We start from the raw sequence: 84,531 nt of genomic DNA, 5'->3' as shown, positions 1-84,531 counted from the left end.
ATTGTGACGGAAGGGTGGAATTGTTCCGCTATTGTGATGACGTGGTGATCTGCTGCCAGTTTGAATATGATGCAAATCGGATAACACAAGCCCTTGGTAAACGCCTCGAAAGATTTGGACTGAAGCTGAACGAACTCAAAACAAAGTTGGTATCGTTCTCAAAGCAGGAAATGAGAAGTGGTAAAAAGCAGGGTACCTTCGATTTTTTGGGTTTTACCTTTTATCTTGGTAAGGCTCGAAAGGGGTTCATCGTTCCGAAACTGAAAACTTGCGGAAAACGCTTTAGAAGTAAACTCAAGAAAATCGGGGCATGGGCTCGTAGCGTAAAAGACCGTTTTGATCTCAAGGAAATATGGCGAAGATTCTGCAGCAAGATGAGGGGACACATCCGATATTATGGGGTGTCCAACAATGGCAAATGCTTGAGCCAATTTCGAAATCATGCTGTTCTGATAATGTTTAAATGGTTAAATAGGCGAAGTCAGCGTAAATCCTTTAACTGGGAGAAATTCAAGTTGTTTCTTGAAGCGTATCCTCCGCCGAAAGTTAGGATTTATCATACCCTTTTCTAAACCAGACAGACAGGTGAATGATTATATCTCGAGCCCATTGCCTAAATAGGGCACGATGGGTTCCAAATGGGGGGGAGCCGGGTGACCGGCTCCTCTACCAGATATTGTTAGTCAGCGTGCTTTTGCACAAAAGACCGGTGTTGCCCGATCAACCCTGCGGCATTGGATTGCCAGAAAAAATAATATCGATGCCGACCCTGTTTTAATCGAATTCTTTGAACACCCTGTCGGGATTCCTTTTTTGCACTGGTTGATGACGTTGGCTCATGTGTCGTTTACAAAAGCAGGAACTGCAAGCATTTACAATGTCAGCAATTTTTAAACAGATCAGGCCTTTCCTCTTTTGTTGCGTCATCTTATTCGGCTCAACGCAGGATATCTGCACAATTGGATAAAAAAACTATCCAGTTTGGGGAAGACGAGGATCAAAGATTTGCTCAGAAAATGCCTATAAAAAGATTACGCTTTGTGAAGATGAGACCTTTCATCCGGATGTCTGTCTTGTCGCTGTTGAACCGGTATCAAATTTTATCCTTGTAGAAAAATAGGCCATGAATCGAAAGGCAAAAACCTGGAATGAGGCGGTTAGCGAGGCGCTTGAGAAATTACCGGTTGAGGTAATTCAAATTAGCAGTGATGAAGGACGCAGCCTGATCTGTCAAGCCCTGAAATGTCTGAAGGTCCATCATTCTCCAGACTGTTTTCACGTCATCTATGAAATTGGTAAAGGTACTTGCGGCGCTTTGATGTCAAAGGTGAAAAAGGCTGAAAAAGAACACGAAAAAGCGGTCAAACAACTCCAACAAATAGAGCAGAAAAAAATGACACTGCTGACAAGCGGCCTCGGGGACAAAGGCCCCACTTTGAAAAAGGATTGAACACGCTCAGACACAAGAGCAACGCACCCAAAAAAACATAAAGCAGGCTCAGTGTCTTTGTTTATATTGGATAAAAAATGACTTCAAAGGACAATATTTTATGGGTGACTATTTTTTTGAACTGATAAGCTATGTAATTCTAGTCTTTACCGGCATTTTTCCCATCGCTAATCCATTTAGTACTGCACCTGTTTTTCTGGCATTGACTATAAATAACAGTAAAAAAGAACGTAATCGAATAGCCGCCAAGGCCTCAATATATATGGCTATTATTCTTTTGTTATTCCTGTGTGTCGGTGCCCTTATTCTGGGTTTTTTCAACATAAGCATTCCCGGATTACGAATTGCAGGTGGGCTTATAATTATTGTCACAGGAATAAAAATGCTCTTCCCGGATACCAACCGGACGAATGAGGTTCATTTACCTTCGGAAAACGAGAATATCGCGTTTACCCCATTGGCAATGCCTCTATTGAGCGGCCCCGGTTCAATAAGTGTCGTGTTGTCGATGTCCGACAGAGTGTCGAGTGCTCACTCGACTAAGGAAATGCTCATTGGTTATTGTGTAGTTGCCCTTGGAATAATACTTACCGTTTTTGCCTGCTGGGCGGTACTCCGATCATCAGCAAAAATAAGTAGATTTATGGGAAAGTCGGGCATAGATGTGCTGACGAGAATGATGGCCTTTTTTTTGGTAGCAATCGGCGTTGAATTTTTCCTCGGCGGCATAAGTGAATATATCAACAATGCAAGATTTACTACCATGGTGTGAGAGATTTTATATCTAAAAATTGAGACAATGACAGCATATTGATGAATAACCCCTGACAATCTTTGGAGGATGTAATGACCAAAAAAAAAGCCAACTACGGCAACAGTCAAACCAATGAACGGAAAACCATAAAAAAACTGAAACGCGGCTTTGCCTACAAGCTCTTCTATCAACTGGGCGTCTGGACGCAAAACGCATCACTGAACGACTACTATCTGGCGGTCAGCTATACGGTACGAGACCGGATGCAACAGCTGTTTATCAATACGATTAGGGCATTTCAGCAAAAAGACAGCAAGATAGTCAGTTATCTGTCGGCCGAGTTTTTGATGGGCCCCCATCTGCATAATAATTTGATCAATCTGGGCATCTATGACCAGGTAGCTCAGGCAGCGGCGGAATCCGGCCTTGACCTGCAGCAGATCATTGACCATGAGGAAGAACCCGGCCTGGGCAACGGCGGCCTGGGCAGGCTTGCGGCCTGCTATCTGGATTCCCTGGCCAGCCTGGAGATTCCCGCCATTGGTTATGGTATCCGTTATGAGTTCGGGATGTTTGATCAGGCGTTTGACAACGGCTGGCAGAAGGAGTTGAGCGATCGCTGGTTGCAGCCGGGCAACCCCTGGGAGTTTAAAAAAGCGGATATGGCTGTTGAGGTCGGCTCGGGCGGATACACCGAACAGTACAAGGATGACCACGGTAAATTACGGGTCCGCTGGGTCCCGGGAAAACTGGTTAAAGGTATCCCCTACGATACACCGATCCTTGGCTATCGGGTCAATACCGTCAATATGCTCCGCCTGTGGAGTGCCGAGGCACCTAAGAGCTTTGATTTTGCCGAATTTAATGTCGGTGACTATTTGGGCGCGGTACATGAAAAGATGCTGGCCGAGACAATTAGCAAGGTCCTCTATCCCAACGATGAACAGTCCCACGGTAAGGCACTCCGTCTCTACCAGCAGTATTTCTTTGTCTCTTGCTCGATGCAGGATATGATTCGTATCCATCTGTTTCAGTTTGAAAATCTGGACAATTTTTCCGACAAATTTGCCGTCCAGCTCAACGATACTCACCCGGCTATCGCGGTGCCTGAGTTTATGCGTCTTTTAGTCGATGTCCACCACTATGATTGGGACTCTGCATGGGAGATAGTCACGCACACCTTCGCCTATACCAACCACACCCTGCTCCCCGAGGCCCTGGAGAAATGGCCGGTGGCGATGCTGGCCGGACTGCTGCCCCGACACCTGGAGATTATTTATGAAATCAACCGCCGTTTTCTCGATCTGGTCCGTCTCGAATATCCCGGCGATGTTGACGTGGTACGACGGATGTCGATCATCGACGAAACAGGAGAGCGCTATGTGCGTATGGCCAATCTCGCCTGCGTCGGCGGCCATGCGATCAACGGAGTTGCCCAACTGCACACCAAGCTGCTCAAGGAACACACCCTGGTCGATTTTCACCGATTGTGGCCGGACAAACTGATCAACATTACCAACGGAGTGACCCCGCGTCGGTGGATGGTGGTGAGCAATCCGCGTCTGAGCCAACTGATCAGATCGGCCATCGGGGAAGAATGGATTACCGATCTGAAAAAACTCCAGGCGCTGGAGCCGCTTGCCGAGGATTCCGCATTCTGCGAGAAATGGCAACAGATCAAATTCGCCAACAAACAGGATATCTGCACCATGTTCGCTTGCAAACAGGGACCGAATTATAATCCCCAGGCCCTGTTTGACGTCCAGGTCAAACGAATCCATGAGTATAAACGACAACATCTTAACCTGCTGCACATCGTCACCTTATACCAACGCCTGAAGAATAATCCCGAGCTGGATATCCCGCCTCGTCTTTTTATTTTCGGGGGGAAGGCCGCGCCAAGTTATTTCATGGCCAAGCTCATCATAAAGTTGATCAACTCGGTGGCCGAGGTGGTCAACGGCGACCCCGCCGTCAATAAGCGTCTGCAGATCCTGTTCATCCCTAACTATAACGTGCAGATCGGCCATATCGTCTATCCAATGGCCGATTTGAGTGAACAGATCTCTCTTGCCGGCAAGGAGGCCTCGGGTACCGGCAATATGAAGTTTGCCATGAATGGGGCCTTGACTGTCGGTACCCTGGATGGTGCCAACGTAGAGATCCGGGAGGAGGTCGGGGCAGAAAATTTCTTTTTATTCGGCATGAACGTGGGAGAGGTTGAGGCCCGACGAGCGGCTGGCTATAATCCACAGGATATCTATAACGAAAATAAGGAATTGCATGCTGCCATCAATCTGATTGCTACCGGCCATTTCTCCCATGGTGATCGGGAGCTGTTCCGGCCGGTGATCGATTCCCTGCTCAAGCATGATCCATTTATGGTACTCGCCGATTACCAGGCCTATGTCGATTGCCAGCAGCAGGTGGGAGAGGTTTTTCAGGATCCGCAGCGATGGACCAGAATGGCTATTCTTAATGCGGCCCGCATAGGTAAATTCTCCTCGGATCGTTCCATTACCGAGTATTGCCGAAAAATCTGGCAGGTCAAGCCCTTCCCGGTGGCGCTTACACTGCAGCGAGTACCGGATGGGGGAATTAAGTTTCCCAAACGTAAGGAAATTGTGCGCACCTGATTGTGCTCAGTGCAATAAAAAGGAGAACTGATGCGTATGGAAAAAGATCGTTTTACAAAAGCTTAGTTTTCGTAAATTTGCTTATCTTGCTGATGAGGCAAAGTAAAAAGATTGTTGCTACTATTAAATACAGGAGGTCCTATGTTTAAGTTAACAGGTCAGGTTGCATTGGTGACGGGTGGCGCTAAAGGAATTGGTAAGGGCATTTCACAAACGCTCTGTAAAGCCGGCGCAAAAGTTATTATTGCCGATATTGATCAACAACAGGGTGCGGCCACGGCACAGAAGCTTGGCTGTTCCTTTAAAGCCCTGGATGTTACTTCCCGAGAAGCATGTCGGAACGTGATCGATGCGGTGATTAAAGATTTTGGCAAGCTGGAGATCGTATGTTCCAATACCGGTATATTTCCGCAGGCAACCTTAACAAAAATGACTGAAGCCGAATGGGATCAAACCCAAAACGTCAACTTGAAAGGTACTTTCTTTGTTGTCCAGGCCGCCTTGGCTGCCATGCGCAAAAATGGCTACGGACGCATTGTCATTACATCTTCCATAACCGGCGCAATCACCGGTTATCCGGGCTGGAGTCATTATGGCGCAAGTAAGGCAGGCCAGTTAGGTTTTATGCGCAGTGTTGCTTTGGAATGTGCGCGTGAAGGGATTACCGTAAACGCAGTAATGCCCGGCAATATTTTAACGGAAGGCCTGGCAGCACAGGGCGAGGCTTATCTCGAGGAAATGAAACACAGTATCCCGACCCACAGTTTAGGTAAGCCCGAAGATATTGGCCACGCGGTATGTTTTCTGGCATCAAAAGAAGCCAGTTTCATCACCGGTCAAACCATAATCGTTGATGGGGGACAAGTTCTGCCCGAATCGCCTGAAGCGCTCCTCTAAGTCGCGCTCAGATGTTCTCCCCCTTAAAGGACGCCTTTATCCTTCTCGTTAGATTTTTGGATTCAGCGCCCTTTAGGGTAATGTTGTCAATAACGGAACACAAAAAGGAGTGAGAATATGTATAAAGTTGCTATCAATGGATTGGGAAGAATCGGCAGGGCCACACTCAAGATCTTACTGGAGAATCCGAAACTTGAGCTTGTGGGGATGAACGACTTGCTTTCACCGGATAATCTCGCTTATTTGCTGAAATATGATTCGGTCTACGGCCGCTACGAAAGGCAAGTAAAAGTCGGAGAGGATAACCTTGTAATTGCGGATAAAAAATACCCTCTATTCAATGAAAAGGATCCCGCGCAACTTCCCTGGGGCGAGCTTGGAGTTGATATTGTATTTGAGTGTACAGGGATATTTCGGGAAAAAGAAGGATTGCAGAAGCACCTGCAGGCGGGTGCCAGGCATGTGATACTCTCGTCCCCTGAAAAAACGGGCGAAGTTGTATCGGTGGTCCACGCCGTCAATCGACCGGAAGGCAATCCGGAATTGATCTCGTGTGCGAGCTGCACGACCAACTGCATTGCACCGGTGGTCGAAATCATCGGTAGAAGAATTGGGATCAAAAAAGCGATCATGACCACTATTCATGCTTACACCTCCAGTCAGAGCATCGTCGACGGACCAAGAAATAAGTGGCGGCGTGGCAGGGCGGCAGCCGTTAATTTTGTGCCGACCACCACAGGAGCTGCAAAGGCCACAACTAAAGTACTTCCCCAATACAGCGGGAAATTCGATGGTGTCGCGGTGCGTGGCCCGATTCCCGTCGGCTCTCTGGCTGATCTTGTATTTTTGACCGAACGTAAAACGAACCCCGAAGAAATCAACTCCATTTTTATGGAAGAATCCAAAAGTGATCGCTATCGGGGGGTTGTCGGCGTATCCGAAGATCCGATCGTTTCTTCGGATATTATCAGAGATTCGCGTGCATCGATTGTCGATCCGACCATGACCCAGGTGGTGGGTGGCGATCTGTTGAAGATCATGAGCTGGTATGACAATGAATGGGGCTATAGTTCTCAAATGGTGAGGGAAGCCATCAGGATGATGAAGGCACCATGATATCCACCAATTTGAAATTAGGAGGTTCACATCATGCTTTTTCTTTTTGATTCAGAAATTCTGCTTACCGGGCTCTTTATTTTCTCTGCCCGTGTTGTCGATGTCTCTTTAGGCACTGTTCGTACTATTGTTACGGTCCAAGGTCGAGCTGTCGTCGCCTTTTTTCTGGCCGTAATTGAGATAACCATCTGGATAACTGCCATCAGCACCATAATCAAGCAGATCGATCAGTCACCGATTTTGGTTATGTTTTACTCCCTGGGGTATGCCTGTGGAAATGTTACAGGAATCCTCGTTGAACGTAAGTTGGCCTTTGGCAAGATCATCCTCAAAGTTTTTGCTGTCACCAATGGACAGGCAATCGCCGATAAAATCCGCAGCATGGGACAACCAGTGACTATCTTTAAGGGCTACGGCATGAATGGCCCAGTTTTGGAGCTGTATATCGCCTGTGGTCGGCGACACCTAAAGTGGATGCTGCCTGTGATCAACGAGTTTGACAAAAAAATTTTTTACGTCATCGAACCGGCCAGAGATATGAGCAACATACTCAGGCCGACCTTTTCACCACGGGGTGGCTGGAGATCTCGACAAAAAAAAAAATAATGGAGAAAACTGAATTATCATGCACAGTGAACTGCTTGTCGTCACAATAACCCTTTCCCTTGCGGTGATTTTTTTTGTTACCAACTGGGTGCGCAGCGATCTTGTTGCCATGCTGGTTATCCTTGTCTTCATGGTTTCTGGTGTGCTTACCATAGAGCAGTCCCTGGCCGGTTTCTCGGACCCAGTCGTCATCATCATTGTCTCGATGTTCATCATCAGTGAAGCGATTGTCCATACAGGAATTGCCCAGCGCCTCGGCGATTTTATTATTCGCCGAGGCGGAAACAATGAACTATTTCTAATGATCCTCATTATGCTGATCGTCGGCTTGACTGGTTCCTTTATGAGTTCGACGGCGACAGCCGCCATATTTATTCCGGTAGTCATGGCAGTGGCGGTTAAGGTCAACCTCAACCGAAAAAGACTCCTCATGCCACTCTCGGTTGGAGCCCTGATTAGCGGCATGATGACACTGGTCGCCACCACCCCCAACCTGGTCATCAACAAGGTTCTGAGGAGCCACGACCTTGAGCCACTTTCTTTTTTCAGCTTTACGCCATTTGGTGTCGCCACGCTTGTGGTGGGCATTCTGTTCATGGCCGTATTCGGTAGAGGAATACTGGCGCCGAAAACCGATGTTCCAAGCGGCAGAAAACAACGATCCGTGCTGGATCTGATTACGGCGTATAGTATGGAAAAACGTTTTTTCAGATTCCGCGTACAGAACGAATCGCCAATCATCGATCGTTCCGTAGCCAGAATTCCACTCACTCAAAAATATAACCTGAAACTGATCGCCTTTGAAAAATTACATGATGGAACCTGGAAGATAGAAAAACCGCGCCCAGATTCCATCTTTGATCCAGGCGATGTCATCGTATTAGTTGGGGAACCAGAGGACGCTCAACGCTTTTCTAATTATGGTGGTCTTACTCCCTTGTCACCAGTTGTCAGTGAGGCTAAGCAAAAGCAGTTTTTACGGACTATCGGAATTGCTGAAATCATGCTGACTCCTGATTCGCCGCTGCTTGGCAAGAATCTCAAGGAGCTGGAATTTCAAAACAGATACAATTGCCTAGTCGTTGGCATCCGTCGGCAGGGGCAGCCAATCGTCAATGCCATCGAGCAAATGCCTCTCGCTTTTGGTGATGTGTTGCTTATCTGTACAGATTGGCAGGCTATCATTCGCCTACGCAAATTTGTCGATGAATTCCTTGTACTGACCTTACCTGAAGAATATCAACTGGCCATGTACAAGTACCGCCGGGCACCACTCATGCTTATCATTCTTACTTTGATGGTGGTTACCATGACTAAGGGGGTCTTCCCGCCGGTGACGGCTGCCGCCCTCGCAGCCATGACTCTCATTCTCACACGTTGTATCAGCCTGGAAGCAATTTACCGAGTCATCAATTGGCAGGCAATTTTCCTCATCGCTGGCCTGCTGCCTTTAGCGACAGCCCTGGATAAAACCGGAGCATCTCAGGTGATTGCTGAGACTCTGGTTACCACCCTCAGCGGTGTTGGACCGGTACTCATGCTCGCTATTGTGTTCCTGGTGGCTTCGACACTCTCACTTTTTCTCTCCAACACGGCCACCGCAGTGCTGCTCGCTCCAATTGTGCTGGAGGCATCTGCGCAACTGCATGTTTCTCCGCAGGCCTTTGCCATGACCCTGGCCATTGCCTGTTCTGCGGCATTTGCAACCCCGATTGCTTCGCCTGTTAATATCCTCGTACAGGAGCCGGGTGGCTACACATTCATGGATTTTGTCAGAGTGGGCATCCCCCTGCAGTTACTGAGCTTGGCAATCACCGTTCTACTCGTGTCATTGTTTTACCTATAATTGGGGTTTGAGGCGCAATGGAACGATTATGCAAAGCTTTGCTTTACTGTGACGCAAAAAATATTCATGTTGAAATGACTTTAAGGCCTGATATCCCAGATGTTTTGGCAGATCCCAGCACCCTGCAGTCCATCATTACGAATCTTGTGGCAAACGCCATCGAGGCCATGCCTGATGGCGGCGTTCTTACATTGAGCACCCGCTATATTCCAGTCTTGAAACTGGTAAAAATTGAGGTGACAGATTCCGGTATCGGTATCTGCCAGGAGGATATGTCAAATATATTTAATCCGTTCTATTCAACCAAAAAGCCGGGGGAGGGAACGGGCTTGGGACTTTTTATCAGTTATGAAATGGCAAGGAAACTGGGCGGTGATTTAAAGGTGGTCAGTGCAACCCAGGACGATGCGAGCAAACCTGGGACAAATTTCACCCTTGAACTTCCAACTGGGGGCTAGAAAAATATGAGTGTGGTTCCGTTTAAAATATTAATCGTGGAAGATGATGTGACTTTAAACAGAGGCTTGGTACATGTCATTAAAAAAATGGGGTACGATGTATATTCCACAAAGTCCGGAGAACAAGCCCTGAAACAGATCAAGCAGCATTCATTTGATCTGGTGATTTCAGATTTAAAACTGCCTGGCATTGACGGTAAGCAGGTTTTAAAAGCAGCAAAAAAATACGATGCTGGTATCATGTTTATCATGATCACAGCATATGGCACAGTAGATACAGCCGTTTCTGCCATGAAAGAAGGGGCTGAAGATTATATTCTGAAACCCTTTGATATGGAAGAACTCAAAGTTGTAGTCAAAAAGACGTTGGAGAAAAAATCCCTGCTCATCGATAATATCCATTTAAAACGTCAGTTAAAACAGGAATATTCCTTTGATAATATCATAGGGAACAGCCCCTCAATGATGGCGGTTTTTAAAACTATCCACCATGTAAAAGATTCCAAAAGCACAGTACTGATTTGTGGCGAAACCGGTACCGGAAAAGAACTGGTGGCAAAGGCCATACATTATAATGGAGACAGGGCAGCAAAACCCTACATCCCGGTCAATTGTGCCGCAATCAATGAAAATTTGATGAGCAGTGAATTATTCGGACATGTTAAAGGCGCATATACCGGAGCGATATCGGATAAGCAGGGTTTTTTTGAGGCTGCCAACGGGGGCACCTTGTTCCTTGATGAAATCGGGGATATTGGCAAAGGGCTTCAACAAACCCTTCTAAGAGCTATTGAGAGTGGAGAAATCCGACCAGTAGGATCATTTGAACGGAAGATCGTTCAGGTTCGAATTATCGCTGCCACTAATAGAAATCTTGAGGATATGGTCGAAAAAGGTCGCTTCAGAGAAGATTTGTACTATAGACTTAATGTTGTCACCATCAGTTTACCGCCATTGCGTGAACGCATTGAGGACATTGCGCTGTTGGCCTTTTATTTTTTGAGACGTTATGCTGCCCAGAACAACAAGCAGATTGATCAAATATCCTACGATGCCTTAAAATTGATGGAAAAATACAATTGGCCCGGAAATGTGAGAGAGTTAGAAAACATTATCGAAAGAGCTACTTTATTCGAAGAAACCCCTGCGTTAACAGTAGAAAGCCTTCCCAGCATTTTCAGACACTCTGTCTCAAGACCCCCTCGCAGGAATATCAATTCATTGGATCAGATGAACAGAACGCACATTGAGGAAGTGCTGGAATCCACCGGAGGTAATAAAACCGAGGCCTCCAAAATTCTGGGTATCAATCGCTCTACGCTTTATCGGATTATGAAACGATTCAAAATTTAATGATTACCCCAACGTTGGGGAGTCATAAAATTATCAGGGCAATCCACCGGTAATGAAGGAAAGTCCACTCATCTAAAGTCAATTACACACCTTTTGGTGCAATTTGCATCGGTGTTGCATTCTGCGACACCGATGCAACGGTTTTCAAATTCGCATTAATCATAAAACCTTGTACTTTCAATGTTTTAAATAGAATCCAGATCTTGGTACACTCTTTGCTCTTACCATAACCAGAACAATAGGCAGCGTTTTTATATGAAATTTAAAATAATTTATTGAATTACTTTCATGTTTCGTTGTGAGTTGAATCTTGGTGCTGATAGACCAGGTCGGCCCATGGCCGTTAATGCAGAAAATCCGGGAGGCTGATAGTCAGTCTGTTTTTTAACTGGAGGGATGATGAAAGATCACATTTTTGGAAATCTAATGGACTGGGGGTATGCGCTGGACACGCTGCACCGTTTGAGAGATTCGGGAAGCCTGGACGATCATCAGGATGAGTTAATCCGGCTACTTCGTTATGACAAAAACTGGCGACTGCGTGAAGCTGCTGTTGAGGCTGCCGTGACATTAAGAAAGCCTTCCATTGAGACGGTAAAACAGATCGTCCAGCTGATTAAACGGGATGATCTTTACTATAACATCCGCATTATGGCGACCGAGGTTTTATCAACGCTGGTTTCGGTGATTATGGAGAACAAAGAGCTCAACAAGAACCTTGTCCGGGTGTGCATCAATGAGGCGAACCACGAGGTATCGGCATTATTGTCTTCGCCGGTACCGCCGATTTTCCATGATGTGTTGGACGTTACATATGAACAGATCCAAAAGGTTGCTGCAACGGTTTGATTGGCACACACTTAGATTTTTAGGACAAGGAGCGTGTCAGGCGAATAATGATCATTAATATGGAGACCATGAACAAGATGCATTTAAAGGATATGGAATCAGCCGAGAATATATCAACTTGGTATTTTTGCCCGTATTGCCAAAAACAGCTGTTTAAGGGGAACGTTAAAACATTGAGAATGACCTGTCCCAATTGCAACCGGCTCATTGAGTCAGACGGAAACTCTTCTCTGGGTCTAAAAAGAAGAGAATCGCCATCAGTTCCTGGAAAAGAGCCAATCGGATGACTGTTTGAACCATATAAAGTTTCAAGGAACACGAAAATATTATGAAGGTGGCAATATGATTTTAAAAAATGAACAAATGGATCTTTGCATCAATTGTACGAATATTCATCACTGTTTTTATTATAAAAAGAAAAAAGAACCTGTTTGGTTTTGCGAAGAGTATGCCTTGGAATATGTCTTCAATGATACTGCGGCATCCTTGAATGATGTTAAACAACTCAAAAGAGCCGAGGCGATGTTTTTGCCTGGAGAAAAACCGGGATTGTTCGATCAGGAGGGCGTATAAATGAGTTCATTTTTTCTGACTGGAAGCATAGGGACCAGTGTGCCTCTTAAACGAGTGTCGTGCCCAAAGTGTTTAACTGTTCAAATTGTGGCCTTCAGCAAAAGGCGTCAATCTGTAAAATGCAAATTTTGTGGCACGACGATTCAGCCCGGGAAAGGCAGAAAGCATAAAATCAGAAAATTTGAAACTACTGAACCATTTGAATCAAGAAATAGCGTGTAATACAAGGAAATTGAAATGGAAAAGGAATTCTTAATAACCGAATTTGATTTAGAGCGGTTAGAAGCTCTTTTAGAGAGGTGCTGGGACGTAAGTTGTTTTGATAATAAAAATCTGGAAGCCCTGCAAAAAAAAATATTAAACTGTATCGTTGTTCCCCCTGAGTATATTCCCGGGACAATTATTACTATGAACTCAACCTTTACTATTGAGAATGAGGCGACAAATAAAACAGAGACATATACCCTTGTCTTTCCGGAACATGCCGATATTGATGGTAATAAAATCTCTATCCTGGCTCCCATTGGAACGGCTGTTTTAGGGCACCGGGTCGGCGAATCCATCGAATGGGCAGCACCTTCAGGGCATAGACAAATAAGATTTGTTGAAATTCATTTCCAACCTGAAACCGCCGGACAGTTTGATACCTAAACAATGAAACCCTATCACAATCGACTGTATTTGTTGAAGTTTTATCAGAAAATTGATGAATTTAAAATTATGCAACCCATTTAATTTAAAAGTATTTCAAGATATCACTGCAACTTTTAGGGGATATATAAATTAATCGGTTGAATTCATATTGTACAGTTAATGTTATCCGGTACAGGTACAATGGTAAAAACATAAAATCAGGAGAATATGGAATGATTTCGAGGATGGATCAAATTAACTTTTTAGAAAAAGTTACTCTTTTCAAAAACCTCAGTCGTGACGAACTTGAATCTCTGGCTAGTATAAGTGAGATCCGTATATTCGAAAAGGGTGACTTTTTGTTTCAGCAGAACACCCAGCCGGACAGCATTTTTCTTATATATCAAGGAGATGTAGTGCTTTTTGTGACTACCCCATACGGTGAGAAGAAAACCATCACCTCTTTTGGGAAATATGATTTCTTAGGGGAGGGGTCCTTGATGGATGATTCTCCGCGCTCCACGTCTGCAAAGGCCGAATTCGACACCACTGTTTTGGTTTTACATAACAGCGACATTAGAAAAATTTTTAAATTGCATTCATTGCTTAGCGTCAAAATTTTTACCCAGATCATTTGATTTAGAGCGGTTAGAAGCTCTTTTAGAGAGGTGCTGGGGCGTAAGTTGTTTTGATAATAAAAATCTGGATTTAAAACAAAGCCGTCCGGAATTCACTGATTCATATTAAATTATAAAAAGACATGGGCATAGCAACAGATATAATTCTCCTCGTAGTCGCTGCATTTTTTTGTGGTTTAATTATGCAAAGAATGGGACAGCCCCTTATTCTGGGTTATATCCTGGCGGGTGTCGTTCTGGGACCGCATACAGGGGGCTTAACAGTCTCAGGCCTTCACGAAATTGAACTGCTTGCCGAGATCGGCATTGCGCTTTTGCTGTTTGCCTTGGGGCTTGAGTTCTCACTTAAAGACCTGAAACCGGTGAAAAAAATCGCACTGATTGGGACCCCGATTCAAATTTTTCTCACCATTGGACTTGGCTTCGGAATTGGAACCCTGCTGGGTCTGCCATGGAAGCCGTCGCTTTGGTTAGGGGCCTTGATTTCTCTTTCAAGCACCATGGTGCTTTTAAAAACATTAATGAATCAGGGATGGCTGGGGACCCTGTCAAGCAAAGTGATGATCGGGATGCTGATTGCCCAGGATCTGGCGGTCATCCCGATGATGATTATTCTGCCGCAATTGAATGATCCAACCGTTGGCCTGCCTGTGCTCGGTTTTGCCGCAATTAAAGCCGGCGGATTTCTTACGGGTATGATTTTTTTGGGTACACGACTGCTTCCAAAGATGATGTCGTATATCGCCAGGCTTGGATCAAGAGAATTGTTTTTATTATCCATTACAGCGATCGGTTTAGGCGTGGGCTATCTCACCTATCTGTCAGGCCTGTCTTTTGCTTTTGGTGCTTTTGTAGCCGGAATGGTTTTAAGTGAGTCTGATTACGGACACCAGGCACTAAGTGATATTATTTCCTTAAGAGACCTGTTCGGGTTGTTATTCTTTTCATCCGTCGGTATGCTCTTTGATCCGTTATTTTTATTCAATCATGCCAAAGAAATCATTTGGATTGTCCTGGCTGTCTGTATTGGAAAGGGATTGATTTTTGCATTCATATCACGGATTTTTAACTACCACAGCGTCATCCCATTGGCTGTCGGGATGGGTCTTTTTCAAATAGGGGAGTTTTCTTTTGTTCTTGCCAGGCTGGGGGTATCGACCGGCTCCATAGACAATCACTTGTATTCTCTTGTTTTAACTGCAACAATCCTGTCAATGGTTCTCACGCCCCTGGTTTCAGGGCAGACCGCCAGAGTTTATGCCTTTAAAAAACGCAGGTTGGGTCAGGAAAAACTTGAAACGTCAAATATTCCGGACCCGGGATATAAAAAACACGCCATTATTGTGGGGGGCGGGAGAGTCGGGTATCAGATCGCCTGCGCATTAAACCGTGTGGCGCTGCCGTTTATTGTGGTTGAAATTGATCACAGACGTTTTGAAAAAATTAAAGAGGCCGGCATGGCTGTTGTATACGGAGATGCCGGTCACGAGGGCGTCCTTGACGCTGCCGGAGTCACAACAGCATCGCTTCTCATATTAACCATTCCGGATATTTTAACGGGCCGGTCAATTATTATAACGGCAAAACAACTAAATCACCAAATAGCCGTTGTTGCCAGGACGCCAAACCCTGATTGTTTCAACGAGATGAAAGCGCTAGGCGTTTCAGGTGTGGCCATTCCTGAGTTTGAAGGGAGTATAGAAATAACACGGCAGGCATTGCTCCATCTACAAGTTCAACCAACGGAAATTCAAAGCATTACGGATACCATCCGGCAGGAATTATATGCCGATGTATTAAATACGGATGATCGTTATCATACGCTTTCGCAATTGCGCGGTGCTGAACACCAGTTTGATTTACAATGGATTCGGTTGCCTTCGGAAAGTTGTCTGGCAAACCGATCCATCGCCCAGAGCCAGATACGTAAAACAACCGGCGTATCTGTTGTTGGGGTTGTCCGCAATGGGCGGCTGAATCCAAACCCTGATCCAAATTTTATTCTGAGGCCCGAGGATTTGATCGCGATCATCGGCAATGAGATTCACAGGGAAGGATTTCTTCTTAAAACGGCATTTCAAAATGGGCCGGATCTCGGATTAAGAGTACAAAGATCCTGGCAATAGCACTCGGATCTCGATTGATGATGTTAATATAAGAAATATAAAAACCGTTTACAAGCAGACAATAAACACGAGGAGATTGATAATGGCAAAATCCACTTACTGGGCGGATTCCTATATAGAAAAACGTTGCAGTGCCCAGGAGGCCCTGAAACATATCCGGCCTGGTCAACGCATATTTATAGGCTCATCCTGTGCTGAACCCCAGCATCTTGTCCAAGAGTTATCCGAAATCTCCACACGATTCATCGATCTTGAAATCGTGCGCCTGCTCAACATTGAAAATGGACCGTTAACGCTTATCGCTAATGAGTCCCCATCCCATCAGTTCAAAATCAGATCCTTTTATTTAGGTTCCTGCGGTTGCAGCATTATAAAAAAAAATCAACGATTTATTACGCCGATAAACCTATCCCAGATCCCGCACCTGTTCAAATCCGGTCTCATGCCGTTGAATGCAGCCCTGATCCAGGCCACGCCGCCCGATGACTTTGGGTGGATGAGTCTTGGGATTTCCGTGGATATTAATCTGTCGGCCTGCGAAACCGCTGATATTGTCATATGCCAGGTTAACCCCAAAATGCCCCGGGTCCTGGGCAGAAGCTTTATTCATGTTAATGATGTTGATTTTATTGTGGAACATGAGGACCCACTTTTAACCATCCAGCGGCCCCCTGAACATGAGTCCGGCATTGCTATTGCCAAACTTATTTCACGTCTCATCGAAGACGGTTCAACCATCCAGACAAGTCTCAGCTTAACCACTGAAGCAATTAAGACGGCTTTGTCAAATAAAAATGATATTGGGATTCATTCACAATACCTGTCAGATGCAAGCATGCACCTTTTCTCCATGGGGGTGATTACCAATAAAAAGAAAGGATTTAATAACGGAAAGCTTGTGGCCGGCGCAGCCGTAGGCTCCCCGCAGCTTTATGAATTTCTTGACGATAATCCTTCCATTGAATTTTATCCCTCGGATTATGTCAACAATCCGGGAATCATTGGTCGCCACAATAAAATGGTCACCCTGAACACGGCCATGGCCATTGATCTCACCGGCCAGGTCGCAGCCGATGCCCTGCCGTTGAACAATTACACAGGGATTAATGGTCTGCTTGATTTTACCCGGGGGGCGGCCATGTCCAAAGGCGGAAAATCCATCCTCATGATGACATCTACCATGGATCACGGGCAAAAAAGCCGGATAGTGCCCCGTTTAGCAGAACACGCCGTGGTGGTACCAAGGGGAGATGTCCGGTTTGTGGCGACAGAATACGGACTGGTGAATCTTTTCGGCAAAACACTTCAGGAACGGGTCATGGCCCTGGTCTCCATTGCCCATCCGGATTTCAGGGATGAATTGTTTGCCGCAGCCAAAGAAATGGGTCTGGTTGACAGTAAACGCAAATTTAATCAGGCCAATAAAGGAATCTATCCGTTTAAATATGAGGAAACCATTATTATAAAAAATATTCCCATTACCTTCAGACCGGCAAAGCCGGTGGATGAGCGCTTTATCCAGGAACATTATTACACTATGAATCGTGGAGATATCGTTTCCAGGTTCTTTCATGAGAAAAGAAATTTTGCCTATGATCAAATTGAGACCACCTATGACATTGATTATATCAATGACCAGACCATCGTGGCTACGATAGGCGAACTGGGATTTGAAAAAGTTATTGCCGTGGGCGAATATTTCAGAAACACCAACACTAACATGGCCGAAGTTGCCTATTCCGTATCAAAAGAATACCAGGGTATGGGAATTGCCACGATCTTACAGAAAAAAATCAATCAGGCGGCCATTGACAACGGTATTAAAGGACTGACCGCCTATATTTCTTCACATAACAAAAGTATGATCAGCCTTTTTCATAAACAGCCATATAAAATCACAACTGAAAGAAATGAAGACGTGCTTATTTTAACCTGTATGTTCAATGAACCTAAAGAAGATGACGGTGGCAAAGCCTTGGGCGACGCCATTCTATCTATGGGTTAAATTTAAAATTCTTGACTTGTACCTGAATATTTTGCGCCTGACCGAAAACCAGGAAAAGGGAGGTCGTCATGCCTAATAGACCAAGAATTCTTATTGTAACCCCGGAAGTCACCTGGCTACCCGAAGGTATCAGCCCTGACGCCGATGATTACTCAGCCAAGGCCGGAGGCCTGGCAGATGTGTCGGCAGCACTGATCTCCGCGTTGTATGATTTAAGCTGTGATGTTCATGTGGCCATACCCGACTACAGGTCCATCTATCATGGCGATAAGGAACTCAGGTATCACCGGGAGGTGGAAAAAATATGCCGTCGCCTGCAGGAGGAACGGATTCATTTTGCCGCTGACCGGGTATTCCTCTACAAAGACGGCGTCTATTCCGGCTATTCGGATAAGGATCTCAAGGGGGCTCTGGCCTTTCAGCGGGAAGTGATAAACAACATCATCCCAAGGGTGAAGCCGGACATCATCCATTGCAACGACTGGATGACCGGACTGATTCCGGCCCTGGCCAGGCGATATGAGATCCCATGCCTGTTTACCATTCACAACATCCATACCATGACCTCCACCATGACCGAAATTGAGGACAGGGGTATTGATGCGGCAGCCTTCTGGCAGTGGCTCTACTTCAAACGCCCGCCCTTTAACTACGAGGAGAGCCGGGATACCAACCGGGTGGATTTTCTGGTGTCAGGAGTATTTTCCGCCCATTATGTGAACACGGTAAGCCCCACCTTCCTGCGTGAAATTGTTGAAAACCGCCACCCCTTTGTGGAACCGGAACTCAGGCAAGAACTGGCCCACAAATGGGATGCCGGATACGCCACAGGCATTTTAAATGCGCCTGAGCCCGAATTCAATCCAGCCGTGGATGACATGATCCAGTTCAATTACGGGCCTAAAAACCATCGTATTCGGAAACAACAGAATAAAGCTTTGCTGCAGAAATCCGTGGACCTTGAGATAAATCCAGATGCGCCTATGTTTTTCTGGCCCTCCCGCCTGGATCCTGTGCAGAAGGGTTGTACGCTTTTGGCAGAAACCATGTATGACATTATTTCCCGTTACTGGGATACAGGCATTCAGATTGTATCCGTGGCAGACGGAGCATATCAGAAACACTTCCACGATATTGTCAATTTCCATGGCCTGCATCGGCGAATCAGTATCTGGAGATTCGACGAACATTTGTCCCACCAGGCATTTGCAGCCAGTGATTTTATCTTCATGCCCTCTTCCTTTGAGCCGTGTGGCCTGCCCCAGATGATCGGAGGAATATACGGCAGCCTGCCCATTGTATTTGACACAGGTGGCCTGCATGACACGGTCAAACAACTGAATGTAAATCAGTCAACAGGAAATGGATTTATTTTCAATGTCCACGATGCCCAGGGACTGAACTGGGCCGTGGACCGTGCCATGGACTTTTTCCGCCTGGACCCGGATGAAAAAGAACACCAGCTCCGCAGAATCATGACGGAATCGGTACTTGAATTCAACCACAGCCGATGCGCTGAAAGCTATATTGAACTATATGAAAAAATGCTCAAAAGGCCATTCTTGGTCTAAACCTACATGGACAAATGATCCGTATCCGGCACCTTTTAAGCCCATTATCCGGTCACGGTTTGAAAATGACCATGTAAGCCTTTACCTGCCCAGTCGCTGCGTCTTGGTACTGGGGGTATTTTGAGCAGTCCCTCGAAACTGCCTAGTTTCAATTTAGAAGTTACTTTACCGCTCAGAGCAGCTTCGCTTCCACTACCCCAATTTGAGGTTTATTTTAACCGGAGGCCTCCATTTCGCTAACCATTTGAAATTATTGTACTGGGATATATAAAAAGTGCCCTAAGTATTGTGTAAAGAAAAATGTGGATTTTATATTAAAAAGGTAGTGGGTATGACTCGCAGTTCGATAAAAGGTAGGGGCTATGGCTCGCACTTAAATTTTTGGGCGGTTTATTGGCATCCTTCACAACTACTTTACACTTTCTGACGCAAGCTCCGCTTTCCAAGGGCTTCCCCCCAAAAAGTGTAAACTACTTTTAATTCAACTGGAGTGCAAAAGCAAGCCCAGCTCTGGTTCCAACGGCCCGGACAGGTTTCAAGGCTTTATGATCACACACCTGGATTGCCGGCCATCGATTTTCAAGGTCATGGGTTTTTCCAGTTTGACGTGACGGATAAATTCGGTTTCCGAAACAGCTGGAAGGGAATCAACCCATTCCCAATCAAAAAACTCACCTTTTTCCCCCGATTTGCCAGCGAATAGCTCATCGATCATTAAATAGTGAATCCCCAATGATGTAATATTGTGAAAGAAGTGAGATCCCTGGGAGTGGTCAGCGTTCAGCTTTTCGTTTCGGAGCTCCACAATGGCGCCAACTTTGGAAATGTCCCGCCACTTAACCGGTATTCCTAGCCACCGGTCCGATCCACCCCAGCGACCAGGACCCGCCAGAAGATAAGAGCGGTTTTCCGCCTCCAACTGGCGATTTATTTTATTGATCTCCCCTGCAATCTCCCTGGTAATATCCGTTTGAAATGCATCCGGCTTAATATAGACAATATCAACCATCTCCTTGCTGATACCGTTTCCAAGCGCCTTGGACGAATAACAAAAGGCATTCTCAAAATCCCATTCATGGATTTGAACCGTTTTGTGCTCTTCATTGGCATGCATGGCTCGAATCTGGAGCAGGTGAAAATCAGCATTCCGATCAGAATCCGGGTAGAGATTCACGGAAAACTCGATCTCAACCGGACAACCGAATGCCTTCTGACCAAACTCCAGCAAATCTATGAGCACCTGGGGAATATTGAACATGTTGTACTTTAATATCCTGGCATGGGTCAGGATTTTTGGACCCTTCGCCTCAAAAGTATCCCGGATGCGGTTCTCCTGAGGCACATAGGTACTGCAAAGAGTCCTGACTGGAAATTCATCTCCAGCCTCGTTCACCTCCCGCTTTTCAAGGTTAGAGTGAACCCGAAAATGCAATTGGTCCGGATAGTTTTTGACCTTGAGCGCATAAAACGAACGCTGGGCGTTTTCCAGCATGTCATCAATAATCGAAAAGTCTGGTATGTTTTTGGGATGACGAGGTGAAAACCGAATACACTTTTCACCACCCACCACCGTTTTTCCCAGGCCCAGCGCCATATGTACGATACCGTCTTCCGCCTTCATCTGTGAGAATGGATAGTAGTTGTACGACTGGGCCACACCGGAAATGGCAGGATAGAAATAGTCACCATGCTGGCTTCCTGCTACCTCCTGGATAATGACAGCCATGGACTCTTTGCTGTGCTGGTTGGAAGTACTCAAGGAAAACGCCTTGGGCTCTTCAAAATAGGTAGATGCAAAAACCAGCTTGATGGCAGTTACCAACTGAGTCAGCCTTGTGGAGAGATCCGGATCGTTGTTCGGGATCATATAGGTCCGATAAAGCCCGGCATAAGGCTGAAAATGGGCGTCCTCCATTCGACTGGAGGATCGGATAGAGAGAGGGTGCTTCACTTGTTTCAAGTAACTCATCAGGGTGTTTACAAGCGCTTCCGGAAATCGGGAGTTCAGAAAGTGCTGGCTGATCTCCACATCATCCAGCCGCTTACTCAACAATGACCGCAGATTGTTTTTGGAAACGAACGCCTCAAACACCGCTGTGCTGATGACAAGGGTCTTTGGGATATTGATGTTTATCGTGGGGTGCTTCTTCTGAAGCTCCGGATTCTGGCGGAACAGATCGGACATAAACGCCAACCCCCTGGCTTTTCCACCTAGAGATCCCGTACCAATCTTGACAAACCGCCGAATCTCATGATCAAAAGTCCCCTTGTCGTATTGACAGACCACCCCCTTGTTCCTGTATCTGCGGAGCTTGTTGATATATCGGATCAGTACTTCCCGCAGATCATCAACATTCTCGAAGTCAAAGCGGTTGATGGAACGTAACCTCATCGCCAGGGAAATCTCCGAACGGGCCATCACCCAGCGTGAAAAGTCATGACGCTCCGCATGATAGGCAATGGACTGTTTCGGGACCTCCCTTAGCTTGGCTTCCAGCGTCAGGAAATTTTTTGCTCGATCAATTTCAACACCGCTCGGCATTCGAAAAATAAAATCACCAAACCCAAGGTGTTCCAGACAATAGTTATGTAACTGCTTGCTGATAATGGGTGAGTTTTTGGCTATGAACAACAGGTCGTTTTCCTTGGCTTTCTCCTTATTGGCATCCTCAGTACTCAGCAGGAGGGTTCGCAAATCCGGCTGCTCCGTTTTGAGATGGGAAAGCAGATCTATGCCAGCCGCCGCCTTTAACTCCCCGCCAACAGGCAGACGGGTATCCGAAAACATGCACAGCATGTGGTTCTTATACTTCTCATAAAGCGCCCAACCCTCTTCATAGGTCTTCGCCAGGAGAATCTTGGGACGTACCCTCAGCGTCAAGGCCCTTTGCGCCTCGGTCAGGCCCACCTCTATCAGCGCCTGAACTTGGTTGACAATCTCCTTGTAAAGAATCGGAAGCAGCTGGGAATAGTAGTCAGGAGAGTCCTCTACCAGGATAACGACCCGAACGTTGGCCAACCCTACATCATGTTCTACGTTACGAAGATCTTCAACCGTTTTGATGATGGCAATCAGCAGCTCGGAATTGCCCGACCAGCGGAAGATAAGTAGGTGGACAAATATAATTCCTGTATAATCTTGCTTTGCAATAAATCATTGTTTTTTAAATTTGCATAGCAAGGATATCAGATGAGACGTACGGGTAGAAAATTTATTTCTCCAATTGAGCCGTTGGCATTAAAATGGCTGTCACTTATTGAATTTTCGGATGAAGAGTCAAACCGTACTAAACTCAGGGCTCAAGCACTCCGATTGAGCAACTCTGGGTATAGTATCAGTCAGATTTCACAAATATGTTTGACCACTCAGGAAACAGTTTCGAAGTGGATTGATGGATGGGAAAAATATCAATTTGACTCTTTAATTGATAAAAAAAAACTGCGTTGGTGTCGAGGACGGAAATCTCTCAAAAGCAAACGCAATGAGAACGAGTTCAGGGAAGCGCAAAAGGAAATTGAAATCTTGAAAGATGAAGATCAGGCAAATATCATTGACTTGTATTATTTTGATGAATCTGGCTTTACCGGCGTGCCTGAGATTCCATATGCCTGGCAAGATGAGGATGAGCAGCTTTTGCTTCCGAGTGGAAAAACCTCAAGAATCAATGTGTTGGGATTCTTGAATAAGCAAAATGATTTCTTTCCTTGCGTTTTTGACTGCTCAGTTACTTCAGATATTGTAACCGCCTGCTTTGATGCGTTTTCACGTTACATAACAAAAAGAACCATTGTTGTTCTGGATAATGCTCCAATACATCACAGCGCCATTTTTAAATCTCAAATTGGGACATGGGAAGAAAGAGGCCTTTTTCTATACTTTATCCCCAAATATTCACCGGAGTTGAATCTGATTGAAATTTTATGGAAACATATCAAGTACTTTTGGCTATCAACATCTGCTTATAAAGGATTTGAATTTTTGAAAACTGAGTTGAATAATATATTGGCAAGCGTCGGTAAGGAATTTACAATTTCGTTTTCTTAACCTGGATTTATATTTGTCCATGTACTTATGATCAATCCCACCGGTGTTGGGATTCTCCATCAGGCTGTTGATCTGCCTGGTATTCTGGGATAACAGGATCACCGGTGTGGCAGGCCTGATCTTTTTTAACTCAAATCCCAGTTCAAACGGATCAACGTTTTCAAGATGGGGAATAATCAGAACCATATCGTAATCATCATCCGCTATGGCCTGAAGCGCTTCCGGCGCGGAATAGACGCCCGTTATTCGCGGGGGGTTTTCAAGGCGCAACCCTTTGTACTCATTCACAATCTGTGAAGCAAGCAGGCCGCCCTCCTCCATGCTGAAATAATTATAGAGGCTCGAGACAACAAGAATCTCATGAATCTTGAACGGCGTCAGCCTGGGAAGAATTTCAGAATTCGAATAAAACTCACTCTCAAACGGCATTTTTTCCGCATCCTCTCAATGTAACCATAAAACACCAAATCTTGTGTCACATTCCCTTTTCCGCTGCATCACAATTATGTCATTCGAAAAAAACTGGCAATGTATAACAAAAATTGAACAGATGCTCAATAACCTAAAATATGCCCCAACCGGGCACGGCTACAGCATAATGTTATATTAAGTTCTAATAGTTGAATTGTGATCAACGTCAAGGCTGTCAAATCGGTGGAGAAGTCTTAATTGACGGGACTTCTTGCTTCCCTTAAACTTGATTCTTACCTTTTCAATGAACTTTGAATCCATAGTTGTGATGATCCCCTCTTTATCCTCCTGCTGGGCTTTGTATGGCTGTTGGAGGGGATAGATTTCTATGGTATCAACCAGTTTCTGGATCTGGGTCCGCAGTTTCATCCGCAGTGCAATCCGGGCCTGTTCATCGGCGGCTTGATCCATAAGGCTGTAAAGCTCAGTGGCATGGTCAATCAGTTTGGACATTTCCTTTGCTGACTTTTCGGTTTCTCCCAGCTCCTGGGTCAGATCCTTGATTTCTTCGGTAACGGTTTCCTGCTCATCCATGATCTTTGCAAGTCGTTTGTCCAGGGCTTCCCGGATTCTTTTATCGCTGGTTGTTGTGATACTGTCAATCAGATTGTTTTCTTGTTCTGCCAGTTCTCGACTTCGGGCATTCCCGGCGGCGATCCGCTGTTTCAGAGCCTGTGCCTGTGCCTGGGATTCGTTCTGGTCTGGTAGGATATCGTTTAAGTCCAGTTCTTCAAAGTTATCAAAGAACAATTCCTCAAACTCTTTGTATCTAACCGCCCTTGCATTGCAGGTTCCCAGATTACGGCGGCTGGCGTCACATCGAAGATACTGCCCCCCTCTAGGTGGTGGGCCGTAATTTAAGAAGTGCATAGCTCCCTTACATCGCCCGCATTTAACCAGCCGGACAAATAGGTTTTCCGCTTTCTGGGTCCTTCCCCCAGCATTACCCGGTTGTTTGCCATTCTGTTTGATATGCTCCTGGACTGCGTAAAACAGATCAGGTTCGATAATGGCAGGGTAATAATCTTTGATCGGTTCGCCTTCCGGCACAGGTTTGGCCTGTCGTTTTCTGTTTTTGGAATCCGGGGTTTGAACCATCTTGCAGGGCTGGAACTCGCCTATCACTGACTTGCTGGACAGGATTTTTAAAACGTAAGCGCTCCGCCATCCGCCAGTCTTATTCTGGGGGATCTTGGGAGGTTTCCAGGCATTTGAGTCCTGGTTTAATTGGGATGCAATCCGGGTTCCACCCATCCCTGTAAGTTTCATTTCAAAGATCCGCTTTATGGTCTGACAGGCTTCCGGGATTGGTATAAACTCTGTCTTGTCCTCGGATATGGTTAACCATGCTGGTATCCGACTGGTCACTTTCCGGGTCAAGGTTCCATTTTTCAGGGCATTACGCTTGCTTTTCCATGCAGCTTTCAGCCTTTTGGATTTCAATTCAGATTCTTGATTAGCCCGGATCATTTCTCCCATGGTCAAATATAATTGGCCTGGATTGTCCCTTATGCTTTGCCGGTCGTACTCGATCCCGTTGTTAAGGGTGACAATCCTGATTCCAGCATGGATCAAAAGACTGAACTGGTCCAGGGCTGTTAATGGCTCTTGCCTGGATAAACGGTCAAAATCCTCCACCAGTAGAATTGATCCCTGGGGTATCTTCCCTGCTTCCACAAGGCGCAGGAACACGCCCAGGGTTCCATGGCTTTTGTGGACTCCATGGTATGCAGAAAGCCCTTTGTCTTCCATGCTCAGGCTGTCATCAAGAATCAGGCCCTTTGCCTTGGCGTATTCATCGGCATAATCAGTCTGCCGGGTGGTGCTGTTCCCCTTTTCCTGTTTACCTTTGCTGCTGAACCTCATATAGCTGTATGCTTTTGGTTCTGTCATTGGTTGCCCTCCCTGCCGTAATGGCCCAGACAGTTACACTGCCCAGGCCGGTGACGGTGGTTATTCTATATCAACATATTCCATCACGGTTGCCAACAGATGATCATAATTTCCGCTGGTTGCTTCGTCCTGGAATTGCTGGATAAATTCCTTGTCATATCCTGCTTTCTGTAGTGCCTTGATGACCTTTCCCAGAATATGAAAAGCGTTCCCGTCCTCGCCTATCAGCTTTACCTTGACATCGGTTTTGGGTTCTGATTTAGTAGTCATGGTGGATACCTCCTTGATTTGCGTCTCGGTCGGTGTTCATTCGTCCTTGGCCCTGGGTGTTTGCCGCACCTGGGGTCTTTTCATTGAAAACCATTCTTATGAAATCCATTAATGCCCATGGACTGGTAACATAAATGCCGGTCGGGTCTGGCCAGTCTGTCCAACCTGGGATTCCGTCAATATCCAGGTTATCAGCTATCAGGGTTTCGTTGTATTTTAGAGGTATGTGACCGGACTGGATTTTGAAATACCCTTTCCGGGCGTTTAGGATCAAAACCGGGTCATGGGGTCGCATTGTTCGGGTTGCGATTTGGTGTAGACAAGCATTTAAGCTGTCCAGGTTCATTGTTGACATGGTAGGCTCCTTTCGTTTATCGGGTTTCTTGGGATAAAACCGGGCGTCTTGCCGGGTTTTAGCTTGGTATAGGGGTTGGGATAGGTAAGTGTATAGGTCCAGGGGCATCGCTTTTAAAACAGGCTGTATCATTGGGTCTTCCCTTGTTCCAGCTTCTCCCAATGCCGGTGATCGTGATCGTCCAGGCCGTTCCGGCCCTCGAAATCTGTCATGCTTTGCAGTTCCTTCCTGTACTGGTCCGGGGTTTCGCAGATAACAAGGGTGATATCTCCCTCAGCATAGGACAGGATCTGCTTTGTTACCGGGTTGACCCATTGGCCGAAATACCAGGCATCCTGTCTGCTGTCGAATTGATACCAATCTGACCGGTTGCCGCAGTGGGAAAAGTCCATGCTGTACCGTTCCCCATCGGTGGTGAACCATGTATGGGCCAACCTGCCTTGTGTGAAATGGGATGTGTCATGCAAAGCCAGGGGCCAAAGGCTGTTGATAAAGTCAGTGGTTGCCTGGGATGGTAGTATCATTTGCTGCCCTCCGCTTTTAACTGGTTGATTTCCTGGTCTGCTTCCTTTTCATCCTTCACAGGGATAAGAAAGCCCTGGCCGGTGACATACCATCCGTCATCAAGTTTCAGCTTTCGTATGGGTCCGCTGGTATCGATCTGGATTCCATCAGTGAATTTCAGGGTTGTCATGGTTTAGCCCTCCTTGTTAATGTGGTCCAGATACAGCAGGATTGCCTTGTCAACCAGTTCCCCGGTGGTGATCCCCTCAGTCATGGCCTGGATCTTGGCTTTCTGATAGATTTTAGCATCCAGGAACGTGCCGGGTTGCACCCGGTCCTTGGGCTTGGTGGGCTTGTCTGAGGTCTGGGTGGTCTTGCTCTGTTTGGTTCGTTGCATAGTCTGGATCTCCTGTATGGTTAATGGTATGGGTTATCAGTTCCACATCCCTTTGATCTGATCTTGGATGTCCTCTTTGGTCACATCAGCATAAATCTGGGTGGTCTGGATACTGGCGTGTCCTAACTGCTTTTGAACAGTCCGCAGGCAGCGTTTTTCCTGGTACAGCTCCACTGCATAGCTGTGACGGAAGGTATGGGCAGACAAGCCGGGTTTATCAAGGTCACAATGGCGTATCCATTTCTTACAGCACTGCTGGACGGCTGCCGGGGTCCAGGGTCCACGTTGACCAAGAAACAAATGATCATCCATGCCGGTGGGTTCCCCCTGCTGTTCCTTCCATTTGATGAAGCTGTTCAGATGGGTTTTCAGACCGGGTTGAATCTCCACATACCGGGTCTTGTAACCCTTGCCAGCCCTGACAAACAGTGAGGATTCCCCGTAACTGGTAAGGACATCCCCACATCTGAGGTCTGCTGCTTCTGCGGAACGTAAACCGGTTCTGGTCAAGATGTCAATCAACATCCATTCCCGGATGGCTGTAACCTGGGCCTTGGCCCTTGCCAGGGCGTAGGCATCCCGGACCTGCCGCCTGATGAACTTGATTTGATGCTTGGTGAAGTACTTGAGTTGACGAAAGGCCGGGGTAGGCTTCCGCTTCTTAGTGGATCGTGTCCGGGTAGCCTGTGCCGTTGTCCCTGGGAACTGGATTATTTGGGCTGTTGCTGTCATGCTTTCACCTCCTGATTGATTTCATTTGCCAGGGTTGCCGCTGATTCCAGGTTGGAGTTGATCCGTCCTGCGGCCTTGCCTTCGATATAACCAGATGACCAGGACAAGCCATCCACGTTGACCGGGGATTTGTCCGGCTGTCCGGCTTCCCCTGTATTGTAACCTGCTATCCAGTCTGTTTGGTTGATCCTGTATCTAAACTGAGCCATGCTGTCCTCCTTGGTGGGTTGCCCCGGTGGGTTAGACCGGGGTTGTTTGATTTATGCTTTTTCTCTTCCGCAGACTATCCCAAAACATCCATGCTCTGCTTTGTATGCGTACATTGCAACATCAAGATTAGGTGCTACACAAGACCAGCCATTTCTAAATGTAAATCTGTATGCCTTTTCCATTTCCAGCTCCTTGGTTGGGGTTAACCTAATACCTATTATCTACATTATATAGGGTATCAAAAAATAAATAAACCGTTTCCTTTAGTTTTTTTAAATTATTTTCTTATGAGTTTTTTCTTTTGTTTAGTCCGTCTATCAAGGCTTTCAGGATCTGGAAACCCTGAAACTCATAAGGTTTCAGGTATTCCTTTATGAGTTGTGGAACATTTATTGCAATACGGATATGGCACGATTATTGAAAGGGAAGGATTTGCAAGGGGATTCTACCAGGATTTCAAAGCGGTAAAGCCCTGGGGAGGGTCCTTATATATCCCAACCCCAGAACCATTTTAAAACAAGGCGTCTATAAGGGTTTTACGCCAGTAAAAGCGGATTATGGGTCAGGGTTTATCCTTATATCTTGGACAGCCCTCCGCCTTGCAGCCATCTGGATAGATTCCGGGTCCAGATCCGCCATGTAACAGACCTGACAGAACCAGTCCCCGGCCTGTGTGATCCAGTGGAAGGCTCCCCGGCAAGCCGTTGCTTTGTATGGGTCAGCTTTGTATCTGCCAGCCTGGATATCAAGATGGGTTTGATAATCGTCAACGGCTTGATTGATAACAGCAAGCCAAAGTACCCGGTTGGGATCTGATTGCTCGTAATCGGTCTGGACCTGCTCCGGTTCCATGGCCTGGGAGGACATCATGTGGTTGACTTTACTTTCAGGGGTCTGCCACGTTTGGATCTGCGGTGGTCTGTTTTCTTGTTTCTGCTGCCAGGGGGCCTGCCAGGGCCACGTTTCTTTGTTCGGGTCATCGGTGGATCAGGTTCGGGGTCCGGTGGGTCGTCCAGTCCCAGGGGTTCCAATGGTTCAACCTTCAGCGGTTCCAGTAAATCAATATGCTCGATACCCAATGGATTGAAGGCGGCTTCGTACTCTTCCGGGCTTTCCAGCCATTGCATGTAAAGGGTTTTCCTTTCCAGGGCTTCTCCAATGGGTCGCCTGTCCTTGTCCTGGGATTCGATTTTATCAAGCAAAGCATTGAACAGCATCAGTTCCGGCATTGACAGTACTTTCAGTTTTTCCCGGAAATCCTGCTCTAACTGGTAATCGGCTTCGCCTGACTCGATCCTCGCCAGTTCAATATCCTTTTCCTTGGCTTGATGGAGTGAAAAAGCAATCCGGCTCATTAATTCATAACTACCACGGAGTTCCCGGATACCAGCCAAGGCGGTTTTCAGTTGGCCTTTCTTCTCAGCCTTATCAAGAATTCCCTTGGTACGCTCCACAAGCTCGTCTATCTCTCCCAGAAGATCCCGGCTTTCTGCATCCTGCTTACGTTCCCATGCCTGGACAAGCTGTCTGGACAGGTGGTTTAGATGATGGTTCCTGATAGCCTGTGGGTCCAAATCATACTGATTAGCTAACTTTGAATACGATTTCCCTTGTATCAACGCTCTGTCTATGTCTGGACGGTTGTAACTCTGGCATACTTGGCAAACTTGTGTCATGATATCACCTACCTTTTAGCCCTCATTGATTTATCCTGTTTTTGCTATTTATTTTAGGTTTTCCTAAATTTTAATGCTGTTTTTTGGTGTATTCATAAAAATAATGGATTAACCATTTGTTCTGTTTATTGATTGATATTGATTTATTGGCCGGTATCTGCTGTTTTTGGGCGGCATCCCTTGGGCTTTACTGCGGAACGCAGTTTTGCCGGTTGGGATAGGCCGGGTGGATACATAATCAAATTCTGGACAGAGCATCATATTTGTATTTGTGGACAGATCCCTCTTATTGTATTTGTGGGTGAGCATTCCATTTCTATTATTTGGACAGATCCTATCTTTGATATTTATTTGGACAGATTCTTCTCTTTCTATTCCTGGATCAATCATTTCATTTAATTTGGAAAGAATGAAACATACTTGATGTTCGAAGAACATAAATGTTTTTGAAAAAAACATATTTTTAGTGTGCTTAATCTTACTTAATTTTAACTTAACAATAGACTTATAATACCCATATTTAATCAGTACCCAGATAAAAAAAACCTGATCCAATTTAAAAAAACCTGATGTCATAATAAAAAAACCTGTTACCAATTATTAAAATTCCTGTATAGAGGATTATTCCTGTATAGAGGATTGGGCTGTAACCAGACTTTCCACCATCTGTCAATTTTCTCCACTAAACCGGTTTCTTCCAGATCATCCACAATCTTTCTGATATCAGATCCATCAATATTGACCATCCGGCATAACCGAGTGGTTGGAGTGTTACAAACTTCCCATTTACGGGCCTTGTATTCTTCCAGATCAAACTCTATCTGGTCCAACTGATCGAAAGGGACATCATTTTCAATTCCTGCATACAACTTTTCATCAAATCTGGAACAGGACCGCAATGCAATGTAAAGGGCTTTTGCCCTGGGTTTCAGTTTTGCCCATAATCCGGTGTCGATGATCCATGTAGGGAATTTGAAATATCTGGCCTCATCATCAGTTTTCCATCTTTTTATCATGTCGCCACGGATGAAACCGGCCCGGTATTCCCATACCCGCTTTTCTCCTTTTGGTACCTTCTCATGTACTTTTTTTCGTTCAATCAAAGGATACCGCTGTTCTATTTCACCTTCAATTGATTCAGTCATTCCATAACCGGCTTCAATTAGATGCTTGATAGCGTTGGAAGTGGTACTTACAGATTTATGCCCGGCTTTCTTTGCAATTTCTTCCATTGAAATTTTCATCCATCGTTCATGATTCCTGAAGTCAACCCGGGAACAAATAACCGGGTAAACTGCAAAGGCGGCCAATGGTGCCGCTCCAAACGACCAATCGGTATAATCTTCCCCGAGCTTTGGAAAGTAGAAATGCTTTGTCATGCTGACTTCTTCCATCGTTTTAAAGGAAAATTCCATATTCCTGCCAGTATAAAGGCTGTTGAAAAATGCAGCTTGCCTTTGTTTATCCTCTATTGTTTTCTGCTTCTTTTTCTTTTCCCGCTTTTCTTCCGGGATCTGCCGTTTTGCATCTGTTCTTACCTTGAGTGCTAAATTCATTTGTCACATCTCCCTATCCCCATCACTTGATATTCAAAAAGGGTTTGCCGGGACCAGGGAGGGAGATGGGGAACCCAACAACCGGCTCATGACTTCCGATTGGGTCCCGGCAAAATTGTTATTGCTATTTCATGTTCGTTGCCAGGGTCGGACCGGATACAATGGACAATCCCTCACAGTGCACCTGGTCACTTCAACCCTTTGCCCACAGCAACAGTCAAAACATTTTCCATTTATCGCAGCTCTCAAGCTCTTGGGATTTGCTTTCGCCTTCTCAATCGGGTCCAAGGTTTTCGGTTTTTCAACCTGTCCAGACCGGAGCTTTTCATTATATGCTTCTAATGCTGCTGTAGAATTTGATTTATCCATTTTTTATCCTTGTTCCTGCCGGTAAATTCTTTGGTTCGGGGCCTTCCATATATCCTAACCTACCTTTTGGGGTATCCATTTTATTTCCTGGCGAGAACGCCTTGTATTTGGGGAGTAATCCCGGCGGCTATTCATTTCGCATACATGTCAATTTGTTTGCTTGTTGTTTTGTCCGCAGCCGCCGGGAAACTGTAAAATCTGTGTTATTCTATTATACTGATTAGGCATAAGGTTTATGAGGTTTTCCTTTTCATTGTGTCTGGATTCCGTGAGCCATTCGGCGTAGATGAATAGATTTGTAAACGTCCCCGGCTTTCAGGGCTTCGTTGGCCTGTGCAAGTAAATCATTGGTCTGGTTTACATGATCGTCATTCCTGAGCTGGTCAGCTTCCTTGACTTTGCCAACTTTCACACCCTTCAACGTTGAGAAATTCAACATGGTTTGTTCCGGGTCGCCATCGACATAAACCAACGTTGCTTCTGCTTCTGTCAAGCCGTTCTTTTCTGCAAATTCCTGAATTTTCTGTTCTTTTTCCATTGGTTCACCTCATAAATTATTGTTTGTTTCTGCCATTTTTGTATGTTGTTTTGACAAGGTTCTCATCAATAGCAACCTCTTTGAATTTGTCAGCGTTCAGGCCACAATGGACGGATTGTCCGGGAATGTAGTGGTTTGCTTCTGCTGCATAGAAACTGTATTGCTCAGCAACCTTGTGAATCTCTCCCAGAATGGAAAGCTCCCGCAGGTAATCATTTTTGATTTTTTCAACCTTGCTTGCTTGGGAAAGATAGTTGTTCCTCATCCCCTGCAAGGTGTGCTTACAGTCGGCATGGACAGCCTTTGCAAGCTCCTGGACCTTGCTGGAAGTTTTGGTCCGGCTTTCCAGAATGCGGATGTGGTCGCTGAAATTATCAATCTTGGATTCCAAATCAACCATGGCTTGCTTGGCTTCGGTCTCCCCTTCACCGTTGAAAACAGCATCTTCCCATGTCCCTCTCAGCTTCTCACGCTGTCCAATCAAGGCGTTCTTCTGATCGTTGAGATCCATTTTCCGTTTCTGGACATCTTCCAGAAAAGCCTGTAGTTCGTTGTAACTTTGCATTCTTGTTTCCTCGCTCTTGTGTTCAAAATAAAAAAAGCCGGGTCAGATTTGGGTGGTGTTCCCATTTCTGCCCGGCTTGATTTCTGTCTAACCGTTTGTGCCTTATTCCCGGCGCTGGTTCAGCTTTCCAGCTTTGCAGTGACCGGATATCCGGCGGCTTTGTTATGATTGCTGATTACTTCATTGGACGGCCCCTTCCTCCGCAGCAAAAGTCAGGATTTGACCAAACAAACGTTCCAGCCTCCGCGCTGTTTGAGGTTGTGGGCGGTGGATTCCACGTTCAAGGGTAGAGATGGTCCCCACAGAAACACCGGCGGCCTTTGCTACCTGTGCTTGGCTCAGTCTGGCTTGTTGTCGTGCTGTTTTCAAATCCATCATTTGGTCTCCATTACTTTTTATCGTGTATTTTTTATTATAATGTAAAGTTTTTAAAAAATAAAGGATTGTTTTTAATTTATTTTGAAATATCAGTATGTTGTGTGCTTTTGGGGTTGCTTTTTGATCCAGCTTGATTATTCGTTTGAAAATGGTCAAAGCCTTTGATAATGTGCTGGAAACTAATGGAGGATTCATTTATGGCACTCATGGAAAGATTGATAAAAGCCCGGGATAACGGGGAACTGATATTGATTGACGGCGGTATGTGTGTGTTTCATCTCCGCAGGGACCACCAACTGACCATTACTGAAATTGTCTCTACCCGAAAAGGCGCTGGTTCTGAAATGCTGGACAAGCTCAAGAAGGTTGAAGGCGCTCACAGCATCTTTGCCAAATGTCCTGCCGGTTGGAAAAGTAACAAGTTTTATGAAAAACAGGGCTTCGAACTTGAAAAGACTGAGGAACAACCTGCAAAGAAAAATCAAAATCAAGGTTTCTTCTCCCAAGAAGAGGTTGGCAAGAAAATCAACTGCTGGCGGTTGACATTGGTTGAAAAGAAAAGAGCGTCTTTAGGATTGGTTTAACCCCGGCCCAGGTTAGTGAGCCGGGGTTGAAAAGTGTAAATGATTCATTTATGTAACAGTTTCACTTTTGAGTTCCAATTCATCAATCAATACATTCAACTGGGCCAGGATTTTTTCAATTCCGTTATGGATCTGAAAAATTTTATCCTCTTGGGCTTCCCACTCCTCACCGTCAATTTCCTGGATCAGGGGATTATCCGGCCCATTGTCAATAATGCCTTTGATACGCTTAAACCGATTTTCAATGATACCTTTCAGGCCCAGCAGTTCAATATGATGTTTTTCAAACAGGGTTCGCTGTTTCTGTTTAACAAGTAGTTTCTGAATAGGCTCATCGTGGATTGTGATTTCGCCCATTTTGAATTTCATTCCGATTTCAACGATATCTTTTTTGGTTACATCAACTGGCCCACTGATATTATCAAATAGGGCCTGCCTCAGATCCTCCGGGAATTTGGGTGAACAAATGACGTAAAGACATGATGACGGTAAATATTCCACTATTTCAGGATTTCCGGCACAACCTTCAAACACTCTCATACAGTTATGGGCGGTCTTGTACGAGTGATTAAAATTTGCTTCAACCCAGGGTTTGAATTCCCCATGAACCAGAATTTTCTTGGCTGAACAGAGCGCCCGACCTATCTCGAAAGTCTGATATTTCAAAGCAGTTCCTCTGTTCTTCAATTCAACTTTGATGGATTCCAGGATTTCTTCTTTTTGGGCTGGATTATCTGGTTTTAGTCCAGCACGATCATTCCTGGCATTCAAAGCATCAAACATATATGTCAAAGCCGGTTCAGTGTTTCGGGTTCCGGGAAGCTTCAAAAATTCCGTTTTTGGGTGGATGTAAGTATCGTATCCCTGGGATGGTGTATTGAATTTTGTCCTTTTCATACAAGCCTCCTTACGTCGATTATTTTGATCTCACGCCTTATTTTCTTACCTTTTGCTCTGCCTTTGCTGATCCCGAGCATCCGGCGTGCCCGGATCTGCTTGTATGCCATCTGCTGCGCTTCGATTTCATCCTTTGCCAGAAAGAACAATTTTTCCGGGTGCCATTTGCCCTGTGTGCCTTTAGTGGGTTTGGGAGCAAAGGTCCCCCTGATAAGCCGGTTTTGTACTTCAACTTCAAAGAATCCTGTTTCCATCTGATGCCCTCCTTTTTGTGTTGTGTTGTCCTGTTATATTATACGAAGAAGGGTCCACTTTTGTTCAGGGAATCTGACACTTTTTCAACTTCATGAAATTACAACGAAAAATAGCTTGATTATTTAATCAAAACGTGGAAGTGATTGGGCAACCTAAATTGCTTGAAAAGTAACACCAAGAGCGCTCACCTTAAATATCAAGGAGTTTTCAATGGGTCTTTTAAGCGAATTATTCAGAATAATATTTCCGCAACTTGTAAAGCCAACTGGCGAAGTAAAAACCAGTGGCGAATTAATTGCCGAAGTTACAGACGGGGCAAATCTGGTAGAGGGCAAACAGACATGGGAATATGCAGAAGAAAAGAAACATGACCTTGAATATATGAAAAAATGCTGTGACGCTGAATTAAAAACAATGGAAAAAGCTGGTTTGGTTCCAGCGCCTCATTCATTTGAACGGGTAGCTATCCTATCCCGAAAAGAAAAAAATTATCAACAAGAAATTGATTATTGCGAGAGCTACATAAATGCTGTTGATAAATATTACAAAAATCCTCCCAGGCCAGTTCCAAAACGTGTTTCCGGAGTTACATATCGCAGCCTGGGAATTGATGTAGATGAGCTGGATGAGGTGCCGTCGAATGATATAAGTCTGGTAGCGGATGTAAGAAAAGGACCACGGTATCAAGCGATTGTAAAACGTCTCCCCAAAGCAAAAGAATTGCTGGCTAAATCAAAAAAAACATGATGCCGGGGTCCGGTTGATTGGATTGATTCCCCCTCTGATTCAAGCCTAAATTTTTAGGTTTATCCAGGGACAGGGTCTTATATCCCAGATGGCATGAACCTTAAAATTATCCGGCGTTTTGCTTGATGATATGGCAGGAATCGGGATTGCGGGGTTGGGTGTTCTTTTGATTTTTCAAAAGAAATGCCGCTTGCTTGATGGATCTGGATTGTGATAAAGGATCTGGCAGGACAGAAACACAAAAGGAGAGCACAATGAGGTATGTATATCTGACTCTCAATTGGGTATTCGGTGCAATTTTCTTATTGACTGGGGGCTTGGCCTTTGTTGAATCCCCTTTGGCGGGACTGTGCATGTTCACAATAGCGGCGCTTCTGCTTCCACCGATAAGGAAATTTGTCTATTCAAAAACAAATAAGGAAATTTCCGGGATGACAAGAGCCATTTCCATATTTGTTCTGTTTAGCGTGTTTGGTCTTTTTATGGATCAAGCTTCAGACAGAAGAGAGCAAAAGTTGGCAGCCCAGCAGGTCCTAAAAAAAGCTGAAAAGGCAGTTCAGTTACAGCAGGAGAATGTTGATTACTTCAATTCCAACCGTGAAACAATAATATCCTCGATTAAGAAGGCGCTCGCGGAAAATGATCATCAGGCTGTCATTTCTCAATCAAAAAAATACCTTGTTTCTGGCGATAAAGAGCTTGAGCAACTGAATGTTCAAGCAAAGACTGAGAAACTATTAACCGAACTGAAGTCCATTCCGGTAAAAGAATATGAGAAAAACAGGAAATTGTACCGGCAGTTGTTAGAAATGAACCCCGATAATGAGCAGTACAAAGATAAAGTGGCGTTTTACGCCGGGAAAATAGAGGAAGAGAAGCAAAAGCAAATTGCTGCCCAAGAAAGACAGAAGAAAATTGAGACTCAATTCAGCGCATGGAATGGTTCCCATATAAATCTTGAGAGAGTAATTAAGGATTCGATGAACGATCCAAAAAGCTACAAGCATGTTGAAACCTTATACTGGGATCGAGGTGATCATTTAATAATACGAACCACTTTTAGAGGAAAGAATGCATTTGGCGCTGTTGTAAAGAACTCCGTAAAAGCGAAGGTGAGCTTGTACGGTGGTCAAGTGCTTCAAATACTTGATCAGTAGTGAGCCTAACCAAACCAAAAAATACCATATGAAAATAAAATCACTTTGAGAAGCTAAAATCGTGACAAACAATTTGAAGGGACAAAAAGAAACCCCCAGACCGATGAAGGCCCAGGGGCGGTGTTGGTGGGGTTGTCATCTTGCTATTAGAACCTATTATGACTTTATGTTGTGGCCGTGCCCGGTTGGGGGCATATTGGGATATAGGGTCGCCCATTAAAGGGCAGAGTCAAGAAAGTTTGTGTAACTCGCTATTAATAAACAAGATTTTTTTAAATCCTCAAAAATAGCTCTTAGCGGCCCCATTTTGACCCTGAAATGAGGCTTTAAAGGGAATAGGTATGACAGAATAATGGGAGAAATTAAACATTGGGACGAAATCTGTCATAGCATAATGTATAGGGACAAAATAAAACCGGACCATCCATAATGGACAATCCGGTTAAAAAGGAGAGATGGTTATGTGAAGTTGGATATTTTGTGCTCCTGGCAAATTGAGCATTCCCAACGGTAAATTATTTGTACCATATGATTTTAACCTGAACATGACATCAAGATTATCAAACGGTAATTTCTAAATTGAAAATAGGCAGTTTCGAGGGACTGCTCAAAATACCCCATTATGGTTTCCATAATCGGGGGATTCACAGCATTTTCAGATCGCCATTCAATAATGAAATTGGCTCCAGCCCCCCCGGCCTTATCGTCATAGTCCACAACATAGCGTATGGATTCAAGGGGCTTGAGAAAAACAGGTGAGGGCAGGTAATTTTTTAAAAGTGTGCCTTTGGTGTCGTAGTAATCCACGAACACAACTTCAATGGCGTGGGACATGTCTGTATTGCGGATGCTTAAAGTCACGGTTAAAAACGAAGGGATCTGTCTGTTGCCCTTGTAAATATGTGAATATGCCGGGACATAAACCTTTTGTCCCTTTGAAAGATTTGGATTATCCTGGGTAAAAGCCGTCCCCCTTGTGCATAATAACAGTCCAATCAACAAAACCGGGTAACCCAGTATATACTTTTTCGTCATCATTTTTATCACCTTTACATAAAGCTGTTTGAAACGGGATCGTGTTTTCCTTTGTTTTGGCCAAGATGAACCTGAGTATGCGCATCTTTGCAAGACTGACTGATAAAATTTTACGCCTGTGCTTTTATTGTCTTTCCCAGGCAGCTATAGGCTTGGGGTGTCTAAAAAAATCGTATTTAAGGCATTTTTATTAATCGGTTTTTCTTAGACATTAGAACGAGCCCTTTCCCTCTTAGTCTACGCTTTCGCTCCATTGGACATCACCCCCCCCTAATAGTAAGGAAACGGCATTAATTTTAGCGGAGGAAAAATCCTATGGACATTAAAAGTCCTACAAGGACAATAAACCCTCGCAAAATGCGTTGAGAAATACGGTATGCGACAGCAGCCCCAGCGTATCCCCCGAGAATTGCCATAATACTGAGCAGCAGAAGATTCCCCCCAACAATTGCCCCACCGGCAGCATAAACGCCTACAGCGACTGTTGTTAATAGTACTGATATAATATTTTTAAGTCCGTTCATGCCATGAAGGTTGGTCTGGCCCATTATACCCAAGGTGGCGAGTAATATGATCCCTAACCCTCCATTGAAATAACCGCCGTACACGCAAACCGCAAGTAATACCAAACAAGCTGTGGAAGTCTTTAAAGCGGTTGTTGCGCAATGCCGTTCGGATTTTTTTATTGAAGAACTTTTTTTTTCCAGAAGCCATGGCCCAACAATAAACGCAGCAGTAGCAAGCAAAATAAGCCATGGAATCTGTGTTGAGAATAATTGTTCACTCGTCATTAATAAGATAGCAGCACCCAAACATCCACCTGAGACGGCTATAAAAGCGATGTGTCTGAACTTTAAATTTGCAGGAAACTCAACATCCCTTCTGAATCGCCATGCACTTGCGAGGTAGCCAGGCAGAAGCGCTGCCGTACCTGTCGCATTAGCCGATACCGGCGTTACACCCACAAAGATCAGAGCCGGTAGTGTGATGAAACTGCCGCCACCTGCCACCGCATTTAACATGCCGCCGAGGAATCCGGCTATCCCGATTATCACCCAATCCATTTTTTATAACACCTCTCAAGCAGCGAATAACTGACCACAGTTTTAATTGACTATTTAACAATGGGCAGAATTTTTCGAAAATCATCGGTATTCGCCCGTAACGCCCATTGAAAAATAACAATTTCGGTGGAACTGATCACAGCGCCTGCCTGTTTCAGCAGATCAATGGCGATATCTCGGTTCTCATTTACACGGGAGGCCACGGCATCTGCCACCAGATGTACCTGGAAACCGGACTTCATGAGATCCAGGCAGGTTTGCAGGACACATACATGGGTTTCCATCCCGACCACCACGATCTTTTTATGATTGAACGATTGAACCGTGGAAATAAAGTTTTCTTCCAGGCAGGCACTGAAGTGCTCTTTCTGAAATACCTGTGGTGAATCAATTTCCTGGAGCAGTTCAGGGAGGGTCTTACCAAGCCCTTTTTTGTACTGTTCCGTCAGCAGAATTGGAATGCCAAGAGCATTGGAGGACCGAATGAGTTGACGCACCTTGTAAGCGATTTTCTCCCACGAATCAATGGCCTTGAGCATCGCCTGCTGGAAATCGATAATCAGAAGCAAACTCTCTTCACGCGTGGCCACATATTCAGAACGTACCATATTCTGATTCCCCACAATAAAAATAAACAAAAGTATAGGTGCTCAGTTTTGAGAGTATACCCCCTGTTCAATAGTATTTCCAGACATGCGTTGGAAAAGTCTTTGAAAAACTGGGCCTTGATCGTAAGTTCGGCCACCTTCCATGTACGCCTCCGATGCGGATACCTAAGCCCTTCATTTTTCGAGCGTCCATGTGGTATTTCCAAGTCTTACGGTATGTTTTGGCCGGACTTATGATCAAGGCCAAAAACTGAACCTAAATAGACAGAACGCTTGCCCCATTCATCTATTATATATATATGAACTTTATGGAAAAATATCTTGTCTTTCATATCAAAAACGATTAAATAGCTTTTTGAGTTAGGAGGAATTGATTTGACACATTACATGGTAGCCAATCAGATTTATTATTATTGTGGGTATTGTCCATATCCGGCTGCCGTGGTGCTTCTTTCTTGATTTAACATAAAAAATCAAAAATAAAATGAATGCTGTGGGCCGCAAGTGCCTGCAGCATTTTGAATTTTAAAGAGCTGCAACACACATTTGAGATGTTGCAGCTCTTTTTATTTTTCCCCTTTTTTCAATTAATTTAACCGGAGTTAAAAATGACTGTATTGAATGTGTTAAAAGAACGTGGTTTTATCGATAATCAAACCCATGAGGAAGAGCTCCAAGCCTACCTGAAAAAGGGCGGTCGTCACTGCTATATAGGCTTTGACCCTACTGCCGACAGTCTTCATGTCGGCCATCTGGTCCCCATTATGTCTCTTGCGCATATGCAGCAGCATGGGCATATCCCGATAGCCCTTGTCGGAGGCGGCACAGGCCGGATAGGCGATCCCAGCGGAAAAAACGAAATGCGGCAGATGATGACTCTGGACACCATTGATAAAAATGTTCAGAGCATCAAAAGGCAACTGTCCGTATTTATTGATTTTGGTGAAGAAGCGGCCCTTCTGGCAAATAATGCGGATTGGCTTGCATCGCTTCAGTATGTCGCTTTTCTCAGGGATATTGGGCGGCATTTCAGCATCAATAAAATGGTTAAAGCTGAAAGCTATCGCCAGAGAATTGAATCCGAAGGCGGGCTGAGTTTTATTGAATTCAATTACATGCTTCTACAAGCCTTCGATTTTCTAACGCTCTTTGACCGTCATGACTGCAGGCTGCAAATGGGGGGAAGTGACCAATGGGGAAATATTCTTGCCGGCGTCGAACTGGTTCGTAAAAGCAGACAAAAAACGGTATTTGGTATCACCTATAAATTGATCACCAAAAGTGACGGGAGCAAAATGGGGAAAACCGCCGGCAATGCTGTATGGCTTGATCCTGAAAGAACTTCCCCCTACGAATACTATCAATTCTGGATGAATACGGATGACAGAGATGTGGAGCGTTTTTTATCCCTTTTTACCTTTCTGCCTATGCCGGAAATCCGCCAGGTGATCAATCTGGTGGATGGCGAATTGAATCAGGCAAAAAATGTTCTGGCATTTGAGTGCACTTCTCTGGCCCACGGCAGGGAAGCGGCATTAACTGCCAAAGCTTCTTCTGCTGAAGTTTTTGGAAATTGTACCATTTCGGAAAGGATTTTGCCTTCATCCAGTATTCCCAGAAAAAACGAAAATAAGAACGCAATTGAACTTCCCACAACCTGTGTATCACGCAATGAGCTTACAAAGGGGGTGCCGGCCTATGAACTTTTTTTTCGCACCGGTCTGACCCAATCCGGCGGGGAGGCAAGACGCCTGATAAGTCAGGGTGGCGCATATATTAATGGAGAGACGGTAACCGCTTTTGATTTATTGGTTGATTCCAGTCATTTTAAAGATGGTGAAATTTTCTTAAGAGCCGGCAAAAAAAGATTTCATAGAATTCAGATAGAAGACCAATAGGGTCACAAACAAAAAGGATTAGCCCTTCATTTACGCCATGGGCTGATCCTGCAAAAGGATCGGAGGGAGGGGAAACTTAATCAGCTTACAAGTGTAGTTTTAAAATTGAAAAAAAGTCGTGCAGCCTGGAAAAAAAAGCCGTCGAGCAGAATAGTGAACTCAAATACGTTCATGGGAATAACCGCTTTGACTTTTTCCATCGGTAAAATACTTAGGCCTGGTCAGAGCCCAAAGGTGATTGGAATGTTGACAGCTATATATGGTATCGGCCAGATTTTCGGTCTCCTGGTGTCTGGGGTTTTATCTGAAAATTCTGGGGATTTTGTATCGGCCATAATGATGTCCGCTGTAGTAGTAATTTTAGACGGCATAATTTTGATAGCAGGTATTTTAAAACATGGAATGACAAAAATAGTGGCCGGATTCTTAGCAAATTTATATTGCACATAAAAGGTATTATGTCTAACTATTTCTCTTGATTAATTTCAGCCCTATATAATAAGGTATAAAAAACCATAAAACGTTAGGGTGGATAAAAGATGAATCACGACCTGATACCCAGTCCGAAAAATAAAGATGCTCTCCTTCAGGCGATCAAAGAAGTGCCCGAAGAACTCTTATGGAAAGCCAATTTTAATTCAGACAATTCCATTGAGACCTATTAGAAAGCGATCCACTCCTTTTTGTCTTTTATTGGCGTCAACGCTCCGGAGGCATTGCGAGATGTTGAACATGGTCATGTGATTGCCTTTAAGAAATTTTTACAGAACGAGGGTCACAGTCCCCGGACCATTAACAATCGGTTAAGCGCGATCTCTTCGCTGTTCAACCATTTGATCGATAAACAGGTGGTTAAGGTCAATGTGGCCCAGGGGGTCCGCCGGATGCCGGTCAACGCCGACCGGGTAGAAGCCAAAGTAATGACACCGAGTGAAGTGAGAAAAATATTAGACGCACCAAAGACAAAAACGCTTAAGGGCATAAGAGATAAAGCTATTTTAGCCACGCTTTTTTATACGGGGTGCCGGGTCTCTGAGGTCTGCACACTCAAGGTGAAAGATTTTTACCGGGAACAAGGCTATCATGTGCTTGATTTTTGGATCAAAGGCGGGAAAAGAAACCGGTTGGCTGTTAACCAGGAGTTGCAGATTTTGATAAACGTCTATTTAAGGGGTGCCGGTCATGACAGGGAGAACGACAGCTATTTGTTTTTACCCGTTAGAAATGCACCGAATGCGTCTGACACCACAAGGAAGCTGAGTCGAAAGACGGTCGATTATTTATTTAAAAAATATGCAAAACAGGCTGTCATTTACGGCGTTACGCCTCATTCAGCCCGGGCAACGTTCATCACCCAAGCCCTGGAGAATAATTGTCCCATTGAAGTCGTTCAAAAAACCGTGGGGCATTCACAAATTAAGACCACCCAAATATATGACAAGCGCAGAGCCAAGTACCGAGAGAGTGCCAGTTTTGCCGTAAGATATTAACGGAGCGGCTGCGGATCTGCGCCGGCACCATGGACAAAAATAAAAACAGCGCCCGAAAGAGCACTGTCTCCAAAGATGTTTCCAGAAGATGTATAAAAAGGCTTGGTTTTGTTACCCAAACTAATATAATGCTCTTAACTTCAATAGATACGGCTTTAATCTGAAGGAATAGGGGATATAAAAACATGACTGCACAACCCCAAGAAAAAAAATTGATGACGCCTGCTGAATATTTGGAGATGGAAAGAACCTCTCTGGACATTAAGCATGAATTTTATGGTGGTGAGGTGTTTGCTATGGTAGGGGCTGGAAGGAACCATAACCGCATTAATGTAAATCTTACAAAAAAATTGGGGATCAATTTTGAAACCAACTCAGCTCATTGCGAAGTGTTCTCCAATGACATGCGTGTAAAAATCGAAAATGGTTATGTGTACCCAGACCTTGTTATCTCCTGCGGTAATGCAGAATTTGAAGATGATGAATTTGATACCCTAACAAATCCGGTTGTTATAATAGAAATTCTTTCCGATTCAACAGAAGCATTTGATAGGGGCGATAAGTTTGAATATTATAAGGCAATCCCCACGCTTCAAGAATATATCCTTGTTTCCCCCAAAAAAATATGGGTTGGACAGTTTATCCGTAAAGATGGCGGAAAATGGGAATATGGTTCATACCAAGGGGCAGATCATATTTTTAAAATAGAATCAATTAATTGTCAGTTACCCTTGTCTGAGCTTTATTTAAATGTCGAATTTGATCCAAAATAGAAGAAGGAGATGATGGGTGTAATTCCTTTTGTTAAAGGCATACAATTTTAAGGTGTGCTTAATACATCTTCCGGTTGCGTTGAAATAAAAAAGCCTTGGAAATCAATATATTATTTATATGTGTGCCTATTAGGTACGAATGCCTTGAAATAAAATCAGGCCCAGGCAGGAATATACCGGGCATATTTACGTGAATCCGGCGCCCCCGGGTCAATATTGATAAGTCCCTGTTCAGCGGCAGCAGAAATAATCTGAGACACGGTGTTGCCGCTGCGATCCGACAATCCAAACCGCTTCCTTAAGGATTGATTGGTCATTTTTTTAACACCCACTGCAATACACAATGCTGGTAACAGGCCCGAACCCGGTCTGTCTTATCCATAGCCCTGAAGAGCCTTGCGACGTATATGACGGCCACGGTCCGCCGGGATTTCACTTAAAATTTTCTGATTATAATGGATTTGGGGGATGAGCCCGTATTCTAATTCTATGTATTATTAAATCCTGGCACCTTGGATTTGCGCCAAGGATGGTGAGATCGAGGAGGATTTTCATGGCTTACTCACCACCTCCCAAAGCGTCTACCTATTCCGCCATACCAGGATTTTTATATTAGCTGCTCCGATTCCCATAGCCGGTGCCCTCCCTGGAGGCCTCCGGGTCCCTCTTATTTTGATTCAAAAATCTTTATTCCAGGAAAAATCAATGCGAGCAGGAATAGAAGGAAGAAAATGATTTCTTTCCTGGCCCAATCTTTTCTCTGGTGAACGCCTTTAATGAATATTTTATCTTCCGGCGTTTCAGCTATTTTGGAGCCTTGGCCCCCGGTAAAGTTTGTGCTGCAAGATCAAAAGTGAAAGATCCATTAAAAGGTTGATTTTCTTTGTTGGCGACTCGCTTAGATTTGTTGACGATCAGGGCATCCGCAAAATCAGCTTCTTTACCCTTCACCGGTTTTGCATTTCGATAATCGGTAAGCGCCAGCCACACAGCCTGCCCATCTTCAAACCTTATATTCGGTTCCTGGAACAACGACTGAAGAACTGTCACCAGTTCAGGCTTCTTTAACTGGTACTTTTTACCGCTCAGTGTCCAGATCGTTTCAACCAGCACGACATCTGTAACTAAAATCTTCTGCTGACCTGAAATTAACTTGACAGCTTTTTTAAACTGCTCGGCATCATCTTCAAGCAGGTATCGCAACAAAACGTTGGTGTCGATTGCAATCATTGCAGGGAACTCTCCATAGACTCCTCATCAGTCATAGAAGGATTCCCTTGGACGTGCTTTAAGATACCTCTTGCGGCTCCCTGCTTCTTTTTTACAATGGTTAGCTGACCATAAGCTACAAAGCTTTCCACTTCATCCCCTGGTTCGATCCCCAGAGCTTGACACTGACTTACGGGCAAAGTGATTTGTCTTTTTGCACTGACCTTTGGCATAACCCCTCCTTTACTTTTTGTATATAGCAAAGATATTGTAGTCTTTACAATTTGTCAATAAGTAAAGATAATTTATTCCGACGCAAGCATTATATTAGCCGCACCTTTTCAAGACTGGCAGGGTGTTGTATAGTTGGGTTCCATTAAACATTTGGTGCAAATTCCCCACGGGGTGCCGTTAGCCGATTTCGTTCATTAGAACGCTGTGAACTTCTTTATCTTCAATTCCCAAATACAACATGGTGGTTTTGGGGTCAGAGTGGTTATACCGTTTGGCAATCACATCGAATCCAACACCATATTTGACCCGTTGTTGATATCCCCAGGTTTTTCTTAAAGTGTGGGTACCGTAGTTGCCTTTGAGGTTTATGGCCTGTGTCCATTTTTTTATCAAGCCATGAACGGATTGGACAGACAAAGGTGAATTCTCCCCCTTTCTGCTCCGAAACAGGTAATGGCCATCTTCTTTATGTTCACCCTGGGACAAATAATTGTCCAGAGCCTTACGGACGGACTTGTTTATCACCACAACATTCTTTTTCTTAGTCTTAGATTCAATGATTTGGTGAACCTGACCGGGTTTCAGGTACCGGACATCTCCAACCTTGATATTGAGAAGGTCCCCGGCCCGGATACCGTTATTCACCCCCATAGTGAAAAGCAACAAATCCCTGGGTTTGCCGGATAGCAGTTGCAAAATAGACTTTATATTTTTTTCCTTCCGGATCGGTTCCACCTCGATTCGGGAACCCTTTTTCGGATGATTGAAGTTTTGCCCTTTTTCCAATTTTTTGTACCAATACATTAATCTTAAGTTTTCTGCACTATAACATATATAACTTAAGATTCAAAATAAGGCTTTGCCGAAATTTTTCCTGAAATATCATGGAAACGCTTGTGGTTATTGGCTTAGACGCCCCTTCTCCAATCTTAACTTTTTGCTTAAAGTTAAGATTGGCAATCTTCATTATAGGCCACAATACGTCTAGTAGCCCTACCCTTTCTGGATTACTGTTCAGCGACACTGAATAGACAGATTGTGGGGTCTTCGATTCCTGATAAAATTTCTGAGAACGGACGATTTTAACGACATAAATCTCCGGTTTGTCCGCAGGATTGGGTTTGTTATGATTCTTAACGTGCCGTTTTTATCTTATTTCGTCCTTTTACTTCTATCTTTTTTTTTAAGGAACTCGTATAGATGATCTTTTTTTCTAGACGCAATTATTTTATCCACTTTAAGTTTATTCTTTTCATCAATAACCGATTCTTTCGTATCATTTCCCTTGTTTGACTTTGAAATTTTCGGAGCAACGTCCTGTTTTGCACAAACAACTGAAAGTAAATTTCTTAACTGGTGGATGGAATTATCGGAATTATATCCTTTGTCTATTTCGTTACGAATGGTATTATAGATGTCTCCTAAATAAAATGATGTCCTGTGGAGAAGATTCATGTGGTTTGTAACTTCTTTGAACCATCCATCTGGTTGTTCTTTTATTAATAGCAGACTCACAAAGTGTTTTTGCATCTCCGAAGTATTTTCTTTTAAATTTTTAAAGAATACAGGGCCGATTTTCTTAGAGGAAATGTTATCTTTAAAGTGAGTAACGACATTGTTAGGGTTAGCAATATATATATGTTTTAATTTTTCTTCTGGCGATCCCTTAAAACTGTCATCTAAGATAACATTTAATCCATCATAAGTAGCCCTACCTCTTTGAGCTAATGTCGGGGAAAGCCAGAATAAAACTCTTGAAACTTGCTCCCATCCACCAAGAATTGTTTGAAGCATTTCCAACTTATTTTCTGGCTCTATATAGGTGCTGTTTCTTAAAGCCCGTGAAGCTGCCTTTATACTTTGGATTAGACTAATAACTGAATAATCCGTAAGAAAATTTGTAATAGATTGATCATAAGGAACCTCTGAATCATAGAAGTTATCCGCATGCTGATCTTTGATTTTATTCGGTAGTTTCGATTTCTGTACTTTTTCAGAAATTTCTTTTCTAATCTCGTGTATTTTGTCTTTAGAAAGATCCCAAACGATTCCTTTGAAGGGGTTAAAATCCTCAGGAATACCAATTTTCTGATCAACGGTTGAAACTAATTCCTTCGTATCTTTCAAAAGGACTTTGATTGCATCGTCCTTTTTACCATCAATACCAGTATAGAATTCAATGATCTCTGGATAATTAATATAGTTTTTATCAGTAAGAATATAATTACGGAAACTCTCATCTTGTTGCATGTATTTTGCTGCAAAATAGAAAACCCAATAACGATGCTTAAACTCCATTTTATTTTGAACTTTTATAATAATATTATTTGACTCTAAGATGTCTATTATTGCACTGATATCAACAGTAACTAATTTTTCTTGGCAGTATCTATACAGTTCATCTTTAAAAACGTAAGCGGTGTATGAACCACACCTTTTTAAGCCTATCGGGGTGTTGTATAGTTTTCCAGCAAGTTTTTATCCACGTTTTGTGGCATCAAAGCTTTAAATTCGTCTTCCGTCATGGCTTCCGGTAAATTTTCAAAAAGAAATTTGAGGTACCAATAAGGTTCAAGTCCATTGGCCTTGGCGGTTTCGATTAGGCTGTAAATGCAGGCACTGGCCCTGGCGCCTTCGGATGTACACGAAAATAACCAATTTTTTCTACCGACCACAAAGGGTCTTATTGCATTTTCAACCACATTATTGTCGGGCATTACCAGACCACTTTCCGTATACAGGACCAGCCGATGCCATTGATTAAGGGTGTAGTTGATGGCTTTGCCAAGAAGGCTTTTGGGGGGCACCTTCTCAACTTGAGCATCCAACCATTTTTTAAATTCATCAAGGATAGGCAAGGCTTGTTCCTGCCTTTTCCGGTAAAGTCCATCAGCAGACAAACCAAGTTCTTTGGCCTCTCTCTCTATTTTGTATAATTTGCTGATGTACTTCAGGGCTTTGCCGGAGATTCCTGTCGGTTTGCCGTCTTTATTCCCGGCAGCTTTGACCACCTCCATGAACTTTCGACGTGCGTGTATCCAGCAGGCAACATGAATGATTCCCTCAATATGATCAAGAAAGTCATATGCGCCATAACCATCCGTTTGGACAATACCCTGATAGCCGTTCAAAAAATTACGGGCAACATCCCCGGATCGAGTTGGGTGATACTGGAACAGAATAATGGGATTGTCCGGTGTTCCTCCTTTGAACACCCACATATAGCATTTTGACCGTTTTCGGTTCTTTCAGAACTTGGACAGTTGTTTCATCAATATTGATCACTGGACCGTTAAGGATTTCACCCTTCATGAATTCCAGCAGGATCTCACAGCCCTGGGCCACTTTTATTGCCCAATTGCACATATTTGATCTGTGAATGTCTACTCCAATTCGGTGAAACTGTTTTTCCTGCCGGTAGAAAGGCAAGGCATCTGCAAATTTGGCGGTCAGGATATGAGCCAGAAGTCCTGGGGTTGCAATGCTTTTGGGGATCATTTGTTCCGGCATTCTGGCAATGGACACTGTCGGGCCGTCATCTTCAACACCTTCACAGTTTTTACATTGCGTATTTATAACGGATATTCTTGATCACTCTCATCTGTGCCGGAATAATCTCAAGCTGTTCAGATTCTTCCTGGCCACAACGCGATTTCATGCAACCACAGCCACATGTTTTTTCTTCCTCGCTCAGATCGTGGATCACTTCAACCCGTGGAAGGTTTGCAGGCAAAGGCTTGCGCCCTGTTTTTTTCCCCTTATGGGCAGGCACACTGATTTCTTCGGGCTCGTCGTCTAATATGGGAGTATCCGGTTCAAAAGTATCGAAAAGGGAGCGTTGACCGTCATCCTTATTAATTTTTTCTGTCTTTTTGCCAAAAAGTCGGTCCAGAAGGCTTTTAATCTGCTCGTTGAGAATTTTTATTTCGGCTTTATAATTGTGTTCTCTGTCTGAAAAATCACTGACAAAAGAAGCCATTATTTCTTTTAATTTCTCAACGTCATTTATGTTCGCAAAAGCCTCTTGATTCATGCGTTGTATATACCATAACCACCCGGTTTTTGACAGTTTTTTCTTCAAAAAACAGCCGAATATTTTAATGGCTTATGTGCTTTTTCCTGATGAATTGAGAGCCCGTCCATTAGCCAGGAAAGTTCTTTTGCGCCAATGGTTAAAATCTCATTTTTTGACTTGGGCCATTGAAAACAATCCTTTTCCAGCCTCTTGTGCCAGAGACAGAATCCATTACGATCCCAATACAGGATTTTCAATATATTCTGTTTCCGATTACAGAATACAAACATGTGTCCTGAGAATGGATCTAAATTCAATGTTTCACTCACAAGTATGGATAACCCATCAATGGATTTGCGCATATCAGTGCTCCCAAGTGCAATATGAATTTTTAAATTCTGGGTGGGAGAAAACATCAGCACCTCCCCAATACTTGGAGTACCTGGGCCAGGGTTGTCTGGGAAAATCCATCCGGTATTTCGATCTGAAATCGGTTATCTATATTCAGCCTTAATCCTTTTTGCTCAGAAAGGTTTAGAACCTGGGTGCTTTGTGTTGAAGGGAGCTGAACGAATTCTGGAAAAAGGGTCTGGTTTTTGAATTTGCTTTTCCAGTATGTAAACTGGTTGGGCCTTAAGTCATGTTGCCTACAGTATGCATTCTGTGACATGCCGGATTCAGACCATTGTTTAATATGGTGCTTCCAGAATTGGGTGCGCTTTTGATTTTTCTTGTTTGCTTTTGACATATGATGAACCTCCGCTAATTAAAAGATGGCTCATCTTCTCATGGCACGCTAACGATTTGTAGATGGGGTTTGCTAACCGCTTACTTAAAAACATCTGGATCAAAACTACGAGTATGATTTTGAATGAGATTTTTGCAAAATCTTCCTAAAATGTATTCACAGTCTTCTACCTCTGGTTTTGTACTTGAGTAAGTGAAAGACTCAGCATTTGTAAATAATATAAACAAAACAGTTTTGATTAATTTTGTCCTGTTAATAAGGTCATCGTTAAATCCTTTTTCAAAAACTTTTAAAAGCGTTAGGCAGTTTAATGGCGTTCTATGGACATTTAATGTTTCTAAATCTTTAACGACTTTAGCAACAACATCATCCTCCTCTGCGATAGGCTGTGTTTGATTGTATTTTGAGACTAATTCACGCACTTTAGTTCGTTGAAGGGCTTGTAAATGTAACGGCATGAACTTAGAGTTTAACTGAGTGAAATCAAATTTAGTGCTGTAACTATACGATGAATAGGCAGACATTATTACAATAGGAATATCTTCAGCGTATTCATCAATTAATTTTAAAATATTATGATGATCAACAATTGTATCATCCCAGGAATCTATTATTATACAGCATATATCCGTTTTATTTTCACCGAAATCTTGAAGTTGGAGTTCAATATCGTTTATTGCTTTCCTTGCTTTAGTATGATTAGCATCCAAGTATATCCAGAAATTTCCATTCTTATAGGCTTCTAATCTCATATAATGCGATAGGCAGGTCAATCCGAATTGGGGGTGTGCAATTATGAATGCGGCCATTGGCGATTCAATAAAAGTATCAATTAAATTATCTTCATCATTGAATTCTCTATCTTTAGATAGTTTTGGTTTAATAAAAAATTTTGATTGATCCTTAAAAAAAGATAATGCGCTATCAAGGTTGGCTTTTAATTTGGCTTTGTTTTTATTATGGCCATTTTGAATATCGACAATTCCACTATCGTTACCAGAAAACTTAGAACCATTCAGAAATTTGCCATTAACATATTCCCTATAAATCAAACTGGTTACATGATGATCATTGATTGTTATTATTGCATACCCTAAATCATCATATTTATTGGTGAATAGCTGTGGTGCAGAACAAACCAGGGACTTTTGAGAAATCTGGTTGAATTTTAAATCCTGCTGATGACAATGCCCACAAAGACATAAGGAGAAATGCTCTTCTATTATTTTTTTTAATTCTGCTTGGCTCCATTTATTTAACTCGATGATCCAGTTTTTAAAAATTGACATGGAACGTATCTACCAGTTATTATCCCCATGTTAACAGAATGCTTTATATTTTAATGATGGGGAGGATTGATAATTTCCCCAAGGTTTTAGATTCATGTGTTTTTTGGAATCATTTGACTTTACAAAATGCTCTTTTAAAAATACCGAGATCTGCTTGAAATGGGATTCTGGGTCATCACTGTGAATGATTTGTTCGACAAAGGATAAGATGCTGTCAACTTTGACGATATCACATAGGCTGCCAACAGTTTTTGCGGGCAGTTTGTTATTTATCGAGGCCACTTGGTCCGGATGAAGGAGGAGACAATGATCAACCAACAGGCTCAGGGTCAAACTTCTGTAAGACCCATCTTTACCAGGTTGTTTGGTCAAATTTCCCCACCCTTCATTACCCTTGTGGTCTTGAATAAAAACCTCTACTAACCATCTGAGTGTAAAAGCATCTATTATATCAGCATATCGCCAGGTCAGGTCCGAAGCGACAAGGTACCGATAGTCCTCTTCTCCAGTGTATTTTATTGCAATGACAAATCGTTTTTTTCTATGGGCACACACATGTATTCTGGCACTTTTAATAAGTACAACAACCCCTTTGCCTCCGCGTATATGTATGGTTTTTTGAATCGGTTGAATATTTTCAAAATATTTTTCCACTGATTTTTTACTGTTTTTGAATGAAATATTTTGATTGTACCTTATTTGACTAATGACTTGAGCGCTTCCTGCAATTTTTGAAGCTTCATCCATGAACTCAGCATTACCATACAAGGCATCTGCAACAATTGCTTCTATTTTTATTTCAGGGTGTTGCTGTACAAAGGTTTTTAAAATAGCTATAGAAATACTTGAAATAGTTGGATATTCATCTGATCGCACCGGCTTTTTCGAGCGTTTTGATTTTGGTACTCCAGCCTTTTTAACCTTTTATCCTCCTTGACCCATTCGCTGATTTTTGGATCAGGAACATGAAAGGCGTAGCCTATTGGAATGGTTATTTTCGGTGTTACCAATACCAAAAATACCAAACTTTGCCCCATGCAAAAACCGCCTGTTGATTTGTCTTTTATTTTGTTGGCGCCAAAAATTTTTGTTGTGCATTTACTGCGCTTTTTATCGGAATCATCAATACTGACAACGCCTTTGGTGATACCATATACTTTGAAAATAATTTTGAGACTGAAGTGGAACAGATGCTCCCAAGCAATTTTAGAATGGCGAAACATCCAGGAAAGTGCTGTTTTTTTATACCGTCCTATGCTGATACGGGAAAAAGCAGTCCAATTGATGCTGTTGGTTAAAATGATTCCAGTGATGCAGAAACCCAGCCAGAATTTTTGTGATTTACTTAAGGTCATCCCAGGGGAAGACTCTGTTAACTCAGTATTCAGTGACTCGGTATAATTTTCAACAAACGGCAACAGCTTCTCTATTAACACATCCGCCTCATTTATTATTTTCAGGAATGAAGCGATATAGCGCAATAGAACCCTTGTATTCAAGTAAAACTTATTTTATCCTGCTCATTGGAGGCTGGCCAACCGATGGGTGAGATATCAGCTGGAATAGTTGGTATTATACCATCGACTTGACCAGCCTTTACATTTTCCAATATTGTGACATTGTCTAATCCCAAAAAACTGGATCATCGAGTTTAAATATTCGAGAGGATGGTGCATTAATAATATATTTGTTTTAGTTGCTTTTTGTTTGCACCATTCAATCACCCCCCTTGTATAAATAGCTAATTTTTTTTCATCATCTATTCCATTTAAACCTCCAAAAGAGCACAGAGCCGTATTCAAACAATACACCCCTAAATCAGAGTTGATTTCCCAACCTTTACCCTTTGTGTTGCAATCAATACCGAAATCAGCAAATTCGCATTCGAATAATTCATAATTTTCAAATTTGTAATCTTCTGTTCTATCAACAAAGTTATTAAAATCAGATTCAGATGTTGAATTGTTCTCTATATCTGTTTTGTATTTTTCAAAATTTTTCTCAATAACCTTTCTGTCTAAGTCATGATTGCCTGGGACTAAAAATCTTGTGCTTGAAGGGAGACCAACATTTTCTAATCCTTTGTCCAGTTCTAATTTAAAATTTTCATAAGCAGTAGTTTCTGAACCTGAAAAAACTATATCACCTGATATTCCGATAAAAAAGGTATAATCAGCTAATACTTTTCGCTGATGTATTAAATCCTCTAAAAGTAAATTTAATACAGAAGAAACACCTTCTGGTTCGTTACTTTTATAGTGGATATCAGCTATATGTACTATTGCGTATTTCATTTCTATACCTTTCATAGAAGGTTTGTAAGCCATTCTCCGGTTGCCCGTATATTTTTGATATCTATGCGCATATCATTCATAGAACCAATAATATTTGAAACATTGTTGAAATCCCATTCTACAATCTAAAATTTCGTATCAAGGCTTAAGTTGGAAGTAAAGGAATTTCGAAAGATTAAAGCTGATAAATATTTGTATATACCAGGAGCTCCAAATTGCTGATGCAGTTTAATGATTCCCCCGAGAAATTTAGAAAAACAAAGGTGGTATCATTGTTAACCAAGATCCTTTCCAATAAAGGCGCTTGATACTTCCGCTATTGCTCAGAAGGACTCAAATAGATCGCCCCATAGTTCACAGCGCCCGAGACTCAACTTTAGAATCAAAGGCTGTCAGATTGATTCTCAGGGGCCATGAAAATGGCATTAGCCTGATCAGAGCTATGAACTCCCAACGAGCGTCAACAAAACAGTGCGCTTTCTGGGGCCATTGTCATGATTGATCACCACAACCTGCTGCCAGGTGCCTAATGTCAAATTGCCGTCTCGAACCGGAATGCTTACAGAGGGACCAAGCAAGGCAGCCTGAACGTGGCTGTGGCCATTACCATCATGCCACGCCTGCTCATGGGCATATTCGAGGCCTGGCGGCGCCAGGGAGTTGATGGCCCGTTTAAGGTCCGTCACAACGCCCGGCTCATACTCAATGGTGCTTACAGATCCGGTGGAGCCTTTAATGAAAACCTCCAGGTTTCCGGTTTTGATGCCGGTGTCTTTTACCCAGGTCTGGAGATCAGGCGTGATGTCCTGGATATCCGGACCGGTCGCCAGATCTACAGAAAGGTTATTGGTGTAAAGTTGCAAATCCTTCATGCCAGATCCATATCAATATATATAACCGCTGTAAAGTTTTGACTTGCCGGTTTATGATTTTTGAAAAACATGATGAATCACAGATAGTCCACAGTAATTTCCCTTAATTAATTTTCATCATCTAAAGGGAACATAGCCTTTCCGAACGCTAAATTGCAAGACAGCGATTGGGATAAATGAGTTTACACCATTTTGCTTTGCTGTTAAGAACCTTCCGATGGATTTATTTTCAAAGGAAACAACAAATAATGGCAAACAAACTGACACTCTCAAAACTTGAACATCTCCTTCTCACGGCCTGCGATGACCTTCGTGGCAGTATGGATGCCAGTGAGTATAAAGAATACATTTTCGGTATGCTGTTTTTAAAGCGGGCCAGCGATCTGTTTGACCAGCGCCGGGATGAAATAAAAAAAGAAAATCAAGCCCTGGGCATGTCTTCAGAGGATATTGACATTGAGCTTAAAGACCGTGACAACTATTCCGGTAAATATTTTTACATCCCCAGGCGGGCCAGGTGGAACGAAGGTTGGGATGAAGAGGTCAAAGACAAAGAAACCGGTGAAACGAAAATAGAGCACCACCCGGCATTAAAGCATGTAAAGGAAAATGTCGGCACACAACTGAACAAAGCCCTGGAAGCCATTGAGGAAGCCAACATTGATGCCCTTCAAGATGTACTCAAAGGTATCAATTTCAATCGCAAGATCGGGCAGCGGACCCTGGATGATGACACCCTTGCCGATTTTATCCAGAATTTTGAAAAGATCCCTCTCAAAGACGAAGACTTTGAGTTTCCAGACCTTCTGGGAACGGCCTATGAATGGCTGATCAAATATTTTGCGGATTCCGCCGGCAAGAAGGCCGGTGAATTCTACACACCTGCAGAAGTCGTCCGCATCTGTGTGGAAATCTGTGACCCAAGGGAAGGTATGAGTCTTTATGACCCTACTATCGGGTCAGGCGGTATGCTGATCCAAGCCCGGGACTATTTGAGGGAGTGTGGGGGTGATCCGGGAGAGCTATCCCTGAACGGCCAGGAATCCATTGGTACCACTTGGTCGATTTGTAAAATGAACATGCTTCTGCATGGTATTTCCCATGCCGATATCCGCCAGGGAGATACCATCAAAGAACCCCTGCACCGGGATGAGACTAATGAACTGACCCGTTTTGACAGGGTCCTTGCCAATCCCCCATTCAGCCAGAATTACAAAAAGAAGGAGTTACAATTTCCAGGCCGGTTCCCGGTTATGATGCCTGAAAAAGGCAAGAAAGCAGACCTGATGTTTGTTCAGCATATGCTGTCAGTCATTAAACATGATGGACGGCTTGCCACTGTCATGCCCCACGGGGTCCTATTCCGTGGCGGAGAAGAGCGTGAAGCCCGACAATACTTCATTAAAAACGGATATCTTGAAGCTGTCATCGGCCTGCCAAGCAACTTGTTTTACGGCACCGGTATCCCCGCCTGTATCCTGGTGCTCAACAAAGAGGGTGCAAAAGACAGGGATCATGTCCTGTTTATCAATGCTGACAGAGAGTACCGGGAAGGCAAAGCAAGGAACTTCCTCAGACCCGAAGATATCGACAAAATCGTGTACACCTACCATGCAAAAGTGGACACCCCGGGATATGCCAGGAATGTTCCTGTTGAAGAAATCGAAGCAGAGGAGTTTAACTGCAATATCCGCAGATATGTAGACAATGCACCGCCTCCCGAACCCCATGATGTCCGGGCTCATCTCCATGGCGGTATTCCCATTTCAGAGATCCATGCCTTGGATCATTTCTGGTCCAATTATTCGGGACTGATGCAGGACTGTTTTATCCCAAAAGATGAAATTTACATGGATCTTGCCCCGGCCATCGCAGACAAACGCAGTATTCCAGAATTTGTAACCCACCACTCAGGTGTTGTATTGCGGCATAAAACCTTCATGGACACTCTTTCTGGTTGGTGGGAAAAGAATCTGCCCATTGTTCAAGCCCTGGCCAAAGATCCGGAAAACCAACATGAGAATGCCGGCAATGTTTATCTTATGCGAAGGACGCTTCTGGAAAGCATCGCTGACACTTTCAAAGATCAGGATCTCCTAACTTCGTTCCAAGTGCGAGGTGCCTTTGCCAACTACGTCAACACATTGAAAGCAGATTTTAAGTCCATTGCAGCCAGCGGCTGGGGGCCGGGGCTGATACCGGATGATGACATTCTTGAAAGCCAATTCCCGGAAGTATTGGAAGAGATGGAACAGGCAAAGGCCCGCAGAGATGAACTTCTTGCGTTGTTTAGTGCGGCCGGGGAAGAAAATTTTGAAGACACAGAGGACACTGGTGTACTGCCGGCAGATGAGGTGAAATCAAAAAAGGATACGCTCAAGGCGCTTAACACAGAGTGGAAGGGTCATTTAAAAAACCTGAAGGCCCTGGCCGGAAATATCTTCTCTGAAATACAAACAGCGGATCTCCTACCAAAAGGGGAGAAAAAAGGCTTTTATTGTACAGAAGGACTGACCCAGAAACTGGCTCTATTTTCCAACGGCAACCGGATTCTTGAACTGGCAAAACAGGTAGGGTATCATTCCGAATATGAAGATCCATTAAAACAAGCCATAACATCAGGAGAGCTTGCCAGATCCCGTGCCGGAAATATCACATTGGCATTGTCCAGACACAACGCCTTGGAAGAAGACCTCAAAGAGATGAAGGCAAAAATCAAGGCCACGGAGAACAAGCGGGATGAACTTGTCGAAAGTGCCAGGGAAAAAATCACGACTGATGAAGCCCGGACTGTTATTCTTGACCGGCTTCGATCTGTCCTCACGGAAACGTACGAGGCCTATTTAAGGACTGACCTTCGTGCCTGCATCAAAGCAATTGAGAACCTGTGGGATAAATATGCGGTTACAGCCAAAGCAATAGAGGTTAAACGGGACGAGGCGTCTTTGAAATTGAGAGAGTTCTTGATGGAGTTGGGGTATGAGTAGAAATTTTCTTACAGTTGGAAAATACTTGAAACTTTTGAGTGGTTTCCCATTCTCTTCTAAATATTTTTCTTCGGAGGAAGGTTTCCCATTAATTCGTATTCGGGACATTCAAGATTCAAAGATAGAAACCTACTACACCGGGCCATATTTCGAGTCCTACGTCATTAAAAATGGAGATATTTTAATCGGAATGGATGGCGATTTTCATGTCAGGAAGTGGCAAAACAGTGATGGCCTGCTTAATCAAAGGATACTGAAAGTAGAAGTTACGCAACCTGATATAATCTCTTTGAGATACATATATTATTGGTTACTTCCATATATAAAAAAAATCAACGATGTCACTGCTGCAACCACTGTAAAACATCTTTCAGTTAAAGATCTCCAAAAAGCGTCCGGCCTCCTTCCCGATGTAAAAAAACAGGAGAAGGCTGCCGAGATACTTGAAACTATTGACCAGACAATCGAAAAAACCAAAGCTCTAATCCAAAAACACCAGCAAATCAAACAAGGGCTGATGCATGACCTGTTCACTCGTGGTGTTACATCAGACGGAAAACTTCGACCGGCAAGGGATCAGGCCCCGGAGCTTTATAAAGAGACGCCTATTGGATGGATACCAAAGAAATGGGGGTGTAAAGCTCTTGAAACACTTTTGTCTTCAGCCCCTAACAACATGAGAAGTGGGCCATTTGGAAGTTCTCTTTTAAAATCAGAGTTGGTCGAAGACGGAATACCATTTTTAGGAATTGATAACATCCATATCGAAAAATTTATACCAATATTTCATAGATTTGTTTCATTAAATAAATTCAAACAGCTATCAAAATATGCTATCCGAAAAGATGATGTTATCATTACAATCATGGGAACTGTGGGGCGTTGTGCCGTAGTTCCCCAATATTTAGATCTTGCTCTTTCTTCTAAGCACTTGTGGACGATGACGTTTGATAAATCAATCGTTATACCTGAGCTTGTCTGTTGGCAGTTAAATCATGCCGGGTGGGTAAAAGCCTGGTTTCGAAAACAAACTCAAGGTGGGATTATGGATGCGATACAATCAAAGACACTAAAAACTCTGAAATTACCCTTACCTCCATATAATGAGCAAGTTGCGATATATGAACGGTATAAAAATATCACCCAAAAAATTCAAACCGAGCAAGAGCATTTTTTTAAATTAACAAAACAAAAATCTGGTCTAATGCAGGACCTTTTAACAGGTAAAGTCCGGGTAAAGGTAGGCGAATAAGGAACTACCAATGTCTGAATACACCGAAGTCGAGCAACACTTTCTAAAACAGCTTCAAGAGCTGGGATGGATAATTCTGGACCAGGGTCCAGACATCCCCCATGATCCAAAGAAAAGCCTTCGAAATAACTTCCGACAATGGATACTGCCAGAAGTATTTACCCAAGCCGTTAACGACATCAACCTGACATCTGACGGAGACTCCTGGCTGACTTCAAGACAACTCACAGATCTCTACGATCAGATCCTTCGGCAGCCCAACAGAACTCTTTTAGAAGCAAATGAAGCCATCCAAAAATTGATCTTCAAAGCCCAGGTGGATGTCAATGAAATCACCGGAGAGCAGGACCCGGTGGTCAAACTGATCGACTTCCAGCATCCAGAAAACAATCAATTCCATGCCATCAATCAATTCAGGATAGACACCCCTGGCTGCGTCAAACAATTCATCATCCCGGACATCGTTCTGTTCGTAAACGGCATGCCATTGGCTGTTGTTGAGTGCAAGAAAGGCGGCCCCACCTGCGCCAATCCCATGGCCGAAGCCTTTGAGCAACTGCAGCGGTATATGAACCGAAGAAAGGCAACGAAAGAACAGGGACTGAAGGAAGGAGAGCCCCGTCTTTTTCATACCAATCTGTTGCTCATCAGAACCTGCGGCCTGGAAGCTGACTTCGGCACGATTACATCAGGAGAAGAACATTTCTTTCCCTGGAAGACCCAATGGCCTAATGATGACAAGACCGCCAAGGGTAAGAACCAGCAGGAACAATTGATCAGCGGCATGTTGAACAAGCCCAATCTGCTCCAGATTCTCAGGACATGCTCCGTATTCATGGATACGGACAGCGACGCCCGCATCAAAGTGGTCTGCAGGTACCAGCAGTTCAGGGCGGCCAACAAAATCTGCGTTCAACTCCGCCAGGGTCAAACTCCGGCAGAGCGCAGTGGTGTGGTCTGGCATACCCAAGGATCAGGCAAATCCCTAACCATGGTATTCGTCGCCCGGATCATCAGAGCGTCTACCGACTTAGCCGATTTCAAAATCGTCCTGATCAACGACCGTGTAGACTTGGAAAAACAGCTTTCCAGAACAGCCGCTCTGATTGGTGGACGAATAAATGTCATTGAAAACACTGCAGAGCTGAAAGTTGACCTGGGCACGGACACATCAGATATCAACATGGTCATGGTCCATAAGTTCCAGCAAAGGGAGGAAGCTCTCCCCCTCCAGGTGGCAGAAGCCTTGGGCACATACCTGGCCATGCCTTCGGGAAAACAATTCGGTGTGATCAACGAATCCGATCGGATCTTACTCATGATTGATGAGGCACACAGGACCCAGAGTTCCGATCTTGGAGACAACATTGTTGAGGCTTTTCCCAATGCTGCAAGGATTGCGTTCACAGGCACCCCCCTGATTGCCCAGCGTCATGGAGAAAAAAAGACCTGGAAAAGATTCGGCCAGTACATAGACACCTACCGGTTGATGGACGCAGTTGATGACGGCGCCACATTGCAGATCCTTTATGAAGGTAAAACTGCAGATGCGGCTTTAAATGAAAAGCACGCCTTTGAAACCGCCTTTGAAGATATGTTCAAAGACCGGACAGAAGAGGAGCTTCTGGCCATTAAAAAAAAGTACGGTGCCACTGGTGACATTCTGGAGGCGGAAAAACGAATCAAAGCCATTGCCTCTGATTTGGTGGATCATTACATCGGAAATATTTTACCAAACGGATTCAAGGCCCAGGTCGTTTGCCACTCGAAGCTGGCTGCGGTCCGGTATCAAACGGCCATACAAGACGCACTCCAAGACAGGCTCCAAAAAGAAAAAAATTCCCCCGCCCCTGATCTCAATCTGATCAAACAATTGGATTTTCTCAAAGCCGCTGTTGTGATTTCCAGTGACGGCACCAATGAAGCCGCCTTTGTTACGGAAGCCAGAAAGCAGGCCAGGGGTTGGAACGCTGTGGCGAACTTTTGCAAACCCTTTGACTTTGATGATCCGGAAAAAGAACTCACCGGCATTGCGTTTCTCATTGTTTGCGACATGCTGCTGACCGGGTTTGATGCCCCCATTGAACAGGTCATGTATATTGATAAAAAGATTCGGGAGCATACCCTGCTTCAAGCTATTGCACGAACCAACCGCGTGGCCAAAGGTAAGAATAGGGGCTTCATCGTGGATTACATCGGTCTTGCCAACCACCTGACCCAGGCATTAACCTTGTATGCCGCAACTGATGAACAGGAAGAACTGGCTCAGGGACTCAAAAACATTACCTCTGAGATGCCTGTTCTGGAAGAAAGATACCAACGGCTGCTGCAACTATTCAAGCTGCACAAAATCCAAAGAATACAAGAGTTCATTGAGGGGACACTTGATGATATTGCAGCTGATGCCGCTGTTGTTCATGATGCCGTGACGTTGCTCAAAGATGAACAACTGCGGGCTGACTTTGATGTGTACCTGAAAAAATTTCTCATGAGTCTGGACATCATATTGCCCAATCCCGCAGGCCACCCATATCGGGTTCCTGCCAAGCGTTTCGGTTACATCTTGCGTGTAACCAAAGAACGGTATAAAGACACCAGTCTGAGCCTCGGTGATGCCGGCGCCAAAGTCAAGGACCTGATCAACTCCCATTTGATCAGTTTGGGAATCAACCCCATGGTGCCACCAATGGAGCTTTTGGCGGATGACTTCATCGAAAAATTGAACCGGCACGCCGGAGGCAATACTGAAGCCAAGGCAAGCGAGATGGAGCATGCCATCAGAAAGCATTGCACTGTACACCATGATGAAGATCCGGCATTCTACAAAAGCCTTTCAGAAAAGGTAGAGAACCTCATTGATCAATACCAGGACAACTGGGACGCTTTGGCTGAAGAACTTGAAAAGCTAAGGGACCAGGCCCTTGAAGGCAGAAAATCCGGAAAAGACGGGATGGGGAAAGAGGCCACTACCTTTTATGAGCACATTGCAGGTGTGGCCTTTGGAAATAATAACATCCCTGACACTGCAAAACCGAAAATGAAAGATCTTATGGAAGCAATTGTTGAAACCCTGCAGTCGAGTATCGGCAGCATTGGTTTTTGGACCAATGCCGATAAGCAAAAGAAAATCAGAAGTCGTATCAAGAAAGCGTTAACCCTGACCGGGATTGACGCTTTAAAGGAAAACCGGGAACGTGTTGCAATTGAAATTATGAAGCTGGCCAAAAACAGACATGATGCGTTGACCAAAGGCGGTGAGAAATGAATGTCAGACGCATAAACGATATTGACTACATTCTGCTTCCTGGAACCAAACGGAAAACTACCGATATCGTCATAGAGCGGGATGGCGTGTTAACAGTCCGGCCCCCAGAAGGATTCACCCCTGAACAGGTAGATGCAGTGGTCCACAGCAAACGGATGTGGATATACAAAAATCTTGCAGAATGGCGGGATCTAAACGCGGCCGCTGTGGTCCGTGAGTGGGTAAATGGAGAGTCTTTTCTTTATCTGGGACGTAGCTACCGCTTGTCACTGGTGACGGACCAGTCTGCAGATCTGAAACTCAATCAAGGCCGATTCTGTTTGAAGCGATCTTTGATTGACAAGGGAGGGGAAAATGCTGCAAAAACAGCCTTTGAACGCTTTTACAAAACCAAGGGTGAAAAACGGATAAAAGACCGAATTGCCTACTACGCTCCAAAAGCAGGGGTTTCTCCCAGCGGTCTTAAAGTTAAAGACATGGGATACCGCTGGGCCAGCTGCACAAAAAGCAATCTGCTGCAATTTCACTGGAAATGCATGATGGCACCTCCCAAGATCATTGATTACATGGTGGTTCATGAACTTTGTCACATCCATCATCGCAATCACACGGACTTATTCTGGAATGAAGTGGACAAGGTGATGCCTGATTACCGCGAAAGAAAGCAGTGGTTAAAGAAATACGGAGCAGGCTTGGATTTGTAACAGGTAATGAAAAAAAAGATGACAAACTCATTTTCACGTGTTAATTTAATCCCATCAATAATTTTGAATAACACCCGCCACGCCTCTTGGGGTTTTGACCTCGAATGCGCACCCCGGCGGGTTACTTATTTTTGGGGGAAACCATGAAATTTAAGAAGCCCCCTCTTACTATCGATGATCAAATCCAACTGTTGCGTCAACGCGGCATGGATATACCCGATCCCGATAGAGCACGCCGCTACCTTTCCCACATCAGTTACTTTCGTCTTCGAGGATACTGGATTCCCTTTGAAAACAAAGAGAATGGAAAAGATCACCACTTCATGGATGGGACCACCTTTGATGCTGTCCTCAATCTTTACATCTTTGATCGGAAGTTCAGGCTCTTAATGCTGGAAGCCATCGAAAGGATTGAGATTTCATTCCGGGCACATTTTGCCAACGAACTGGGCGTGGCTTATGGGAGTCATTTCTACCTTGACCCCAATTATTTTTACAGGGCTGATCTGCATGAAAACCTTTTGAACTCTTTGGGGTCTGAAATTAATCGAAGCACGGAGCTTTTTATTGAACATTACAACAAAACCTACGATGATCCGGCGTTACCTCCGATTTGGGCTTCAGCCGAAGTGATGTCCTTTGGGCAACTTTCTCTCTGGTATAAGAATTTGAAAACCCGCCATGACAAAAACCGGATTGCTATACCCTACGGTATCGATGAAAGCCTCCTACGCTCATTTATGCACCATCTGACGTTTATCCGGAATATCACTGCTCACCATGGACGGCTTTGGAATCGTCGAATGACCATTACCATGAGGATGCCCAGAAAACCCAAAGCATTGGCAGCTATGTTAAACCCAGATGCCACCAGATATGTCGGCAACACCGTAATCATGTTGGGATACTTTCTCCAATTAATCAGCCCTGGGACCAGTTGGCCACATCGGATGCACCAATTAATAACTAACTCTCCTGGCATCCGGCCAACTGCGATGGGATTGCAAAAAAACTGGCAACATCTTCCTTTATGGAAGGTGCCTGATGGAAATAGATAAAGGCCTGAATCAATAAACTATTTGTAGTGGCTCGGAATAAAAACGCCCAGGGCTCGGAATAATTCAGGCCGGGCTCTATTTATACGTTAATAAGATTTCAATCTGACATTATCAATAACAGAAGTAGTCAACACTCCTTTCAATAAAGGCTTTTGGCCACAATCATAGACATAGTCAACATCAGCATCACCGGCCTTATCCGGGCAGGCACGCCTTTTTGTTATAATAAATGAGTATCCCAGAATTGTTTGGATGTGAATTTTAGTTGATGTTCGTGTTTAACTGTATAGAACTCAATAAAGGCTTCATGTTCTTCAATAGGTTCATCAGATGAAGTGATATCATTTATAAATGTTTCAAGTTCTTTGAGAGCTTCAATTGCATTCATTGTTTTGGGATCGTTTTCATTAATTTCCAGACCATCTTCTTCCCAATCTTCAAAATATTCTTCTACTACTGCATCTTGGATTTGATCTTTTTTGTATCTATCGTTCCTTGGCCACATTAATCTTTCACCTCTGGAATGATAAAATAGACCTTCACAAACAATAGATGGTATCTTTTGAAATGCTTTTTCGACATTCTTTATTAGCTGTACAAATTGTTCTGGCAGATCTAAGGATTCTATTAATATTTTGTTAGCTTCCTTGGCATCTTTAGCCAGTTTTAACTTTTTGATGATCTCGTTTTTTCTCTCAATTTCATCTTCCATTGCTTCCATTTCTTGAATGGCTTCTTCATAGTTTTTCTGGATTTTATCGAATTTATCTTGAGATATAGGGGCGATAGGCGTGTATGACTTTAAATATTGATCTAGTTCATGTAAGAATTTTTTGCGTTTCATTTCCCATTTTGCTGATGATTTGGCTTTGATATCTAACAAATCAATTAGTTCATCTCGAATCTCACTTAAAGCGCTTTTATCATCAATTTTTCGGGCATGTATTCCTGTCAGAACAGCTTTCATATCCTCATAATTTAACGGTGGGACCAATAATGGAATAATATTATGAGAGAGTATCCAGGATGCACCTAATTCACATTGACAAAATATACTTTTAAAATATTCGGAGGTTAGAAGCAAGATTACAACCTTCGGGTTGCTTATCTGTTCTTTGATAAATTGAACAAAATTTTTCCCGCTTGGGATACCGATCCCTTCCAGTGAAGAACAAAATATTTTTGAATCTGGAATACCTATTCCTGTTTCCATTAGATCAACTAACAGATCGGCAATTTTTTTGTTGCCTGCTGCGTGGCTTATGAAGATTTCTTTAGAGGGCATGATATTTCCTTTGTGATTTCTGGATTAACTCTAAAAAATATCAAACCAAAAAACTAAGAAAAAAACAACTCCTTACAATCCTTGGTGAACTCTTCTTAGGGCCATGACACAAACAAAGAATACTATGTACTATGGTCCACGATTGTATGAAATGTCGCTTTTGGCCGTAAGCGGTTAGCAAACCCCATCTACAAATCGTTAGCGTGCCATGAGAAGATGAGCCATCTTTTAATTAGCGGAGGTTCATCATATGTCAAAAGCAAACAAGAAAAATCAAAAGCGCACCCAATTCTGGAAGCACCATATTAAACAATGGTCTGAATCCGGCATGTCACAGAATGCATACTGTAGGCAACATGACTTAAGGCCCAACCAGTTTACATACTGGAAAAGCAAATTCAAAAACCAGACCCTTTTTCCAGAATTCGTTCAGCTCCCTTCAACACAAAGCACCCAGGTTCTAAACCTTTCTGAGCAAAAAGGATTAAGGCTGAATATAGATAACCGATTTCAGATCGAAATACCGGATGGATTTTCCCAGACAACCCTGGCCCAGGTACTCCAAGTATTGGGGAGGTGCTGATGTTTTCTCCCACCCAGAATTTAAAAATTCATATTGCACTTGGGAGCACTGATATGCGTAAATCCATTGATGGGTTATCCATACTTGTGAGTGAAACATTGAATTTAGATCCATTCTCAGGACACATGTTTGTATTCTGTAATCGGAAACAGAATATATTGAAAATCCTGTATTGGGATCGTAATGGATTCTGTCTCTGGCACAAGAGGCTGGAAAAGGATTGTTTTCAATGGCCCAAGTCAAAAAATGAGATTTTAACCATTGGCGCAAAAGAACTTTCCTGGCTAATGGACGGGCTCTCAATTCATCAGGAAAAAGCACATAAGCCATTAAAATATTCGGCTGTTTTTTGAAGAAAAAACTGTCAAAAACCGGGTGGTTATGGTATATACAACGCATGAATCAAGAGGCTTTTGCGAACATAAATGACGTTGAGAAATTAAAAGAAATAATGGCTTCTTTTGTCAGTGATTTTTCAGACAGAGAACACAATTATAAAGCCGAAATAAAAATTCTCAACGAGCAGATTAAAAGCCTTCTGGACCGACTTTTTGGCAAAAAGACAGAAAAAATTAATAAGGATGACGGTCAACGCTCCCTTTTCGATACTTTTGAACCGGATACTCCCATATTAGACGACGAGCCCGAAGAAATCAGTGTGCCTGCCCATAAGGGGAAAAAAACAGGGCGCAAGCCTTTGCCTGCAAACCTTCCACGGGTTGAAGTGATCCACGATCTGAGCGAGGAAGAAAAAACATGTGGCTGTGGTTGCATGAAATCGCGTTGTGGCCAGGAAGAATCTGAACAGCTTGAGATTATTCCGGCACAGATGAGAGTGATCAAGAATATCCGTTATAAATACGCATGTAAAAACTGTGAAGGTGTTGAAGATGACGGCCCGACAGTGTCCATTGCCAGAATGCCGGAACAAATGATCCCCAAAAGCATTGCAACCCCAGGACTTCTGGCTCATATCCTGACCGCCAAATTTGCAGATGCCTTGCCTTTCTACCGGCAGGAAAAACAGTTTCACCGAATTGGAGTAGACATTCACAGATCAAATATGTGCAATTGGGCAATAAAAGTGGCCCAGGGCTGTGAGATCCTGCTGGAATTCATGAAGGGTGAAATCCTTAACGGTCCAGTGATCAATATTGATGAAACAACTGTCCAAGTTCTGAAAGAACCGAAACGGTCAAAATGCTATATGTGGGTGTTCAAAGGAGGAACACCGGACAATCCCATTATTCTGTTCCAGTATCACCCAACTCGATCCGGGGATGTTGCCCGTAATTTTTTGAACGGCTATCAGGGTATTGTCCAAACGGATGGTTATGGCGCATATGACTTTCTTGATCATATTGAGGGAATCATTCATGTTGCCTGCTGGATACACGCACGTCGAAAGTTCATGGAGGTGGTCAAAGCTGCCGGGAATAAAGACGGCAAACCGACAGGAATCTCCGGCAAAGCCCTGAAGTACATCAGCAAATTATACAAAATAGAGAGAGAGGCCAAAGAACTTGGTTTGTCTGCTGATGGACTTTACCGGAAAAGGCAGGAACAAGCCTTGCCTATCCTTGATGAATTTAAAAAATGGTTGGATGCTCAAGTTGAGAAGGTGCCCCCCAAAAGCCTTCTTGGCAAAGCCATCAACTACACCCTTAATCAATGGCATCGGCTGGTCCTGTATACGGAAAGTGGTCTGGTAATGCCCGACAATAATGTGGTTGAAAATGCAATAAGACCCTTTGTGGTCGGTAGAAAAAATTGGTTATTTTCGTGTACATCCGAAGGCGCCAGGGCCAGTGCCTGCATTTACAGCCTAATCGAAACCGCCAAGGCCAATGGACTTGAACCTTATTGGTACCTCAAATTTCTTTTTGAAAATTTACCGGAAGCCATGACGGAAGACGAATTTAAAGCTTTGATGCCACAAAACGTGGATAAAAACTTGCTGGAAAACTATACAACACCCCGATAGGCTTAAAAAGGTGTGGTTCATACACCGCTTACTGAGCTCTCCGAATACAACATGTTGTATCTGGGTTAATCTCAGAAAACACGAGCTTTGATAGACATATCCATCGATCTATTACATTACGGGATTTTACTGTACTTTGAACTATTTGATGAGGGACAGATCAAGAAACTTTTTTGTATCCTCATTGCCAAATTTTCTTTGTTTATACTATTAATGTCGTCCTTGGGATTTAAAAATCTTTACTCTATTTTTAAATACTGCTAAGCCACTATAATGATGTCTTGGCAGTCGGGCCGGAGATTATTCCCAATTTATATGCCATGCTGGTTTATCTGCCTATTTATTGAACCAAGAATGCAAATGGGCTGTTCATAACTTCATAAAAAAGAATTTAGGTGACTAAATGAAAATCCAGGTACTAAATCTCGAAGGAATCCACAATCGTGAAATTAAAGGTCTGGAGGCCATTGAAAAATCATTCCCCAAAGCGTGGATAGCCTATGCTTCACTTGAATTATATAGGGAGCAAAGAGGAAGCCGGGAGTTTGATTTGGTTATAGTAACTTATGACCGTGTACTTGCTATTGAAATAAAAGATTGGAATGGAGAATTAAAAAGCGATGGATCTTCTTGGTTTTTGAATTCCGAATCAAGAGGAAAATCTCCAGTTTTGGCAATTGATAAAAAAGCTAAAATTCTATATGGCCAATTGAAGAAAATTTCTCATCAAATTCAACCAATAGATAACATTTCGGTTGAAGGTGTTGTCGTTCTGACTGGTACGGCTGGAAAAAAGGATCTCACTCAAGATGAAAAGAATTCTGTGTTTACATTGGATGATTTTTTGGGAATTGTTAACGAAATAAAGTACAAGAAAGTATTCAAGTATCTTAATCGAGGCCGAGACTTATGCAAAAACAAAGCCGTTTTTGATCATTTTTTTCAAAATAAAAAACTATTTAAACCACAAGAACAAACATTTCACAATCATCAAATTATTGGGGATGCTATATATCAACATCCCAAATATATATATAAAGAATTTCAGGCAGTTGATATAAACGTAAAATCGAAAGCGTTGTTGCGGTTATGGGATCTTTCATCGGACACACTACCGATTGAACACCATACCCAAGAGGCAAAAAGGGAAATTGTTGAACGCGAACCACTAGTTTTGTCATACATCAAAGAAATTTCTCCTGAGCTTTTCGAAAAAAGAGCGATTTTAGAACAAAAGTCATATGTTGGTACCCAAATTATCGCGGATGAATATGCTGAGCTTTATGATTTGCCAACAAGCCAAGAAAGACTGTCTCAATTCATAAATAGTTCAAATTTAACATCGACAGAACGAATAAGTTTAATAAAATTCATGCTTTCAAGTTTTTCAGATATTCACGGAACCAATGTTGCGCATAGGGATTTAGGGCAAGATTGTATATGGGCAAGCCCAACCAAAATTAGTTTCTCCGGCTTTATGTCAGCCACGTTGCCCAATAATCGGACGATTAGGCAACGGTTGCCAATTTTGCAATCTAACAGAATTATACTGCCTGAACATGAATTAGATGGCTTGAAGACTGATCCGTTTAAACAGGATGTGTTTTTGTTGGGTGTGGCAGCTCATTTAATAGCCTTTGGAGAAAAACCTGATTTAGATGATGGGGTGCCTGAGTGGAAAAAAAAGGAGAATTTTGAAGAATATCATCAATGGTTTGAGAAAGCATTGTCATGGGAGCCTTCTGATCGATTCTCGAATGCCAAAGAAATGCTTGACGCTTTTAATGAGATTGCTATCGATCAAAACGACTCAATTGATATATCTGATCAAATTTCGAATTATCAAATAAATGATGTAATAATGGCAAAATATAGAGCTGATCAAACTCTAAAAAAACCACCCCCTGCCATAGTTTATAAATCTGAATGTAATGCTTTTCCAGTAATAGTAAAATGCTGGAATATAGCAAACGATCACGATCTCCATAAAAATATCGATATATATAATTTTTTTGAAACTGTTGAAAAATATAAAAGAATCCAAAGTGATTATTTGGCAAAGATTATAGACTGCGGCATTGATCAGTTAAACAGTATCTTTATGGTGCAAGAATATTATGAAGGTATAAGCTTTAGTGAATTGAATGATATTGATTCACTTGAGCAGAAATCCTTAATAGCCTTAAAATTAATCGATGGTGTTGAAAATTTACACCAGAATGAAATTTATCATAGGGACATTAGGATTGAAAACATCATCTTCGTTAAGTCTTCTGACAGTATTACTCCAATCATAATTGATGTTATAGAATATATGAAACGGGACTATTGCCAAAACTATTGCCCGAAAGATTATGAAAGCATCTCTCTAGAAGAAAGAGATATTTATGCAGTTGCTCTGGTCGTTTGTGAAATACTGGGAATTAAATATAGCCTTCAGAATGGAGTAGCAGAAATACAAGAGGGAACTGGTGTCTTAAAACCCCTAAATAAAATTTTAAAAGATATGACCTTGGCAAGTCATAGTGACAGATTGACGGTGTTGGGAAGCTTGAAGGATGAATTGAAGTGTATTGTTGAGCCACCAATAAAAAAAGAAAACAAAGAAATAACAATACAAGTTACCACCAATGAACTATCAAGAGATATAAACTTTGATAAGGTGTATAGCGAGGCTGAACCTAATTTATTGGCATCTGATAATGGGTTATTATACGTAAAATGTAATATCAGGAAAGACGATACTCCTAGTGACCTTTTTATCATAGGCATGAATCAAGAAATAAAAATTAAATATGATAAAAAATCAAAAAAAATTTTGAAATGTTGGGTTAATTATATAGAAGGGCAGAAGGCTATAATCGCCAGTAATAAACCCTTATATAAACCATTTGAAGCTTCAATATACATTAAATTGTCCAACAAATTTATTGTTTCGGAAATGGAAGCATGGATTACTGACGAAGTTCTACAGTCTGTTTCACAAGAAAATGACATCTGCGAGTCTGAGGATGATGAATTTGATGAATTCCTATCAACTAACGAAAAAACACCCCCCAATGTTTCCGACGCCTTAAGTCTTTCGGATAGATGGAATGAATTAATTGAGGTTGAAGAAGATCTTACTGTTGAGGTCCGCGTGATAGGCCAACCTGTATACAGAAGTGAAGAGAATGTGCTTATCATCCCGTATGACTATAGCAGTGTAACACCGGACTTCAATGAAAACGATTCTGTGAAAGTGCTTTATCAAAATAAGCAGGGAGAGGAAAGATCGATTGGTGAATTGGATCTGAACAGAACGACCACTGATACTCTTTATATTATGGTTAGAAATTTACCCATCGATATAGAAGTCATTAACAAACTTACTTTAGACAGCCTTTGGCAAAAAGAGTCTTTTAAAAGAAGACTTAATGCAACAAAAAGAATTCTGAACAAACGATCCGTTATTCCAAATTTGATAGATCTGTTAGATGGTGAATATGAAACTATAATAACCCGGGAAGATGTTGAGTTTGATGAAGAGTTAATCGAAAGGTATTTCGGTGACAATGAAGCCCAGGTAGATTCATTTAAAAGAATTTTAGTCAACAGGCCATTAGGGCTTTTACAAGGGCCTCCAGGTACCGGTAAAACAAAATTTGTTGCGGCCTTTGTCCATTATTTGTTTCAACGATTAGGTATCAGCAATATACTGCTTGTTAGTCAGTCCCATGAGGCCGTTAACAACATTGGAGAGGCGATTGTAAAGCTTAATGCCGAGATCGAACCTGATTTTTATCTGGAAATGGTTAGGGTTGGCGCAGAGGGAGTTATATCCAAATCCCTACTTAAATATCATTCTATCGGCCTTAAAGAAAAATACAGCAGCACTTTTAAAGCAGAGTTCAAAAAAAGAATATCGATAGTCGGAAAATCCATTGGGCTGCCCGAAAGATTTGTTTCTATCTATTTTGATGTTCAACAGACGCTGGGGGTGCTATCAAAAAAAATACACGAACTGCTGGGAACAGACGAAAAAGCACAAAGCCGAACAATTCAAAAAAGGGTAAACAGTCTTCGTGATAGATTTTGGCAAATTTATGATGGCAAATATAAAAAAGCCTATGGAGAGCCAAATGACGAAATTAATGAAACATTGGTCTCTCTTGAAAATAAGATAAAAGAAAAATACGGGATCTCATCGTATCCTCATTATCTCACCAAATTGAACAAACTGATTTCTCTTGGAGAAGAATGGTTAAAAGTATTAGACAGTAACATAAGAGGTTATGAAGAATTTTTGGCCAGAACTAGGCATATAATCATTGGGACCTGTGTTGGAGTAGGGAAGCCTTCCCTTAAAATTCATGATAATATGTACGATTGGGTAATTATTGATGAGGCTGCCCGGTGTAATCCAAGCGAATTGGCTGTTTCAATGCAGGTCGGTAAAAATATACTTTTAGTAGGGGATCATAAACAATTACCACCAATGATTGATGATTTAGTACTTGAACGAACCTCACGAAAGCTAAAGATATCGCAGACTGAACTTAAAAAAAGTGAATTTCAAAGATTGATGGAAAGCAATTTCGGCAAGAGATGTGGATGCGGCTTGAATAAACAATACCGTATGTGCAAACCAATTGCAGACATGATATCTGATGTCTTTTACAAACACGATGGCATTGAACTCATCACAATGCGCGAGATCGACTACAATTTCACTGCTACATTACCGGATATTTTAGATAAAAGCGTCACTTGGATAGATACATCTTCGGTTGATAGAAGGGCTTTTCATCGCCAGGATGAATTAAAGAGTCTTTATAACCCATATGAAGCAAATACTGTTATTAGCATATTAGATCAATTATATAATTCCGATCTTTTTATCGAATTTCTATCTCAAAAATCATTTAATGAACCACCTATAGGTGTGATTTGCCCGTATGCTGCACAGAAAAAATATTTAAATAGAGAGATTCTTAAGAAGGGTTGGCCTTCAGATTTTATGAATTTGTTGAAAATTGACACGATTGATAGCTACCAGGGGAAGGAAAATGAAATTATAATAGTAAGTTTGACAAGAAACGATAAGAAAATTACTAAAGGTTTCTTAAAGTATCCGGAAAGAATAAACGTCAGTCTTTCAAGAGCCAGAGAGCGCCTTGTAATAATAGGTGCGACCCGCATGTGGGATATTGCTCCTGCGGATATGCCATTACGAAAAATTCTTGAGTATATTGAAATAAGAAAAGATTCAAAAGATTATGGTCTGTATGATGCGGCTGACTTATTTAGAATAGATGGAGATCTGTCATAATGTTAAACGAATCCCCTTTTTTTGATCCTGAATCAGGTGAACAATATGATGCAATCACTATTGATAAATTTTCGTTCCTATTACCTTGTAAAGCTTTTAATATAAAATATACAATATCAAAAAGCTATGACCTTGCGCTAACTTATGAATTTATCATGCGGTTTTTAAAAATAAACGGACGGACCGATATTGATATCCTAAGACAATTCTTTGGGTTTTCATCTTCAGAGATGAATATAGAACTGAACAAGCTGCTTAATGATGGATATATCGTAAAAGATATTAATACGGGAATGATTACATTAACCAATCGAGGAGAAAGTCTCTTTATTGAGGATAAGCCAGAAATTATCAAGACTGAAAATGTAAACGATACCTTTTTTGTTGAATTGTTTAGCTATAATTTGGTGAAATCTCAAAGGAGTTCTCATATAAACGCCTTTATTGATATGAAAATGACCCAGGTGGAAGCTCATGAGGCATCCAAAAGTAAAACTAAAGCCAAGGAAAGCTTTAGGAAGGGGTTTTACCAATTTTCAGAGAGTAAAGGTGGGAAAGAGGATAATTATAGAATTAATTTACGCAAAATTGATAATATAACTGCATTAAATAGTTTTCCGACTGAAATACAGGCAAATGTAGAACTTAAGATTTCACCCTCACTTGATATAGAGTTGCAGCTACCAAAATTAAAAGAATTTCAAGACCCAAGCAAGATATTGCGAGTTATTAGAAGATCTGCAAATAGTGTTTCGTCTGAACAGAAGCATTCAGGAAAAGGTGATTTACAAAATTTTGTAAATTTGATTCAGGATGAGAATTTTATCTGTAGTTATATGACAAGGGATAACAGGTTCCTTTTTTCAAATTATATTAGGGATGTTTTTATAAGCCAAAGCCGCGAATATGAATACCCGGATACTAAGTCTATAATTGGTTCTCCCCTCATGGGTCGAAATTTTCAGGATATTAGAAAGTGCGTTAATGATGCAGAATTTTCTGAAGAAACAGGTGACAAAATAAATTTAATATGGTTGCGTCCCTCCTATCCCTTCTGGGGACGATCAAAAGAATCCATAGAAAACATAAATCTTGTCAAAAGAGATATAAAAGAAGATGAAGGTGAATTGTTTCTTCTGACAGATAAAGATAGTGCTGGAATTAAGGGATGGGACGCCAAGAAGCGCTATCAATGGTATTTCGACTCCATAATTGTCCATGATAGTATACCAGAGTTGGAAAATATCGAAATAATCCTGATACCTGGGGTGTTCGTTTGTACTCTCCATTATCATTCCATAAAAGAGGCTCCATATAAAATCCCGTTTGGTTTAATGAGTACTAATCTGGACATTCTAAAAAAAGTACAAAGCAAGTTGGCGGAATATTTAAATGATAAAATAATAGTTGATATTCTTAACTATGACGAAACTTACCAGAAGAATAACTTCATCCAACAAGTTTTGAACTTACTACATGTCAAGGAATAGAAAAGAATTTGATACCTGTCTAAAAATCTTATAGCTGAAGGGGTATGATTCAGATGAATTTAATTGATTAACTTTCATCTGAAAGTTAATCAGATAATAGGATTTGAAAGAAGACAAAATCGTTAGAGGGAAAAAGTGTCCAATGATGGTATCATTGGTTACCTGAGCTGATTTAGAATCAGCATTCAATAACAGAAGCATTGTGGGGGCATTTATCACTGAGGACTGTGTCGAAAACAAAATACCATCAATGCCGAACTTCAAACCTCGGACTATTATTAATAGTTTTGACCATCAAGTTCCTGAAAAATAATTGAGGCCAGGTCTGATCACCAGGTCAATTATTCAATGAGGGACAACCTTGAATTGTTATTCATGAAAGTCTCTCCTTTGTAAACTTGAGCGGTTCATATCTGGAGAGACGTTTCATTTATCTCCTTAAATGCCAACTTATTTAAAACCCAGGGCAAACGATAAATTTACATCCCATAATCTTCACCATAAAAACGCTGGAAATTTTTATTAAATTTTATCCAAGTATAATTATGCTGTTTCTGTTCACGGATGTAAATCTTCCAAGCTTCTCTTTCTTTGGCGGATTTAAGTTTTTTCACTGGTTCAAATTTATACGCATTTTCAATTGTATAGCCGCCTTGGGATGGTTCAAATTCTCCTAAAATTTTCAAATTATCGGGCTGTCCTGTGTTTCTTCCATTATTCATATCTCCTTTCTTGGGGCGTTCAAGGATAATGCCGTTTTTGGCAATTCGCATACCGGTTTTAGAAAATGGGATGCTTGAATTTTTTTTCGTCTTTCCGCCTATATCAGTTAGAACAAACCCTGCCCCCCGTGGTTTGACTTCAAGGCCTATTCTGGACAGTTCCCTATGGAAGTCTTGCCAGGTACCAGATTTAATTGCCGCTTGGGCGATAAAATCTTTTGATTCTAAAACAAAAGTATCAAAGGATTTTAACCCGGTTTTAGTTTCAAAATCTTTGGCTTTGGCGTTTTCCCGTTTTGGCTCCCGTTGAAAAAATTCTTTTACCTCATAATCCCCGGCTGATTTTTCATAGGAACCAAACCGGTCTTGAAGTTTTTTCTTTGACAAATTTTTATCAAAATCGCTTAATTTTATGTGATGACCATCTTTTTGCTTGTGGCCGATTGCAGCCAGGATACAGCCGTTCCCACGCATTTGCACAGTTAAGCCGTAAGTGGCAAGTTCTTCGTGTAAGGACTGCCAATCCGGTGCATTATCAAAGGCGTGTTTAACATCTGATTGCCGCTGCTTAACGTAATCGCTAAATTGCTGTTCAACCCCAACATCAACCTTAAGCTTATATTTTTCCTCCAGGAGCCGACATATTTTATCCCGTTTATAATAATCATAAAAAGGATCATGTCGGGTGTATTTTTCCTTATGAATCATATTGTAAGCAACGTGCATGTGGGGATTGTCTGTATTGATATGTATTCCGCAGAGCCGTTGATGGTCTTCAAAACCTAAAGCGACTGCAAATTCTTTTTCAATGTTTTTAAAATCGTCCAGGGAAAGTTTTTTGAAATCTTCGGGATGAAAACTTACCACCATATGATAAGTTTTTTCTTTTTTTGTCCGGGTATTCATTCCCTGGGTGGCTTTAATTTCATCAATAGCCAGATCATAATCCTGCCCGGCATAACAGCCGGCTGTCCATTTTGCATAGAGCTTTTCCCCTTCATGGCCGGCACCTATATACACCCCTAAACGCTTTATGTTGTCGTTTTGCGGTTCGCAGTGGATACGTTTTGATATCATGGCATTAAACTTTTATGATGGTACTAGGATCCAAAACCATACAACAGGGTTGCAACCTTACATCATATCCCGGATTTTAGAAATGACCGGCTTGAGCTGCCGCTGCCTGTCTTCAATGTCATGCAGCACCTTTCTTATTTCTCCAGGAGGCACATTTTTAAACCCTTGGGAAAGATAGTATTTAAACAGCCCCCCAAGCCGGCCAAGGTCAGCATTCACTTTAAGAGCAGATAAAAAAGCCTTTTGGTCAAGCCTTGATTCTATCCGTTGGCCGGTTATAATCCTGCGGATATAATCAGAAACAGACAGGCCGGTTTGTTTGGCTAACTGCTGTATTTTGGCGTGTTCTTTGGCTGTGACGTATGATTTAAGGCATTTTGTACGTTTATTTTCCATAACTTCCTTATCTTAAAAATGTTTGCGGCCAACACCACCAAAAACAATGGTGTTGGCCGGTACCATTGTTTCTGGTGGTGTGATTTGGTTATTAATACCATTCCCAATGGTTATCTGATAACGCTGCAGCGATTTGGTTTTGCTCACTTGTGGAGTCTGCATAGATTACATAAAATTCATTTCCATCATCATCTTCCTTCTTGTATCCTAAATCAGTTCCAACATAAGAAAGTTGTGAGTATGCTGTATATTCGTGATTAATGAGAGCATTGTAATAATTCCGACAAGCCGCCGGTAATTCGGGATTAACCACTTTTATTGTTTTAGCATTATATCTGAATCTGCCATGTTTCACTAAAATCCGCACTTCAACCAGATTGTGATTTAAACGTTCAAGGGTGCAGAACGGGCTTGAATAATTGACGATTGCATTAATCAAGCTCGGCATTCCCTGTGCGGATGAATCCGGGCATTTATTCAGGAATGCCCTTCTTAAATCCAGGGTCTCAGATATTTTATCACCCTTTATTCCATAAAAATAATTCAGGGCCGGATTGCACTCCGACGGCTGTACGGCGGATGAAAGACATAGGATGCTTTCACAGGCCAATGTTTGAATATTTGACAATTCTGCCTGGGCTGATCCCTGGATTGAAACTACCGCCAATAAAAAAATAATTGTGATTTTAAGTGATTTCATGATTTATCCCTCCATGGTCCAGATTTAAGCTGGAATTTTTAAATTGTGTATTGCCGTATCCTTTTGGTTTATGACGGCAATATCGTCGATCTTTCTGCCCTGTTTGGTTCTTTTAATAAAAACCACCAAATCAACTACCTCCTGGATCAAATCATCCATGGGGGTCGGTACCACTTCAGCAATGAGCTGCTGCAGCCGGACCAGTCCCCCGGCACAGGAATTGGCATGGACGGTGCACACGCCACCCGGGTGGCCGGTATTCCACGCCTTTAACAGGTCAAGGGCTTCCCCGCCTCTTACTTCACCCACAACGATTCTGTCCGGCCGGAGCCTCATGGTGGCCTTAAGAAGATGTTGCATATTGGTGTTTTGGTTTGTACGCAGCATCACCTTATTTTTTGACAGGCACTGCAGTTCGCTGGTGTCTTCGATAATAACAAGCCGCTCATCGCCGGCAATATTTGCCAATTCTGCAAGAATGGCATTTGTCAGGGTTGTTTTGCCTGATCCCGTTCCGCCCACCACCAGGATATTTTTTTTGTTTGCAATGGCATCACAGATAATTTGTTGCTGATCCGGTGACATGGTTCCGGACCGCACGTAATTATCCAGGGTAAATATCCTGATGGCCTTTTTGCGGATTGTGAACGTGGGATTGGCCACAACCGGAGGAAACAACCCCTCAAACCGGCTGCCGTCCAGGGGCAATTCACCTTCAACAACGGGAGAATCCTTTGTAACGACGGCCCCAAGCATGGACGCAACCTGGCTCAGTATTCCCGCAGCAGACGATGCAGGAATGGCTGACACTTCCACCATTCCCTTGTCAAACGTATCGAGCCATAGCTTGCCGTCAGGATTGAGCATAATTTCAATCACGTTATCATCATCCAGGGCCTGGGTGACAATGGGGCCTAAATTATGCTTCAAACTGTCCAACACGACGCTCATTTTCACTCCTTTCTGGTATTTCTCTTTTTTTAATGTCCAAAAACAAAAAGAGGGGTTATCGTATCAATGATTGAAGATTGGGGCACAAAGCCTATATACCTGCTGTCCAATGAAAATTTTGTGTTGCCAACCACGATTAGGTGATTGGCAGGCACAATGCCTGTTTTGGGTTCAAACGCTGTAATAGGACGGCCTTTACTGTCTGTATCCAAGGCCGGGGGCAGTTGATATGCCTGCCCCGGTAAAGCGGCCACACGTTTCATTAACGGGGTATTTTTAACGTACTTTGATACAAAAGACTGCTGTGCCGAGGTGGGATGGAAAACAACAAAGGAACCGTTGGCAATTGCCCGGGAGGTTTTTAAATATATACCTCGGGGCAGGCTGGCGGATGCATTGATATAACAGCATCGAGATATAAAAAAACAGACTGCAAAAAAGAGACTGCAGGGCAGCATAATTTTTATGATTTTGTTTTTATATGTCATCCTTCGATACCTCTTTGAGTTTGAAAAGATCTATACGGTCGGGCGGCGGGATTTTAACCCGCTTTTGGAAAACAGGATCTAAAAAATAGAGTATCTGCTGTCCATACACCGTGTTGTAACCAGCCACGAATATAAGCATATCGCCAGGGGTTTTGATTTTCCCTTTTTCATCTTTGACCGGGCCTTTCAACCTCATGCATTCATCTGGTGTGAGCAGCGGCCTTGCAACTTCACTGACAGACACAGAGGCATTGCCCATGCCGCCTAACCGTTTACCGGAAACACTGGTTTTTTTGTCCACAACAGTGGTTTTTCCGGTCATATCCGACAGCAGCTTTGCGGTTTCTATCTTGTTGGGTGCATATGCAATCCTGACATGGCAATTGGATGTAATGGATTCGTCCCGGGTATATGCTTCCTGAAGCTGGGATAAATCCTGGACAATGATATAAGCCTTCACGCCGTAACCGGCCATGAACGTCAGGGCCTTTTGCATGATTTCCAACTTGCCCAGGCTGGTAAATTCGTCCAGCATGAGCAACAGCCTGTGTTTATACCCAATCAGGGCTTGCCCGTTTTCAAACTCCATTTTCTGGGTGAATTTTCTCAACGCCAGATTGAAAAATACACGCAGCAGTGGCCTTAACCTGTCCAGGTTGGCAGGGGATACAACCAGGTATAAATCAACAGGGGTTTCAGCGTTCATGATATCTGAAATGGAAAAATCAGACTCAGAGGTATTCTTTGCGACAATGGGGTCACGGTACAAAGAAAGGTTTGTAATAGCGGTTGATACAACCCCGGATAACTCACGGTCGGCTTTGATGACAGCTTCACCGGCATAACTGTCAATTGTGGATTGTATGTTGTCTGCCAGATCAATATCCATGTCCGGATACCGTTTTTTCAAGATTTTTGCGTGCTCTTTGTCTATCATGGCATAAAGCAGATTTTTTACATCCCCCTCATTGTCGCTTTTTGTAATTTCGGCCACGACATCGGCAAGGGTGGCATCCCGCTTTGATACAATGACATGCAAAATCAGCCCGGTCAGCAACGCATACCCGGCCTGGGTTAAATAATCTTTCATGCCTTTGCCGTCCGGGTCGCAGATCATCTGTGCAATATTCTGGGCATCAGCAATGGCATGATTTGTATGAATCCGCACTTCTGCCAAAGGATTCCATTTAGAAAAAGAAAATGTCTCATCGGCAGGATCAAACTTGAGAATTTTATGATTTAATTCTTTAGCCCTGTATCCTGATGTCAACGCATAATTTTCGCCTTTTATATCCAGGGTTACACTTGAGCCCGGCCAGGCAAGCAACGATGGGATAACCAGGCCCACACCTTTACCTGACCTGGTTGGCGCAAATGCTAAAATATGTTCAGGCCCGTTATGGATCAGGTATTTTGTTCCCCTGGCCGTTGGAAAACCGCCGACATATACGCCTTCTTTGGCATCAAGTCCCATAGCGGCCAAATCTTTTTTCTTTGCCCAGGTGGCCGTGCCGTGCAGATTTAAATTGCCTTTCGGCTTTTTCCTGAGAATCAGGAAAAAGCCAAAGACCGTGCTGAGGACAAAAACACCAAAGATTAAGTCAACCTGATTACCCACCGGGGTTTTTGCTATGTATTTATTCCATTCAAATACCTTCCAGGGCAGGTAATACGTATCAAACACCGGCCTGCCCAGGTCAGGATGGTATCTTAACGCACTGGCTATCGTTTGCGTGGCATAACTCATAAAGGCAAAGGCCCACAACAAAAAACAAACCGGGAAGAGCAGCGGATACCTGCTTTTTTTTGCCTTGGCCTGCTTCAGGCCGTATTCTTGTTTTTTCATCGTTCAAGCCCGATGCCTTTGTTTTTGGAAAGATAGTTGATCTGGGATTTCAACTGGCTTTTAACCCGGCTTTTACCCATCTTGCACTTGGCCAGGTCATTGAAATCCGTGTATCCAAGTTTTTTTGATTCATCCGTAAACTTGGGGATAAGGACTTTAGCACCAACGGCTTTAGCCGCTTTTTGCGCTTTTTCCACCCCCACATTATTTTTCTTGGCGTGGTCATTATCAGCACAAATGAACAACTCAGCGGAAGGCATCAATTCCCGGATCTGTTTGGCCACATTTTCAAGGTTGTTTGCATCAAAACAAACCACCGCCGGAAGGTGGCTCACATCATTAAGGGTCTTTCCCGTTGCAAAGCCTTCAGCCAACAGTATGGGTTTTTGTTCGTCGAGTTCGCCTATTGTATAAGCGTTTCCCGATTTTTTCCCGCCGGTCAGAAACTGCTTTTGCCCATCCTCGCCTATGAACTGCAGGGATTCGATTTTGTTGGTTTTAAGATTTTTGGCAGGGATAATCAGCCGGTTGTTTTTATCCACCCGGTATTCTTTGTCGCCATTGATTTTTTTATCTGTAAGATAAGGGTGATCCGTGGTTTTGACTGCATTGATGTAAATACCAAAGGCTTTTTTGGCTGCAGCGGCGTGATCCTCGTTCCGCTCAGCTGCCCGTGCTTGTTTATTTCCTGATGTCATGACTGTTTTACCGATTTCGCCTTTATATTTAAAATTGGCTTTTTCCCCGGTTTTATGGTTCTGGATGAACCCTGCAGGTCGGCCGTCAGGATAAAGCGTATATGCACCGGATTTTTTACCGCCCTTATCTCCTTGAACCGCTACACGGTGCAGCTTGCCGTCAGCCTGGGGACTTTCAATTTTCAGGCCGAGCCTGGAAGCCTGATCCTGGAATTGAGCAGTTACTTTATTCATATCAAGCTGGGTTTCCTGGGAGGGAACAAGCCATTTTTTAAAAGGGGCCTGGTCGGTTCCTGGTTTGAGAAACCAGGATTTTTCCTGTTTGTCCCATTTTGCACCCAGGGCTTTGGCTTCATCTTTCTCTGAATACGGCACGTTGATATACACCTTGGATAATTCCGGTTCTCTTTCTCCGCGTCGCTTCTCTCCATCAAGCACGACTTGCGAATTTTTAGATAGATGCGGGACAATGGTATCCAACAGTTCTTTTCTTTCAGATTCACTTAAGGGGGCCGGCTCCTGGGGGGACGGGAAAGGTTCGGGCTTTTCAAGGGAAGGAGTGATCTTGTTCAGATAGGTGACTATTGCACGCTGGGTATGATCCAGCTCCTTGTTAAAAGCTGATAACGGATCACTTTTATAGTGGCCGGGCATTAAATCATCAAACAAATCGGGATTGCTCATTGCCACAGTTATCTTTTCTGTATGCGAAAATAAATCTTTTTGATCAGCACGGTATTGGTCGGCTTTCGCCTGTAATCGTTCCGCTTCCTTTTTTACCAAAGGACCTGACTCTTTGGGGACATCCGTTTCTATTTCTGTTGTTTTGCCTCTCTCTAAATCAAGGCCCATCAGGTATTCAGCAATTTTCTCGGCATCCTTCATTGCAAATCCAAGTTCCTTGGCCCGGTCCTTGTCTTCCAATGAGGACAGCCATCCAGCAACATAATTTTTATTATTTTCCTGTTCTGCGGGATCATTACCGATGCCAATTTGAGTGCAGATAAGCCAAGCGGAAATTTCCGCGCGTAATTCTTCTTTGGCCCTGGAATCCTTATCCGCATAGTCAACGCCTCTGTCCATCATGGATTTATGAGCCGTGGCATGGGACAATTCATGAAATATTGTGGAATAATATTTTGATTTATCATCAAACTGTGACTTGTCAGGCGTTTCAATGGAATGGGTTAAAAAATTATAAAAAGCCTTATCAAGCTGACTTTCAGTGATTTCCACATTTGCAGATGATATCAGCTTTTCTGCTTTATCTTCCGGTTTCCAGGCAGGCTGTGGATGCTTGTATGGTTCCACGCCTTCAATCTGAGTGGCATTAAAGACAGAGAAGGTTTTAAAAACAGGCTTATTTACCTTGGTGATTTTTTCTTCACCGTTTTCATCCAGGACAGGCTTTCCTTTATCATCGCGCTCTTTTTCCAATCTGGCAGGCGAATAGAAAAATCCCTTGGAGGCTTTTTGCCCTTTCTTGACAAAACAATTCATATCTTTAGCCTGGTTAAACGTCATCCACCTGGGGTCATTGTAGCCACTCATTGCCAGGTTAATCAGGTTGACACCTTTATAATTCTGGTCTGTGGTTAAATTTTTAGGCAGTTCCAACAACTGGCCTTCTTTCCATGGTTTCTGCCAGGGCGCATTGCCTTTTTCAATGGCCTCTAACACCCGTTTGGAAAACTCATTGAGCTGGTCTTGATATTTACTCATAATTCAGCCTCCTCACTCTCGAATTGTGCGTTTTGCATTCCGGCTAATTCTTCTGCAGAAATTTTTATAAGACCAAAGGATTCTTCCGCATATTCGGCAACATCTGACGGGATATCGTCAGAATCAAAATCAAGAGTATCCAGCTGTCTTTTCAGCCATGCGATGTACTCATCCACAGTCATGTTGCGCTTGATCGCAAAATATTCAAAATCCATGTTTATTCTCCTTTTTTATCTTTAAACCGGGGCTTGCCGTTATCGTCAAAATACGTTTGCCTGCATTCAGGGAAGCCGGAGCACCCCCACCAAAAATTTGTCTTGCCTCCTTTGCCTTTTTTCTTTGATTCCCGTTTAACAAGCGGTTTGCCGCAGGCCTGGCACTTGTGTTCTGATAATTCTATTTTTTTCTTTGGCGTTAAATCCGGCTTGCCGTTTTTATCATTGAGGAATACAGGTTTGGCATGCCCCTCCTGGTTGAAACACCCCCAATACCACGACCCTTTTTTGCTTTTTTGCCTGCGTAAGGGTTGGCCGCATTCCGGGCAAAGATGGGTTCCCGGCAAAGGTTTCAATTGAAGGGCAAATATTGCTTTGACAAGTTCCGGGACCTGGATGGTTTGATCTGTCATAAACCCGGACAGGCTCTCTTTACCCTCAGCGATGGCTGATAACCTGGATTCCCATTGTGCCGTTGTCACTGGATCTGTGAGGACGCCAGGAGCCATTTTGACCAGCTGCCGGCCAAGATCAGTGGAAATGATGTTCTTTTGCTGGAGTTCAATCAGCTGACGGGCTTTTAATGTTTCAATGATCCCGGCCCGGGTCGCTTCAGTTCCGATGCCTTCATTTTCTTTCAGGGTTTTCTTAGCTTCGGTGTCTTCAATAAACTTATGGACATTGGCCATGGCCTCAATAAGCGTACCTTCGGTAAACCTTGCAGGCGGTTTGGTTTTTTGGGATTTAATATCAACCTGGGCTGCGGTTATATCGTCGTCCTGGTGTACCTGGGGCAAAACTTGATTACTTGCGCTTTCATCGTCTTGTTCTTTGATGAAAGCTGTCCAGCCGGGATTCAATATCTTTCTGCCTGTTGATTTCCAGACCGTATGATTTATGCCGGTCAAAATTTTCTGTGCTTCAAACTCCATGGCTGCATAAAACTGGATGCAAAAGCTTTGGGCGATCATGCGGTACAGGGCAGATTCATCTGCTGACAGGTTTGAAGGAATTTCACCCGTGGGAATAATGGCATGATGGGCAGTTACTTTTTTCGTATTGTATGCGGCGCTTTTGATGGAGCTGTCCGTATTTTCAGCAAGTTGTTCAAGCCCGGGCAGATTTGACAGGGCTGTAAGTACACTGCCGGCTTCATCG

Annotated in this window: 82 protein-coding genes and 2 pseudogenes (1 of these 84 cut by a window edge); 37 read left to right on the top strand and 47 right to left on the bottom strand. The window is 43.1% G+C overall.

Annotated features, from left to right (window positions below):
- From DESPODRAFT_RS06495 to DESPODRAFT_RS06410, 18 genes are all read left to right on the top strand, one after another.
- The coding region (locus DESPODRAFT_RS06495) for a reverse transcriptase domain-containing protein (RefSeq protein WP_004072323.1) at positions 1-572 on the top strand (572 nt) is incomplete at its 5' end.
- A 551-nt stretch (positions 573-1,123) separates the two neighbouring features.
- Positions 1,124-1,450 carry a hypothetical protein gene (locus DESPODRAFT_RS06490; protein WP_004072322.1) on the top strand — a complete coding sequence of 109 codons (327 nt, stop codon included), beginning with the start codon at positions 1,124-1,126 and terminating at the stop codon, positions 1,448-1,450.
- Positions 1,451-1,550: 100 nt separating this feature from the next.
- Positions 1,551-2,222: a MarC family NAAT transporter gene (locus DESPODRAFT_RS06485; RefSeq protein ID WP_004072321.1), complete on the top strand. Its 672-nt coding sequence runs from the start codon at positions 1,551-1,553 to the stop codon at positions 2,220-2,222.
- Between the two features lie 74 nt (positions 2,223-2,296).
- Positions 2,297-4,840 (top strand): glycogen/starch/alpha-glucan phosphorylase, encoded by a 2,544-nt coding sequence (locus DESPODRAFT_RS06480; protein WP_004072320.1) that lies wholly within the window; start codon positions 2,297-2,299, stop codon positions 4,838-4,840.
- Between the two features lie 141 nt (positions 4,841-4,981).
- Positions 4,982-5,737: a 3-oxoacyl-ACP reductase FabG gene (fabG, locus tag DESPODRAFT_RS06475; RefSeq protein ID WP_004072319.1), complete on the top strand. Its 756-nt coding sequence runs from the start codon at positions 4,982-4,984 to the stop codon at positions 5,735-5,737.
- Between the two features lie 117 nt (positions 5,738-5,854).
- The gene (gap, locus tag DESPODRAFT_RS06470; RefSeq protein ID WP_004072318.1) at positions 5,855-6,853 is read left to right on the top strand and encodes a type I glyceraldehyde-3-phosphate dehydrogenase; all 999 of its coding nucleotides are present in this window, start codon (positions 5,855-5,857) and stop codon (positions 6,851-6,853) included.
- A 33-nt stretch (positions 6,854-6,886) separates the two neighbouring features.
- The gene (locus DESPODRAFT_RS06465; RefSeq protein ID WP_004072317.1) at positions 6,887-7,459 is read left to right on the top strand and encodes a DUF2179 domain-containing protein; all 573 of its coding nucleotides are present in this window, start codon (positions 6,887-6,889) and stop codon (positions 7,457-7,459) included.
- A 19-nt stretch (positions 7,460-7,478) separates the two neighbouring features.
- Positions 7,479-9,305, top strand: a complete 1,827-nt coding sequence (locus tag DESPODRAFT_RS06460) for an SLC13 family permease (RefSeq protein ID WP_004072316.1) — start codon at positions 7,479-7,481, stop codon at positions 9,303-9,305.
- 17 nt (positions 9,306-9,322) lie between these two features.
- Positions 9,323-9,763: a sensor histidine kinase gene (locus DESPODRAFT_RS06455; RefSeq protein ID WP_040015872.1), complete on the top strand. Its 441-nt coding sequence runs from the start codon at positions 9,323-9,325 to the stop codon at positions 9,761-9,763.
- 6 nt (positions 9,764-9,769) lie between these two features.
- Positions 9,770-11,116: a sigma-54-dependent transcriptional regulator gene (locus DESPODRAFT_RS06450; RefSeq protein WP_004072315.1), complete on the top strand. Its 1,347-nt coding sequence runs from the start codon at positions 9,770-9,772 to the stop codon at positions 11,114-11,116.
- Positions 11,117-11,512: 396 nt separating this feature from the next.
- The gene (locus tag DESPODRAFT_RS06445) at positions 11,513-11,965 is read left to right on the top strand and encodes a HEAT repeat domain-containing protein (protein ID WP_157488431.1); all 453 of its coding nucleotides are present in this window, start codon (positions 11,513-11,515) and stop codon (positions 11,963-11,965) included.
- Positions 11,966-12,307: 342 nt separating this feature from the next.
- Positions 12,308-12,538: a hypothetical protein gene (locus DESPODRAFT_RS06435; RefSeq protein ID WP_004072313.1), complete on the top strand. Its 231-nt coding sequence runs from the start codon at positions 12,308-12,310 to the stop codon at positions 12,536-12,538.
- Positions 12,539-12,760 carry a 30S ribosomal protein S27ae gene (locus DESPODRAFT_RS19330; protein ID WP_004072312.1) on the top strand — a complete coding sequence of 74 codons (222 nt, stop codon included), beginning with the start codon at positions 12,539-12,541 and terminating at the stop codon, positions 12,758-12,760.
- Positions 12,761-12,775: 15 nt separating this feature from the next.
- Complete coding sequence (gene rnk / locus DESPODRAFT_RS06430) at positions 12,776-13,189, top strand: nucleoside diphosphate kinase regulator (protein ID WP_004072311.1); 414 nt, start codon at positions 12,776-12,778, stop codon at positions 13,187-13,189.
- Positions 13,190-13,416: 227 nt separating this feature from the next.
- Complete coding sequence (locus tag DESPODRAFT_RS06425; RefSeq protein WP_172635718.1) at positions 13,417-13,809, top strand: cyclic nucleotide-binding domain-containing protein; 393 nt, start codon at positions 13,417-13,419, stop codon at positions 13,807-13,809.
- 122 nt (positions 13,810-13,931) lie between these two features.
- Complete coding sequence (locus DESPODRAFT_RS06420) at positions 13,932-15,935, top strand: monovalent cation:proton antiporter family protein (protein ID WP_004072309.1); 2,004 nt, start codon at positions 13,932-13,934, stop codon at positions 15,933-15,935.
- 82 nt (positions 15,936-16,017) lie between these two features.
- The gene (locus tag DESPODRAFT_RS06415; protein ID WP_004072308.1) at positions 16,018-17,940 is read left to right on the top strand and encodes a bifunctional acetyl-CoA hydrolase/transferase family protein/GNAT family N-acetyltransferase; all 1,923 of its coding nucleotides are present in this window, start codon (positions 16,018-16,020) and stop codon (positions 17,938-17,940) included.
- 68 nt (positions 17,941-18,008) lie between these two features.
- Positions 18,009-19,511: a glycogen synthase gene (locus tag DESPODRAFT_RS06410; RefSeq protein ID WP_004072307.1), complete on the top strand. Its 1,503-nt coding sequence runs from the start codon at positions 18,009-18,011 to the stop codon at positions 19,509-19,511.
- 535 nt (positions 19,512-20,046) lie between these two features.
- On the opposite strand, the gene DESPODRAFT_RS06405 is transcribed toward DESPODRAFT_RS06410, so the two are convergent.
- The gene (locus tag DESPODRAFT_RS06405; protein ID WP_157488430.1) at positions 20,047-22,530 is read right to left on the bottom strand and encodes a PEP/pyruvate-binding domain-containing protein; all 2,484 of its coding nucleotides are present in this window, start codon (positions 22,528-22,530) and stop codon (positions 20,047-20,049) included.
- A 171-nt stretch (positions 22,531-22,701) separates the two neighbouring features.
- Between DESPODRAFT_RS06405 and DESPODRAFT_RS19325 the strand changes: the two genes are divergently transcribed.
- The gene (locus DESPODRAFT_RS19325; protein ID WP_004072306.1) at positions 22,702-23,556 is read left to right on the top strand and encodes an IS630 family transposase; all 855 of its coding nucleotides are present in this window, start codon (positions 22,702-22,704) and stop codon (positions 23,554-23,556) included.
- On the opposite strand, the gene DESPODRAFT_RS06400 is transcribed toward DESPODRAFT_RS19325, so the two are convergent.
- The 17 genes from DESPODRAFT_RS06400 to DESPODRAFT_RS20925 form a co-directional block, all read right to left on the bottom strand.
- The gene (locus tag DESPODRAFT_RS06400; RefSeq protein WP_040015870.1) at positions 23,461-23,985 is read right to left on the bottom strand and encodes a hypothetical protein; all 525 of its coding nucleotides are present in this window, start codon (positions 23,983-23,985) and stop codon (positions 23,461-23,463) included. The genes DESPODRAFT_RS19325 and DESPODRAFT_RS06400 overlap by 96 nt on opposite strands.
- A 177-nt stretch (positions 23,986-24,162) precedes the next feature.
- Positions 24,163-25,920 carry a recombinase family protein gene (locus DESPODRAFT_RS06395; RefSeq protein WP_004072305.1) on the bottom strand — a complete coding sequence of 586 codons (1,758 nt, stop codon included), beginning with the start codon at positions 25,918-25,920 and terminating at the stop codon, positions 24,163-24,165.
- A 60-nt stretch (positions 25,921-25,980) separates the two neighbouring features.
- A complete protein-coding gene (locus DESPODRAFT_RS06390; RefSeq protein ID WP_004072304.1) occupies positions 25,981-26,190 on the bottom strand; it encodes a hypothetical protein in 210 nt (69 codons plus the stop codon).
- Positions 26,180-26,545: a hypothetical protein gene (locus DESPODRAFT_RS06385; protein WP_004072303.1), complete on the bottom strand. Its 366-nt coding sequence runs from the start codon at positions 26,543-26,545 to the stop codon at positions 26,180-26,182. Before DESPODRAFT_RS06385 ends, DESPODRAFT_RS06390 begins: the two co-directional genes overlap by 11 nt.
- Before the next feature lie 128 nt (positions 26,546-26,673).
- Positions 26,674-27,069 carry a hypothetical protein gene (locus tag DESPODRAFT_RS06380; protein WP_004072302.1) on the bottom strand — a complete coding sequence of 132 codons (396 nt, stop codon included), beginning with the start codon at positions 27,067-27,069 and terminating at the stop codon, positions 26,674-26,676.
- Positions 27,066-27,239, bottom strand: a complete 174-nt coding sequence (locus DESPODRAFT_RS19915; protein ID WP_004072301.1) for a hypothetical protein — start codon at positions 27,237-27,239, stop codon at positions 27,066-27,068. The genes DESPODRAFT_RS06380 and DESPODRAFT_RS19915 overlap by 4 nt, the downstream gene beginning before the upstream one ends.
- Before the next feature lie 3 nt (positions 27,240-27,242).
- Entirely contained in the window at positions 27,243-27,446 is a 204-nt protein-coding gene (locus tag DESPODRAFT_RS06375) for a hypothetical protein (RefSeq protein ID WP_004072300.1), read from the bottom strand.
- A gap of 36 nt (positions 27,447-27,482) precedes the next feature.
- Positions 27,483-28,178, bottom strand: coding sequence for a tyrosine-type recombinase/integrase (locus DESPODRAFT_RS06370; protein ID WP_004072299.1), 696 nt, complete (start codon positions 28,176-28,178; stop codon positions 27,483-27,485).
- On the bottom strand, positions 28,175-28,387 hold the full coding sequence (locus tag DESPODRAFT_RS06365) for a hypothetical protein (protein WP_004072298.1): 213 nt from the start codon (positions 28,385-28,387) through the stop codon (positions 28,175-28,177). The genes DESPODRAFT_RS06370 and DESPODRAFT_RS06365 overlap by 4 nt, the downstream gene beginning before the upstream one ends.
- Before the next feature lie 51 nt (positions 28,388-28,438).
- A complete protein-coding gene (locus DESPODRAFT_RS21445) occupies positions 28,439-28,570 on the bottom strand; it encodes a hypothetical protein (protein WP_004072297.1) in 132 nt (43 codons plus the stop codon).
- Between the two features lie 373 nt (positions 28,571-28,943).
- Positions 28,944-29,258, bottom strand: coding sequence for a hypothetical protein (locus DESPODRAFT_RS06360; protein ID WP_004072296.1), 315 nt, complete (start codon positions 29,256-29,258; stop codon positions 28,944-28,946).
- Entirely contained in the window at positions 29,255-29,962 is a 708-nt protein-coding gene (locus tag DESPODRAFT_RS06355) for a hypothetical protein (protein ID WP_040015868.1), read from the bottom strand. Before DESPODRAFT_RS06355 ends, DESPODRAFT_RS06360 begins: the two co-directional genes overlap by 4 nt.
- Before the next feature lie 210 nt (positions 29,963-30,172).
- Positions 30,173-30,640, bottom strand: coding sequence for a hypothetical protein (locus DESPODRAFT_RS06350; RefSeq protein WP_004072294.1), 468 nt, complete (start codon positions 30,638-30,640; stop codon positions 30,173-30,175).
- A gap of 14 nt (positions 30,641-30,654) precedes the next feature.
- A complete protein-coding gene (locus DESPODRAFT_RS06345; protein WP_004072293.1) occupies positions 30,655-31,620 on the bottom strand; it encodes a helix-turn-helix domain-containing protein in 966 nt (321 codons plus the stop codon).
- Between the two features lie 619 nt (positions 31,621-32,239).
- Entirely contained in the window at positions 32,240-32,527 is a 288-nt protein-coding gene (locus tag DESPODRAFT_RS06340) for a hypothetical protein (protein WP_004072292.1), read from the bottom strand.
- Between the two features lie 16 nt (positions 32,528-32,543).
- Positions 32,544-33,092: a hypothetical protein gene (locus tag DESPODRAFT_RS06335; RefSeq protein ID WP_004072291.1), complete on the bottom strand. Its 549-nt coding sequence runs from the start codon at positions 33,090-33,092 to the stop codon at positions 32,544-32,546.
- Positions 33,093-33,272: 180 nt separating this feature from the next.
- Positions 33,273-33,665, bottom strand: a complete 393-nt coding sequence (locus DESPODRAFT_RS20925; RefSeq protein WP_040015866.1) for a helix-turn-helix domain-containing protein — start codon at positions 33,663-33,665, stop codon at positions 33,273-33,275.
- Positions 33,666-33,718: 53 nt separating this feature from the next.
- On the opposite strand from DESPODRAFT_RS20925, the gene DESPODRAFT_RS06325 reads away from it, so the two are divergent.
- The gene (locus DESPODRAFT_RS06325; RefSeq protein WP_245532028.1) at positions 33,719-34,054 is read left to right on the top strand and encodes a GNAT family N-acetyltransferase; all 336 of its coding nucleotides are present in this window, start codon (positions 33,719-33,721) and stop codon (positions 34,052-34,054) included.
- 48 nt (positions 34,055-34,102) lie between these two features.
- On the opposite strand, the gene DESPODRAFT_RS06320 is transcribed toward DESPODRAFT_RS06325, so the two are convergent.
- Positions 34,103-34,951: a DUF3102 domain-containing protein gene (locus DESPODRAFT_RS06320; RefSeq protein WP_004072288.1), complete on the bottom strand. Its 849-nt coding sequence runs from the start codon at positions 34,949-34,951 to the stop codon at positions 34,103-34,105.
- Positions 34,948-35,205, bottom strand: a complete 258-nt coding sequence (locus DESPODRAFT_RS06315; protein WP_004072287.1) for a hypothetical protein — start codon at positions 35,203-35,205, stop codon at positions 34,948-34,950. Before DESPODRAFT_RS06315 ends, DESPODRAFT_RS06320 begins: the two co-directional genes overlap by 4 nt.
- A 211-nt stretch (positions 35,206-35,416) precedes the next feature.
- Here DESPODRAFT_RS06315 and DESPODRAFT_RS06310 point away from each other — a divergent pair, with 211 nt between their 5' ends.
- Together DESPODRAFT_RS06310 and DESPODRAFT_RS18565 are read left to right on the top strand one after the other, a co-directional pair.
- Positions 35,417-35,953: a hypothetical protein gene (locus DESPODRAFT_RS06310; protein ID WP_004072286.1), complete on the top strand. Its 537-nt coding sequence runs from the start codon at positions 35,417-35,419 to the stop codon at positions 35,951-35,953.
- 254 nt (positions 35,954-36,207) lie between these two features.
- Positions 36,208-37,110, top strand: coding sequence for a hypothetical protein (locus tag DESPODRAFT_RS18565; protein WP_004072285.1), 903 nt, complete (start codon positions 36,208-36,210; stop codon positions 37,108-37,110).
- A 534-nt stretch (positions 37,111-37,644) separates the two neighbouring features.
- Here the strand turns inward: DESPODRAFT_RS18565 and DESPODRAFT_RS06300 are convergent.
- The 3 genes from DESPODRAFT_RS06300 to DESPODRAFT_RS06290 form a co-directional block, all read right to left on the bottom strand.
- On the bottom strand, positions 37,645-38,148 hold the full coding sequence (locus DESPODRAFT_RS06300; protein ID WP_004072284.1) for a DUF3124 domain-containing protein: 504 nt from the start codon (positions 38,146-38,148) through the stop codon (positions 37,645-37,647).
- A gap of 293 nt (positions 38,149-38,441) precedes the next feature.
- The gene (locus DESPODRAFT_RS06295; RefSeq protein WP_004072283.1) at positions 38,442-39,209 is read right to left on the bottom strand and encodes a sulfite exporter TauE/SafE family protein; all 768 of its coding nucleotides are present in this window, start codon (positions 39,207-39,209) and stop codon (positions 38,442-38,444) included.
- A gap of 50 nt (positions 39,210-39,259) precedes the next feature.
- Positions 39,260-39,817 (bottom strand): isochorismatase family protein, encoded by a 558-nt coding sequence (locus tag DESPODRAFT_RS06290; protein WP_004072282.1) that lies wholly within the window; start codon positions 39,815-39,817, stop codon positions 39,260-39,262.
- A gap of 608 nt (positions 39,818-40,425) precedes the next feature.
- Here DESPODRAFT_RS06290 and tyrS point away from each other — a divergent pair.
- From tyrS to DESPODRAFT_RS06270, 5 genes are all read left to right on the top strand, one after another.
- Positions 40,426-41,715 (top strand): tyrosine--tRNA ligase, encoded by a 1,290-nt coding sequence (gene tyrS, locus DESPODRAFT_RS06285; protein ID WP_004072281.1) that lies wholly within the window; start codon positions 40,426-40,428, stop codon positions 41,713-41,715.
- Between the two features lie 153 nt (positions 41,716-41,868).
- Positions 41,869-42,165 (top strand): YbfB/YjiJ family MFS transporter, encoded by a 297-nt coding sequence (locus tag DESPODRAFT_RS06280; protein WP_157488428.1) that lies wholly within the window; start codon positions 41,869-41,871, stop codon positions 42,163-42,165.
- 89 nt (positions 42,166-42,254) lie between these two features.
- Positions 42,255-42,380: a hypothetical protein gene (locus DESPODRAFT_RS21440; RefSeq protein ID WP_280985111.1), complete on the top strand. Its 126-nt coding sequence runs from the start codon at positions 42,255-42,257 to the stop codon at positions 42,378-42,380.
- Positions 42,381-42,431: 51 nt separating this feature from the next.
- A complete protein-coding gene (locus DESPODRAFT_RS06275) occupies positions 42,432-43,205 on the top strand; it encodes a tyrosine-type recombinase/integrase (protein ID WP_040015863.1) in 774 nt (257 codons plus the stop codon).
- Positions 43,206-43,390: 185 nt separating this feature from the next.
- The gene (locus DESPODRAFT_RS06270; protein WP_004072280.1) at positions 43,391-43,978 is read left to right on the top strand and encodes a Uma2 family endonuclease; all 588 of its coding nucleotides are present in this window, start codon (positions 43,391-43,393) and stop codon (positions 43,976-43,978) included.
- A 155-nt stretch (positions 43,979-44,133) separates the two neighbouring features.
- Here the strand turns inward: DESPODRAFT_RS06270 and DESPODRAFT_RS20570 are convergent, their stop codons facing one another.
- The 14 genes and pseudogenes from DESPODRAFT_RS20570 to DESPODRAFT_RS06210 all read right to left on the bottom strand — a co-directional run bounded on the left by DESPODRAFT_RS20570 (position 44,134) and on the right by DESPODRAFT_RS06210 (position 54,639).
- On the bottom strand, positions 44,134-44,295 hold the full coding sequence (locus DESPODRAFT_RS20570; protein ID WP_216594043.1) for a hypothetical protein: 162 nt from the start codon (positions 44,293-44,295) through the stop codon (positions 44,134-44,136).
- 487 nt (positions 44,296-44,782) lie between these two features.
- A complete protein-coding gene (locus DESPODRAFT_RS06265; protein ID WP_004072279.1) occupies positions 44,783-45,208 on the bottom strand; it encodes a type II toxin-antitoxin system VapC family toxin in 426 nt (141 codons plus the stop codon).
- Positions 45,205-45,420: an AbrB/MazE/SpoVT family DNA-binding domain-containing protein gene (locus DESPODRAFT_RS06260; protein ID WP_004072278.1), complete on the bottom strand. Its 216-nt coding sequence runs from the start codon at positions 45,418-45,420 to the stop codon at positions 45,205-45,207. The genes DESPODRAFT_RS06265 and DESPODRAFT_RS06260 overlap by 4 nt, the downstream gene beginning before the upstream one ends.
- A gap of 178 nt (positions 45,421-45,598) precedes the next feature.
- Positions 45,599-46,225 carry a tyrosine-type recombinase/integrase gene (locus DESPODRAFT_RS06255; RefSeq protein WP_004072277.1) on the bottom strand — a complete coding sequence of 209 codons (627 nt, stop codon included), beginning with the start codon at positions 46,223-46,225 and terminating at the stop codon, positions 45,599-45,601.
- 348 nt (positions 46,226-46,573) lie between these two features.
- Entirely contained in the window at positions 46,574-47,671 is a 1,098-nt protein-coding gene (locus DESPODRAFT_RS06245) for a hypothetical protein (RefSeq protein ID WP_157488426.1), read from the bottom strand.
- A gap of 21 nt (positions 47,672-47,692) precedes the next feature.
- Positions 47,693-47,869: pseudogene (locus tag DESPODRAFT_RS21970) on the bottom strand (STAND family AAA ATPase); the annotation flags it as partial.
- Positions 47,866-49,454: pseudogene (tnpC, locus tag DESPODRAFT_RS21965) on the bottom strand (IS66 family transposase). The pseudogenes DESPODRAFT_RS21970 and tnpC (DESPODRAFT_RS21965), both read right to left, overlap by 4 nt.
- Before the next feature lie 44 nt (positions 49,455-49,498).
- A complete protein-coding gene (tnpB, locus tag DESPODRAFT_RS06235) occupies positions 49,499-49,852 on the bottom strand; it encodes an IS66 family insertion sequence element accessory protein TnpB (protein ID WP_004072247.1) in 354 nt (117 codons plus the stop codon).
- Complete coding sequence (gene tnpA / locus DESPODRAFT_RS06230; protein WP_004070426.1) at positions 49,852-50,184, bottom strand: IS66 family insertion sequence element accessory protein TnpA; 333 nt, start codon at positions 50,182-50,184, stop codon at positions 49,852-49,854. The genes tnpB (DESPODRAFT_RS06235) and tnpA (DESPODRAFT_RS06230) overlap by 1 nt, the downstream gene beginning before the upstream one ends.
- An 80-nt stretch (positions 50,185-50,264) precedes the next feature.
- Positions 50,265-51,473, bottom strand: coding sequence for a hypothetical protein (locus DESPODRAFT_RS06225; RefSeq protein WP_004072271.1), 1,209 nt, complete (start codon positions 51,471-51,473; stop codon positions 50,265-50,267).
- A 30-nt stretch (positions 51,474-51,503) separates the two neighbouring features.
- Entirely contained in the window at positions 51,504-52,349 is an 846-nt protein-coding gene (locus DESPODRAFT_RS20905; RefSeq protein WP_004072270.1) for a hypothetical protein, read from the bottom strand.
- Positions 52,307-52,909, bottom strand: coding sequence for a hypothetical protein (locus DESPODRAFT_RS20900; RefSeq protein WP_245532026.1), 603 nt, complete (start codon positions 52,907-52,909; stop codon positions 52,307-52,309). The genes DESPODRAFT_RS20905 and DESPODRAFT_RS20900 overlap by 43 nt, the downstream gene beginning before the upstream one ends.
- Before the next feature lie 117 nt (positions 52,910-53,026).
- Entirely contained in the window at positions 53,027-53,800 is a 774-nt protein-coding gene (locus DESPODRAFT_RS06215) for a metallophosphoesterase family protein (RefSeq protein WP_004072266.1), read from the bottom strand.
- Between the two features lie 407 nt (positions 53,801-54,207).
- Positions 54,208-54,639, bottom strand: coding sequence for a secondary thiamine-phosphate synthase enzyme YjbQ (locus DESPODRAFT_RS06210; protein ID WP_004072264.1), 432 nt, complete (start codon positions 54,637-54,639; stop codon positions 54,208-54,210).
- Between the two features lie 248 nt (positions 54,640-54,887).
- Here DESPODRAFT_RS06210 and DESPODRAFT_RS06205 point away from each other — a divergent pair, with 248 nt between their 5' ends.
- The 5 genes from DESPODRAFT_RS06205 (at position 54,888) to DESPODRAFT_RS06185 (ending at position 63,905) form a co-directional block, all read left to right on the top strand.
- A complete protein-coding gene (locus DESPODRAFT_RS06205) occupies positions 54,888-57,626 on the top strand; it encodes a type I restriction-modification system subunit M (RefSeq protein ID WP_004072261.1) in 2,739 nt (912 codons plus the stop codon).
- Positions 57,619-58,878 carry a restriction endonuclease subunit S gene (locus DESPODRAFT_RS06200; protein ID WP_004072259.1) on the top strand — a complete coding sequence of 420 codons (1,260 nt, stop codon included), beginning with the start codon at positions 57,619-57,621 and terminating at the stop codon, positions 58,876-58,878. Before DESPODRAFT_RS06205 ends, DESPODRAFT_RS06200 begins: the two co-directional genes overlap by 8 nt.
- A gap of 10 nt (positions 58,879-58,888) precedes the next feature.
- The gene (locus DESPODRAFT_RS06195) at positions 58,889-62,143 is read left to right on the top strand and encodes a type I restriction endonuclease subunit R (protein ID WP_004072256.1); all 3,255 of its coding nucleotides are present in this window, start codon (positions 58,889-58,891) and stop codon (positions 62,141-62,143) included.
- Positions 62,140-62,847 carry a M48 family metallopeptidase gene (locus tag DESPODRAFT_RS06190; protein ID WP_004072253.1) on the top strand — a complete coding sequence of 236 codons (708 nt, stop codon included), beginning with the start codon at positions 62,140-62,142 and terminating at the stop codon, positions 62,845-62,847. The genes DESPODRAFT_RS06195 and DESPODRAFT_RS06190 overlap by 4 nt, the downstream gene beginning before the upstream one ends.
- 143 nt (positions 62,848-62,990) lie before the next feature.
- The gene (locus DESPODRAFT_RS06185; protein WP_040015861.1) at positions 62,991-63,905 is read left to right on the top strand and encodes an Abi family protein; all 915 of its coding nucleotides are present in this window, start codon (positions 62,991-62,993) and stop codon (positions 63,903-63,905) included.
- A 220-nt stretch (positions 63,906-64,125) separates the two neighbouring features.
- On the opposite strand, the gene DESPODRAFT_RS06180 is transcribed toward DESPODRAFT_RS06185, so the two are convergent.
- Complete coding sequence (locus DESPODRAFT_RS06180) at positions 64,126-65,190, bottom strand: toll/interleukin-1 receptor domain-containing protein (RefSeq protein ID WP_004072249.1); 1,065 nt, start codon at positions 65,188-65,190, stop codon at positions 64,126-64,128.
- A gap of 250 nt (positions 65,191-65,440) precedes the next feature.
- On the opposite strand from DESPODRAFT_RS06180, the gene tnpA (DESPODRAFT_RS06175) reads away from it, so the two are divergent.
- The 5 genes from tnpA (DESPODRAFT_RS06175) (at position 65,441) to DESPODRAFT_RS06155 (ending at position 74,558) form a co-directional block, all read left to right on the top strand.
- On the top strand, positions 65,441-65,773 hold the full coding sequence (gene tnpA, locus DESPODRAFT_RS06175; RefSeq protein ID WP_004070426.1) for an IS66 family insertion sequence element accessory protein TnpA: 333 nt from the start codon (positions 65,441-65,443) through the stop codon (positions 65,771-65,773).
- Positions 65,773-66,126 (top strand): IS66 family insertion sequence element accessory protein TnpB, encoded by a 354-nt coding sequence (gene tnpB / locus DESPODRAFT_RS06170; RefSeq protein ID WP_004072247.1) that lies wholly within the window; start codon positions 65,773-65,775, stop codon positions 66,124-66,126. The genes tnpA (DESPODRAFT_RS06175) and tnpB (DESPODRAFT_RS06170) overlap by 1 nt, the downstream gene beginning before the upstream one ends.
- 44 nt (positions 66,127-66,170) lie before the next feature.
- Positions 66,171-67,757, top strand: coding sequence for an IS66 family transposase (gene tnpC, locus DESPODRAFT_RS06165; RefSeq protein ID WP_004072245.1), 1,587 nt, complete (start codon positions 66,171-66,173; stop codon positions 67,755-67,757).
- A 403-nt stretch (positions 67,758-68,160) separates the two neighbouring features.
- Positions 68,161-73,068: an AAA domain-containing protein gene (locus DESPODRAFT_RS06160; RefSeq protein ID WP_004072242.1), complete on the top strand. Its 4,908-nt coding sequence runs from the start codon at positions 68,161-68,163 to the stop codon at positions 73,066-73,068.
- On the top strand, positions 73,068-74,558 hold the full coding sequence (locus DESPODRAFT_RS06155) for a hypothetical protein (protein WP_004072240.1): 1,491 nt from the start codon (positions 73,068-73,070) through the stop codon (positions 74,556-74,558). The genes DESPODRAFT_RS06160 and DESPODRAFT_RS06155 overlap by 1 nt, the downstream gene beginning before the upstream one ends.
- 479 nt (positions 74,559-75,037) lie before the next feature.
- On the opposite strand, the gene traI is transcribed toward DESPODRAFT_RS06155, so the two are convergent.
- The 9 genes from traI to DESPODRAFT_RS06110 all read right to left on the bottom strand — a co-directional run.
- Positions 75,038-76,357: a TraI/MobA(P) family conjugative relaxase gene (gene traI / locus DESPODRAFT_RS06150; protein WP_004072238.1), complete on the bottom strand. Its 1,320-nt coding sequence runs from the start codon at positions 76,355-76,357 to the stop codon at positions 75,038-75,040.
- 57 nt (positions 76,358-76,414) lie between these two features.
- Entirely contained in the window at positions 76,415-76,753 is a 339-nt protein-coding gene (locus DESPODRAFT_RS06145; protein ID WP_004072236.1) for a plasmid mobilization protein, read from the bottom strand.
- A gap of 91 nt (positions 76,754-76,844) precedes the next feature.
- Positions 76,845-77,453, bottom strand: a complete 609-nt coding sequence (locus DESPODRAFT_RS06140) for a TrbM/KikA/MpfK family conjugal transfer protein (RefSeq protein WP_004072233.1) — start codon at positions 77,451-77,453, stop codon at positions 76,845-76,847.
- Positions 77,454-77,477: 24 nt separating this feature from the next.
- Positions 77,478-78,404, bottom strand: a complete 927-nt coding sequence (gene trbB / locus DESPODRAFT_RS06135) for a P-type conjugative transfer ATPase TrbB (RefSeq protein ID WP_004072232.1) — start codon at positions 78,402-78,404, stop codon at positions 77,478-77,480.
- Positions 78,405-78,433: 29 nt separating this feature from the next.
- Entirely contained in the window at positions 78,434-78,892 is a 459-nt protein-coding gene (locus tag DESPODRAFT_RS06130) for a S26 family signal peptidase (protein WP_004072231.1), read from the bottom strand.
- Positions 78,882-80,738: a type IV secretory system conjugative DNA transfer family protein gene (locus DESPODRAFT_RS06125; RefSeq protein WP_004072229.1), complete on the bottom strand. Its 1,857-nt coding sequence runs from the start codon at positions 80,736-80,738 to the stop codon at positions 78,882-78,884. Before DESPODRAFT_RS06125 ends, DESPODRAFT_RS06130 begins: the two co-directional genes overlap by 11 nt.
- Entirely contained in the window at positions 80,735-83,158 is a 2,424-nt protein-coding gene (locus DESPODRAFT_RS06120; RefSeq protein ID WP_004072228.1) for an ArdC-like ssDNA-binding domain-containing protein, read from the bottom strand. The genes DESPODRAFT_RS06125 and DESPODRAFT_RS06120 overlap by 4 nt, the downstream gene beginning before the upstream one ends.
- On the bottom strand, positions 83,155-83,373 hold the full coding sequence (locus DESPODRAFT_RS06115; protein ID WP_004072226.1) for a hypothetical protein: 219 nt from the start codon (positions 83,371-83,373) through the stop codon (positions 83,155-83,157). The genes DESPODRAFT_RS06120 and DESPODRAFT_RS06115 overlap by 4 nt, the downstream gene beginning before the upstream one ends.
- A 2-nt stretch (positions 83,374-83,375) precedes the next feature.
- Positions 83,376-84,531: the 3' portion of a DNA topoisomerase III gene (locus tag DESPODRAFT_RS06110; protein WP_004072223.1), read on the bottom strand. 995 nt of this gene lie beyond the right edge of the window; 1,156 of the gene's 2,151 nt are visible here — the last part of the coding sequence; its start codon lies beyond the right edge, outside the window; the stop codon is at positions 83,376-83,378.

The sequence above is a fragment of the Desulfobacter postgatei 2ac9 genome (assembly GCF_000233695.2).
GTDB classification, from domain to species: Bacteria; Desulfobacterota; Desulfobacteria; order Desulfobacterales; family Desulfobacteraceae; genus Desulfobacter; species Desulfobacter postgatei.
This window is presented reverse-complemented; position numbering and strand designations above follow the sequence as displayed.

Bases quoted from the DNA above. Each gene is read 5' to 3' on its own strand.
- DESPODRAFT_RS06255 (WP_004072277.1), bottom strand. From the start codon at position 46,225: ATGTATTGGTACAAAAAATTGGAAAAAGGGCAAAACTTCAATCATCCG.
- DESPODRAFT_RS06490 (WP_004072322.1), top strand. From the start codon at position 1,124: ATGAATCGAAAGGCAAAAACCTGGAATGAGGCGGTTAGCGAGGCGCTT.
- DESPODRAFT_RS06190 (WP_004072253.1), top strand. From the start codon at position 62,140: ATGAATGTCAGACGCATAAACGATATTGACTACATTCTGCTTCCTGGA.
- tyrS (WP_004072281.1), top strand. From the start codon at position 40,426: ATGACTGTATTGAATGTGTTAAAAGAACGTGGTTTTATCGATAATCAA.
- DESPODRAFT_RS06450 (WP_004072315.1), top strand. From the start codon at position 9,770: ATGAGTGTGGTTCCGTTTAAAATATTAATCGTGGAAGATGATGTGACT.
- DESPODRAFT_RS06295 (WP_004072283.1), bottom strand. From the start codon at position 39,209: ATGGATTGGGTGATAATCGGGATAGCCGGATTCCTCGGCGGCATGTTA.
- DESPODRAFT_RS06180 (WP_004072249.1), bottom strand. From the start codon at position 65,190: ATGCCCTCTAAAGAAATCTTCATAAGCCACGCAGCAGGCAACAAAAAA.
- DESPODRAFT_RS06185 (WP_040015861.1), top strand. From the start codon at position 62,991: ATGAAATTTAAGAAGCCCCCTCTTACTATCGATGATCAAATCCAACTG.
- DESPODRAFT_RS06215 (WP_004072266.1), bottom strand. From the start codon at position 53,800: ATGGCTTACAAACCTTCTATGAAAGGTATAGAAATGAAATACGCAATA.
- DESPODRAFT_RS06115 (WP_004072226.1), bottom strand. From the start codon at position 83,373: ATGGATTTTGAATATTTTGCGATCAAGCGCAACATGACTGTGGATGAG.
- DESPODRAFT_RS06210 (WP_004072264.1), bottom strand. From the start codon at position 54,639: ATGAAGGATTTGCAACTTTACACCAATAACCTTTCTGTAGATCTGGCG.
- DESPODRAFT_RS21440 (WP_280985111.1), top strand. From the start codon at position 42,255: ATGAATCACGACCTGATACCCAGTCCGAAAAATAAAGATGCTCTCCTT.
- DESPODRAFT_RS06160 (WP_004072242.1), top strand. From the start codon at position 68,161: ATGAAAATCCAGGTACTAAATCTCGAAGGAATCCACAATCGTGAAATT.
- DESPODRAFT_RS06380 (WP_004072302.1), bottom strand. From the start codon at position 27,069: ATGATACTACCATCCCAGGCAACCACTGACTTTATCAACAGCCTTTGG.
- DESPODRAFT_RS06480 (WP_004072320.1), top strand. From the start codon at position 2,297: ATGACCAAAAAAAAAGCCAACTACGGCAACAGTCAAACCAATGAACGG.
- tnpB (WP_004072247.1), bottom strand. From the start codon at position 49,852: ATGTTTTCTCCCACCCAGAATTTAAAAATTCATATTGCACTTGGGAGC.
- DESPODRAFT_RS06315 (WP_004072287.1), bottom strand. From the start codon at position 35,205: ATGGAAACAGGATTCTTTGAAGTTGAAGTACAAAACCGGCTTATCAGG.
- DESPODRAFT_RS06455 (WP_040015872.1), top strand. From the start codon at position 9,323: ATGGAACGATTATGCAAAGCTTTGCTTTACTGTGACGCAAAAAATATT.
- DESPODRAFT_RS06260 (WP_004072278.1), bottom strand. From the start codon at position 45,420: ATGCCAAAGGTCAGTGCAAAAAGACAAATCACTTTGCCCGTAAGTCAG.
- DESPODRAFT_RS06290 (WP_004072282.1), bottom strand. From the start codon at position 39,817: ATGGTACGTTCTGAATATGTGGCCACGCGTGAAGAGAGTTTGCTTCTG.
- DESPODRAFT_RS18565 (WP_004072285.1), top strand. From the start codon at position 36,208: ATGAGGTATGTATATCTGACTCTCAATTGGGTATTCGGTGCAATTTTC.
- tnpB (WP_004072247.1), top strand. From the start codon at position 65,773: ATGTTTTCTCCCACCCAGAATTTAAAAATTCATATTGCACTTGGGAGC.
- DESPODRAFT_RS06435 (WP_004072313.1), top strand. From the start codon at position 12,308: ATGATTTTAAAAAATGAACAAATGGATCTTTGCATCAATTGTACGAAT.
- DESPODRAFT_RS06340 (WP_004072292.1), bottom strand. From the start codon at position 32,527: ATGGAAAAAGAACAGAAAATTCAGGAATTTGCAGAAAAGAACGGCTTG.
- DESPODRAFT_RS06360 (WP_004072296.1), bottom strand. From the start codon at position 29,258: ATGATGTCCTCCCAGGCCATGGAACCGGAGCAGGTCCAGACCGATTAC.
- DESPODRAFT_RS19325 (WP_004072306.1), top strand. From the start codon at position 22,702: ATGAGACGTACGGGTAGAAAATTTATTTCTCCAATTGAGCCGTTGGCA.
- DESPODRAFT_RS06420 (WP_004072309.1), top strand. From the start codon at position 13,932: ATGGGCATAGCAACAGATATAATTCTCCTCGTAGTCGCTGCATTTTTT.
- DESPODRAFT_RS06375 (WP_004072300.1), bottom strand. From the start codon at position 27,446: ATGCAACGAACCAAACAGAGCAAGACCACCCAGACCTCAGACAAGCCC.
- DESPODRAFT_RS06425 (WP_172635718.1), top strand. From the start codon at position 13,417: ATGGATCAAATTAACTTTTTAGAAAAAGTTACTCTTTTCAAAAACCTC.
- DESPODRAFT_RS21445 (WP_004072297.1), bottom strand. From the start codon at position 28,570: ATGGAAAAGGCATACAGATTTACATTTAGAAATGGCTGGTCTTGTGTA.
- DESPODRAFT_RS06390 (WP_004072304.1), bottom strand. From the start codon at position 26,190: ATGACTACTAAATCAGAACCCAAAACCGATGTCAAGGTAAAGCTGATA.
- DESPODRAFT_RS06145 (WP_004072236.1), bottom strand. From the start codon at position 76,753: ATGGAAAATAAACGTACAAAATGCCTTAAATCATACGTCACAGCCAAA.
- DESPODRAFT_RS06400 (WP_040015870.1), bottom strand. From the start codon at position 23,985: ATGCCGTTTGAGAGTGAGTTTTATTCGAATTCTGAAATTCTTCCCAGG.
- DESPODRAFT_RS06225 (WP_004072271.1), bottom strand. From the start codon at position 51,473: ATGTCAATTTTTAAAAACTGGATCATCGAGTTAAATAAATGGAGCCAA.
- DESPODRAFT_RS06270 (WP_004072280.1), top strand. From the start codon at position 43,391: ATGACTGCACAACCCCAAGAAAAAAAATTGATGACGCCTGCTGAATAT.
- trbB (WP_004072232.1), bottom strand. From the start codon at position 78,404: ATGAGCGTCGTGTTGGACAGTTTGAAGCATAATTTAGGCCCCATTGTC.
- tnpA (WP_004070426.1), bottom strand. From the start codon at position 50,184: ATGTCAAAAGCAAACAAGAAAAATCAAAAGCGCACCCAATTCTGGAAG.
- DESPODRAFT_RS06205 (WP_004072261.1), top strand. From the start codon at position 54,888: ATGGCAAACAAACTGACACTCTCAAAACTTGAACATCTCCTTCTCACG.
- DESPODRAFT_RS06200 (WP_004072259.1), top strand. From the start codon at position 57,619: ATGAGTAGAAATTTTCTTACAGTTGGAAAATACTTGAAACTTTTGAGT.
- DESPODRAFT_RS06350 (WP_004072294.1), bottom strand. From the start codon at position 30,640: ATGACATCAGGTTTTTTTAAATTGGATCAGGTTTTTTTTATCTGGGTA.
- DESPODRAFT_RS06365 (WP_004072298.1), bottom strand. From the start codon at position 28,387: ATGGCTCAGTTTAGATACAGGATCAACCAAACAGACTGGATAGCAGGT.
- DESPODRAFT_RS06345 (WP_004072293.1), bottom strand. From the start codon at position 31,620: ATGAATTTAGCACTCAAGGTAAGAACAGATGCAAAACGGCAGATCCCG.
- DESPODRAFT_RS06395 (WP_004072305.1), bottom strand. From the start codon at position 25,920: ATGACAGAACCAAAAGCATACAGCTATATGAGGTTCAGCAGCAAAGGT.
- DESPODRAFT_RS06195 (WP_004072256.1), top strand. From the start codon at position 58,889: ATGTCTGAATACACCGAAGTCGAGCAACACTTTCTAAAACAGCTTCAA.
- rnk (WP_004072311.1), top strand. From the start codon at position 12,776: ATGGAAAAGGAATTCTTAATAACCGAATTTGATTTAGAGCGGTTAGAA.
- fabG (WP_004072319.1), top strand. From the start codon at position 4,982: ATGTTTAAGTTAACAGGTCAGGTTGCATTGGTGACGGGTGGCGCTAAA.
- DESPODRAFT_RS20925 (WP_040015866.1), bottom strand. From the start codon at position 33,665: ATGAATCCTCCATTAGTTTCCAGCACATTATCAAAGGCTTTGACCATT.
- DESPODRAFT_RS06485 (WP_004072321.1), top strand. From the start codon at position 1,551: ATGGGTGACTATTTTTTTGAACTGATAAGCTATGTAATTCTAGTCTTT.
- DESPODRAFT_RS06410 (WP_004072307.1), top strand. From the start codon at position 18,009: ATGCCTAATAGACCAAGAATTCTTATTGTAACCCCGGAAGTCACCTGG.
- traI (WP_004072238.1), bottom strand. From the start codon at position 76,357: ATGATATCAAAACGTATCCACTGCGAACCGCAAAACGACAACATAAAG.
- DESPODRAFT_RS06155 (WP_004072240.1), top strand. From the start codon at position 73,068: ATGTTAAACGAATCCCCTTTTTTTGATCCTGAATCAGGTGAACAATAT.
- DESPODRAFT_RS19330 (WP_004072312.1), top strand. From the start codon at position 12,539: ATGAGTTCATTTTTTCTGACTGGAAGCATAGGGACCAGTGTGCCTCTT.
- DESPODRAFT_RS06385 (WP_004072303.1), bottom strand. From the start codon at position 26,545: ATGTCAACAATGAACCTGGACAGCTTAAATGCTTGTCTACACCAAATC.
- DESPODRAFT_RS06310 (WP_004072286.1), top strand. From the start codon at position 35,417: ATGGGTCTTTTAAGCGAATTATTCAGAATAATATTTCCGCAACTTGTA.
- DESPODRAFT_RS06445 (WP_157488431.1), top strand. From the start codon at position 11,513: ATGATGAAAGATCACATTTTTGGAAATCTAATGGACTGGGGGTATGCG.
- DESPODRAFT_RS06245 (WP_157488426.1), bottom strand. From the start codon at position 47,671: ATGCAACAAGATGAGAGTTTCCGTAATTATATTCTTACTGATAAAAAC.
- DESPODRAFT_RS19915 (WP_004072301.1), bottom strand. From the start codon at position 27,239: ATGACAACCCTGAAATTCACTGATGGAATCCAGATCGATACCAGCGGA.
- tnpA (WP_004070426.1), top strand. From the start codon at position 65,441: ATGTCAAAAGCAAACAAGAAAAATCAAAAGCGCACCCAATTCTGGAAG.
- tnpC (WP_004072245.1), top strand. From the start codon at position 66,171: ATGAATCAAGAGGCTTTTGCGAACATAAATGACGTTGAGAAATTAAAA.
- DESPODRAFT_RS06460 (WP_004072316.1), top strand. From the start codon at position 7,479: ATGCACAGTGAACTGCTTGTCGTCACAATAACCCTTTCCCTTGCGGTG.
- DESPODRAFT_RS06320 (WP_004072288.1), bottom strand. From the start codon at position 34,951: ATGAAAAGGACAAAATTCAATACACCATCCCAGGGATACGATACTTAC.
- DESPODRAFT_RS06120 (WP_004072228.1), bottom strand. From the start codon at position 83,158: ATGAGTAAATATCAAGACCAGCTCAATGAGTTTTCCAAACGGGTGTTA.
- gap (WP_004072318.1), top strand. From the start codon at position 5,855: ATGTATAAAGTTGCTATCAATGGATTGGGAAGAATCGGCAGGGCCACA.
- DESPODRAFT_RS20570 (WP_216594043.1), bottom strand. From the start codon at position 44,295: ATGACCAATCAATCCTTAAGGAAGCGGTTTGGATTGTCGGATCGCAGC.
- DESPODRAFT_RS06130 (WP_004072231.1), bottom strand. From the start codon at position 78,892: ATGACATATAAAAACAAAATCATAAAAATTATGCTGCCCTGCAGTCTC.
- DESPODRAFT_RS06125 (WP_004072229.1), bottom strand. From the start codon at position 80,738: ATGAAAAAACAAGAATACGGCCTGAAGCAGGCCAAGGCAAAAAAAAGC.
- DESPODRAFT_RS06335 (WP_004072291.1), bottom strand. From the start codon at position 33,092: ATGCAAAGTTACAACGAACTACAGGCTTTTCTGGAAGATGTCCAGAAA.
- DESPODRAFT_RS06370 (WP_004072299.1), bottom strand. From the start codon at position 28,178: ATGACAGCAACAGCCCAAATAATCCAGTTCCCAGGGACAACGGCACAG.
- DESPODRAFT_RS06140 (WP_004072233.1), bottom strand. From the start codon at position 77,453: ATGAAATCACTTAAAATCACAATTATTTTTTTATTGGCGGTAGTTTCA.
- DESPODRAFT_RS06300 (WP_004072284.1), bottom strand. From the start codon at position 38,148: ATGATGACGAAAAAGTATATACTGGGTTACCCGGTTTTGTTGATTGGA.
- DESPODRAFT_RS06465 (WP_004072317.1), top strand. From the start codon at position 6,887: ATGCTTTTTCTTTTTGATTCAGAAATTCTGCTTACCGGGCTCTTTATT.
- DESPODRAFT_RS06265 (WP_004072279.1), bottom strand. From the start codon at position 45,208: ATGATTGCAATCGACACCAACGTTTTGTTGCGATACCTGCTTGAAGAT.
- DESPODRAFT_RS06415 (WP_004072308.1), top strand. From the start codon at position 16,018: ATGGCAAAATCCACTTACTGGGCGGATTCCTATATAGAAAAACGTTGC.